The following is a 115,343-nucleotide window of genomic DNA, read 5'->3' on the forward strand; positions in this document are numbered from 1 at the left end:
GTGTCTCCCGTGATAACATTCTTCGGTATTCGTAGTTTGCATCGGGTTGGTAAGTCGGGATGACCCCCTAGCCGAAACAGTGCTCTACCCCCGAAGATGAATTCACGAGGCGCTACCTAAATAGCTTTCGGGGAGAACCAGCTATCTCCCGGTTTGATTGGCCTTTCACCCCCAGCCACAAGTCATCCGCTAATTTTTCAACATTAGTCGGTTCGGTCCTCCAGTTAGTGTTACCCAACCTTCAACCTGCCCATGGCTAGATCACCGGGTTTCGGGTCTATACCCTGCAACTTAACGCCCAGTTAAGACTCGGTTTCCCTGCGGCTCCCCTATACGGTTAACCTTGCTACAGAATATAAGTCGCTGACCCATTATACAAAAGGTACGCAGTCACCCAACAAGTGGGCTCCTACTGCTTGTACGTACACGGTTTCAGGTTCTTTTTCACTCCCCTCGCCGGGGTTCTTTTCGCCTTTCCCTCACGGTACTGGTTCACTATCGGTCAGTCAGGAGTATTTAGCCTTGGAGGATGGTCCCCCCATATTCAGACAGGATACCACGTGTCCCGCCCTACTCTTCGAGTTCACAGCCTGTGTGTTTTAGTGTACGGGAGTATCACCCTGTACCCTGCGACTTTCCAGACGCTTCCACTAACACACAAGCTGATTCAGACTCCGGGCTGCTCCCCGTTCGCTCGCCGCTACTGGGGGAATCTCGGTTGATTTCTTTTCCTCGGGGTACTTAGATGTTTCAGTTCCCCCGGTTCGCCTCGTTTGACTATGTATTCATCAAACGATAGTGCAACGAATTGCACTGGGTTTCCCCATTCGGACATCGCCGGCTGTAACGGTTCATATCACCTTACCGACGCTTTTCGCAGATTAGCACGTCCTTCATCGCCTCTGACTGCCAGGGCATCCACCGTGTACGCTTAGTCGCTTAACCTCACAACCCGAAGATGTTTCGTAAAACATCATCGTGTCGCGAAAATTTGAGAGACTCGAACACACATAACATGTGTGTCGTTTCAATTTTCAGCTTGATCCAGATTTTTAAAGAGCAAATATCTCAAACGTCACCCGAAGATGAGTTTTGAGATATCGGTTGGTTGTGCCTTTCACTCACAGCCAGCAAGTGGCGTCCCCTAGGGGATTCGAACCCCTGTTGCCGCCGTGAAAGGGCGGAGTCCTAACCGCTAGACGAAGGGGACACGAGGTGTCACGACTTCGCAGCCGTCTTGCTTCTTTACATCTATCAGACAATCTGTGTGAGCACTACAAAGGCAGGTTCTTTAAGGTAAGGAGGTGATCCAACCGCAGGTTCCCCTACGGTTACCTTGTTACGACTTCACCCCAGTCATGAATCACAAAGTGGTAAGCGCCCTCCCGAAGGTTAAGCTACCTACTTCTTTTGCAACCCACTCCCATGGTGTGACGGGCGGTGTGTACAAGGCCCGGGAACGTATTCACCGTGGCATTCTGATCCACGATTACTAGCGATTCCGACTTCATGGAGTCGAGTTGCAGACTCCAATCCGGACTACGACATACTTTATGAGGTCCGCTTGCTCTCGCGAGGTCGCTTCTCTTTGTATATGCCATTGTAGCACGTGTGTAGCCCTACTCGTAAGGGCCATGATGACTTGACGTCATCCCCACCTTCCTCCAGTTTATCACTGGCAGTCTCCTTTGAGTTCCCGACCGAATCGCTGGCAACAAAGGATAAGGGTTGCGCTCGTTGCGGGACTTAACCCAACATTTCACAACACGAGCTGACGACAGCCATGCAGCACCTGTCTCAGAGTTCCCGAAGGCACCAAAGCATCTCTGCTAAGTTCTCTGGATGTCAAGAGTAGGTAAGGTTCTTCGCGTTGCATCGAATTAAACCACATGCTCCACCGCTTGTGCGGGCCCCCGTCAATTCATTTGAGTTTTAACCTTGCGGCCGTACTCCCCAGGCGGTCGACTTAACGCGTTAGCTCCGGAAGCCACTCCTCAAGGGAACAACCTCCAAGTCGACATCGTTTACAGCGTGGACTACCAGGGTATCTAATCCTGTTTGCTCCCCACGCTTTCGCACCTGAGCGTCAGTCTTTGTCCAGGGGGCCGCCTTCGCCACCGGTATTCCTCCAGATCTCTACGCATTTCACCGCTACACCTGGAATTCTACCCCCCTCTACAAGACTCCAGCCTGCCAGTTTCGAATGCAGTTCCCAGGTTGAGCCCGGGGATTTCACATCCGACTTGACAGACCGCCTGCGTGCGCTTTACGCCCAGTAATTCCGATTAACGCTTGCACCCTCCGTATTACCGCGGCTGCTGGCACGGAGTTAGCCGGTGCTTCTTCTGCGGGTAACGTCAATCGACAAGGTTATTAACCTTATCGCCTTCCTCCCCGCTGAAAGTACTTTACAACCCGAAGGCCTTCTTCATACACGCGGCATGGCTGCATCAGGCTTGCGCCCATTGTGCAATATTCCCCACTGCTGCCTCCCGTAGGAGTCTGGACCGTGTCTCAGTTCCAGTGTGGCTGGTCATCCTCTCAGACCAGCTAGGGATCGTCGCCTAGGTGAGCCGTTACCCCACCTACTAGCTAATCCCATCTGGGCACATCTGATGGCAAGAGGCCCGAAGGTCCCCCTCTTTGGTCTTGCGACGTTATGCGGTATTAGCTACCGTTTCCAGTAGTTATCCCCCTCCATCAGGCAGTTTCCCAGACATTACTCACCCGTCCGCCACTCGTCACCCGAGAGCAAGCTCTCTGTGCTACCGTTCGACTTGCATGTGTTAGGCCTGCCGCCAGCGTTCAATCTGAGCCATGATCAAACTCTTCAATTTAAGTTTGATGCTCGTGAATTAAACTTCGTAATGAATTACGTGTTCACTCAGAGACTTGGTATTCATTTTTCGTCCGAGGACGTTAAGAATCCATGTCACTTTGAGTGCCCACACAGATTGTCTGATAAATTGTTAAAGAGCAGTGCAACGCGGCTTTCGCTCACCGTTGCGAGGTGGCGTATATTACGCTTTCCTCTTTCAGAGTCAACCCGTTATTTCAGGATTTTTTCTCTTCAACCGACCGGGCTGTTTGTGAAGTGATTCACATCTGCCGTGTCGATGGAGGCGCATTATAGGGAGTTCCCGAGCATCCGCAATAGATAAATTGCAGAAAAATGACTGACTGCTGCATTCCCCAGCAAAACCCCGCTTTATACCCTGTTACACACAGAATTATCCACAGATGATGAAAGATGCCCCCTTATAAAGGCCATCTCTCTTCTCTATATAAGGTCTATCCAGGCGGCATCCGGGGCTAAAAAGAGAAAGATAAAAATTCGCGAGCGTTGCGCAAACGTTTTCGTTACAATGCCGCGCTATAACAAGGATGCCCGGTTGGGTGCGTTAGGTGAGTTTTTAGACAAAAACTCACCTAACGCTCTCTGTAATATTCAAATCCTGGGGATTTAATACTATGCAACAACGTCGTCCAGTCCGCCGCGCACTGCTCAGTGTTTCTGACAAGGCCGGTATCGTCGAATTCGCGCAGGCGCTTTCCGCTCGTGGTGTCGAGCTACTCTCTACGGGTGGTACCGCACGCCTGCTGGCTGAGAAAGGTCTGCCGGTGACCGAAGTCTCTGACTACACCGGTTTCCCGGAAATGATGGACGGACGCGTGAAGACCCTGCATCCGAAAGTTCACGGCGGCATTCTCGGCCGTCGCGGCCAGGATGATGGCATTATGCAACAGCACGGTATCGCCCCTATCGATATGGTGGTTGTTAACCTGTATCCGTTTGCTCAAACCGTGGCTCGCGAGGGGTGCTCGCTGGAAGACGCGGTTGAGAACATTGATATCGGCGGTCCAACCATGGTTCGCTCAGCGGCGAAGAACCATAAAGACGTCGCCATTGTGGTAAAGAGCAGCGACTACGATGCCATTATTAAAGAGATGGAAGCCAACGAAGGTTCCTTAACCCTCGACACCCGCTTCGACCTCGCCATTAAAGCATTTGAACATACCGCAGCCTACGACAGCATGATTGCCAACTACTTTGGCAGCATGGTCCCGGCTTATCACGGCGAGAGCAAAGAAGCCGCCGGCCGCTTCCCGCGTACGCTGAACCTGAACTTCATTAAGAAGCAGGATATGCGTTATGGTGAAAATAGCCACCAGCAGGCTGCCTTCTATATAGAAGAAGAAATCAAAGAAGCTTCCGTGGCGACCGCGCAGCAGGTTCAGGGCAAAGCCCTCTCTTATAACAACATCGCCGATACCGACGCGGCGCTGGAGTGCGTGAAAGAGTTTAGCGAGCCGGCATGCGTTATCGTGAAGCACGCCAACCCGTGCGGTGTGGCGGTAAGCACCTCCCTTCTTGACGCCTACGACCGCGCGTATAAAACTGACCCGACCTCGGCCTTTGGCGGCATTATCGCCTTTAACCGCGAACTGGATGCTGAAACCGCGCAAGCGATCATCTCCCGCCAGTTTGTTGAAGTGATCATCGCACCGTCCGCGACAGAAGAAGCGCTGAAAATCACGGCGGCTAAACAGAACGTCCGCGTCCTGACCTGCGGTCAGTGGACGCAGCGCGTGCCGGGTCTGGACTTCAAACGCGTTAACGGCGGCCTGCTGGTTCAGGACCGCGACCTGGGCATGGTGACGGAAGGCGAACTGCGAGTGGTTTCCAAACGTCAGCCAACCGAACAGGAGTTGCGTGACGCCCTGTTCTGCTGGAAAGTGGCGAAATTCGTGAAATCCAACGCCATCGTCTACGCCAAAGAGAACATGACCATCGGGATAGGCGCAGGCCAGATGAGCCGCGTTTACTCGGCCAAAATCGCCGGGATTAAAGCCGGTGATGAAGGTCTGGAAGTGAAAGGTTCGGCTATGGCCTCCGACGCCTTCTTCCCGTTCCGCGACGGTATTGACGCCGCTGCTGCCGTTGGCGTGAGCTGCGTCATTCAGCCTGGCGGTTCTATTCGCGACGAAGAGGTGATTGCCGCCGCCGATGAGCACGGCATCGCGATGATCTTCACCGATATGCGCCACTTCCGCCATTAATTTACGGAGCAGACGATGAAAGTATTAGTTATTGGCAACGGCGGGCGCGAACACGCGCTGGCCTGGAAGGCCGCACAGTCACCGCTGGTTGATACCGTTTTTGTCGCCCCGGGTAACGCGGGTACCGCCCTGGAACCGACGCTGCAGAACGTAGCTATCGGCGTCACCGATATTCCGGCCCTGCTGAGCTTTGCCCAGAACGAGATGATTGATCTGACCATCGTTGGTCCGGAAGCGCCGCTGGTGATTGGCGTGGTAGATGCATTCCGCGCCGCTGGCCTGAAAATCTTCGGTCCAACCGAAGGCGCCGCGCAGCTGGAAGGTTCCAAAGCCTTCACTAAAGATTTCCTCGCCCGTCATCAAATCCCGACGGCGGAGTATCAGAACTTCACCGACATCGAGCCCGCGCTGGCCTATCTGCGTGAGAAAGGCGCGCCGATCGTTATCAAGGCCGACGGCCTGGCCGCCGGCAAAGGCGTAATTGTCGCCATGACGCTGGAAGAAGCGGAAGCCGCCGTTCACGACATGCTGGCAGGTAACGCCTTTGGCGACGCCGGACACCGCATCGTCATCGAAGAATTTCTCGACGGCGAAGAGGCGAGCTTTATCGTGATGGTCGACGGCGAGCACGTCCTGCCGATGGCGACCAGCCAGGATCACAAACGCGTGGGCAATGGCGATACCGGCCCGAACACTGGCGGCATGGGCGCTTATTCACCGGCACCGGTAGTAACCGATGAAGTTCACCAGCGCACTATGGAACGCATTATCTGGCCAACCGTAAAAGGTATGGCCGCGGAAGGGAATACCTATACCGGTTTCCTTTACGCGGGCCTGATGATCGACAAACAGGGCAATCCAAAGGTTATCGAGTTCAACTGCCGTTTTGGCGATCCGGAAACCCAGCCGATCATGCTGCGCATGAAATCCGATCTGGTCGATCTCTGCCTGGCTGCGTGTGAAGGCCAGTTGGACAAGAAAACCTCCGAGTGGGACGAACGCGCTTCTCTGGGCGTGGTGATTGCTGCCGGCGGCTATCCGGGCAACTACACTACCGGTGATGAGATCCACGGCCTGCCGCTGGAAGAGATTGAGGACGGTAAAGTGTTCCACGCCGGTACGAAGCTCTCTGATGACGATCGGGTGCTGACCAACGGCGGTCGCGTGCTGTGTGCGACTGCGCTGGGCAATACCGTCGCACAAGCGCAGAAGCGTGCCTATGCGCTAATGGCGGATATTCGCTGGAACGGCAGCTTCAGCCGCCAGGATATTGGTTATCGCGCAATCGCGCGCGAGCAAGACGCGTAACAGAGTCCTCGGTTCCCCTTCGCCGCGGGCCGGTGAGGGGGCCACTTTGTGACCACCACACTCACCGTGGCGCTCATCAGCGCATAGCGCATGCGCTTCTGTTCCTGTCTATGCATTGGATTCAGATGCCTCACGCCGCCGCATCAGCTGCTAATCGAATGTATTTTTCAGTAAAACAAACAATTCAGAATCCGATTGCACCCCGAGTTTGCGCATCGCATTACATTTATGCGCGCTGATCGTTTTGATACTTAACTGCTTCATACCCGCAATTTGCTGTAAATCCATACCGTTAAACAGATGCTTCAGCACATCAATTTCACTGCGCGTCAATCTGGAGGTGACGCTCTCATGGTTGTGATTAATCCGCGCGAGGTTGCTGCAAATTTTCGGACTGAGTATACGCTTTTGCACAAACGCCCTTTTAAAGAAGTCCTCAGTGTCCGTCATCGACTCCCCGCGCGCTATCACGCTGAAGTTATGCTGATTGAGTAACTTCCGCAGCTCGTTGCTGTCATGGCAAAACGTATACACCACCACATTCAGCTCAGGGAACTGAGCTCCCAGGCGCAGTAAAATATCCAGCCCTTCGTGCGGGTTTTCTTCTGCGCTTTGCAAATCGGTAACAAGAATATCGACGGACTGGTACATCAGCGCTTCTGAGATTTTGCCCAGGCTCGACTCGGTGATCCGAATATCGCATGTTGCGTCAACGGATTTAATAAGTGTCGAAAGCCCGGAAAGCGTCAGGGGATGGCTATCCATCAAAGCGATCGTTCGAGACGATGGAGACGATAAATTCATCACGCAGCTGCTCCTTGCTTGCTGGCCGAGATGTCCCCGGCCCTTCGTTGTGTACAACACAATTCATGGTTAGCTCTTAAAGACAGGCAACGGGGCCAACTTTTGCCATCCAGGTCCCCTGAGAAAAGAGTTCACTGTCGTTGTGAAAACCCAGCTTTACCATCGCATTGCGCTTATGCGTACTTACCGTACGGATATTACGATGTAACGTCTGCGCGACACGAGAAACATTTTGCCCTGAAAACAGATGCACGAGTACATCCAGTTCCCGAGCGGTCAGCGGGCTATTTGTCCGAGTTGTCTTAGAAAGCAGCTGTTTTGTTTTCGGGCTCAACCACTGTCGTCCGCCTGACATGACTTCGGAAACACATTGTGCCAGCGCCAGAACCGGCTCGTGTTTTAATAGGATGCCGCGGGCATTCGACAAGGCCAACAGCTCAAGCACGCGGGGATCGCGAAAATCGGTACAGATTATAATTTTTATCGCTGGATGTGATTCATACAGGTGGGCCAGCAAGCGCAGCCCATCAAGCATTAGCTCTTTTTCGCCACAGATATCCATGACAATCAGCGCGGGTGGTGCGCTGGCAACGATCGGCGAAATACTGGCAAGATTTCTTACATCGTTTATAGGCTCGGTGATCCCGCAGGCCTGGATCAACACCCGTTTGATACCCAGCGCGGTAATGGGGCATGCATCCATTATCAGCACGCCTCGACCAGGCGATCCTGCAAGAGAGGCACACGATGAGTTTGAGCTATTAATATTATTCATAATACTTTCCTTGTATTATTAGTCACGCTCCCAAACGAAAGGGATATTCTGATTAAAGCACGGACTCTTCCTGAGTCCGCGCTTATTTGTCATTACTGGTATACGAAGGTTAATTGCACCGCGCCGACGATAGTACCTGGCGTCGCTTTACCCTTCGAGCTGTATGCTCGCGCCTGCATATTAAAGGTCGTACTCTGGGTCGCGGCATTAATATCCTGAATCATCGTTGAGGCATTACCCAACGCGGCTCCCGCCGTATTTTGCAGCTCAATTTGTACCCCAGTTGCCGTTCCAGCATTCGAGTACATGGCACTCTCCGTGGCATCCGGCGTGCCGTTCAGGATCATAGTGGCCGATGAAGTCGTCGCCGGGCAACTTATTATTTCAATAGCGATAGGCTTCCACTCTGTGGCTGAGCCGGCATCCGATAATGTCGCAGCCATAATATTCTGCCCCAGATCCACATTAACCCCTCCGGTCGGCACATTAACTTTACACGGAGAAGCTTTAATATTACCAGTGATATTCAGCTGTGTGTCAGCAGCGCTCGCTGACTGCGAGAGTACAGCGGCGGCCAAACATAGCAGTAATGCCGGAGCTTGTTTGCTCAATAAAGATATTGATCCCTTCATCATTTTCCCTTACCGGTTTCCCCCGGAATTATTGTATTTCAGCACGAATAGTGGCCGTTGCGGTGAAGTCACCTGTCTCAGGCTCTTTACCTGTCGTGTTAATTGGAAATAGGCTAATCGACGATGTCCCCACCTGGGAGCTGTAGTCCATCGTCAGCGGTAATTCTCCACCCTGCGGAACGATTGTGTTTCCTGATGGGTTCTGGATTCTGACGCCCACGTCATTGTTGGTCGTCGAGAACGCGGTCGGGTCGTTCGCATCCGGGGTTCCCTGGAAGGAGAGACTCACCTTCACGCCTTCGGAGATATTGGTACAGGCCACGTCAAAGTTGACGTTTTTTGGCGTGAAGTTTTTAGCCATTTCGCCTTTAGTGGCAATATCGCCAGACATGATGCTGCCTAAAGGCACGGTAATAACGCCGCCGCCATTAATCATGCAGGATTGCGGGACGGTGACCGTTCCGCTCATCCAGACGGTTGAAACCGGCGTGCTGGCCTGAGTCGTTGCATCGGATGCGATATACACATCGACGACTTTGGTCAGAGGGATGCTCTGAACCCCCACAAACGGCCGGCGGAAGTACAGGGAAATCGTTCCACGCGCACCGGTTCCGTAAGGGTATTTGTCGCAGCTTACCGAAATGTTCTGGTTGCTGACGCTGGTGAACGGCGTTGCCTTTAAAGCCTGATAGTTGCCGCCAATAAAGACCTCGCTGGCTACGGCCAGGTACTCGTTAATCGCGTAATAGTTGAGGTTGCCATCGCTGTATACCTGGCCGGTATCCGGCACTTTTGCGGTAATATAAGCCCCGGTATAGCTGCCTGAGCAAGAACAGGTCACGTTATAGTTGCCGCTGAGGTTCCACTGATAGGCATTGTTGATCACCCTTCCTGCCGAGTTTTGCGACGGATCGGCTAACAAATAATTCATATCGAAGTTATAGGACTTCTGCCCGGCAGTCGCATAACACTCTGCCGCGCTGGCGGCAGTACTCAGCATCCCCCCCGCCAGAGCCAGACAAAGCAACGCCGCGTTTTTTACACTAGCGAAACAGCATAATAGGTTTCGGCGCGGTATCACGTCGGTGAAAATTTTATTCGTGCGCTCGGTCATTTCCATATTCCGCCTTACCGGCAGTCTCCATTCATAAGTTGAATACCCGATGTCGCCGTTTGTTCAGGCAGACGGTAATTCACCTGACAGGTCTGATCCGCTGAGGATCCCCATTTCAGCGTGAGCGTTCCAGAATCGGCCATGCCCGACAGGTAAACCTGGCCACCGTCGCCAACGATGCTGGCGCCGCTATTTTTGCCATCGCTACCCGCGGTGGCGCCGAAAGGTACCGGCTCGCCGTTGGCGCGAGTCAGCGTCATCAGTACACGCTGGCCGACGTTCGGATCAAAGTCCGCGCGTACCACGGCCCCACGAGTTGGGATCACCGAGGTACTGGTCAGCGTCATATCCACGTTGTCCGGTAAGGTTGATGTGTCGAGTGCGATCTGGTTGCGTCGGTATGCCGTGACGTAAGGCACTACCGCATAGCCGCGCCAGTCAGTTTTCACACCGGTGTTGTTGGCAATGCTCACGTCACCCGCGCCTGGCGCTTTTACCAGCGCCATGGTTTCACTCAGCGGCTGGGAAAGCGTGACCCCGTTTTCATGCACCAGGATACCGCCCTGCAGGCCGTAATCCACGCGGCTCTGGCTATGGTCATAGCCATAACCGACATTCACCTCACCGTAACCGCCTTTGTAGTCGGCGCTGGCGTAGCCGTTCGCCTCTTCACCCTGAGAAGCGAAACCCTGGCTGATACTGTAATTCAGGTTGTCGTCAGGCAGCGCGGTACCACTAAGGCCAACGCTTTGTGAGGTATTACCGTTTTTACTGCTATTAAGGTTGTAGGTGGCGTAGCTTCCCGGCAACCATTTGCTTAATGGGACGCTGACATTCACAGCGACAATCCGATCGGTGTAATAGGTCCGATTTTGATGGCTGTCGACGCCATTGCGGCTATAGGTATAGTTGAGACCATAAGAGATTCCGTTCCAGGTGTTGTTGTAGCCCACGCTGGCCGATTCGGTAGAACGGTTGTTATTCCAGTACTCTTCTTTCACCACGCTTACCGACAGCGAACCTGCCTTTTGCCACAAGTTCTGGCTCAGCGTCAGTTCCGCACGGCTTTTCTTATGATCGTTATAATATCCGTTTTCTCCGGCATAGCTTTCCAGCGCCTCCTGCAATGTATAAAAGCCTGAAGTGGAATAGCGGTAGCTGGCCAGGCTGAAGTTAGTACCGGTTTGCACAAAGCTTTTGCCGTAGCGCAGCCTGTACGATTGGCCGTTGTCTTTATCCTGATGTTCCTGCCTGGACCACGCCTGGGTGATGTCGGCAGATAGCGCACCGATAGCGCCAAGGTTCTGACCAAGGCCGATGGCCAACGACTGATATTTGCTCGCTGCCTGTACCCCGCCATAGATCGTTGCGCCATGTGGCAAACCAAAAATCGCGGTTCCCTGAGTGAACAGCGTTTTTTCAACATCGTTGTTATATGAACGGTACTGGCCGCTAGTGATGCTGTATTTCAGACGTCCTTCGCGCTGAAGAACCGGAACGGAGGCAAAAGGCACGACCATCGTTTGCTCGCTACCATCGGCTTCTTTAATGGTCACGTTCAGGTCGCCACTGCCCGCCGTCGGGTAGAGGTCAGAAATGGCAAACGATCCGGCCGGTACATAACTTTGATAGATGACGTATCCGTTCTGGCGGATGGTGACCTGCGCATTACTCCGCGCAATACCACGCACCACTGGTGAATAGCCTTTGAGGCTGTCCGGCAGCATGTCATCGTCGGAAGAGAGCTGTGCCCCACGAAACGGTACGGAATCAAAAATATCCGCTGGCGAGTTACTGTCACCCAGCGTCAGCTGGCTTCTCAGTACGTGAATGTCACGCTGCAAATAGGTATTGATGGAATCCCAGTGCTCATTGCCGCGGCTGTCACGGTTCCAGGTAGAGTAGTTACGTAAACGCCATGCCCCCAGGTTTGCCCCTGAACGCAAGTTCAGGTAGTACGTATCAGAGCCTTTGCTGTCGTTATTCCGTGCTTCAGTGTTCGCCCCGCTAAAGCTGTAGTTCATCAGTAGCGCAGGTATACCCGCGTCCCATTTATCCGGAGAAACATAACCGCGCGCCTGTGAGTTCAGCGCGGCCTGCGGGATGCTCAGGTTCAAACGCTGCTGGTCAAAGCGGAAGCTGGCAGAGGACTGGTCTATGGCACCGGTGAAATTGGCACATTCATCTGCGGCTGCTATGCCGGGATACATGCCGATTTTTATCCCCATATCGCGGAGCTGCTCACCGCTCAGGCAGGGCTGGAGGCTTTGCTTACCGGAGGCGTCCGTCGCCAGGAAAAATTTCACGTCCCGGGTATCGACCTCTGAACCGTTGAGATAAATATCGACGCGATAGGTTCCCGGCGGCTGTAGCTCACCCTCTTCGAAAACGGATAAATCCGCGCTTCCCTGATCAGGATTATCTATTTCAAGTAACGCCGGGTTGAAGTAGCCCGCCGCATTAGCCAGTTCAGCCCCGCCCATTAACATGGCTATCTGACATGTCACTAGCAAGGCAAGGCGGGAGCGTGAAAACCGCCCCGAAGTATGACTCTTCGTTATAGTGTCCATTTAATTTTTCCATGTATAAACGTAGTTTGGATGACTAACGTTTTTTACTTCCCTGTTTAAGCAACAAAACAGAGCACAGAAGAGGCGCTTAGAGGCTGGCAGTCAGAGCGTTACTGGCGCCGCCATAATCGTTGATAAACTGCCAGCTCAGCGAGCCGCCTGCGACGTTGGCAGGCAAATCGAAACGGGCTTCCGATCGCGGTGCAACCATCGTGACGTTTTTCATCGCGGTGCCATTGATGTTGACGTTGAAAAAAGTGATGTAGTGCGAGGATGGGTTGGTCACCTGAATCTGGCTACCCGCCCGCTTCCAGGCCAGCGTTTTCGCCGCCTCTTCAAGCGTACTCTTAACCCCAGAAGGACGGAAAATGAGCTTGATACGTGTTTTCACCGCAATTTGCAGGGTGTTTTCTTTCTTCTCGGCAGAGGGGATGGATTTGATATTCAGCCAGAACAAAGATTCTTTGTCTTCTGGCAGATTGCCGCCTGCGCGCACTATGCGCAATATGTTTTGCTGATTGCTATCCAGTCGGAATAATGGCGGCGTAACGATAAACGGGGCTTTTTCAGCCTGTGCGTTTTTACCCTTGCCTTCACTATCTACCCATGACTGGATGAGATAAATATTTTTATCGGGATTGCTGAGGTTAATGGATGCCTCTTTCTTCCCGCCGTCATAGATCAGGCGTGTACCGCCGACCACAACCCCAGCCTGCGAAGTCGCACTAAGGGCCATTAATAATGTTGCCGCCACTCCGGCGCGCCATGTTTTCATGCTGTCCCTGCCTGTCTGGATATTCAAAAAAGACCAGAGGCATGGATTGCCCCCTGGTCTGATTTAATTCATTCGAACTTACTGATAAACAACGGTGAACTGGGTTACTGCATTTGCATCACCGACGGTGACGGCATCGGTCAAAGAGATGTAACGCGCGCTGAAGCTCAGCTTATTATCGGCGGTGCTAACCAGAGGGTAAACTGAAGAGTCTTCGTACAGCGGAACAACTTTGTTCTGATCGTCAGAAATCTGAACGCCCACACCTTTAGCAGTGGTGCTACCCGCAGTCAGTGCCAGAACAGAGTTGTCGCCAGAAACCTGGGCGCCATCAAAACGTACGGTTGCGCCGGTCACGGTATCCGGGCAGTTTTTCAGGACCAGAGTGAATTTCTTAGCTGCAGCCAGAGAACCCGCTACCGGGAATGCTGTACGAGCGATGTTGCCCAGGAATACGTCCTGGTTTTGCGACGCAGTGTCAACAGTACATGCTGCGTCAGTGATGCTACCAGTGAAGTTAACTGCGCCGTCAGAAGCGAAAGCAGAAGAAGCAAATACAGAAGTAGCCATCAGAGCAACAGCAAGAAGATTCTTTTTCATTAAATGTATCCCTATTAACAATGTAAATCGATTTACCTGGATAGAACCGGAGATCGAATCAGTTTTGACAAAACCATGTCATTTCCCTTTTATTTAGTCCATGAAGTCTCCGACCCCAATTAATAAAACGCCGTACGGTTTACCCGAAAGACAAACGATTCATTTGAACTAAATTAGGGCTCAATGTAATTAGCTGGTAATTTGAAGTCAATATTGATTTTGACACCCTGCACCAAATTATTTTTATGTTATTTATTTCAATCAGTTACGATTATATCCTCCGTTTAACCTCCGTTTAACTCACTCGGTTTTTTCTTATATTCACGCACCTTATTTAAATAGAAGAATCTAATTAATAAAAAATACATTCGAATATTATGTTGCGTTGTCATGATGATGCAGATTTTTATTCCGAGATTAAGGCTATATTTAATCCCAAAAACCCAAAACAGGTGCATCAGTTCAACGCCTCCCTTTGAAATACCCTGTTACATGCGCTCTACTAAACCCAGCTGAATAGTTAGTTAATGCTTCTTGTATATAAACCGCATCATGAATATTGCGAAGACGCACAATTAATCTTGAATTAACAGTGCTTCCGCACCTCGGTTAGTCAATGCAATGCCACGGCCATGCATTAATTTAGGGGATAAGCTTTAGTCGGCAAGTTTGCTGCCAGGCTATATTTTTTGCCAGATAAAAACATCGTTCCAGGAGACTGCCCACCTTGCTGCAACGAAACCACCAACCGGTATCAGGCCCGATACGGATTTATTTTATTTAGCCCGGGCATTAACCATTTCCGCCCATAATGATAAAGTGTAAAAAGATTGATAAAAAATTATTCAACCGAGGGATGTAGGTGTCAGCCAATTATCAGTTAGCGTTCTCATCAACCCGACATATGCAGTTAAAACGCTTAAAAATCAAACACTCTGGGTGACTTTCTTAAGCAACCAGCCATCTTCACATGGGGGTGGTTGTTTACGTTTTATTAAACCTACTCCTATAAAGATAGCTTAAGCATTTTTTAATCTCGCTAAAATCCTTCCTGGCGTTCTTTTTTAATAACCATGAATATATTATCGCAGAGCCTTTTTATCTTTACCTGCCATTTTATTCACCCCTTTTAAATTACAGTTATAATATAACATTTAGATTAATATCTTTCCTGAGCGATCATTCGGCCGGTAGACGATATTGAAAGATTTTCCTCAAGGTTGTTCAACTCAGGTTCACAAAAGGCTTCATAAAAAAACACGCGCTGGCTATTTAAATTCACATAGGTTGACAAACCTGTCGGAATAGCATTTTGGCTCTCTGCAGACATCACGCAATGCATACAGTAACAATATAATTGGCCATTGCTCCCGCCTGTTTACAGTATGCCGGGGGGATTTCTACCAACTTGAGATAGATTTTAGCGTAAGGAAAATTCTTAGTCTGTTCCGGCATTTTTGCGCTGCAGCGGGTCGTATTTTTCAGATATGCGAAGTTATTCGCCAGCAACGAGGGAGATTTGTCGTTCAGGCAAAAAAAAACGGGACGCAATGCGTCCCGTTTGAGTCGAACCGAGTAGTGTGAGACAGGTCAGGCGGAAAGGCCGCCGTCCAGGACGAGCGTTTGTCCCGTCATATAGGTACTATCATCGCTAACCAGCCATGCCACTGCGCCTGACACCTCTTCTGCTTTTCCGAAGCGCTTCATAGGAATGCTTCGACGCAGCGCCGTCCGCTTCTCTTTCGGTATATTGGCCATAATATCTGTATCGATATAGCCGGGCAGCAGGCAATTAACCCGCACGCCAAAGCGTCCTAGCTCTATTGACAGAGTCCGCGCCAGACCAATCATCGCCGCTTTACTCGCGCCATAAGCGCTCTGCCCGCTGTTGCCCTTCACTCCAGTGACTGACGACATCAACACCACGGAACCGCTCCCCTGCATCATCATTGGCTCTATCAGGATCTGATTCCAGTAGAAGATGGCGTTAACGTTGGTATCCATCACCTGTCGCCAGTTCTCCGGTCGTTGGTGAATGTGCAGCGCATCAAGCGTGATACCCGCATTGTGAACCACGGCGTGAGGAGCGCCGTAGCGTGCCAGCAGCTCGGTAGCAACACGTTTCACCGCCGGTTCATCGCTTCCGTCGCACTGAAAACTCTCGACTTTGCCCGGAAGCCCCTCGCCGGCCCGTTCCACCTCCTGTGCCGCGGCCTCATTCTGGCACCAGGTAAACACCACGTTCCACTCTTTCGCCAGACGAAGCACCGTAGCGCGTCCGATACCCCGGCTTCCACCGGTCACTAATATCCATTTACTCTGCATGGTTTAATGGCTTTTTTCGCTGAGGTATTGGCATAAATCACGAAGCGTCATGTTCGGATGATCAATAAACAGATCGGCGCCAACGGAGACAGCAAACTCTTTCTTTGCCAGTACCATCAATTCCACGTAGTCCAGGCTGTCGAGCTTCAGCTTATGTAGCGGCATATCTGGTTCCAGCTCGTCCATCTCCAGATCCTTCGCATCACACAGCATCTCGCCAACTTTGCGGTAAACTTCATCAAATTGCGTCATGTTTTATTCCTTTAATTCAGACTCTAAAATGGATGTATTTCGTTAACAAAAATTGTCGCCTACGCCGCCAGCGGCCCGGTTTTCAACGTCACCGTAACGGAAATCAGCGGTTCATTGAGGCGCCACGCCTGAATGCCAGCCACTAAAATCAGCCCGGCATGCTTGTCTCCCATCACCAGCGTCGGCTGGATGGAATAATAAAGCGATGTAATGCGCTGGCTTTCCTCCCATTGACTCAGCAGCTGAGGCGAAAAATGCACCTCATGGTGAGTTTGCACGACCTGCACCAGACGAAATACGTCGCGCAGGCTGGCAACCTCAGGCTGAGGAATAAGGCTATGTACGGTTGCAAGCGTTTCTGGCGCATTGACCAGTTCACGGAACAACGCCGCATCCAGAAAGCTCCACAGCGGTGCCGCCGGGCTTTTCACGGCGAGGAATCGATCGTACAACGCCGTTAATGCATCCTCGCCAAGCGTATACGACTGCACGACGGGCGATAACTCTAGCGCTTTAGAACTAACCAGCTTACTGCTGATGCCGGTACGTTGCGTCTGAACGTTTAACAAACTCCCGCTGAGTTGCATCTGCTCATGACGACGCGTTTCGCGGACCGACAGCTGATAGGGTATTCCACACGCTACCGGTTCGCGCAGGCGGCAGCTGAACACCAGGCCACCTGATGCCAGAGCATCTTTTTCCAGAGAAGCGCCGATCGCCGACTTTACATCCAGCATCGCGCGCATACCGTGTACGCATAATCCTTCCAGACCAAAACGCTTCGCTTCGGCAACGTCAAAGTGAATCGGATTATCGTCGCCGGAAAATGCCGCCCAGCGTTCTGCATCACGCAGGCTATAGCACAGGGTCATCATTTCCCCCGTCCGATAACCAACGCTGCATTCGCGCCGCCAAAACCGAAGCTCAGATTAAGCGTTGTGCTCAGGGCTGCCGGGCGATGCGTATTGGGGACATAATCCAGATCGCACGCGGGATCGGACGAATCAAGATGACAAGTGGCAGGCGCTATCTGATGCGCTATTGCCTGAAGGCAGATAATCGATTCAAAACTGCCGGCGGCGGCGATCAGATGCCCGCTGTAGGATTTGGTGCTCGAGCACGGTATGGCATATGCCGCCTCGCCCAGCGCCATTTTTATCGCTTCGGTTTCATTGAGGTCGTTAAGCGGAGTAGAGGTACCGTGCGTATTGATATAATCCAGATCGCAGGCGGAGATCCCCGCCTGTTCAAGCGCATGGCGGATAGTTTGCACCCGCGCAATTTTATCCTCGGCCGGCGCGGTAAAATCATAGGCGTCAGAGAAGTTGCCGTAGCCGAGGATCTCGCCGAGAATATTCGCCCCGCGCGCAATCGCGGATTCCCGCTCTTCCAGGCACACTACCGCCGCGCCTTCACTCAGCACGAAGCCATTGCGATGCAGGCTAAACGGACAGCAGGCGCGGGTGATATCTTCCTGTTCGCTGGCCAGCGCTCCCAGTACGTCGATATTCCACACCGCGCAGTCAGAACGCAGAGACTCTCCCGCCCCCGCCAGCATCATGTTGGCGCGGCCATTGCGGATCAGCTCAAATGCATCACCAATCGCGATCGTTCCGGTCGCACAGGCTGCGACTGGCGTATTCTGATAACCACGTAATCCCCACAGCAGGCTGACCGCCGCGGTAGATGCGTTAGGCATCGAGAAAAAACAGCCGAAAGGAGAACCCACGCCGGTGCGCTGATAATCATCGTAATAGAGTTGAGTTTCGTCCTGACCCGCCCAGCCAGTCCCCATAATGACGCCGCAGTCACGCAGATCGTAATGCTGTTCCGGCGCGTCATCGCCAAACGCCATCTGCATCGCTTCCCGCGCTGCGGCGAGCGTCAGCCGCGCGTAGCGAGGCAGGCGACGGCGAATCGCGGCGGGCACGCCTTTGAGCGAAGGTTCCTCATCGATCAAACCATAAAAGCGGGACTTAATCCCGGCAGCCGATTTATCGCAGTAACGGTAGCCGAGTTTGTACGCCATGATAGCAGCCCAGCTTTCAGCGGAATTCATCCCGAGCGGTGTTACCGCGCCATAACCGGTAACCACGACACGGCGCGGTGTGCTCATCGTCTGTAAAACGTCCATGTCTATGACCTATCCTTAGTGATTCATCGAACTGTTTTCCCCGCCCCCCAGCGCCAGCCAGAGTTTCATCGTGGAATACAGGTATTGGTATTGGCTCTGCACCAATGTATTTTCACTGTTCAACAGCGAATTCTGCGCATCAAGCAGCGTTTGATACGCCACGGATCCGTGGCGATACTGGCTCTCCACCAGCGTCAAACGTTGCTGGCTCAATGCCAGATCTTTCAGCTGCAGCCGTTTTTCCTGCTGGTACGTGAGGCGCTGCGCCATGGCGTTATCAATATCCTGCAGCGCGCTGTAAGCGGCGCTTCGGAACTGTATCGCCGCGGTTTGTACATCCAGATCGGACTTTTCAATGGTCAAGCGCACTTTGTTCCACTGGATAAAAGGCAGATCGAGCGCAGATCCGAGCGTTCGGGCGGGATTACTGAACCACTGCTGAAACACCGCTGCGCCCGCGTTCAGTGACGCATTCAGCGTCAGTGACGGATAAAAACTCAATCGGGCAACGTCAGAACCCGCCAGCGCAGCGCGTAAGTTCATTTCTGCCGACTGCACGTCCGGTCGCCTGGCAATCACATCTAACGGCAAACGCTGCGCCACCGGTACGCTCTGCTGAATATCCAGAGAGCCCCGTTCCGCAGGAAATTGCCCCGGCGCGCGACTGAGTAAAATCGCCAGCGCGTTACGGTTCTCATCACGCTGCTGACGTAAGTCGCGGAGGGTCGTTTCACGGCTCAGCACCGTTTGCTGCGCCTGGAGATAATCCAGTTGCCCCAGGTCTCCTGCTTTCCAGCGGGAAGTCACCATCGCCAGCGTTTCCTCAGCAATATTGAGGCTTTGCTGCAAATTGCCTATCCGCTGGTTCAGGCTGGCTATCTGCCAGTAAAGCTGAGAGGTGATACCAATCAGCGTCAGCGCGGTCGCTCGTAAATCTTGCTCCGACGCCTGCGCCAGCCAGTCGGACTGCTCTCGAGTGCGCGCTAATTTACCCCACAGGTCAAGTTCATAAGAAGCTGAAAGCGATTGGCTATAGCCTTCCGTTGACGTTGTGCTGTGGCGCAGATTCTTGCTGTTGCTGGCCGTTGCGCCAACGGCAATGTCAGGCGTCAGATTCAGGTCCGATAACCCCGCCGCCAGGCGCGCCTGTCGAAGTCTTATTCCCGCCAGAGCGAGATCGTTATTGCTTTGCAGCGTTGCAACGATCAGCCGCGACAGCTGCGGGTCGCCAAAATTATCCCACCAGTGTGGGGAAAATTGCGCTACGCCCTCGCCGGTATCCTCCACCCGCCAGGTATCGGGTATCGACAGCATGGGCCTTTGATAGTCGCTTTTCAGCGCCTGGCCGCAGCCGGTCAATACCAGCGCCACAGCGATCGTTGAAAGTAGGTGCAGTTTTTTCATTCGCGGGCCAGCGCCTCCGTCGGATGCAGACGGGCAGCATTGCGCGCCGGGAAAAAGCCAAATCCAAGGCCAATCAGCGCGGAAAATCCGCAGGCCAGAAGGACCGGTGGCCAGGTGAACACCATGGTGAATTCCTGAGTCATCAGCGAAAAAATCAGCCCGGCCCCACCGGAACCGATAACGCCGATCAGACCGCCGAGAGTACAAATCACCATGGCTTCAATCAGGAACTGACGCATGATATCCGCGGGGCGGGCGCCGACCGAAAGGCGAATACCAATTTCATGCGTCCTCTCCGTCACCGACACCAGCATGATATTCATCACGCCCACCCCGCCTACCAGCAGGGAAATCCCAGCAATTGCCGTAATCAGCAGCGTCATCGACTGGGAGGTTTTGCGGATAGTCTTCGTCAGCTGATCGTTGGTCATGGTGAAGAAATCGCGCTTACCGTGCATGGAATCCAGCAGTTGCTCCACATTTCGCTGCGCAACTTCTATCGAATAGCCGTCGACGATGCGCAGAGTGATGGACTGTAGCGGCGAATCACCTGACATACGCTCTCGCAGCGAGGTGTAGGGGATCCACGCGCCGGGCTGCTCGCCGATATACTTCGGTCCTTTTTTCGCGGCCACGCCGATCACCCGGTAGGGCACGCCGGAAAGCTGAATAATTTCGCCCAACGGATCCTGACCGCCGGGAAACAGGGAGCTCTGTACATTCGGATCGATGATGACCACCGGCTCACGCTCGTCCAAATCGCGCGACGTAAAACGGTTTCCAGCGATAAAATTCAGCCCCTGCACTCGGAAGAAGCCGTTACTGACGCCCGACAGCGATGCAAGAAGCTGCTTACCCCCGCGGATCGTCATCACGGTTTTACTGACCACTGGCGAAATGCTATCGATATACGGCTGTTTGCTGAGTAATTCCACATCGTCCAGGGTCAGGGACCGTTCAAAATCCGGGCGCGGTCTGTCCCAGCCAAGACCTGGCTGAATTTCGATGGTGCTGGTGCCCAGCTGGCTTATCTGGCTGAGAATATTTTGCCGTGCGCCCTCTCCCACCGCCATAGAAGAGACCACGGAGGAGATGCCGATGATAATCCCCAGCATGGAAAGGAAGGCGCGGATCCGATGCCCGAGCAGAGAGCGCCACGCCATGCGTACCGCCTCTTTGATGCTCTGCCAGACGGACGTTCGCCCTGTGGCCGCAATAGCCGGTAATCCCTGCGAAACCACCTGCGATATAACCGGATTGGCCCGGTCCGCAATAATTCTGCCGTCGCGGATTTCGACAATACGCTGGCACTGTTCAGCGATGCTGCGGTCGTGGGTCACGATAATAAGCGTATGCCCGGCCTGGTGCAGGCCATGTAAAATGGCCATCAGCTCCTGACCGCTGGAGCTGTCGAGCGCCCCGGTGGGCTCATCCGCCAGGATCACCGGCGCACCGTTCATCAGGGCGCGTGCGATACTCACCCGTTGCTGCTGGCCACCGGACAACTGCGCGGGACGGTAGTTCATGCGGTCACCAAGACCTAACCGAGTCAGCAGATATTTTGCTCGCGTCTGGCGTTCAGCGACCGGCATGTCGGTGTAGAGCGCCGGGATGGTGACGTTTTCGAGAGCCGTCAGATACGGCATCAGATGATAACGCTGAAAGATAAAGCCCAGATACTGGCTACGCAGCTGCGCCAGCTGTTCGCTGCTGGCCGCCTGCGCAGGCACGTCCATAATGCGCATTTCACCTTCCGATGGTTTATCCAGACACCCTAGAATGTTCATCAATGTGGACTTACCGGAACCCGACGCACCGATAATCGCCACCATTTCTCCGGCATGGACGCGCAGAGAAACATCCTTCAGTACGGTAACGCTGGCGTTACCTGCGCCAAAATGACGGGAGATGTGCGAAAGTTCGATGATCGGAGAGTCAGCCATTTGCCACCCCTGCATCATTTTGCGCCATCACCACGCGATCGCCTGCTTTCAGCCCCTCTTTTACCTCAACAAACTGACGGTCGTTGATACCTACCTGAATCAGACGCTGTTCAACCTTATCGCCTTTTAGCACCTGTACATGATAGCTATTGGCTCCCTGCGGTTGCCCCAGCGCCATCACCGGCAGGCGTAGTACATTTTTAGCCTGCTCGGTGATGATAAATACCTGCGCCGTCATCGCGGTTCTCAACCGATGATCGGGGTTCGGCACGCTGAACACACCGTTATAATAAACGGCAGAGGCCTGTTGCCCCTGCGGACGAGCGCTATCATCCTGTAGGGCGTCGTTCGGCGCGTCCTGCAGCCCCCCCATCACGCTCTGATAGCGGCGTTTGGGTTCGGCGACGACGTAAAACCACAGCGGCTGGCCGGGACGGACTTTCAAAATATCCGTTTCTGAAATACGGGTTTGCACCGTCATAGTATCGACATTCGCCAGAACCAGAATGGTCGGCGCTGTCTGTGAAGAGACCACGGTTTGTCCCTCTTTGGTGACGATGCCCAATACCTGCCCGTCCACCGGCGCGATGATCCGCGTATAGCCAAGATTGGCTTTCGCCGTTTCCAGCGCCATCTGCGCCTGCACAATTTGCGCCATATTGACTCTCACCTGCGCCTTCTGGGTATCGACCCTGGCCTGCGCTTCCTCGAGATTGCTTTTCGTTCCTGACCCGTCACGATCCATCCGCAGCTGGCGTTTCAGCTCGAGCTGGTACTGAGTGAGCGTGAACTGTGACGCCTGTTTCTGCGCTACCGCGCTCTCCAGCGCCGCTTCAGACTTACGCAATTCGCTCTGCTGCAGCGTTGGATCGATTTCGGCTAGCAGCTGGCCCTGGGTAACCCGATCGCCGGCACGCACGTACAATTTCTTTAACTGACCGTTGACCTGCGCCCCGACATTCACCTGCACTGACGGTTTGAGGATCCCGGAGGCCAGCACGGTTTTTTCGATATCGCCGCGATCGACAACATAAGCCGCCACCGGCTCAGCACGCCCAGAAAGCTGGCTGGACGCGCCCAGCACGCCGCCAATCAGCAGGAGCGCCAACAGGGCCGCCAGCCCATAAAGTGACTTGCGGTGTCCGGCCATCATGGCGGGCCATCGCCTGCTTGCGAAACTCATGCCGGCTCTCCTTCAGGGGTGAGCGCGTAACTATCAGCGCTCGGCAGCGCTTGTATGCGGCCATTTTTCATCGAACAGAGGCGGTCAAACAGCCCCAGCGTTGTCTCGCTGTGGGTCACGGTAATCAGCGTTTTTCCGTATTCACGACAGTGGTCAATCAGCGCGCGCATCACCTGCTGCGCGGTCTGTTCGTCCAAATTGGCGGTCGGCTCATCCAGCACCATCACAGGACAATCGCTGTACATTGCACGCGCCAGCATCAGACGCTGGCGTTGCCCAAGCGAGAGCGCGGGGTGGCTTTCGCGAATCAGCGCGTTTTGTTTTCCCGGCAGGCTATCAATCACTTCTGTTAGATTCAGCCCGCGCAATGATTTATCGATACGCAGTTGCTTTTTCTCATCATATTCGCGATCGAACAGCGTGATGTTTTGCAGCACGCTGGTATTGAACAGGATATCTTCCTGGCTTTGCAGGAAGAACAGCTTCTGCGCCTGGCGGCTGCTGACAGGCAGTCCGTCGGCAAGAATATCTCCCGCCTGAGGTTCGATAAGCCCGGTGATAACTTTCAGCAAGGTACTTTTCCCCGCGCCCGACTCACCGACAATCGCCAGCGTCTCCCCCTGTTTCAGCATCAATGACGTCCGATCGAGCACCGGTTTGCCGGGATCGTAAGCATACTGAAGCTCACGATAGTGGAGCCGCTGAGTGAACCTCGCAGGCGGCAGTAGCCCATCATGTCTCTCTTCTTTGACCTGCGGGAACAGATCGGCAGCACGGGTATCGATCACGTGTAGCTGGTTCTTACGCAGTACAGAGAAGAAAATCTGCGTAATGTAGGCCGTAAAAATCTGCCGCACGAAGCTGTAGGCAAAAAACTCACCCAGCGAGATGCGGTTGTCCTTCAGCAGCGGCAGTGCCAGCAGCATGAAAAAAACCATCTCAAGGCTACCAATCAGTTGATACAGGCTGCTCTTCACCTGTTCATAGACTCTCTGCTTCTGACGACAGTCAAATAGGGATAACGCGTATCGGGCGAACGCCGCCTGGCGCTGGCCATGCAGTCCGGCAGCTTTCAGCGTGGCAAAGCCCTGAATGGTTTCCAGCAGAAAATCGCTTTGCTCGGCGCTCTTCGCCTGAATTTGCTGAGTGAAATAGCGGTCGCGGAAAATCGCCCAGACGCTCACCAGCCCCATGAGCGTTACGCCAACGGCGGAGATGGCCGCCAGCATCGGGCTGATGAAACACATCACGCCCAGCGCGATGACGCCAACCACCCAGTCCACGCGTAGACCGTTATCCAGCTCAATTTTTTGCGCCGCCGCCAGCTGCCAGTTGGAGAAGCGGCTGTAGATTTCGCCCGGACTGCGCTTTTCAAAGTAAGAGAGCGAATGTGTCAAAAGGCGGGTAAAACCGCTGAGGCTTTGCATCACCACAAAACGTTTGATAAACCGCTCGGTTACGCTGCGCACAAGGAACGCCAGCAGGGTCGAGACCATGAAGGCCAGTAGATAGTAGAAATACGGAAATTCAGTCTGGCCGCCGGAAGAGAAAACGTTATTGATAGCCGAGCTGACCATCACCGGCATGATGAACAGAGTCAGAGAAACCAGAAACGCCAGCACCATCAACCGATAGATTCCGGGAATCGCCGCGGTCTGCTTCAGGCTCATGCACGCCAGCGCGCGAAAACGTCGCGTGCGTTTATGCTGCTCCATAGGTTGAGCGGCGTTTTCCGCTTCCCGGTCGAGCACCAGCGCATAACCGCTAATTTCCGATTTAAGGGCAGCAACAGGCAAAAGCTGCTCACCAATCGCCGGGTTCATCACGCACACGTAGCTGCCCTGGCGATATGCCAGCAGCACATAGTGACTCGCGCCATAGTGCAAAATAGCCGGTAAAGGGAGTTCGGCAATCTCATCCAGATCGAAAGCCACCGGATAGGCCGGGATCGCCAGCTCAGCAAGGATGTCGCACATGGTTGAAAGCGCGGTACCATGGGCGGATGCCGGGAAGCGCTCGCGGAGTTCTTCAAGCGGCGCATTAAGTCCCTGAGTTTCTGCCAGCATGGAGAGACATGCCAGCGCGCACTCGTTCGTTTCTGCCTGATAAACCATTTGCGGAATAATATTGTCCATAATCGATCCCCTGGAACGTCCTGTTCTCTTCACTAATATTGCCGGGCTGTACTCTGTTCACATCCTTAATCATTGATGAAAAACAGCGAGTGAGAATGCCACAACATCCAGTCGGTAGAATGCTCACGAATACTTTGTTCAATAATGAGTGGCATTTCCTGCTTGAGTTTTTTTGCCGGAACGGGCTCATGAATAATAACTTTCAGCCCCTGCTCATAATAAAGATGATAAAAAACCACCTTCGCTGACATCATTCTCGCCATGCGGATAATGCCGCTGTGCAGGTTGGCCTGGCGACCGAATAACTGACAATGCAGTTTCTCGGTTTTGTCCTTGCTGGCAAACTGCGTGAAGTCAGGTGTAATATCGGGAAACAGAATAATATTCCTTTTATTTTCAGCCGCCTCCATCACCGACATCATCAGATTGCCGGCAATATTTTTATTATCCTCATGAATTGAGCAATACGTGAGATTCACGCCACCGAGCTGACGCTCGGCTTCAGAGTGAGCATTAGCGCTGCGGGAGGTAATGACCGTCGCTTTCCCTGGAAATACCGCCGCGCCAACCATCGTACTTAGTACGTCTGAAACCATATGCAGCGGCGCGAGAATGACCGGCTGGCGCGCACGTTGTAACGGTTCAACAACAGCATTAAGCTGCGCGGAACACGCAGCGAGCTCCTGCATTATTCGGCGATTTTGTCCGTAGGTGACCGCCTGAACCAGTAGCTGCCGGCGCTGGGTCAGCCAGATGTAGTCAAATTTCTGCTTATCGTTGAGCAGACAGCGACGGTTTGATTCGGCAACAGCTGCCCGTAGCTTCAGATCGCGTCGTGTCAGCCCTAAACAGCGGCTGACATGCGAGAAGGCAAAAACAACGCGATAATTCAGGCGCCGGAACAGTAAACAATGCGCCCGGTAGGCGATAAGCTGGAGTTTATACAAAACCCATTGATATTTCACAATGAGGTTTTTCCAAAACAGCGCACACCACAGGGCAAAGAATTTCATTATTTCTCCGGCGCTTGTTCGGTTTCTAATAGTGAGATTAATTTATCAGAGAATACCGGAAAATCACTGTCCTGGAATGCCACCCACTTTTTGGCCACAATAAAGGCCGGCGTTGCATTAATGTTATAATAACGGGTCACCTGGGTCATATAATCCATCAGTTCTTTGACGTTCACGGACTGGCTGACTCTATTGTATTGCGCAACGCTAATCTTATTCTCTGCCAGCCACGCGTCGCGTTGGGCTGCATCACTTAAATCAATTTTACGCTTTATGACCGCGTCGTAAGCGCTTTTGCGGTGCGCCTCTTCAATGCCCATAACCTGCAGGGTAGCAAACACCGTTGCGTAGCGCGCCAGTCCGCCCTGGCCATCCAGGTTGAAGTGAAGACGCGCCAGCTTCTTGCCCGCTGGCATACGCTTTTCCAGCATATCCACGTTCTCTTCGTTCACTTCACAGTAATGGCAACCGTATGAAAAAATTTCAATAATATCTTCCCCGCCGACCAGCGGACTGTTTGCGACTTTTTCCGCCGCCAGCGATACCAGCGCCTGCTGCTCAACATCACCTTTTTGATTGAATACAAAGGTATGGAACCAAGCGGTGGTAATCAACGCTGAAACTACCGCAACAAAAACGGTATAAGCAAAAAGGGGAAGAATTCTTTTTTTCACGGGGGCTTTTCATCCTGAAAATAATATTTTACAGAGTCAGGTGAGCGTTGTATAAAAATACAACGCCCTGGCAGAATAAATACGAATCCTATTTACTCTGTGTTAATGAGAAACAGCTGTTTCTCAGCCTGCATTACCGCAGTTTGACATGGCTGCTGGGGTATAAGACTTAGTCACAACACCGTTCTTGTCAGTGCAGGTTTTTACTGCGTTACATACAGTTTCATCACCAACCAGGGTCAGTTCGAAGGTGTTAACGCAGGTAGTGCAAGTACCGCCAACAATTACGCTAGCTTCAGTCATGGTCATCTTTTTCATCTGTGATATCCTTATTTAAAATGAATACTAGGTTGAACATAGCGTTCACTGGCATATTTCCAGTCTATGCCCATTATTAAGAAGTTATTATTAAACATCCTCTTTATGTACCCGAAACAATAGCCTGAAAGATTGAACATTCAGGTTTTCATTAGCGGATACGGCGCATTGTAGCCGTGGTTTTTTCATTGAGCAATACGCTGACAACAGCCTTGAACGATGATTATCAGATAAAGCACAACGCGCTATGTGGGATTTTTCTTATAAAATCTTAAGAAAATAGAATAGCAAAAACTATATTCGCTCCAGATACCAGATCCCTTCCTCCACAGGAGCAGGATTTTTCTTATGAAAAACTGAGATGGCAAGATCATGTAATAAAAAATTTTTATAAAAAAATAATGATGGAACTCGCTTGAGGAAAATCGTGACTCATCTATTTCAATTCACATTTCATTAATATTTATTCATCGCACCGTTGCGGATAGACATATAGTTTCACATAGTTAAACCATTGCAAACGAAGACGCAAAATTTCATTTCTCATCTTTTTGGAGGAGCACCCTGTCGTAAAAGAACATAACAATGGGCTTCACTGCGGCGCCCTCATGTCGTTTGAAGTGACAAACCGTAAGCACTAAGCCACCATGCGCAATCCAACATACGCGTTCACGATCCAGACGCGTTAAAACTGAATGAGACGCTCAAGGGGAAAACCAGGGCCTGAAAGAATTGCAGCGCGCGAGGCGCAGGCGGGGGATTATCTACGACTGGGCGGCTTTCGGCTTGAAGAATACCGCGGTGGAGCGAATGGAGATAGCGAGCTGAGTTCAGAAACTTTTTTCGGTCGGCTGCCAGGTACAAAAGTCTTCGTTTGCCACCAGCAGCAGCTGAGAGCCTTCCGGCGCTTCCAGCCACGCTACGCTCACCTCAACGGATGAGTGATTCTGGCGACGCTCAATATGCGCCAGCGCCAGCGTATCGAGGTCAGGTTTCACGGTCTGACCTTCACAGGTCGTCACCGTCCTGTTGGCGTGCCAGCGCCCCTGGCGCAGCATAACGCGTCCCTGACGCAAAGCATCGCTGGTCTGGCGTATTTGCTCAGCGCGATAGCGGTATAAGGCGACCTGATCGCTGGAAAGCTGCTGCTTCTGCCCATCGATTTCACGCTGCATAAAGCTGAGTTCGCCTTGCGCATCAAAACGAGCGCGAATATGTTCCGGGGGTTTGCCGTAGACGTTGATTTCAATCAGCGCGAGCTGGCCATCCTGCCAGCGGTACTCGCTGGTCGAGGTATTACCATGACGCCATGGACTGAAGGCCGCAAGGAGACGGACCTCGCTGTCGGAATCTTTGCGCCAGATACGCATCGCCCCCTGGTTATCCGCATATCCGCTGGCGGTAAACGGCGGGAGAGAGGAATCATGGCTGCAGGCAGTGAGCAGCAATACGCCTACCAGCGCCAACGTGCGGCGCCAGGTAGACAAAAGGGGCCGACAAGCCCCTTCGATAAAACTGTACACTGCCACGCGGTCTTACTTAACTGCGTCTTTCAGAGCTTTACCTGAAACAAATGCCGGTACGTTTGCTGCGGCGATTTTGATTTCATTACCGGTCTGCGGGTTGCGGCCAGTACGCTCAGCGCGGTGGTTCACTTTGAAGGTACCGAAACCAACCAGTTGAACAGCATCACCTTCTTTCAGAGACTCGGTAATTGCAGCCAGGGTAGATTCCAGGGCAGCTTTCGCCTGTGCTTTGGACAGGTCAGCTTTGTCCGCAATTACATCAATCAGTTGAGTCTTGTTCATAAGTTATCCTTACAATGTGTTTATCGCTTGCTAAGCATCGAGTGCGACGGAAATGCCTGAAAAGCACTCTCCTGCATACACGCACCGATAGCCACGTTTTTTCGCCCCCCAAATGTAGACCAGACGGGGGGCGGAATGGAAGCCTTCAGACGCTACAATTCAGGCGGTAAATCACGTTTTCTGGTCTCATTGCTGAAAATTTATACCAATATTGCTCTCGCCGGCCTCGCGAAGGTCTGCCCGTAGCCCTTTGATCAGTTCAATATCGCGTTCTTCGCAGTCGGCCAGAAGACGGAAAATCTCCCACTGAATATCCCATTCTTGTTCAACGGCCGGGTTTTCTTTGAGCTCTTCGTCGGTCATTTCGCGACCAGCCTGGGTCATTTCCAGCATCGCGACGGTGGTAATCGAACTCTTGCTGACTTCAATGGCATGTTCGAGCGTTTCGCCGCTCAGCCGCGAATGAATCAGTTCACTCAGTGCGACGCAGGCATCGATCGCCGGATAAACGCCGTACAGGTCGTAATCATCTGCGGCAGGAATCGCCTCCTCCAGTTTTTCCAGCTGGCTGTCGAAATTCACCTTGGCATCTTTTACCGTCAGCGTTTCCCAGATCAGATCGAGGATACGGCGATAGAGCTGGCCATCAGCGAACTCAGTTTGCTGGCAAAACATGGCGTAGTTGGGGTACATCCGCTCGCACAGGCAGGCCATAAAGGTCACGTGCTGCCAGCTTTCCAGCTTCTCCAGACGCAGATGAATCGGGTTTTGTAACATGATGAAATCTCGAAGTCAGAAATTAGCCGCAGTGTACCTGAATCAGCCGCGATTTGCTTGCCAACGCACAAACGCCGGGCGTCGGGACGCCACCGCATCAGCCCAGCGCGTCGGCTCAGGCAGGCGATAGCCTTTCAGGCAGCGTTCGACCCACATCAGCGCGCTATCCAGGCCCACGCGGTGCCCGGTACTCACAAATAGGGGATTACAGCGCGTTTTACTGCGCAAAACCCACGCCAGCTGGTCGCCTTTATCCAGCAGTGGCGCCAGCGCGCCGGGTTCATCGCCCAGCGCCTCGAACTTACCGCACAGCCTTTTTTTCGCCACGCCGATAGTCGGCACATCCACCAGCAGACCAAAGTGGCTGGCGACGCCGAGGCGGCGCGGGTGGGAAATACCGTGACCATCGACGAATAAGAGATTTGGCTTCTGCGAAAGCTGCTCCCAGGCCGCCAGCAGCGCGGGGGTTTCGCGAAAGGAGAGGAAGCCGGGGATATAAGGCATCGTGGTCGCGACGCGCGCGACCTGATACTCCACCAGCTCCAGGGAGGGATAGCTCAGCAGCACCATCGCCGCCCGGGTCACCTCTCCCTCTTGCTCAAATCCAACATCCGCTCCGCCGATCAGCGTCGGCAGATCCTGGTCCAGCCGATCGCCTCGTTCAACCGATGCCGCCAGGCTGATCTGCTGGGTGCGTAGCGATGATAAATCCATAATCACTCCTTAGCGGTGGTATGGCGCCGACAACCGATGCACAGCCTCCACAAATACGCCCGCATGTTCCGGGTCGACGTCCTGATGAATTCCGTGCCCAAGGTTAAAGACATGGCCTTCGCCCTGGCCAAACCCGGCGAGAATGGTCGCCACCTCTTCTTCGATGCGCGCCGGAGGGGCATACAGCATCGAGGGATCCATATTGCCCTGCAGGGCGACTTTATGGCCGACGCGACGCCGCGCATCGGCGATATCGGTAGTCCAGTCGAGCCCCAGCGCATCGCAGCCGGTTTCCGCCATCGCTTCTAGCCACTGCCCGCCGCCTTTGGTAAACAGCGTCACCGGCACGCGGCGGCCATCGTTTTCACGCAGTAGACCATCAACGATTTTATGCATGTAATAGAGCGAGAACTGCTGGTAATCCCGGCCAGTCAGCGCGCCGCCCCAGGTATCAAAAATCATCACCGACTGCGCGCCCGCTTTGATTTGCGCATTCAGGTACAGCGTGACGCTTTTCGCCAGCTTATCGAGCAGTGCATGCAGGGCCTGCGGCTCGGCGTACATCATCTTTTTGATCACCGTAAACGCTTTGCTGCTGCCGCCTTCAACCATATAGGTCGCCAGCGTCCACGGGCTGCCGGAAAAGCCAATCAGCGGCACTTCCCCCTTCAGCTCACGACGAATCGTGCGCACGGCGTTCATCACGTAGCCAAGTTCATCTTCCGGGTCGGGAACCGGTAATTTATCAACATCTGCTTTACAGGTGACAGGTGAGGTAAAACGCGGCCCTTCCCCGGCTTCGAAATAGAGCCCCAGCCCCATGGCATCCGGAATAGTGAGAATGTCCGAGAAGAGGATAGCCGCGTCCAGCTTATAGCGGCGCAGCGGCTGCAGCGTCACTTCACAGGCCAGCTCGGCGTTTTTACACAGCGACATAAAATCGCCCGCCTCGGCGCGGGTGGCTTTATATTCCGGTAAATAGCGGCCCGCCTGACGCATCATCCACACCGGGGTGACATCAACCGGCTGGCGTAGCAGCGCGCGCAGGTAACGATCGTTCTTCAGTTCGGTCATTTTTACATTCCTTTAGCGTTGATGCGCCAAGTTTATACACAAAATCATTCAATGTGGATCGAGGCGGCAATTGAATGAACCCCAGAAGCTTACTCAAGTAAGTGACTGGGGTAAGTGAAAGCAGCCAACAAAGAGGCAATTTGAAGGATAAAGTGTATGTAACATGTCACTCATACTCTGCCCGACACATCGCCACGGTATCTTCAATCAGGCGGCGCGCCACGGTGCCCGGCGGCGGCAAAAGCGGTAAATTGTCATAGCGATACCACCCCGCCTCCAGCAGCTCTTTCTTGTCGATGACAATCTCGCCGCTATCGTACTCGGCCATAAACGCGGTCATCAGCGATTGCGGGAACGGCCAGGGCTGAGAGGTCACGTAGCGCAGGTTTTTCACCTTAATGCCGCTCTCTTCCATCACCTCGCGGGCAACGGTCTGCTCCAGGGTCTCACCCACTTCGACAAAACCGGCCAGTACCGTGTGCACGCCGTTGCGATGGCGAGTATGCTGCGCCAGCAAAATAGCGTCATCCCGGCGGATGGCGACGATGATGCAGGGGGCGATTTGCGGGTAATAACGTTCGCGGCAGTGGCTGCAAAGCATCGCCCATTCGGTTTTGCTGGGATGCATCGGATGCCCGCAGTAGCCGCAGAATTTGTGCGATCGATAAAACTCCGCCAGTTGGATCCCGCGCCCCGCGAGTTGAAAAAGGCCGGCATCCTGATCGAGCACCTGGCGTAGCGATCCCATCTCATGTCGGCGATCCTGGCGCACCAGCCACACCGGATCGCCCTGCCATTCTCCGATTCGCAGCGCGGGCTGCCCCGCAAGATTAAAATTTACCGCTTCGCCGTAGGGCAATTCTCCGCCGGGCAACCATAATTTCTGTTCGTGGCTGACGATCCACCAGCCGCGATCTAATTTTTCAATAATACGATCCATATCTATTGCACTACCTTTATTTTACTGGCACTTTTAACATTAAATTTACATTTTGGTGAGCAACGTATTTCTCTTAAATCCTTGCGGAGTCAACCATGTTAAACCAGCTGGAAAACCTGACGGAACGTGTTGGAGGCAGCAATAAACTGGTCGATCGCTGGCTACAAGTACGTAAGCATTTGCTTGTGGCTTACTACAACCTGGTTGGCCTGAAGCCTGGCAAAGAATCATTTATGCGACTTAATGAGAAAGCGCTGGATGATTTTTGTCAAAGCCTGGTGGACTACCTCTCCTCCGGCCATTTTAATATTTATGAACGCTTTATCGGCGAATTGGAAGGCGATACGCCACTTTTAGCCGCCACGAAGATTTATCCACAGCTCCAGGCCAATACCCAGCAGATCATGGATTATTACGACTCCTGCCTCGAAAATGCCATCGATCACGATAACTACCTTGAGTTCCAGCAGGCGCTGTCGGATATCGGCGAAGCGCTGGAAGCGCGCTTTGCGCTGGAAGATAGCCTGATCGCCCTCGCCGTCGCCCACAGTCAAAAAGATAACGTCAGCGACAATATCGCGCCGACCGCTTGAGTTGTGAACCATTAACGCGTAGTTTACATACATTCCCCCTCGCTGAGAGGGGATGTCATCTTGTCGGAGTGCCCATTTTCCACACCGGAAAAGGCTGAGACCGTTTATTCGGGATCCGCGGAACCTGATCAGGCTAATACCTGCGAAGGGAACAAGAGTAAACTGCGTTTAGCGTCAGCCTCTTCAGGGCCGATCGCATCTGTTACTCCATCCGTCGTCTGGCAAGCCATATCCTGTTTAACTGGAATGAGCTATGTCTACAACAAAACTCACGCGTCGAGAGCAACGCGAACACGCCCAGCGCTTTATCGACACGCTGGAAGGTACCGCATTTCCCAATTCACAGCGCATCTATATCCACGGTTCGCGGGAAGATATTCGCGTCCCGATGCGCGAAATTCAGCTTAGCCCGACCCTTATCGGCGGCAGCAAAGATAATCCGCAATATGAAGCGAATGAAGCGATTCCGGTCTATGACACCTCTGGCCCCTACGGCGATCCGAACATCGCGATTAACGTTGAGCAGGGTCTGAAAAAACTGCGTCAGCCGTGGATTGATGCGCGTCACGATTGCGATGAACTCAACGACCGCAGCTCGGCGTATACCAGAAAACGGCTGGCGGATGATGGACTCAACGAGCTGCGTTTTACCGGCCTGCTCACACCCAGGCGCGCCATGGTCGGGAAATGCGTGACTCAGCTGCACTACGCCCGGCAGGGGATTGTCACCCCGGAGATGGAGTTCATCGCCATTCGCGAAAATATGGGCCGCGAGCGTATTCGTAGCGAAGTGTTGCGCCGGCAGCATCCGGGCGTTGGGTTTGGCGCGCGGCTGCCAGAGAATATCACCCCGGAGTTTGTGCGCGCTGAAGTCGCCGCCGGGCGCGCGATTATCCCGGCCAATATAAATCATCCAGAATCCGAACCGATGATTATTGGCCGCAACTTCCTCGTGAAGGTTAACGCCAATATCGGCAATTCAGCGGTTACCTCATCGATTGAAGAAGAGGTCGAGAAGCTGGTGTGGTCGACGCGCTGGGGAGCGGATACGGTGATGGACCTTTCCACCGGCCGCTATATTCACGAGACCCGCGAATGGATCTTGCGTAATAGCCCGGTACCGATCGGTACGGTGCCGATCTACCAGGCGCTGGAGAAGGTCAACGGGATCGCCGAAGATCTTACCTGGGAAGCCTTTCGCGATACGCTGCTCGAGCAGGCTGAACAAGGGGTGGACTACTTTACCATCCACGCGGGCGTACTGCTGCGCTACGTGCCGATGACTGCCAGGCGCCTGACCGGCATCGTCTCCCGCGGCGGCTCAATCATGGCGAAATGGTGCTTATCCCATCATCAAGAGAACTTTCTCTATCAGCATTTCCGCGAAATCTGCGAAATCTGCGCCGCCTATGACGTCTCGCTGTCATTGGGTGATGGCCTGCGTCCCGGTTCGATTCAGGATGCCAACGATGAAGCGCAGTTCGCCGAGCTGCACACCCTGGGCGAACTGACCCAAATCGCCTGGGAGTATGACGTACAGGTGATGATCGAAGGCCCGGGTCATGTGCCGATGCAGATGATTCAGCGCAATATGACCGAAGAGCTGGAGCACTGCCACGAAGCGCCTTTCTACACCTTAGGGCCGCTCACCACCGATATCGCGCCGGGCTACGACCACTTCACTTCGGGTATTGGCGCCGCCATGATCGGCTGGTTCGGCTGCGCGATGCTCTGCTACGTGACGCCAAAAGAGCACCTCGGCCTGCCGAATAAAGAAGACGTTAAGCAGGGCCTGATTACCTACAAAATTGCCGCCCACGCCGCCGACCTCGCCAAAGGCCATCCTGGCGCGCAGATCCGCGATAACGCCATGTCGAAAGCGCGCTTTGAGTTCCGCTGGGAAGATCAGTTCAACCTGGCGCTCGACCCGTTCACCGCTCGCGCTTACCACGACGAAACCCTGCCGCAGGAGTCCGGCAAAGTAGCCCACTTCTGCTCCATGTGCGGCCCTAAATTCTGTTCAATGAAGATAAGCCAGGAAGTTCGCGACTATGCCGCCGCGCAAACCATCGAAGTGGGGATGGCCGATATGTCGGATAACTTTCGCGCCCGCGGCGGTGAAATCTATCTACGTAAGGAGGAAGCCTGATGTATCAACCCGATTTTCCATCCGTCCCTTTCCGCCTGGGGCTTTATCCGGTCGTTGATAGCGTTGCGTGGATCGAACGCTTGCTGGATGCGGGCGTTCGCACTGTCCAGCTGCGTATCAAGGATAAACACGATAGCGAAGTCGAAGACGATGTGGTTGCCGCGATCGCGCTGGGGCGCAAGTATGATGCGCGCCTGTTTATTAATGATTACTGGCGTCTGGCCATCAAACATCAGGCCTACGGGGTGCATTTAGGCCAGGAAGATCTGGAAACCACCGATCTCCGCGCCATCCGCAACGCCGGGCTGCGTCTGGGAGTTTCCACGCACGACGATATGGAAATTGATATCGCGCTGGCGGCTCGTCCCTCTTACATCGCCCTCGGGCACGTTTTTCCAACGCAAACCAAGCAGATGCCCTCCGCCCCGCAGGGACTGGAGCAGCTCGCGCAGCACATTCAGCGTCTGGACGATTATCCGACCGTGGCGATTGGTGGCATCAGCCTTGAGCGTGCCGCGGGGGTACTGGCGACCGGCGTCGGCAGCGTTGCGGTGGTCAGCGCCATTACTCAGGCGGCCGACTGGCGACAGGCAACGGCTCGGCTGCTCGAGATAGCGGGAGCCGGTGATGAATGACAGCGATTTTATGCGCTATAGCCGCCAGCTGCTGCTGGAGGATATCGCCATTGAAGGCCAGCAAAAACTGTTGGCCAGCCGGGTGTTGATCGTGGGTCTTGGCGGGCTGGGCTCTCCCGCCGCGCTCTACCTGGCCGGGGCCGGCGTCGGCACGCTGGTACTGGTCGACGACGACGACGTGCATGTGAGTAACCTGCAGCGACAAATTTTGTTCACCAGCGAGGATATCTCGCGGTCCAAAGCCGCTGCCGCCAGGGCCCGGCTGGCTCAGCTAAATCCGCAGATTGCGCTGATTGCGCTTAAGCAGCGTTTAGGCGGAGAGGCCCTACAGGATGAAGTGGCGAAGGCCGATGTGGTACTGGATTGCACCGATAACATGGCAACCCGACAGGCGATCAATGCCGCCTGCATCGCGCTTCAAACCCCGCTGATTACCGCCAGCGCCGTCGGGCTGGGGGGCCAGCTGATGGTACTGACGCCGCCGTGGGACCAGGGCTGCTATCGCTGCCTGTGGCCGGACGCTAACGAGCCTGAGCGCAACTGCCGTACGGCGGGCATCATCGGCCCGGTGGTCGGCATGATGGGTACGTTACAGGCGCTGGAGGCCATTAAGCTGCTCGCCGGCATGGCCACGCCGCGTAACGCGCTGCGCCTGTTTGATGCCCGCACCAGTAGCTGGCGCACTCTCGCGCTCCAGCGGGCTCAGGGTTGTCCGGTCTGTGGAGGGCAGCATGAAGGTGTGGTTTAACGATGAACCGCTGCAGTGCGCCGAAGCGACCTCCGTCGCCGCTCTGCTCACTCAGTTGGGTCAGCAGCAGCCGGGCGTCGCGCTGGCGCTCAATCAATGCATCCTGCCGCGTGAACGGTGGGAAGATCATCTTTTGCAGGAAGGCGACCAAATCCTGCTTTTTCAGGTTATCGCTGGAGGCTGATATGTTACGTATTGCGGATAAAACGTTTGAGTCCCATCTTTTCACCGGCACCGGTAAATTCGCCGCCCCCGACGTCATGGTGGAGGCCATTCGCGCCTCCGGCAGCCAGCTGGTGACGCTGGCGATGAAGCGCGTCGATCTTCGTCAGCATAATGACGCGATCCTCGCGCCGCTGTTGGCGGCTGGCGTTTGCCTGCTGCCCAACACCTCCGGCGCCAAAACGGCGGAAGAAGCCGTCTTTGCCGCCCGTCTGGCGCGTGAAGCGCTGGGTACCCACTGGCTGAAACTGGAAATTCACCCGGACGCCCGCTGGCTGCTCCCCGACCCGATTGAAACGCTGAAAGCGGCAGAAATTCTGGTACGGGAAGGTTTCGTGGTGCTGCCCTACTGCGGAGCCGATCCGGTGCTGTGCAAACGTCTGGAAGAGGCGGGCTGCGCGGCGGTGATGCCGCTCGGCGCACCAATCGGCTCTAATCAGGGACTGGAAACCAAAGCGATGCTGGAAATTATTATCGAACAGGCCACGGTCCCGGTGGTCGTTGATGCGGGTATAGGTGTACCGAGCCACGCGGCGCAGGCGCTGGAAATGGGCGCTGACGCGGTACTGGTGAATACCGCTATCGCCGTGGCCGACGATCCGGTAACCATGGCCCGCGCCTTCCGCTTAGCGATTGATGCCGGATTGCTGGCGCGGCAGGCTGGTCCGGGCGCGCGCAGCGCGCAGGCGCAGGCCACCAGCCCGCTGACCGGCTTTCTGGAGGCGCGGGTATGAACACCTTCACTGACCGTTGGCGGCAGCTGGACTGGGACGACATTCGCCTGCGTATCAACGGGAAAACTCCTGCCGACGTTGAACGCGCCCTGGCGGCCAAACAACTTAGCCGCGATGATATGATGGCCCTGCTCTCGCCCGCCGCCGCGGATTATCTGGAGCCTCTGGCCCAGCGCGCCCAGCGCCTGACTCGCCAGCGTTTTGGCAATACCGTCAGCTTTTATGTCCCGCTGTATCTCTCGAATCTGTGCGCCAACGACTGTACCTACTGCGGTTTCTCCATGAGTAACCGCATCAAGCGCAAGACCCTGGATGAGGCGGAAATTGCCCGCGAATGCACGGCGATCCGCGCAATGGGCTTTGAGCATCTCCTGCTGGTCACCGGCGAACATCAGGGCAAAGTCGGTATGGACTATTTTCGTCAACATCTGCCCACGATTCGCCGCCAGTTCGCCTCGCTGCAGATGGAGGTCCAGCCGCTGGCGATGGAAGAGTACGCCGAGCTGAAAACCCTCGGCCTGGACGGGGTAATGGTCTATCAGGAGACCTATCATGAAAGTATGTATGCGAAACATCATCTGAAAGGGAAAAAGCAGGACTTCTTCTGGCGGCTGGATACGCCGGACAGGCTCGGACAGGCGGGGATTGATAAAATTGGCCTTGGCGCATTAATTGGCCTCTCCGACAGCTGGCGGGTGGATTGCTTTATGGTGGCGGAACATCTGCTGTGGCTCCAGCAACACTACTGGCGAAGCCGCTACTCCATCTCCTTTCCGCGGCTGCGTCCTTGCGCCGGGGGAATCGAGCCCGCCTCGTTAATGGATGAACGACAGCTGGTGCAGACCATCTGCGCTTTCCGCCTGCTGGCCCCGGAAGTGGAGCTCTCGCTCTCCACCCGCGAATCTCCCTGGTTCCGCGATCGGGTGATCCCGCTGGCCATCAACAACGTCAGCGCATTTTCGAAAACCCAGCCAGGCGGGTATGCCGATAACCATCCTGAGCTGGAGCAGTTTGCGCCTCATGATGACCGTCGCCCGGAAGAGGTCGCCCGCGCGCTGGTGGGCAGCGGGCTGCAGCCGGTATGGAAGGATTGGGATAGCTGGCTGGGACGCGCTTCCCACTCGTCATGATGAAGAATGTCATTTCTTAAATGTTCTTCGTGCACGATCGTAATAAGAGAAACGGAAGATTGTGGTTATATTTCCGTTTCTCTATTCTGCCCTCGTCAGCAACGGATGCTGTCCAGGGCGAATAATAGCTTTTCCTCATTTCGCCCTGCTCCATCTCTGCGCCGCAAGGGTAATTCCATTAATATCGAATATTAATCAGTCCATATCACAACGTCAGAGTTATAATTACCAGTGTTTTATCTGATTCGCTCAGCAGGCATGCTGGCTAAACCTGCGTCTTCACCCACGGTTTAACGCTTCTGGAACGATTTACGACTCATGGCTCGTCATAATAGAAAGCTCTCTTTCACCACGCCGATCGTCATCGGGTTTGCGGGTATTTTACTCAGCTTCTTGCTCATCGCGGTGTTTGCCACAATGACGCAGAGGAAAGATTTTCTCGAAGATTATCATCATATTAACCGCAATTTTACCCACAATATGGCGACCAACTACACGGAGACGCTGCTGCAGGGCAACGACTTTATCCTCACCCGTGCCGCCACTTTCTTTGCCCGCAATGATGCGCTGAATGAGGCGGTTAACGTCAATCCTGAAAAAGGGTTGATGCAGCTCATGCAGTTGCAAAATATGATGCAGACCGTTTCGTCCATCTCGCTGGCGGATACCAATGGGCACTATCTGCGCGCGCCCGAGGTTCTGAAAACCGAAGACAGCCAGTCCTTCGATGCCAAAACAAGGCCGTGGTTTATTAAGCAAGCGGAAGCCAGTACCTTTAGTCTGTATACCAGCCCGTACAACGACTACTTCACACATCATCCGACCATTACCCTCTATAAACCCATTATTTCCCCGGAAGGGCGACTGAAGGGCAGCCTCGCTTTTCATCTCGATCTCACTTCAATGGGCTATGCGTTACGGCAAATGGTCGCTCCGGTCCAGGGGGAGTTTTTTGTGGTGCAACGCGATGGTAAAGTCGTTCTCCATCCCGATCCTGGCGCTTTGTTTAAACCTTACGTCAGTGAAGCCTTGATGGACAGAATGACCAGCGGCGAAGGCCAGCTTTACGATACCGATACGGACACCTGGTACTATTATTACTCCTTTACCAACCCCGACTGGTTTGTTATTTATCGGGTCGATAACGCGACGCTGGTCAACTTAACGCGCCATGAAACCGATATCGTCGCCTGGAGCTTTGCCCTGGCCGCGATCGTCATTGTGCTGTTTGGCCTGTATTTACGCCATGCTTCTCGTACGGTGTTGATGAACATCATCAATGCGATTAAAACCGGGGATGTTCAGCGTGCCCCGCGGTTGGAAGCGATGCTCAGCAAAGCCATCGAGAGCAATAAGCAGCGCGAGTTAACCTACGTTCGCCAGGCGACCATCGACGCGCTAACCGGCTGCAAGAACCGACGCGCCTTCGACAGCGATATCGCCGCGCTGATGAACGATCATCATCCCTTCTCTCTTGCGCTGGTTGATATTGATAACTTCAAAACGATAAACGACACCTGGGGCCACCTCAACGGCGATATTGTGCTGCGCAACGTCGCCCGGGAAGGACTGCAAATCCTTCAGCCCCTGCAAATTTCACTTTACCGCTACGGCGGCGAAGAGTTTGCGGTGATATTTTCCGGCGGACATATCGATAACGCTCTGATGTTGCTGGAAAGCTGGCGAGCCAGCGTTGCGCAGCGCTCCTGGCGTGAAGAAGGATTGACGGTCACCTTTAGCGCGGGCCTGGGCGAATGGAATATGGAGCCCCTGGAGCAGCTTGTCGTGCGCGTTGATGAAGCGCTTTATAAAGCCAAGCAGCAGGGCAAGAATCGTATCGTCCGCACCTAAGAGAGCACGCTACTATAGGCCCGGCGGAGCGGGCTTTTATCGTTTTCAACCCTAAATCCGAAACCGGTTTCATTATTTTGTGATGACTTACACACAATCACCGTAAAGCGGTTGTCCCACCCGCCAGCCCGCGATAAAGATGGTACATCAAGGAACATAAGGGCCATCAACTATGAAGAATATCGTTTTATGCTGTGCCGCAGGTATGTCCACCAGCATGCTGGTTCAACGAATGCAGGCCGCTGCGCAACAAAAAGGCGTGGAAGTCTCGATCAAAGCCGTACCGGTTGCCGAATTTAAAGATAATCTTGCGGCTGCCGATATTATCCTGCTCGGTCCTCAGGTGAAATATGAGCAAGCCAAGCTACAGGCTATGGCCGACCCTTTTGGGAAAAAAGTCGCCGTTATCGATATGATGGATTACGGTATGATGAAAGGCGATGCCGTGCTTGATAAAGCCCTGAAGTTGATGGAGTAAGAAATGGAAGATTTAGAAACGATCATCATGGAGCTTCTGGTTAACGCCGGTTCAGCGCGCAGCTCGGCTTTAACCGCTCTGCAGCTGGCGCGTAAAGGCGATTTTGCCGCCGCCGAACAGGCGATGGCGGAATCCCACGAATTCGTCAAGCATGCGCATAAAATCCAGACCCAGCTTATCGGCATGGACGAAGGCAGCGGTAAGCTTCCGGTTAACCTGATCACCGTGCACTCCCAGGATCACCTGATGAACGCGATGGTCATTCAGGATCTGGCAACCGACATGATTGAACTCTATCGCCGAATTCCGCTCGCACAATAACGTCAACAGGCGCCGCTATCGGCGCCTGAATCCTCTTAAAGAAATCCGTACATTGCCGCAAACACCCAGCCAAAGACGCAAGAAACGCTGACGCCAATAAGTCCGGGGAGAATAAAACTATGGTTAATCACAAAGCGGCCGATATGCGTGGTACCTGAGCGATCGAATTGAATCGCCGCCAAATCGCTTGGGTAGGTCGGCAGAATATAATAACCGTAGCAGGCGGGCGCGGAAGCGACGATGTAGGCCGGGTCGACGCCAATCGCCAATGCCACCGGGACGATCGCCGCCAGCGCAGCCGCCTGGGAGTTAACAAACTTCGATACCAGCAGCAAAACGATAGCGTAGGCCCACGGGTACTCCTTCACCATCTCACCGAGCACGCCTTTAATCTCGGTCATGTGCGCGCCGAACATCGTTTCCGCCATCCACGCGATGCCGTATACGGCAACGATAGCGATCATCCCGGAACGAAACACCTCATTTTTGGAGATCGAAGCCGGATTGGTTTTCGTAATAATGATGATGAGCGCCCCGGAGAGCAGCATAAACATCTGGATTACCAGTACCATCGACAGCGGCTTACCGTCGAATGCCGGACGCAGTTCGGAGAAGGCGCCGAGCAGGGCGACAACCGCGATGGAGGCCAGAAAAATCCACATCGCGATCCAGTTACTGGTCGGAAGCTTCTTATCCAGCAAAGTGGCCGTGTCGCCATAAACGTAGTGGCGGTTTTCCGGCACCGCGATAAAGGCCTGGAACTCCGGGTCTTTATCGAGATCTTTGCCGCGAAACCAACTGAAGATACCAATGGCCAAAATCCCCAGCAGCGTAGACGGAATGGTTATTGCCAGCAGATCGAGAAACTCAAGGTGCTTACCGTTAAAGGTAAAATTGCCAAGCATCGCCACCAGCGAGACGACTGCCACGGAAACCGGGCTGGCGATAATCCCCATCTGCGCGCCGATCGAGCTGGCGGCCATAGGTCGCTCCGGACGGATGTTATTTTTGATGGCGACATCATAAATAATCGGCAGGATGGTATATACCACGTGCCCCGTGCCGCAAAGAATCGTCAGCGTACAGGTGACGAACGGCGCGACGATCGAGACATATTTCGGGTTTCGCCGCAGGAGCTTCTCGGCAATCTGCAGCATCACGTCTAACCCACCGGAGGCCTGCAGCGTCGCCGATGCGGCCACGACGGCGATAATCACCAGCATGACATCGACGGGCGGTTTTCCAGGCTTCAGGTGAAAAACAAAGACCAGGATGACTAACCCAATTCCGCCTAAAAGGCCGAGCGCAATGCCGCCCTTTTTCGCGCCATAGAACAGACAAATTAAGATAATGATAAGTTGTATAGCAAATTCCATACATCCCCCAGAAGCTATCCATTAAATAACGACAATACTCTCCGCTTTTTTATTTTTTCACCTCCTCCATCGCCTTTTTGACGGGCGTAACAATCCCCTCGGCTGCGGTAAACCGAAAAGAACAGGGAAAGTAATCACATGATTATTTTAGTTTTTTGACTATATAGCGTTTGCGGCGCTTATTTTTTGATACGTGTAGAATTTTCACCCATTAATGAATGATGAAAATCAGAAAAGAAAATAAATAATTACGGCAGATGCTTACATTTGCTAATTAATTGCAGCAAATATATCAATAAAATGTAATCAAAAAGTAGATGACAGAAATAACGATAATAAACTGACAGGCAATAAAAAAGCCAGTCAGGTTACCTGACTGGCTTTTTGAGCGCTTAGCGAATCAACGATTAATCGTTGTCAGAACCGCCCAGACCGGCGTTCAGCAGTTCTGCCAGGTTGGCAGACGCTTCTTCCACGCTTACCTGCGGCGCTGCAGGCAGCTCGCCCGCTGCGCGACGGCGCATACGATCCTGGTGGTACGCATAACCGGTACCGGCCGGGATCAGACGACCCACGATAACGTTCTCTTTCAGGCCGCGCAGTTCGTCGCGTTTACCCGCAACGGCTGCTTCGGTCAGGACACGCGTGGTCTCCTGGAACGATGCGGCAGAGATGAACGATTCGGTTGCCAGAGACGCTTTGGTGATACCCAGCAGATCGCGGGCGAATGTTGCCCCCACTTTGCCGTTCGCTTCCAGATCGCGGTTTGCAATCTTAACGCGAGAGTATTCAACCTGTTCGCCTTCCAGGAAGTCGGAGCTACCGGCGCTTTCAATGGTCGCTTTACGCAGCATCTGACGAACGATAACTTCGATGTGCTTATCGTTAATCTTAACGCCCTGCAGACGGTATACGTCCTGGACTTCGTTAACAATGTAACGCGTCACAGCATGCACACCACGCAGACGCAGAATGTCGTGCGGCGCTTCCGGACCGTCGGAAACCACGTCACCACGTTCTACACGTTCACCTTCGAACACGTTGAGCTGACGCCACTTAGGTATCATCTCTTCGTACGGATCGCTACCGTCTACCGGGGTGATAACCAGACGACGTTTCCCTTTGGTTTCTTTACCGAAGGAAATGATGCCGCTGATTTCAGCCAGGATTGCCGGCTCTTTCGGACGACGTGCTTCGAACAGGTCGGCAACGCGCGGCAGACCACCGGTGATGTCCTTGGTACCGCCGGATTCCTGCGGTACACGCGCCAGGGTGTCACCAGAGCTGATCTGTACGCCATCTTCCAGCTGAACAATCGCTTTACCCGGCAGGAAGTACTGCGCAGGCATATCGGTGCCAGGGATCAGAACGTCATTGCCCTGAGCATCAACGATTTTCAACGCCGGACGCAGGTCTTTACCGCCAGTGGTACGCTCTGCAGAGTCCAGAACCACCAGAGAAGACAGACCGGTCAGCTCGTCGGTTTGACGAGTAATGGTCTGGCCGTCAATCATGTCAGTGAAGCGGACGAAACCACTCACTTCCGTGATAACCGGCATGGTGTGCGGATCCCAGTTTGCTACGGTTTCACCGCCGGCAACCTGCTCGCCATCACCTTTCGCCATAACGGAGCCGTAAGGCACTTTATAGCTCTCTTTGGTACGACCGAATTCGTCGATCAGCTTCAGCTCGGTATTACGGGAAGTAATAACCAGTTTGCCGCTGGAGTTCACAACCGACTTCGCATTGCTCAGACGGATGCTACCTTTGTTTTTCACCTGAATGCTGGATTCAGCAGCCGCACGAGATGCCGCACCACCGATGTGGAACGTACGCATCGTCAGCTGTGTACCCGGCTCACCGATGGACTGTGCCGCGATAACGCCGATAGCCTCACCTTTGTTGATGATGTGGCCACGCGCCAGGTCACGACCGTAGCAGTGTGCACATACACCAAAGTCGGTGTCGCAGGATACAACGGAACGTACCTTGACGGAGTCAACGGAGTTCTCTTCCAGCAGATCGCACCAGTGCTCGTGCAGCAGCGTATTGCGTGGAACCAGAATGTCCGCCGTACCCGGCTTCAGAACGTCTTCAGCGGTCACACGACCCAGAACGCGATCGCGCAGCGGCTCTTTAACATCGCCACCCTCGATAACCGGGGTCATGGTGATGCCTTCCAGAGTGCCGCAGTCATCTTCAGTCACCACCAGGTCCTGCGCGACGTCAACCAGACGACGAGTCAGGTAACCGGAGTTCGCCGTTTTCAGTGCGGTATCCGCCAGACCTTTACGCGCACCGTGCGTGGAGATGAAGTACTGGAGTACGTTCAGACCTTCACGGAAGTTCGCGGTGATTGGCGTTTCGATGATGGAGCCATCCGGCTTCGCCATCAGACCACGCATACCGGCAAGCTGACGAATCTGAGCAGCAGAACCACGCGCACCGGAGTCGGCCATCATGTAGATGCTGTTGAAGGAGACCTGCTGCTCTTCTTCGCCGTTACGGTTAATAACGGTTTCAGTTTGCAGGTTGTCCATCATCGCTTTGGATACACGATCGTTCGCCGCGGCCCAGATATCGATAACTTTGTTGTAGCGTTCGCCAGCGGTCACCAGACCAGACTGGAACTGCTCCTGAATCTCAGCAACTTCCGCTTCTGCTTCGCTGATGATCTCGTATTTTTTCTCCGGGATGACCATGTCATCGATACCAACGGATGCACCTGAGCGCGCTGCATAAGCAAAGCCGGTGTACATCGTCTGGTCCGCAAAAATAACGGTCGGTTTCAGGCCCAGAATACGGTAGCAGGTGTTCAGCATCTTGGAGATGGCTTTCTTACCCAGCGCCTGGTTGACGATGGAGAAAGGCAGACCTTTCGGTACGATCATCCACAGAATGGCACGACCAACGGTCGTATCTTTCAGGCTGGTTTTCGCAACGAATTCGCCGTTTTCATCTTTTTCGTATTCGGTAATACGCACTTTAACGCGCGCATGCAGAGAGGCCAGGCCAGCGCGGTAAATACGCTCAGCTTCTTTCGGGCCAGTCAGCACCATGCCTTCGCCTTTGGCGTTAACACAGTCACGGGTCATGTAGTACAGACCCAGAACAACGTCCTGAGACGGAACGATGATAGGCTCGCCGTTCGCCGGAGACAGGATGTTGTTAGTAGACATCATCAGCGCACGCGCTTCGAGCTGGGCTTCCAGCGTCAGCGGTACGTGAACAGCCATCTGGTCACCATCGAAGTCGGCGTTGTATGCCGCACAAACCAGCGGGTGCAGCTGGATAGCTTTACCTTCGATCAGCACCGGTTCAAATGCCTGGATACCCAGACGGTGCAGAGTTGGTGCACGGTTCAGCAGTACCGGGTGTTCGCGGATGACTTCGTCCAGGATATCCCAAACGACAGCTTCTTCGCGCTCAACCATTTTCTTAGCGGCTTTGATGGTGGTGGCGAGGCCACGCAGTTCCAGCTTGCCGTAAATAAACGGTTTGAACAGCTCCAGCGCCATTTTCTTCGGCAGACCGCACTGATGCAGACGCAGGTATGGACCTACGGTGATTACAGAACGACCGGAGTAGTCAACGCGCTTACCGAGCAGGTTCTGACGGAAACGACCCTGCTTACCTTTGATCATATCGGCCAAAGATTTAAGAGGACGTTTGTTAGAACCGGTGATCGCACGACCGCGACGACCGTTATCCAGCAGGGCGTCAACCGCTTCCTGCAGCATACGTTTTTCGTTGCGTACGATGATGTCCGGCGCGGCCAGATCCAGCAGACGTTTCAGACGGTTGTTACGGTTAATGACGCGACGATACAGATCGTTCAGGTCAGAAGTCGCAAAACGACCGCCATCCAGCGGAACCAGCGGACGCAGATCTGGCGGCAGTACCGGCAGAACTGTCAGGATCATCCACTCCGGCTTGTTGCCAGACTGGACGAACGCTTCCAGCAGCTTGATACGCTTGGTCAGCTTCTTACGCTTGGTTTCGGAGTTGGTTTCGTTCAGCTCTTCGCGCAGAGTTTCACACTCTTGCTCCAGATCCATGCTCTTCAGCAGGGCCTGAATTGCTTCCGCACCCATCTTCGCGTCGAATTCGTCACCGAACTCTTCCAGCGCATCCAGATACTGCTCTTCAGTCAGGATCTGCTGGCGTTCCAGGTTGGTCATACCGCCTTCGATAACCACATAGGATTCGAAGTACAGCACGCGTTCGATATCGCGCAGCGGCATATCGAGCAGCAGGCCGATACGGGACGGCAGAGACTTCAGGAACCAAATGTGGGCGGTCGGAGACGCCAGCTCGATGTGGCCCATACGCTCACGGCGCACTTTAGTCTGGGTCACTTCAACGCCGCACTTCTCACAGATCACACCGCGGTGTTTCAGGCGCTTGTACTTACCGCACAGGCACTCGTAATCTTTTACTGGCCCGAAAATACGCGCACAGAAAAGGCCGTCACGTTCAGGTTTGAACGTACGGTAGTTAATGGTTTCCGGCTTTTTAACTTCACCAAAAGACCATGAACGGATCATGTCTGGCGATGCCAGAGCAATTTTGATCGCATCAAACTCTTCGGTTTTAGTTTGCGCTTTCAGAAACTTTAATAAGTCTTTCACGGATTTGCTCCCGTCGGAGTTAGCACAATCTGGCGCCGGGTCTTACCCCGGCACCAGTGACCTGTTTGAGCGAGAGTTACTCGTCTTCCAGTTCGATGTTGATGCCCAGCGAGCGAATCTCTTTCAACAGAACGTTGAAGGATTCCGGCATGCCCGGTTCCATCTGATGGTTGCCGTCTACGATGTTTTTATACATCTTAGTACGGCCGTTCACGTCATCAGACTTAACGGTGAGCATTTCCTGCAGGGTGTATGCTGCGCCATATGCTTCCAGCGCCCACACTTCCATCTCCCCGAAGCGCTGACCACCGAACTGCGCCTTACCACCCAGCGGCTGCTGAGTAACCAGGCTGTAAGAACCGGTAGAACGCGCATGCATTTTGTCATCAACCAGGTGGTTCAGTTTCAGCATGTACATGTAGCCAACGGTAACCTGGCGCTCGAATTGCTCACCGGTACGACCGTCGAACAGGGTGATCTGGCCGGAAGTCGGCAGGCCACCAAGCTGTAACAGTTCCTTGATTTCAGACTCTTTCGCACCGTCGAAGACCGGCGTTGCGATCGGCATACCTTTTTTCAGGTTTTCAGCGAGACGCATAACTTCTTCGTCAGTGAAGGTATTCAGATCTACCTTCTGACGAACGTCGGTACCCAGATCGTAGGCACGCTGGATGAACTCGCGCAGTTTGGCGACTTCCTGCTGCTGTTTCAGCATGGCGTTGATTTTCTCGCCAATGCCTTTCGCAGCCATACCCAGGTGAGTTTCCAGGATCTGACCGATGTTCATACGAGACGGTACGCCCAGCGGGTTCAGTACGATGTCTACCGGCGTGCCGTTTTCATCGTAAGGCATATCTTCGATCGGGTTGATCTTAGAGATAACACCCTTGTTACCGTGACGACCTGCCATTTTGTCACCAGGCTGAATCTGACGTTTAACGGCCAGATACACTTTAACAATCTTCAGCACGCCCGGTGCCAGATCGTCGCCCTGAGTGATTTTGCGGCGTTTCGCTTCGAGTTTTTTCTCGAACTCGTGTTTCAGTTCGTCGTACTGCTCAGCCAGCTGTTCCAGCTGATTCTGTTTCTCTTCGTCGGTCAGGCCCAGTTCCAGCCAGCGATCGCGCGGCAGCTTGTCGAGCTTCTCAGCTTCGATACCGCCGGAAACCAGCACCGCGTAGATACGACCAAACAGGCCAGCTTCGAGGATCTGCAGTTCTTCAGACAGGTCTTTTTTAGCCTGTTTGAGCTGCATCTCTTCGATTTCCAGCGCACGCTTGTCTTTTTCTACGCCGTCACGGGTAAAGACCTGAACGTCGATAATGGTACCGGAGACACCGTTAGGCACGCGCAGGGAAGAGTCTTTAACGTCAGACGCTTTCTCACCGAAGATCGCACGCAGCAGTTTCTCTTCCGGCGTCAGCTGGGTTTCACCCTTCGGCGTCACCTTACCAACCAGAATATCGCCGCCGGTTACTTCCGCGCCGATATAAACGATACCGGATTCATCCAGTTTGGAGAGCGCAGCTTCACCCACGTTCGGGATGTCGGCAGTGATCTCTTCCGGCCCCAGCTTGGTGTCACGAGACACGCACGCCAGTTCCTGAATGTGGATGGTGGTAAAACGGTCTTCCTGGACAACACGCTCGGAAACGAGGATGGAGTCTTCGAAGTTGTAACCGTTCCACGGCATGAACGCTACGCGCATGTTCTGACCGAGTGCCAGCTCACCGAGGTCGGTGGACGGGCCGTCAGCCAGCACGTCGCCGCGCTCAATTGGCTCACCCAGAGACACGCACGGCATCTGGTTGATGCAGGTGTTCTGGTTAGAACGGGTGTACTTGGTCAGGTTATAGATGTCGATACCTGCTTCGCCCGGGTACATCTCGTCTTCGTTAACTTTGATAACGATACGGGATGCATCCACGTACTGAACGGTACCGCCACGCTTAGCAACCGCAGTTACACCGGAGTCAACGGCAACAGCACGTTCCATACCGGTACCAACCAGCGGCTTATCAGCGCGCAGAGTTGGAACGGCCTGACGTTGCATGTTCGCACCCATCAATGCACGGTTGGCGTCATCGTGTTCCAGGAACGGGATCAGGGACGCACCGACAGAAACCACCTGCTGGGTGGAAACGTCCATGTAGTCAACCTGATCGCGGCTGAACAAGCTGGATTCGCCTTTACTACGGCAGGTAACCAGATCTTCTACAAAGTGGCCTTCGTCATCGAGGTTGGAGTTCGCCTGAGCGATAACGTAGTTGCCTTCTTCGATAGCAGACAGGTAATGAATTTCGTCGGTTACAACACCGTCAGTCACTTTACGATACGGCGTCTCAAGGAAGCCATATTCGTTAGTCTGTGCGTACACGGACAGGGAGTTGATCAGACCGATGTTCGGACCTTCAGGGGTTTCGATTGGACATACGCGACCATAGTGAGTCGGGTGTACGTCTCGAACTTCAAAGCCTGCGCGTTCACGGGTCAGACCGCCTGGGCCGAGTGCGGAGATACGGCGTTTGTGCGTAATCTCAGACAGCGGGTTGTTCTGGTCCATAAACTGAGACAGCTGGCTGGAACCAAAGAACTCTTTCACTGCCGCAGAAATCGGCTTGGCGTTGATCATATCCTGAGGCATCAGGGTATCCAGATCGCCCAGAGACAGACGCTCTTTCACCGCACGCTCTACACGTACCAGGCCAACGCGGAACTGGTTTTCCGCCATTTCACCCACGGAACGAATACGACGGTTTCCGAGGTGGTCGATATCATCGACTTCGCCTTTACCGTTACGGATATCGATGAGCTTCTTCATCACTTCGATGATGTCTTCTTTGCTCAGGATACCGGAACCTTCGATTTCGTCGCGCAGCAGAGAACGGTTGAACTTCATACGACCTACCGCGGACAGATCGTAGCGGTCTTCAGAGAAGAACAGGTTCTCGAACAGGCTTTCAGCCGCTTCGCGAGTCGGCGGCTCACCAGGACGCATCATGCGGTAGATTTCTACCAGCGCGCTCAGACGATCGTTGGTCGGGTCGACACGTACAGTCTCGGACATGTACGGACCGTGATCCAGATCGTTGGTGAACAACGTTTCGATACGCTTATGGCCAGACTGGCTCAGCTTGGCCAGCAGATCCAGGCTCAGCTCCATGTTCGCCGGGCAGATCAGCTCGCCAGTAGATTCGTCGATATAGTCTTTAGAGGCAACCTTGCCCGCAATGTACTCAACCGGAACTTCGATATGTTTGATATCGTCTTTTTCCAGCTGGCGAATGTGACGTGCGGTGATGCGACGCCCTTTCTCAACGTACACTTTACCGTTAGCTTCGATGTCGAAGGAGGCGGTTTCGCCGCGCAGACGCTCCGGAACCAGCTCCATCTGCAGCTTATTATCGCGAATTTCAAAAACCACTTTCTCGAAGAACAGGTCAAGGATCTGCTCAGTGGTGTAATTCAGCGCGCGCAGGATGATGGTAGCCGGCAGCTTACGACGACGGTCAATACGGACAAACAGGTTGTCTTTCGGGTCGAACTCGAAGTCCAGCCAGGAGCCGCGGTAAGGAATGATACGTGCGTTATACAGGACCTTACCGGAAGAGTGGGTCTTACCTTTGTCACTGTCAAAGAAGACGCCCGGGCTACGGTGCAGCTGAGAAACGATAACGCGCTCGGTACCGTTAATAACGAAGGTACCGTTGTCGGTCATGAGCGGAATTTCGCCCATGTAGACTTCTTGTTCTTTAATGTCTTTAACGGTGCCTTCCGGCGCTTCGCGCTCGTAGATCACCAGACGCAGTTTGACGCGCAGCGGTGCCGAGTAGGTCACGCCACGGATCTGACATTCTTTAACGTCAAAAACCGGTTCGCCCAGACGGTAGCTGACGTACTGCAGCTCGGAGTTACCGCTGTAGCTTTTAATCGGGAATACGGAACGGAAAGCTGCTTCCAGACCATACTGCCCTTCAGGATCTTGCTCGATGAACTTCTGAAACGAGTCAAGCTGGATAGAAAGGAGATAAGGTATGTCCAGAACCTGCGGACGTTTACCAAAATCCTTACGAATACGTTTTTTCTCGGTATAGGAGTAAACCATAGGGTTCCTCAGCTCGCTGACAAGTCGACCCATCTGCCCACATAAGGCAGTTTTTTATGCAACACTATTTTGTTGACCGGAAAATGGAACACTTTCCGCAATACCTGTTTCTATCACGCTTAAACCATTTCATTGCGATTTACACAGCTCAGGAGCCCTAACCTGTCGCAGTATATTAAGTCGTCTATAGAAACAAGCATTGTCAGGACAACCAGCAGTCAAACAGTGTGAAATTCTACTGGCGCCTTACAGCGCAAAAAGGCTGGTGACTAAAAAGTCACCAGCCATCAGCCTGATTTTTCAGGCTGCAACCGGAAAGGTTGGCTTATTTAACTTCAACTTCAGCGCCAGCTTCTTCCAGAGATTTTTTCAGTGCTTCAGCGTCATCTTTGCTCACGCCTTCTTTCAGAGCGGCCGGAGCAGATTCTACCAGGTCTTTAGCTTCTTTCAGACCCAGACCAGTTGCGCCACGTACTGCTTTGATAACGGCAACTTTGTTAGCGCCGATACCTTTCAGAATTACGTCGAATTCAGTTTTTTCTTCAGCAGCTTCAACCGGGCCAGCAGCTACAGCTACAGCAGCAGCAGCGGAAACACCGAATTTTTCTTCCATTGCAGAGATCAGCTCAACAACGTCCATTACGGACATAGCGGATACTGCTTCAATGATTTGATCTTTAGTGATAGACATTTAAATTGTTCCTGAATATCAGAATAAGTTTATACGTAAGCGAATGCTTTACAAAGACAACTGCGATTAAGCAGCTTCTTTCGCATCGCGTACAGCAGCCAGAGTGCGAACCAGTTTGCCAGCCGAAGCTTCTTTCATGGTTGCCATCAGGCGTGCAATTGCTTCTTCGTAGGTCGGCAGAGTTGCCAGGCGGTCGATTTGCGACGCCGGGATCAGCTCACCTTCAAAGGCTGCGGCTTTGACCTCAAATTTTGCATTCGCTTTCGCGAACTCTTTAAACAGACGAGCGGCAGCGCCCGGGTGTTCCATAGAGTATGCAATCAGGGTCGGACCAACAAACGTGTCTTTCAGGCACTCGAAAGGAGTACCTTCAACGACGCGGCGCAGCAGGGTGTTACGAACAACACGCATGTATACGCCAGCTTCACGACCTGCTTTACGCAGTTCAGTCATTTTGTCTACAGTCACGCCACGGGAATCCGCAACTACTGCAGACAGCGCGCCTTTGGCTACTTCGCTGACTTCAGCAACAATCGCTTGTTTGTCTTGAAGATTTAAAGCCATTAGCTTTGCTCCTGGATGTTTGCCAGAGCTCATGCTCCGGAACTCACTTCACTCGACTCAAAGAGAAGAGCGTCTTAATACGGTGAGCAGAAACAAGCCAGAGTATCCAAAAATAATCTTAGCGTTCTGTCACCGTCTACGCAGGGCATTAAGTCTCTTACGAGACACCTGCGGTCTTCGACGGAGGCCTGGATAGGCCAGGCTCCAACGAACAAATCTTGTCTATCCGTCGCTATTCAATCTGTGGCGGCGTTGACTGCCTTCGTTCACACCGGTCACATAGTTAACTATGCTCCAGGCGATTCACTCAGTTGTCGCCTTGCCACAGCCTGAATATGTCGGCTATACGTCTGCTATAAGCAGAATACGTGGGGGTAAGATTGTAGACAAATTCACCGCCCACGTAAAGCTAATCTTAGTTCGCAGAAGCGCTCAGACCAGCCTGATCAACGGCAACGCCAGCACCCATGGTGGTGGAGATGCTGATTTTCTTGATGTACACACCTTTAGCCTGAGTCGGTTTCGCTTTTTTCAGCGCAACCAGCAGAGCTTCCAGGTTTTCTTTCAGTTTATCAGCGTCAAAATCCACTTTACCGATGGTGGTGTGAATGATGCCGTTTTTGTCGTTACGGTAACGAACCTGACCTGCTTTAGCGTTCTTAACCGCTTCAGCAACGTTCGGCGTTACAGTACCAACTTTCGGGTTTGGCATCAGGCCGCGCGGACCCAGAACCTGGCCCAGCTGGCCAACAACGCGCATTGCATCCGGGGAAGCAATAACAACGTCAAAGTTCATTTCGCCTTTTTTGATCTGGTCAGCCAGATCTTCCATACCTACCAGCTCTGCGCCAGCAGCTTTAGCTGCTTCAGCGTTCGGGCCCTGGGCAAATACGGCTACGCGAACTGAACGGCCAGTACCGTGCGGCAGTACGGTCGCGCCACGGACGTTCTGGTCAGATTTACGAGCGTCGATGCCGAGGTTAACGGCAACATCAACGCTTTCAACGAACTTAGCAGTAGCCAGTTCTTTCAGCAGAGAGATGGCTTCGTTGATGTCGTACTGCTTGGTCGCATCAACTTTGTCACGAATCACGGACATGCGCTTGGTCAGTTTAGCCATTTCTTAGTCCTCCACTACCAGGCCCATGGAACGTGCAGTACCTTCAATGGAGCGAGTCATCGCTTCAATGTCGGAACCAGTCATGTCGGCAGCTTTGGTCTGCGCGATTTCCTGCAGCTGAGCGCGGGAAATTTTACCTACTTTGTCTTTGTTCGGTTTACCGGAACCAGACTTGATACCAGCCGCTTTTTTCAGCAGAACTGCTGCCGGCGGAGTTTTGGTAACGAAGGTGAAAGAACGGTCAGCGTAAACGGTGATAACAACCGGGATTGGCAGACCTTTTTCCAGGGATTCAGTTTTTGCGTTGAACGCTTTGCAGAATTCCATGATGTTCACACCCTGCTGACCCAGTGCTGGACCAACCGGCGGACTCGGGTTTGCCATACCAGCTGCAACCTGCAGCTTGACATAGGCTTGTACTTTCTTAGCCATGTAAATTTCCTCGTTTGGGTGTAGCGCCTGAAAAGGCTCCCCGTGATAAATATCGCTTTATGGGAATCAGACCCATAAAAACAAAAGGCGCGAAATTGTATGCCAATTTCGCGCCTCATGCAACGATTAAATCGTTGCTTTTTTGATCGGCTGTTAGGCTTTTTCTACCTGAGCAAAGTCCAGCTCAACCGGCGTCGCACGACCGAAGATAGAAACGGACACTTTCAGACGAGACTTCTCGTAGTCCACTTCTTCAACAACGCCGTTAAAGTCGGCAAACGGACCGTCGCTAACGCGAACCATTTCACCCGGCTCAAACAGCGTCTTCGGCCGCGGCTTATCGCCAACCTGCTGCAGGCGGTTCATGATCGCGTCGACTTCTTTGTCGCTGATCGGTGCCGGACGGTCAGACGTACCGCCGATGAAACCCATTACACGCGGTACGCTGCGCACCAGGTGCCAGCTCGCGTCATTCATCACCATCTGGACCAGCACGTAGCCCGGGAAGAATTTGCGTTCGCTTTTACGACGCTGGCCGCCACGGATTTCGACCACTTCTTCGGTCGGCACCATGACTTCGCCAAACAGCTCTTCCATGTTATGTAATTTGATGTGCTCACGTAGCGAAGTCGCTACGCGGCCTTCAAAACCGGAAAACGCCTGAACGACGTACCAACGCTTTTTAGGTGCTTCAGACATCTCAGAACCTCAGGCCAGTGATAAAGGATACCAGGCGAACCAGAATACCATCCAGTCCCCACAGGATCAGTGACATTACGGCAGTCACTGCGGCAACAATCAGCGTGGTATGCAACGTTTCCTGCCGAGTCGGCCAGATCACCTTGCGGACTTCGGTTCTCGCTTCACGAGCGAAGGCGACTGTCGCCTTACCTTTTGTCGTTAACAGCGCGACACCGCCCGCTGCAGCGATCAGAATCACTACAGCCAGCGCACGCACTGCCAGCATAATGTCACGATAAAGGAAGTTGCCGACGATGGCCACAACCAGCAGCACGACTACGATTGTCCACTTCATCGCTTCGAGGCCGCGCCCGCTCCCTTGAGCTTCGGTATTCGCACTCATAAACCAACCTGTCACAAGAATTCAGACAAATAACTTCACCCCGCATGAAATGCGAGGCGACCAAACCGAAATGCTCTGCTGCGTTTCGGACTTAACGCCCTCTTCAGAGCCTGTCTCAGCAATGATTATGACCCAAAAAATCACTGATGAGCCAGGTTCTGGTGTGAAAGCGTGCAAAAAGGGCATCAAATGATGCCCTTTTATTGCGCATTGCGTCAAATGTTATCAGCAATTAGCCGAGAACTTTAGCAACCACGCCTGCGCCAACGGTACGGCCACCTTCACGGATTGCGAAACGCAGACCGTCGTCCATCGCGATCGGGTGGATCAGGGTAACAACCATTTTGATGTTGTCGCCCGGCATTACCATCTCTACGCCTTCCGGCAGTTCGATGGTGCCAGTCACGTCAGTTGTACGGAAGTAGAACTGCGGACGGTAGCCTTTGAAGAACGGAGTATGACGGCCGCCTTCGTCTTTGGACAGAATGTACACTTCAGATTCGAACTTGGTGTGCGGCTTGATGGAACCCGGCTTAGCCAGTACCTGACCACGTTCGATTTCTTCACGTTTGATACCACGCAGCAGAACACCAACGTTCTCACCAGCACGGCCTTCGTCCAGCAGTTTGCGGAACATTTCAACGCCAGTACAGGTAGACTTCGCAGTCTCTTTGATACCCACGATTTCAACTTCTTCGCCAACTTTGATGATACCGCGCTCTACACGACCGGTAACAACGGTACCACGACCGGAGATGGAGAATACGTCTTCGATCGGCAGCAGGAACGGCTTGTCAATCGCACGCTCTGGTTCCGGGATGTAAGAATCCAGGTAGCCAGCCAGTTCGATGATTTTCGCTTCCCAGTCTGCGTCGCCTTCCAGCGCTTTCAGAGCGGAACCGCGAACGATCGGAGTGTCGTCGCCCGGGAAATCGTACTGAGACAGAAGTTCACGAACTTCCATTTCAACCAGTTCCAGCAGCTCTTCGTCATCAACCATGTCGCATTTGTTCAGGAACACGATGATGTACGGAACGCCTACCTGACGACCCAGCAGGATGTGCTCACGAGTCTGCGGCATCGGGCCGTCAGTCGCAGCAACAACCAGGATCGCGCCGTCCATCTGCGCAGCACCGGTGATCATGTTTTTAACATAGTCGGCGTGGCCCGGGCAGTCTACGTGCGCGTAGTGGCGAGTCGGGGTGTCATATTCAACGTGAGAAGTGTTGATGGTGATACCACGAGCTTTTTCTTCCGGCGCGTTATCGATCTGATCGAATGCGCGAGCAGAACCACCGTAGGTTTTAGCCAGAACGGTAGTGATTGCAGCGGTCAGCGTTGTTTTACCATGGTCAACGTGGCCGATAGTACCGACGTTAACGTGCGGTTTTGTACGTTCAAACTTTTCTTTAGACATCGATTGTCCCTCTAAGACACGGATAAATCGGTGATATCACCACATCAACCGGGCAACATGCCCGACTTGTTGAATGCAATAAACCAGAGAGAAACAGGGGAGGAGAGATAAAGAAGTGGTGCTGATACCCAGAGTCGAACTGGGGACCTCACCCTTACCAAGGGTGCGCTCTACCAACTGAGCCATATCAGCACGTTTGGAGCGGGCAGCGGGAATCGAACCCGCATCATCAGCTTGGAAGGCTGAGGTAATAGCCATTATACGATGCCCGCATCCTGAAACTCGGCTACCCAGTTCTTTCTATAACAAAAAAAAGAGAAGCGTCTCTTTTTCTGTTTGAGCTGACCAGTTTAACCAATCAACTCTGGCTCCGCAAAGCGTTGCCGAAAGATGGTGGTGGGGGAAGGATTCGAACCTTCGAAGTCGATGACGGCAGATTTACAGTCTGCTCCCTTTGGCCGCTCGGGAACCCCACCAGGCACTTGATGGTGCCGACTACCGGAATCGAACTGGTGACCTACTGATTACAAGTCAGTTGCTCTACCTACTGAGCTAAGTCGGCATCAAGTAGCGCGCATTCTAGGGAGACCTGCGAGTTCATGCAACTAAAAAATTGCAGAAAATGTTCTATTGCTCACATTTTGTGCTCAAACGAGAAAAAACGGTGTAATTTCAAACAGCGCAGAACAAAAATACGCCAACTATCTTCACAGATACGGTTACGAGGAAGGCAAAAGGCATATTCAAACCGCGCAAGTAATATCGATACCTCGCAACCTCTCCCTTAAGATGTCGCGAAAACTCGCTGGCCTCTATCGAGGACTTTATACCCCCTTACCAAACCATTCATCTCTGTGATGCTACCTTTAGAAAGCATCATTCAATGAGTTTTTTTCTTATTATTCCGCGCAATCTGGTGTTACCCTCCTGCCCATTGTCCTGATTAACTAGTGTGAAGCACCCCGCCTTCATGTAATTCGGCGGTTGCAAGAGCATGCTTATGAGCCTAAAAGAGCAAACGTTAATGACACCGTATCTACAATTTAACCGTGACCAATGGGCTGCACTGCGTGATTCCGTTCCGATGACGCTAACAGAAGAAGAAATCACGCGGTTAAAAGGCATCAACGAAGATCTTTCCCTGGAAGAAGTTGCAGAGATTTATTTGCCGCTGTCGCGTTTACTCAATTTCTATATCAGTTCTAATTTGCGCCGCCAGGCTGTACTGGAACAATTCCTTGGCACCAATGGCCAACGTATTCCTTATATCATTAGCATTGCGGGTAGCGTGGCGGTCGGGAAGAGCACCACCGCACGCGTACTACAGGCTTTACTTAGCCGCTGGCCTGAGCATCGACATGTAGAATTGATTACGACAGATGGTTTTCTCCACCCTAACGCAGTATTGAAAGAACGTGGACTGATGAAGAAGAAGGGCTTCCCACAGTCATACGATATGCATCGCCTGGTTAAATTCGTCTCCGATCTGAAATCCGGCGTACCTGATGCTACGGCACCGGTCTATTCACATCTCATTTATGATGTGATTCCGGATGGGGATAAAACGGTCACTCAGCCTGATATATTAATTCTTGAAGGATTAAATGTTTTGCAGAGTGGAATGGATTACCCTCACGATCCACATCATGTATTTGTTTCCGACTTCGTTGATTTTTCAATTTATGTGGATGCACCAGAAGAGTTGCTCAAAACCTGGTATATCAATCGTTTTCTGAAATTTCGCGAAGGGGCTTTTACCGACCCGGACTCTTATTTCCATAACTATGCTCAGCTGTCTAAAGACGAAGCTATTAATATTGCCACATCGCTTTGGAATGAAATTAATCTTTTGAATTTAAAAGAAAATATCTTACCAACACGTGAGCGAGCCAGTCTTATCATGACAAAAAGCGCAAACCACTCAGTCAATCAGGTGCGGTTAAGGAAATAAAAAGGGGAGCGCTGGCTCCCCTTTTTCATTCAGCGCCTCTCAATGAGATCTCACCGCCAATCCAGGGTTTTATCACCCCTTCTTGTTCCAGTAATAATGCGCCTTGAGCATCAATACCTCGAGAAATCCCAAAGATCTCTTTATCGCCAATAATAAGTTTAACCGGACGGTTAATAAAATTATCGAGCTTTTCCCAGCGGCCCAGATAGGGTGCCAGACCTTCATTCTCAAAAAGTTTAAAACCTGCCCGCAGCTCTTTAATCAGACAAGCGGCTAACTGATTACGATCGATAGAGATCCCTGCCTCCTGCAGGCTGATCCAGCCCTGATTGACAACATCAGACTCCACGCGGCGCATCATGAGATTAATCCCCGCGCCGCTGACTATCTGTGCCGCATCGCCGGTTTTCCCCGTCAGTTCAACCAGGATCCCGGATAATTTGCGATCCTGCAAATAGAGGTCGTTCGGCCATTTAACCCGTACTTTATCCGCCCCCAGACTCTGCAGCACCTCGGCAATCACAATCCCGATGACCAGACTCAAACCTATCGCCGCAGCAGGCCCCTGCTCCAGCCGCCAGTACATTGAAAGATAAAGGTTAGACCCAAACGGCGAGAACCACTTGCGCCCGCGGCGGCCGCGGCCAGCCTGCTGATACTCAGCTACGCAGGCATCACCAGATTGCAGTTCGCTGAGCCGGTCCAGAAGATACTGGTTCGTAGAATCAATCACCGGTAGCACGGTTACCCGGCCATGCTCGATCTGCCTGGCGATCTGCTCTTCATCCAGAAGTTGAATAGGCTCAGGGAGACTGTAGCCTTTACCCGGGACGGTAAATACGTCGACTCCCCAATCGCGTAACGTTTGAATATGCTTGTTGATTGCTGCCCGACTCATCCCTAAGCGCTCGCCAAGCTGTTCACCTGAGTGAAATTCAGCATCAGCCAGTATCGATATCAGTGTCAAAGGAACCGTGTAGTCTTTCATGCAATGGTCTCCTCGGCATTGACTTCACCCGTTTCGCCAATAAAGCGCACCTCCGGCTGTAGCCAAATATCAAACTTCTCACCAACCTGTTGGCGTACATAGTGAGCCAGTCCAACCACATCTTCACTGGTTGCCTGATTATGATTGATTAATACCAATGCCTGTTGGCTATGTACCGCTGCGCCGCCAATTACTTTGCCTTTAAGCTGACATTGATCGATAAGCCAGCCGGCGGCCAGCTTCATACAGCCCTCAGGCTGAGGATAGTGGGGAATGTGCGGATAGGCAGCCAACAATGCTTGAGCCTTGTCTGCGCTAACGACCGGATTCTTAAAGAAGCTCCCCGCATTTCCATTCACTTTGGGATCGGGGAGTTTGGTCATGCGCATATGACATACGGCATCAAACACCTGCCTGGGGGTAACGGTTTGCGGATCAAGCCGGGTTAAATCGCCGTAGGTCAAAACGGGTTGCCACTCTTTTGGTAACATCAAACCAACGGCCACAATCGCGTAGCAATCCTGATATTCATGCTTAAAAATACTGTCCCGGTAGCCAAAACGGCATTCCGCAGCGGAAAGGCGCTGTTTCTCGCCGGTTGCTAACTCAACGCAATCGACGTACTGGCAAACCTTTTGTAATTCAACGCCGTAAGCTCCAATATTTTGAATCGGCGAGGAGCCGGCGCAGCCAGGAATCAGGGCAAGATTTTCCAGGCCAGGCATACCGTTATTCAACGCAAACTGCACTAGCTGATGCCAGTTCTCTCCTGCACCAACATGTAAATGCCACGCGTCTGGTGTTTCACTCACTTCGATACCCATAATACGATTAATAATCACCGTACCGGCATAATCCTTCAGGAACAGAACATTGCTTCCTTCACCAAGAATCAGGGTTGGCTGACGCTGTGCAGCGGCATTTTGCCAGGCATCCAGTAGCTGTTTTTCAGTTTCGGCGCGAACAATCGTTTTAGCAGAACGGTCAATACCGAAGGTATTCCAGGGCTTAAGTGAGTGGCTCATAATGGCTTCCAGATGCAAAATCTGCATTAGTTTACCGTATATAGCGAGGGAAGGCTTGCCTGATTGTCAGGGGAGACCTGGTACCATGACGTTACCAAAGTCTGGTAGTTCTCAGGCCACAAAAACGCAAAAAGCCCATCCGTCAGGATGGGCTCTTCACGTGTTTGATGCCTGGCAGTTCCCTACTCTCACATGGGGAGACCCCACACTACCATCGGCGCTACGGCGTTTCACTTCTGAGTTCGGCATGGGGTCAGGTGGGACCACCGCGCTATCGCCGCCAGGCAAATTCTTTGTGCTCAGTACGCAATTCTTTATCGCATCTGCCGCGTTGCCCGCGCTCGCAAACTCAGTCACATACTTCTGTATGCTCCTTCCTTTCCTTCGCTTGTCGCCTTGCTGCTGCGCAAATTATTGCGTACTCAACTCTGAATCAATGCTGAAATTGTTGTCTTCTCAAATCCGCCAAAACATCTTCGGCGTTGTAAGGTTAAGCCTCACGGTTCATTAGTACCGGTTAGCTCAACGCATCGCTGCGCTTACACACCCGGCCTATCAACGTCGTCGTCTTCAACGTTCCTTCAGGACCCTTAAAGGGTCAGGGAGAACTCATCTCGGGGCAAGTTTCGTACTTAGATGCTTTCAGCACTTATCTCTTCCGCATTTAGCTACCGGGCAATGCCATTGGCATGACAACCCGAACACCAGTGATGCGTCCACTCCGGTCCTCTCGTACTAGGAGCAGCCCCCCTCAATTCTCCAGCGCCCACGGCAGATAGGGACCGAACTGTCTCACGACGTTCTAAACCCAGCTCGCGTACCACTTTAAATGGCGAACAGCCATACCCTTGGGACCTACTTCAGCCCCAGGATGTGATGAGCCGACATCGAGGTGCCAAACACCGCCGTCGATATGAACTCTTGGGCGGTATCAGCCTGTTATCCCCGGAGTACCTTTTATCCGTTGAGCGATGGCCCTTCCATTCAGAACCACCGGATCACTATGACCTGCTTTCGCACCTGCTCGCGCCGTCACGCTCGCAGTCAAGCCAGCTTATGCCATTGCACTAACCTCCTGATGTCCGACCAGGATTAGCTGACCTTCGTGCTCCTCCGTTACTCTTTAGGAGGAGACCGCCCCAGTCAAACTACCCACCAGACACTGTCCGCAACCCCGATTAGGGGCCCACGTTAGAACACCAGCCATTAAAGGGTGGTATTTCAAGGATGGCTCCACGCAGACTGGCGTCCACGCTTCAAAGCCTCCCACCTATCCTACACATCAAGGACCAGTGTTCAGTGTCAAGCTATAGTAAAGGTTCACGGGGTCTTTCCGTCTTGCCGCGGGTACACTGCATCTTCACAGCGAGTTCAATTTCACTGAGTCTCGGGTGGAGACAGCCTGGCCATCATTACGCCATTCGTGCAGGTCGGAACTTACCCGACAAGGAATTTCGCTACCTTAGGACCGTTATAGTTACGGCCGCCGTTTACCGGGGCTTCGATCAAGAGCTTCTCCTTACGGATAACCCCATCAATTAACCTTCCGGCACCGGGCAGGCGTCACACCGTATACGTCCACTTTCGTGTTTGCACAGTGCTGTGTTTTTAATAAACAGTTGCAGCCAGCTGGTATCTTCGACTGATTTCAGCTCCATGGGTAAACCACTTCACCTACATATCAGCGTGCCTTCTCCCGAAGTTACGGCACCATTTTGCCTAGTTCCTTCACCCGAGTTCTCTCAAGCGCCTTGGTATTCTCTACCTGACCACCTGTGTCGGTTTGGGGTACGATTTGATGTTACCTGATGCTTAGAGGCTTTTCCTGGAAGCAGGGCATTTGTCACTTCAGCACCGTAGTGCCTCGTCATCACGCCTCAGTGTTAAAGTGAACCGGATTTACCTGGAACACACACCTACACGCTTAAACCGGGACAACCGTCGCCCGGCCAACATAGCCTTCTCCGTCCCCCCTTCGCAGTAACACCAAGTACAGGAATATTAACCTGTTTCCCATCGACTACGCCTTTCGGCCTCGCCTTAGGGGTCGACTCACCCTGCCCCGATTAACGTTGGACAGGAACCCTTGGTCTTCCGGCGTGCGGGTTTTTCACCCGCATTATCGTTACTTATGTCAGCATTCGCACTTCTGATACCTCCAGCAACCTTCACAGGCCACCTTCAACGGCTTACAGAACGCTCCCCTACCCAACAACACATAGTGTCGCTGCCGCAGCTTCGGTGCATGGTTTAGCCCCGTTACATCTTCCGCGCAGGCCGACTCGACCAGTGAGCTATTACGCTTTCTTTAAATGATGGCTGCTTCTAAGCCAACATCCTGGCTGTCTGGGCCTTCCCACATCGTTTCCCACTTAACCATGACTTTGGGACCTTAGCTGGCGGTCTGGGTTGTTTCCCTCTTCACGACGGACGTTAGCACCCGCCGTGTGTCTCCCGTGATAACATTCTTCGGTATTCGTAGTTTGCATCGGGTTGGTAAGTCGGGATGACCCCCTAGCCGAAACAGTGCTCTACCCCCGAAGATGAATTCACGAGGCGCTACCTAAATAGCTTTCGGGGAGAACCAGCTATCTCCCGGTTTGATTGGCCTTTCACCCCCAGCCACAAGTCATCCGCTAATTTTTCAACATTAGTCGGTTCGGTCCTCCAGTTAGTGTTACCCAACCTTCAACCTGCCCATGGCTAGATCACCGGGTTTCGGGTCTATACCCTGCAACTTAACGCCCAGTTAAGACTCGGTTTCCCTGCGGCTCCCCTATACGGTTAACCTTGCTACAGAATATAAGTCGCTGACCCATTATACAAAAGGTACGCAGTCACCCAACAAGTGGGCTCCTACTGCTTGTACGTACACGGTTTCAGGTTCTTTTTCACTCCCCTCGCCGGGGTTCTTTTCGCCTTTCCCTCACGGTACTGGTTCACTATCGGTCAGTCAGGAGTATTTAGCCTTGGAGGATGGTCCCCCCATATTCAGACAGGATACCACGTGTCCCGCCCTACTCTTCGAGTTCACAGCCTGTGTGTTTTAGTGTACGGGAGTATCACCCTGTACCCTGCGACTTTCCAGACGCTTCCACTAACACACAAGCTGATTCAGACTCCGGGCTGCTCCCCGTTCGCTCGCCGCTACTGGGGGAATCTCGGTTGATTTCTTTTCCTCGGGGTACTTAGATGTTTCAGTTCCCCCGGTTCGCCTCGTTTGACTATGTATTCATCAAACGATAGTGCAACGAATTGCACTGGGTTTCCCCATTCGGACATCGCCGGCTGTAACGGTTCATATCACCTTACCGACGCTTTTCGCAGATTAGCACGTCCTTCATCGCCTCTGACTGCCAGGGCATCCACCGTGTACGCTTAGTCGCTTAACCTCACAACCCGAAGATGTTTCGTAAAACATCATCGTGTCGCGAAAATTTGAGAGACTCGAACACACATAACATGTGTGTCGTTTCAATTTTCAGCTTGATCCAGATTTTTAAAGAGCAAAACTTCGCAGTGAACCTTTTCAGGTACACTCTGAAGTTTTCTTGTGGTGTGCAGTAAAGATGGTGGAGCTATGCGGGATCGAACCGCAGACCTCCTGCGTGCAAAGCAGGCGCTCTCCCAGCTGAGCTATAGCCCCATCGTAGTTAAATCTCATCAACCTTAATTCCTGTTGAGGCAAGGCGGGGTGACACGAAGCATACTTAAAGTATGTGAGTGTCGCCGCAACGCAGCATCAGCAGAAATTTGGTAGGCCTGAGTGGACTTGAACCACCGACCTCACCCTTATCAGGGGTGCGCTCTAACCACCTGAGCTACAAGCCTGCAGAGATTTTCTTACTGCTTATTTTTCATCAGACAATCTGTGTGGACACTACAAAGGCAGGTTCTTTAAGGTAAGGAGGTGATCCAACCGCAGGTTCCCCTACGGTTACCTTGTTACGACTTCACCCCAGTCATGAATCACAAAGTGGTAAGCGCCCTCCCGAAGGTTAAGCTACCTACTTCTTTTGCAACCCACTCCCATGGTGTGACGGGCGGTGTGTACAAGGCCCGGGAACGTATTCACCGTGGCATTCTGATCCACGATTACTAGCGATTCCGACTTCATGGAGTCGAGTTGCAGACTCCAATCCGGACTACGACATACTTTATGAGGTCCGCTTGCTCTCGCGAGGTCGCTTCTCTTTGTATATGCCATTGTAGCACGTGTGTAGCCCTACTCGTAAGGGCCATGATGACTTGACGTCATCCCCACCTTCCTCCAGTTTATCACTGGCAGTCTCCTTTGAGTTCCCGACCGAATCGCTGGCAACAAAGGATAAGGGTTGCGCTCGTTGCGGGACTTAACCCAACATTTCACAACACGAGCTGACGACAGCCATGCAGCACCTGTCTCAGAGTTCCCGAAGGCACCAAAGCATCTCTGCTAAGTTCTCTGGATGTCAAGAGTAGGTAAGGTTCTTCGCGTTGCATCGAATTAAACCACATGCTCCACCGCTTGTGCGGGCCCCCGTCAATTCATTTGAGTTTTAACCTTGCGGCCGTACTCCCCAGGCGGTCGACTTAACGCGTTAGCTCCGGAAGCCACTCCTCAAGGGAACAACCTCCAAGTCGACATCGTTTACAGCGTGGACTACCAGGGTATCTAATCCTGTTTGCTCCCCACGCTTTCGCACCTGAGCGTCAGTCTTTGTCCAGGGGGCCGCCTTCGCCACCGGTATTCCTCCAGATCTCTACGCATTTCACCGCTACACCTGGAATTCTACCCCCCTCTACAAGACTCCAGCCTGCCAGTTTCGAATGCAGTTCCCAGGTTGAGCCCGGGGATTTCACATCCGACTTGACAGACCGCCTGCGTGCGCTTTACGCCCAGTAATTCCGATTAACGCTTGCACCCTCCGTATTACCGCGGCTGCTGGCACGGAGTTAGCCGGTGCTTCTTCTGCGGGTAACGTCAATCGACAAGGTTATTAACCTTATCGCCTTCCTCCCCGCTGAAAGTACTTTACAACCCGAAGGCCTTCTTCATACACGCGGCATGGCTGCATCAGGCTTGCGCCCATTGTGCAATATTCCCCACTGCTGCCTCCCGTAGGAGTCTGGACCGTGTCTCAGTTCCAGTGTGGCTGGTCATCCTCTCAGACCAGCTAGGGATCGTCGCCTAGGTGAGCCGTTACCCCACCTACTAGCTAATCCCATCTGGGCACATCTGATGGCAAGAGGCCCGAAGGTCCCCCTCTTTGGTCTTGCGACGTTATGCGGTATTAGCTACCGTTTCCAGTAGTTATCCCCCTCCATCAGGCAGTTTCCCAGACATTACTCACCCGTCCGCCACTCGTCACCCGAGAGCAAGCTCTCTGTGCTACCGTTCGACTTGCATGTGTTAGGCCTGCCGCCAGCGTTCAATCTGAGCCATGATCAAACTCTTCAATTTAAGTTTGATGCTCGTGAATTAAACTTCGTAATGAATTACGTGTTCACTCTTTGAGACTTGGTATTCATTTTTCGTCCGAGGACGTTAAGAATCCATGTCACTTTGAGTGCCCACACAGATTGTCTGATAAATTGTTAAAGAGCAGTGCAACGCGGCTTTCGCTCACCGTTGCGAGGTCCCGTATAATACGTTTTCCTCATTCAGAGTCAAGCGTTTAATTTTGCTTTTCTCTGCCGGCATTCATCGCTGAATCCCGCTGACCCGGCGGCTTGCGTGCCGTTGTTCCGTGTCAGTGGGAGCGCATTATAGGGAGTTATTCCGAAGTGACAAGGGGAAATTTCAAAAAAAATTTCGTTCGCTCAACTTTCCATCACCAGGGTGATTTAACGCGCTATTTGCTGGTCATTTGCGCAATTTCCCGCGCAAACCTGCCCACCTGCTGCCAGTCGGTATACACCACTTCTTTACTGACATCCGTTTCGCCGCCGGTCATCTTCATAATTAGGCGAATCATAAACCGATCGTACCAACGATAGCGTGGATAACGAAGCGCTCCGGCAAATACCGCGCACTGCTGAGGCTGCCAGGGCGAGTTGAGCAGAAACTTTCGCGTGTAGCTGTTGGTCTGCGGCGTTCGTTTTTCTGGCTTACGCGCGACGAGGTTAACCGAGAAAAATGCTCCCGGCAGCGCCTGCAGCGACTGAAGATGCGTTTTGACAAACCGCTCCAGCGCGGGATGAAAGTGACCATAGCGGATTGATGCGCCAATCACGACACGATCGTATAAAGGCCACTCCACCTCATTGGTACGGTTGAGGTCAATCGTATCCGCATCAATCCCCTGCTCTTTTAATTCAGATGCCAGATAGGAGGCGATTTCACGCGTCTGTCCGTCGCGGGTAGAAAATAGAATCAAAGTTTTCACAGGCACTCCTGTTATTCGCGCCAGAAAGTCGGAGTAAATAGCACCAGCAAGGTGAACACTTCCAGACGACCAAACAGCATATTAGCAATCAAGATCCATTTTGCGACAGGGTTCATCGTCGCAAAGTTATCCGCCACCACGCCCAGCCCCGGGCCAAGGTTATTCAGCGTCGCGACGACCGAAGCAAAGGCTGAGAAATCATCCACGCCGGTGGCGATAATCGCCAGCATACTGATGATAAACACCAGCGCATAGGCGGAGAAAAATCCCCAAACGGCTTCAAGGATACGTTCCGGCAACGCACGGTTCCCCAGTTTAATACTGTATACCGCGTTAGGGTGTACCAGCCGTTTAAGCTCACGGTTACCCTGCTTGAAAAGTAGAAGAATACGGATAACCTTCAAACCACCGCCCGTCGACCCGGCGCAGCCGCCGATAAAAGCCGAGCAGAGTAGAAGGACCGGCAAGAATAGCGGCCAGCGCGCGATACTGTCGGTAGTGAATCCTGCCGTTGTCGCCATCGAAACAACCTGGAAGAACGCCTGGTTCACCGTCATGAGTGCAGAACTGTAGACGTCATGCAGCCACAGCACCAGAGTACATACCACCACCAGCGTGAGCTGCACGCCGATAAACATGCGGAATTCGGGATCGCGCCAGTACACTTTCAGGCTGCGCCCGCTAAGTAATGAAAAGTGCAGGCCGTAGTTACAGCCAGATATCAGCAAGAAAATCGCAATAATGGAGTTAATCGTTGGGCTATTAAAGTAGCCCACGCTAGCGTCATGGGTAGAGAACCCGCCAATCGCAATCGTCGAGAAGCTATGCCCAATGGCGTCGAACGCCGGCATACCGGCAAACCACAGCGCCAGCGCGCAGGCCACCGTCAGTAAGACATAGATAAGCCATAGCGTTTTCGCCGTCTCAGCAATGCGCGGCCGCATCTTGTTATCTTTCAGCGGCCCGGGCATTTCCGCCCGATACAGCTGCATCCCCCCGACGCCCAGTATCGGCAGTATCGCTACCGCCAGCACGATGATCCCCATCCCACCAAACCATTGCAGCATCTGACGATAGAAAAGAATGGCGTGGGGTAACGAATCTAGCCCAACCAGCGTGGTTGCCCCGGTCGTTGTCAAACCTGAGAAAGATTCAAAGAAGGCATCCGTAATGCTCAGGTTGGGCTGTTCAGAGAAGATAAAGGGCAGCGAGCCGACGCTTCCGAGTACCGTCCAGAACAGCACGACGATAAGAAATCCTTCGCGGGATTTCAGTTCGCCCTTCTCACGACGGTTAGGCCACCACAGCAGCGAGCCGATCGCCAGAGCGACAAAAAAGGTCTGGGTAAACGCTCGCCCCGCACCATCGCGATATATCAGAGCTATTAATCCCGGGAGGATCATTGTCCCCGAAAACAAAATGACCAGCAGTCCAACGATTCGGGTTATCGCGCGAAAATGCATCTCTGGCGCTTCCTTTGATATGCAAAAAAATCAGGTGGGGATTATTCGTCAATCTTCAGTAATTGCAACGAACCGCGACTAAAATCAGCCAGTTTTGCTGAAAATAGCGCCACTTCAGCCTGAGGAAGCGCCACGCGCAGCTGAACAGACGCTTGATATTCGCTTTCGACAATTTTCCCTGAGAATTGAGCCAACAGCGTTTCAATCCCGGCCAACTGCCCGTATTCACACTGCAAAGTATATGCGGTCAACGGCGTCTTGCGCTGTGTTGCGAGCTGCGCAAGCGCCTGATGCACGCCGCCGCCGTACGCTTTGACCAGACCGCCGGTGCCGAGCAGAATACCACCGTAGTAGCGCACGACGACAGCGGTTATCTCGCCGACGCCGCTGCCCATAAGCTGCGCCAGCATCGGCTTACCCGCCGTCCCCGCCGGTTCGCCATCATCGGAAAATCCCAGCTGCTGCGAGTCATTTGGCGGCCCGGCGACCCACGCCACGCAGTGGTGACGGGCATCCGGATGTTCAGCCCTGACTGACTCGACAAACGCTTTTGCCGCCGCTATGCCGTCGGTATGCGCCAATAGCGTGATAAAGCGGCTCCTTTTGATCTCTTCCACAAAAGTGACCGGCGCGGCCGGTATCAACCAGCTTTCCATTACGCCAGTTTCAGATCGCGCGTCATGTTTTCAATACTGTTTTCGTGGATCACGACGTTGTCTTCGATACGAATACCGCCAAACGGTTTCAGCGCTTCAATTTTCTGCCAGTTGAAGTGTTTGCTGAACTGTCCCTCGCGCCACGGCGCCAGCAGCGATTCGATAAAGTAGATGCCCGGTTCAATCGTCAATACCATGCGCGGCTGCAGCACGCGCGTGCAGCGCAGGTAAGGATATTTTGCCGGCGCGGCCAGATGGGTACCGGTATCATCCTGCATAAAGCCGGCGACATCATGAACCTGCAGACCCAGAGGATGGCCAATACCGTGCGGCATAAACGGTCCGGTCAGGTCGTTTTCCACCATAGCTTCTTCACTCATCTCTTTGACGATCTGATGTTTACGCAGCAGTTTGGCAATACGCTGATGGAACTGGACATGATAATCCACATAGCTCACGCCCGCCTTCATGGTGCTAATCAGCGCCAGCTGTTCGTCATTAACATCTTTAATCAGTTGAGCATAGTCACTATCACCATGCGCCGCCCAGGTACGCGTCAGGTCCGCCGCATAGCCGTTATATTCCGCACCCGCATCCAGCAGGAAGCTGCGCAATTCCGCCGGTGCGCGATGATCCAGCTTCGTGTAATGCAGCACGGAGGCATGTTCGTTCAGCGCCACAATGTTGCTGTACGGTACATCGGTGTCGCGATGGCCGGTCGCGGTCAGATAGGCCTGATTGATATCAAACTCGCTCATCCCGGAGAGGAACGCTTCATGAGCGGCCTGATGACCGTTAACCGCCGACTTCTGCGCTTCGCGCATGCAGGCCAGCTCATAGTCAGTTTTATAAGAGCGGTAGTAGTGCAGATAATCAATCACCCCTTTCGGGTTGATTTTATCCGCCGCGAGTTCTAACCCCAGTGCGCGTTCCGGTACCGGCCCGATATAAGCGATATTGCCGCGCGCGGCAGGCAGCTGGCTGCCGATACCGTCCGCTTTCGGCAGGGCAATCACATCCACCTCTTCGGTCCAGAACGAAGTCGGTAGCGGTTCCACGTTATGCCAGTAGTCGACCGGCAGGTAGAACCACAGTTTCGGTTTGTTGACGCCGTCCACCAGCAGCCAGCAGTTAGGGACCTGGGTAACCGGCACCCAGGCTTTGAACTGAGGATTGACCTTGAACGGATACGGATGATCGTCAAGGAAGACGTTGAACAGTTCACCGGAGTGAATCAGCAGGGCATCCAGCTTAAAGCGGGCCAGTACGTCACGGGTGCGTTCTTGTAGGGTAACAATATGATTTTTATAGAGACCGGCAAGGGATTCCATCTTTTATCCTTTGATTTTATGAGATCGTGATGCTTCGCATCTTAGCACAATGACCTCAAACGAGGTGATCTCTACCGGGTGTGATCCGACCAGCATTTATTTAAAGTCTTATTTGCAATTTCTTAACATAAAATCCACACTCCGTCTCATCTGGTACGACCAGATCATATTGCTGGATTCAGGAGACTGACATGCTCTACAAAGGCGACACCCTGTACCTCGACTGGCGGGAAGACGGCATTGCCGAACTGGTGTTCGATGCCCCCGGCTCGGTCAACAAGCTCGATACCGCAACCGTAGCCAGCCTCGGTGAAGCGCTGGACGTACTGGAAAAACAAAAAGATCTTAAAGGGCTGCTGCTACGCTCCGAGAAAGCCGCTTTTATCGTCGGCGCGGATATCACCGAATTTCTTTCTCTGTTCCTGGTTCCCGAAGAACAGCTCAGTCAGTGGCTACATTTCGCTAATAGCGTATTTAACCGCCTGGAAGATTTGCCGGTTCCGACCATTTCCGCCGTCAACGGCTATGCGCTGGGCGGCGGCTGCGAATGCGTCCTGGCGACCGATTACCGTCTGGCGACGCCGGACCTGCGTATTGGCCTACCGGAAACGAAGCTGGGCATCATGCCGGGCTTTGGCGGCTCGGTGCGGATGCCGCGTATGCTTGGCGCGGACAGCGCGCTGGAAATCATTGCCGCGGGTAAAGACGTTGGTGCCGAACAGGCCTTAAAAATCGGCCTCGTCGACGGCGTGGTTAAACATGAAAAACTGATTGAGGGCGCGATAGCCATTCTGCGTCAGGCCATTAACGGCGACCTGGACTGGAAAGCGAAGCGCCAGCCGAAGCTGGAGCCTCTTCACCTGAGTAAAATTGAAGCTGCAATGAGTTTTACCATCGCCAAAGGCATGGTGGCGCAAACCGCCGGGAAACACTACCCGGCCCCGATTACCGCCGTTAAAACCATTGAAGCCGCCGCCCGCTTTGGCCGCGAAGAAGCGCTGGTTCTGGAAAACAAAAGTTTCGTCCCGCTGGCGCATACCAACGAGGCGCGTGCACTGGTCGGTATCTTCCTCAACGATCAGTACGTCAAAGCGAAAGCGAAGAAGCTGACTAAAGATATCGACACGCCAAAACACGCGGCCGTGCTGGGCGCGGGAATTATGGGCGGCGGTATTGCATACCAGTCGGCCTGGAAAGGCGTGCCGGTGGTCATGAAGGATATCAACGACAAATCGCTGACGCTTGGCATGACCGAAGCGGCCAAGCTGCTCAATAAACAGCTTGAGCGCGGCAAAATCGATGGGCTCAGGATGGCCGGCGTTATTTCCACTATACAGCCAACCCTGGATTACGCCGGCTTTGAACGCGTTGACGTTGTGGTCGAAGCCGTCGTTGAGAACCCAAAAGTGAAAAAAGCGGTGCTGGCGGAAACCGAAGAGAAGGTACGCCCGGATACCGTGCTAGCCTCGAACACCTCGACCATTCCTATCAGCGAGCTGGCCAGCGTTCTGCAGCGCCCGGAAAACTTCTGCGGCATGCACTTCTTTAACCCGGTGCATCGCATGCCGCTGGTTGAAGTGATCCGCGGCGATAAAACCTCGGATAAGACCATTGCCAAAGTCGTCGCCTGGGCCAGCAAAATGGGCAAAACGCCAATTGTGGTCAACGACTGCCCCGGCTTCTTCGTCAACCGCGTACTGTTCCCCTACTTCGCCGGTTTCAGCCAGCTACTGCGCGATGGCGCGGACTTCCGCAAGGTCGACAAAGTAATGGAAAAACAGTTTGGCTGGCCGATGGGGCCCGCCTATCTGCTGGACGTCGTGGGCATTGATACCGCGCATCACGCGCAGGCGGTCATGGCGACGGGCTTCCCGCAGCGAATGCAGAAAGAGTATCGCGATGCGATCGATGCTCTATTCGACGCTAACCGTTTCGGCCAGAAAAACGGCCTTGGCTTCTGGCGCTACAAAGAAGACAGCAAAGGTAAGCCGAAGAAGGAAGAGGATGCTGCCGTCGATAGCCTGCTGGCGGAAGTCAGCCAGCCGAAGCGCGATTTCAGCGATGAAGAGATTATCGCCCGTATGATGATCCCTATGGTCAACGAAGTGGTGCGCTGTCTCGAAGAGGGCATTATTGCCAGCCCGGCGGAAGCCGATATGGCGCTGGTTTATGGCCTGGGCTTCCCTCCGTTCCACGGCGGCGCGTTCCGCTGGCTCGATACGCTCGGTAGCGCAAAATATCTCGATATGGCGCAGCAGTACCAGCACCTCGGCCCGCTATACGACGTGCCGGAAGGATTGCGCAGCAAAGCGCGTCATAACGAACCGTACTATCCCCCGGTTGAGCCTGCCCGTGCGCCAGGCGACCTGAAAACGGCTTAAGGAGTCACAATGGAACAGGTTGTCATTGTCGATGCAGTTCGTACCCCGATGGGCCGTTCGAAGGGCGGCGCCTTTCGCCACGTACGTGCGGAAGATCTCTCCGCGCACTTGATGCGTAGCCTGCTTTCGCGTAATCCGTCTCTTGAGGCAAGCGCGATCGACGATATTTACTGGGGCTGCGTCCAGCAGACCCTGGAACAGGGCTTCAACATTGCCCGCAACGCGGCACTGCTGGCGGAGATCCCACATTCAGTACCCGCCACCACGGTCAATCGGCTGTGTGGTTCTTCTATGCAGGCACTTCACGACGCAGCGCGTATGATCATGACCGGCGATGCCAGCGTCTGCCTGATTGGCGGCGTAGAGCATATGGGCCACGTCCCGATGAGCCACGGCGTGGATTTCCATCCCGGGCTGAGCCGTAACGTCGCCAAAGCCGCCGGAATGATGGGTCTGACGGCAGAAATGCTGGCGCGCTTGCACGGCATCAGCCGGGAAATGCAGGACCAGTTCGCCGCCCGGTCCCACGCTCGCGCCTGGGCCGCGACGCAGTCCGGCGCATTCAAGACGGAGATTATCCCGACCGGCGGTCACGACGCCGACGGCGTACTGAAGTCTTACCGCTACGATGAAGTTATTCGCCCGGAGACAACGGTAGAAGCACTGGCCGCGCTGAGACCCGCGTTCGATCCGGTCACCGGCACCGTGACGGCCGGAACCTCTTCCGCTCTCTCCGATGGCGCCGCAGCGATGTTATTAATGAGCGAAAGCCGCGCCCGCGAACTGGGCCTGAGGCCTCGCGCTCGCGTGCGCTCGATGGCTGTCGTCGGCTGCGACCCGTCCATCATGGGCTATGGCCCGGTTCCCGCGTCAAAACTGGCGCTGAAAAAGGCCGGGCTCAGCACCAGCGATATCGATGTGTTCGAGATGAACGAAGCTTTTGCCGCCCAGATCCTTCCGTGCATTAAAGATCTGGGGCTAATGGAACAGATAGACGAGAAGATCAACCTCAACGGCGGCGCGATCGCCCTGGGCCATCCGCTCGGCTGTTCCGGCGCACGCATTAGCACCACCTTGATCAACCAGATGGAGCGTAAAGACGCGCAGTTCGGCCTGGCGACGATGTGTATTGGCTTAGGTCAGGGTATCGCGACGGTATTCGAGCGAGTTTAATCGAAGAGTTAATCCCTAAAGAGTTTAGTTGCCGTTCTTCCCGCCTGTCAGGGGCGGGTTTTTTATTTCTACCGATCGGTTATTATCGCCATGTACCTAATGATTATTAAGGATAATGAAGAGTGATGAAAACACTCCCAATCATTTTTCTGCTATCGACGTTCTCTGCCGCAGCGCTCGCCAGCGAACAGGATAGCGCTCAGGCATGTCTCTCCTGGGGAATCAGTAAAATGGCGCAGGATCCTGGCAGCGATCGGCTAAAGCATCTGGTCATCACCGACATTAATACCGAACGTTATGATGAGAAGGTAGGCAGCCAGCATATCGCGACGCAGCTAACCGCCACGCTGAAAAAAGAAGGGAACCCGATAGGGAAAATGCTCTGTTTGCTGGAAAACGATCGGCCGCTATACGTTTACTTCAGCGATGACCGGTAAAAATAGCACCCAGGCTAAAAGCCCGGATGCTTTCAGAGCAGCTATCAGATAAACGCAAAGGCATCGCCAAACAGGCGATCTTCACGCGCGCCGCGCTCGTTGCAGAACAGGTCACGGGCAATTTTTGCCATCTCGAAACGGCCGGCGATATAGATATCATGCTCGCCCAGCGTACCGTAATCCTGCAGGACCGCTGTAAGCACGGTTCCGGTGCGGCCACGCCACTCGGCTTCAGGCTGCTCAACAACGGGTTCAACTCGCAGGCCCGGATGCCGCAGGCTTAACGCTTCCAGCTCGGCCAGATCGTAGAGATGCTTCGCTTCGCGTCCGCCCCAGTAGATGGCGATATCGCGGTTCGGATTGCGCGCCAGCGCGGTGAGCAGAATCGAACGCACGTAAGAGAAGCCCGTACCCCCGGCGATCAAAATCAGCGGGCGTTCTTCATCATCGCGCAGCCAGGCTTCGCCATGCGGCATATCGACCTCAATTTCACGCTCTTTCAGGATACGATCCATCACCGCCATCGCATACAGGTTAAGTTCAGATGCACCGATATGCAGCTCGATAAACTCCTGTTCCGACGGCGTAGAAGCCATGGAGAATGGGCGCTTATCGCGTTCGTCCATCACGACCATCAGATACTGACCAGCCCGGAAGGCAAACGCCGCTTCCGGCACTAATCGAACGCGATACACAGTATCGGTAATCGCCTCCACCGAGGTCACTTTACAGCTTAAGGTTGTCATGCGTCCCCTCTGTCGGGTCTATTGTGCAAAACAGCGGCGTAGCCCCGCTTACTGTTATTTGAAGATAGCCAGTTCGTCCCAGATGGCGTCGACGCGCGCCGTCACTTCAGGATCTTTCTTGATAGGACGACCCCACTCGCGCTGGGTCTCTCCAGGCCATTTGTTTGTGGCATCCAGCCCCATTTTTGAACCCAAACCGGAAACCGGTGAGGCAAAATCCAGATAATCAATTGGCGTATTTTCTACCAGTACCGTATCACGCGCCGGGTCCATACGGGTAGTAATCGCCCAAATCACATCATTCCAGTCGCGCGCGTTGACATCGTCATCGCAGACGATAACAAACTTGGTATACATGAACTGACGGAGGAATGACCAGACGCCCATCATGACGCGTTTCGCGTGACCGGCGTACTGCTTCTTCATCGTGACCACCGCCAGGCGATAAGAACAGCCTTCAGGCGGTAAATAGAAATCCACGATTTCAGGAAACTGCTTTTGCAGGATGGGGACGAACACTTCATTCAGCGCAACGCCCAGCACCGCGGGTTCGTCCGGCGGACGCCCGGTGTAGGTCGAATGGTAGATGGCGTCTTCACGCTGAGTAATATGGGTAACGGTAAAGACCGGGAAGTTATCCACTTCATTGTAGTAGCCCGTATGATCGCCATACGGGCCTTCCGGCGCCATCTCTCCGGCCTCAATATATCCTTCCAGCACGATCTCCGCGCTGGCGGGCACTTCCAGTTCGTTAGAGATGCACTTCACGACTTCGGTTTTCGTTCCGCGCAGCAGCCCGGCAAACGCATACTCGGAGAGGGTATCCGGAACCGGGGTCACCGCCCCGAGAATGGTCGCCGGATCGGCACCCAGCGCGACGGATACCGGGAAACGCTCGCCAGGACGCGCTGCGCACCACTCCTGGAAGTCCAGCGCGCCGCCGCGATGCGATAGCCAGCGCATAATCAGCTTGTTCTTACCAATCAGCTGCTGGCGATAAATGCCCAAATTTTGCCGCTCTTTATGCGGACCGCGGGTCACCGTCAGCCCCCAGGTGATCAGCGGCGCGGCATCTTCCGGCCAGCAGGTCATGATCGGGATGCGGGTCAAATCCACCTCATCGCCCTGGAGGATTTTTTGCTGGCACGGGGCCCCGCGCAGCCGCTTAATCGGCATATTCAGCACCTGCTTGAACTGCGGCAGCTTATCAAACAGGTCGCGGAAGCCTTTTGGTGGCTCCGGCTCTTTCAGAAATGCCAGAAGCTTACCCACTTCCCGCAGCGAACTGACATCCTCCTGCCCCATCCCCAGCGCGACTCGCCGCGGCGTGCCGAAAAGATTACACAGCACCGGCATGGCGTAGCCTGTAGGATTTTCGAATAGCAGGGCCGGACCGCCGGCGCGCAACGTGCGGTCGGCAATTTCGGTGATTTCCAGGTGAGGATCGACCGGCAGGGAGATCCGTTTCAATTCCCCCTGCTGCTCCAGTAATGTCAGAAATTCGCGTAGATCGTGGTATTTCATGGAGTTGTTATTGACCTCTATACAGGCGGCTGATTATACGGCGTTCGCCGGAGCTATGCTGTATTTTTGTTAAATTAGCGTGAAAGACCGCTGAAATTTAGTTTTCACCCGCAATGATTTCGCGATCGTACCGGGCTTTTGTTATGCTTGCTGCTAGTAGCATTGGAAAGAGTCATTATGCAAGCCTGGTATTTACTTTATTGCAAACGTGGGCAGCTTGAACGCGCCCAGGAACACCTTGAGCGGCAGGCCGTGAATTGCCTGATGCCAACGATCGAGCTGGAAAAAATCGTCCGCGGTAAACGCACGACGGTCAGCGAGCCACTGTTCCCAAATTATCTGTTTATCGAGTTCGATCCGGAAGTGATTCATACCACCACCATCAGCGCAACGCGCGGTGTGAACAGCTTTGTGCGTTTCGGCGCGCTGCCCGCCATCGTGCCGTCTGCCGTCATTCATCAGCTTTCCATCTACAAACCAGAAGGGATCACCGATCCGGAAACGCCGCACGAAGGCGATAGCGTGCTGATTACCGATGGCGCCTTTGAGGGTCTGCAGGCTATTTTTACCGAACCGGACGGTGAAGCCCGTTCAATGCTGCTGCTGAATTTACTTAACAAGCAGGTGCTACAGAGCGTTAAAAATACTGATTTTTATAAAATCTGACGGCGTCTAAAAGCGCACGCCAAAGAGTCTTCTGACGTTAGCATCGGTAATCTCTTCCAGCCACTGCGCCTCTTCCCCACGCCATCCCGCGATGCTGGTCAGAATATGCGGCAGGTAGGCGGGCTCATTACGGCGGGAAGAGGGTTTTGGCCGCATATCGCGGGGCAACAAATAGGGCGCATCAGACTCAACCAGCAGGCGATCTGCCGGAATATCGGCCAGCAAGGATCGCAGCTCCAGCCCCCGACGCTCATCGCATACCCAGCCGGTGATACCAATAAATAAACCGTGCTCAAGGCATTCGCGCATCTCTTCACGGCTACCCGTAAAGCAATGCACAACGGCCCCCGGGAGCTTATCAAGCCAGGGAACCAGCAGGGCCAGAAAGCGCTCGTGCGCATCGCGACAGTGCAGAAATACCGGCATCGACAGCTCCGCTGCCAGCGCCAGCTGGGCGCTAAACGCCGCTTCTTGCTCCTGAGGCGCCGAAAAGTTGCGGTTGAAGTCGAGGCCGCATTCGCCAACCGCAACGACTTCCGGCTCGCGAGCCAGCGCATAGACCGCAGCCGCTACCGATTCCGTCCAGCAGCGACTATCGTGGGGATGAACGCCGGCCGTTGACCAGCATCCCGAATAACGGCGCGCCATCTGTTGCGCCTGCGCGCTTTCATGTAGGTTGGTTCCCGTCAACAGCATCCCGGTGACACCCGCCTCCCGAGCCCGGGAAACCACCTCATCGCGATCGCGGGAAAACTGCGAACTGGTCAGGTTTACGCCGATATCAAACATCATCGCTCCCATATGGCAACCGCCCTGGCGGGCGGTTGAGCGTTATTCTTCTTTACCCTGCGCCTCTTCGGCAGCGGCATCCTCGTCACGCGTAAGGCGTTTACCGGTGTAGAACCGCGCGAAGAAGACCCCAACCTCAAACAGACAGTACATCGGAATCGCCAGCAGAGTTTGCGAAAACACGTCCGGCGGAGTCAGCAGCATCCCCACAACGAATGCGCCAACCAGGACATAGGGACGTTTCTTACGCAGGTCTTCCGGCGTGGTGACGCCCATCCAGCACAGCAGCACGATGGCCACCGGAACCTCGAACGAGACGCCAAACGCGATAAACAGCGCCATCACAAAGTCGAGATAGCTGCGAATATCGGTAGAGACCTGTACGCCTTCAGGCGCCGCGTGGGTCAGAAAACCAAACGCCAGCGGGAAAACGACGAAGTAGGCGAAAGCCATACCGATATAGAACAGCAGCGTACTGGAGACCAGCAGCGGCATAACCAACCGACGCTCATGCTTATACAGCGCTGGCGCCACAAAGGCCCAGACCTGATACAGAATGACCGGTACCGATAAAATTATCGATACCATAAAGGTCAGCTTGATCGGCGTGAAGAAAGGCGAGGCCACATCCGTCGCGATCATGGTCGCGCCAACCGGCATCTGCCGAATAAGCGGCGCGGAAACCAGCTGATAGATATCGTTGGCGAAATAGACTAACGCCAGGAAAATGACCAGAATCGCAAGAATGCTGTTGATCAAGCGCTTGCGCAGCTCGATCAGATGCGTAATTAGCGGTTGAGTATCGTCTACGCCCATTTTTACTGTTTATCACTCGGTACAGGGGAGGAGGAATCGGAAGCCGCCACGGCAGTTTTTACTTTCACTGCCGGGATTTCACTCTGCGAAGCGGGAAGCTCTTCAGCCACGGGGTCAGGCGCATGCTCCGGCGCACTGACCTGGTGTTCAGCCGTCGCCGGCGTCACGTCCTTGCGCTGCTCTTCACTCCCTTTAACGACTGGGTTGTGAATGGTGTTGGCTTCGTCGCTGGCTTTTTCAGGATCGTGGGCGGAGTAGGATCGCTTCATAGATTCAGCCGCTTCACGCAGCTCATCCATTGAAGCTTTTAGCTCGGGCGTCAGGTTGTCCAGGCTGGCCTTTTCCACCTTTTTAAGGCTTTCCTGAAACTCCTGCAGTTTTAATTCCTGCGTTATTTCATTTTGTACGGTAGCCGCAAGCGACCGCAGCGTGCGGATCCAGCTAACCACCGTCTTTACCGCTACCGGCAGTCGCTGCGGCCCCAAAACGATGAGGCCAATCACGAATACCAGCAGCAGCTCACTAAAACCGATATCGAACACGAATTACACCTGCTCTTTGTCGTGGCGTTTAGTCTCGTCTTTCTTTACATCATCCGGTTTATCAGCAAGGGTTTTCGCCGCAAAATCGGCATCGGGTGCGGATTTTTCCGGTTTATCTTCGTCGCTCATGGCCTTTTTAAAGCCTTTGATCGACGCCCCTAGATCTGAACCGAGCGAGCTCAGCTTTTTTGTCCCAAAAAGCAGAACCACGATGACGACAACAATGAGTAACTGCCAAATACTGATACCACCCATACACATTCCCCTATGACAGATGATGAATTATTAGGACGCATTATACACATTATGCGCAGTGATAAAGGCGGCCGCCGTCAGTTCGTCTTTCGCCAGCCGATAAGCCAGGTTACGACGCCAGCGGCCATCAGCCAGCCGGGCATCATGCCCCACTCGGGACGATGAATGAATAGCAGCGTACCACTCAGTAATAAAACCGCGCCTATACCAAACAGATAGCGGGATTGACCCTGGCGCACGTGCCGCACCTGGATGTCGCGCACGATGGTATCGACGCTATTCTGCAGCTGCTTGCTTTGCTGCAGGCTCTGGTACACCAGTTCCGGTATTTCCGGCATTCTTTCGATCCAGAACGGCGCTTTTTCTTTAAACGCCCGAACCAGAGCTGGAATGCCCACCTGATCTTTGATCCATGACTCAAGGAACGGTTTCGCCGTTTTCCACAAGTCTAACTGAGGATAGAGCTGGCGACCTACACCTTCTACGTAAAGTAATGTCTTCTGCAGCAGAACCAGCTGCGGCTGCACTTCCATATTGAAACGTCGCGCCGTATTAAACAGGTTCAACAACACGTGGCCAAACGAGATTTCCGCCAGCGGTTTTTCAAAAATAGGCTCGCAGACGGTACGAATAGCAAACTCGAACTCTTCAACGTTGGTATCCGCGGGAACCCAGCCGGAATCAACGTGCAGCTCCGCAACTTTGCGGTAATCCCGATTAAAGAAGGCAATGAAGTTCTCCGCCAGATAGCGCTTATCTTCTTTGTTCAGCGAACCGACGATACCGCAGTCAATACCAATATACTGCGGATCTTCCGGATGATTACGGCTGACAAAAATATTGCCCGGATGCATGTCAGCATGGAAGAAGCTGTCGCGGAAAACCTGGGTAAAGAAGACCTGCACGCCACGCTCGGCCAGCAGCTTCATGTTAGTCCCCTGCGCTTCCAACGCGGCGACGTCGGACACCGGGATCCCGTAAATCCGCTCCATCACCATCATGCCTTCGCTGCAGTAGTCCGAATAAACTTCCGGGACATAAAGCATTGGGCTCTCGTCGAAGTTGCGGCGAAGCTGGATAGCGTTCGCCGATTCACGCAGCAGGTTGAGCTCATCCAACAGCGTTTTTTCGTATTCGCGAACCACTTCCTGCGGGCGAAGGCGACGGCCGTCCGGTAACAGACGCGGCACCCAGCGGGCAAGACGGTAGATGAGCTTCATATCCGCTTTAATAACCGGAACGATATCCGGGCGGATCACCTTAATGACCACCTCTTTGCCGTTCTCTTTCAGACGCGCGGTATGCACCTGGGCAATAGAAGCGGAAGCGAGCGGTTCAATCGAGAAATCATCAAACCAGGCTTCTACCGGCAGGCCGCCCATGGCTTGCTCAATCTGCTTTTTGGCCTGCAGACCGTCAAAAGGCGCGACGCGATCCTGCAGCATGGCCAACTGATCGGCAATGTGCGGCGGAAACAGGTCGCGACGGGTCGAGAGCATCTGGCCAAACTTGATCCACACTGGCCCCAGTTCCTGTAATGCGAGACGCAGTCGCTCGCCAAGAGGACGATCTTTGTGGCGATTGGGCATCCAGAAGAGCATCCGCCTCCAGATTCGCAGCGGCAGCGTGATACGCATTTTGGGAATGAGCTCATCCAGCCCGTAGCTCAAAAAGGTGTGGACGATAAAATACAGGCGCCGTATTTCTCCTGGCGTCATTTGCCCTCCAGCGTTTCCAGCCGTTTTTCCAGCGCGGCCAGGGTTCGTTCCACCGCAGCGGTTTCCTCTGCAAACCAGGCCAGCTCCAGCGGCCCAGGCGCCAGACGCCACTCTTCGGTAATCACTTCCGCGACATAGCGCTGCTGGCGCTGAGCGCCATGCAGAAGAAAACGAGCGCCGCCGCGTAATACTTTACTGAAGCCTTCCGCAACAACATCACCGGTATACGGGGCGAGCAGTTCAGCCGGATCGAACTCCGCCAGATCGCAGAGCGTGACGGTATTTTGCACCACCTGCAGATCGCCCTCTACTTCGAGATCGCCGCTACGAATCAGCGCGGTAAGCTGCTGACGATTGCGCAGCTGCGGAAGCACGCTCAGGCGGGTACGCACGGTGCAGTCAGCCTCGCCTTCCCATGCGCCCAGCACGTCTACCTGACGCTCGCTAAAAACCAGCACCACGGGTGCGGAAAGCTCTTGCAGCTCGACGCGCAGCACTTTCCCCAGCAGACGCTGGCGGGCGGGTTTCAGCGCCCGATCGCGCCAGAGGAAAGCATTGAGGACCGTCTCAAGACCGGCGGTAACCAGTGGTTTGAAAGGCATATCGTCCCTCCTGTCAGAACTTATAACCGCGGTGTAGCGCAACGATACCTGCCGTGAGGTTGTAGTAGTCGACGCTTTCAAACCCTGCGTCCTGCATCATGCCTTTCAGCGTCTCCTGATCGGGGTGCATTCGAATAGATTCAGCAAGATAACGATAGCTTTCGGCATCTTTAGCAACCAGCTCACCCACGCGCGGCAGAATATGGAAGGAATAAGCGTCGTAGGCTTTGCTGAGCGGCTCAATAATCGGTTTCGAGAATTCCAGCACCAGCAGACGACCGCCCGGTTTTAGCACGCGATACATGGAGCGCAGCGCTTTTTCTTTATCGGTCACATTTCGCAGGCCGAAGGAAATCGTAATACAATCAAAGGTATTGTCCGCAAAAGGCAGCGCTTCAGCGTTTGCCTGGACGTATTCCACGTTGCCGACGATGCCGATGTTGCGCAGCTTCTCACGGCCCATTTTAAGCATTGAGTCGTTGATATCCGCTAGCATCACGCGGCCGGTTTCTCCCACCAGACGAGAGAATTTCGCCGTCAGATCGCCGGTACCACCCGCCAGATCCAATACGGTTTGCCCGCGGCGGACGCCGCTGCAGTCGATGGTGAAACGCTTCCACAAACGATGAATACCGAACGACATCAGGTCGTTCATGACGTCATATTTTGCGGCCACAGAATGAAATACATGCGCCACCATGTCAGCTTTCTGCTCTTTGGCGACAGTCTGAAAGCCAAAATGCGTCGTTTCTTGTGAATCCTCAACCATCTCAATGCCTGCTTACTTATCAAGAAAATGTTCGTTGAGTGTAACAGGTTTAGCGCACTTCCCATACGCTTCAACGCGGCTGAGGGCGGTTATCATATGCGGCGGCAGCGGCCGTATCGGAAGAAAAATTGTTATCTTCCTGAACGTTACCGTCATCTGTAAGGAAGTATTCCTCATCCTGTGTGATTGCCTGTTCGACTAAGTCAGGATTAATCCCACGTTTAACCTCCACGCCCAGCTCGCGAAATGATTCCGCCTGCACCAGCAGGTTGCCTCGCCCGGAAGCGAGCTTTTTCATCGCCTGGCGGTAGTTATCCTGGGCTTTATCCAGGCTCTGGCCGATAGCGGACATATCGTCAACAAATAGGCGCATTTTGTCGTACAGCCGCCCCGCTCTTTCGGCAATTTTCTGCGCGTTACGGCTCTGATGCTCATAGCGCCAGAGATTGGCGATAGTCCGCAGCGCCACCAGCAGCGTGGTCGGGCTCACCAGCATAATGTTGTTTTTCAGCGCTTCGCTAATGAGTTCCGGCTGGCGATCGATCGCCAGCAGGAAGGCTGGCTCCACCGGGATAAACATCAGAACGTAGTCGAGCGAGCGCAATCCCGGCAGTTGCTGGTAGTCTTTACGCCCCAGCAGGCGCATATGGTTGCGTACGGAAGCGATATGCTCCTGCAGCGCCGCTTCACGTGTGTAATCATCTTCGGCATTGAAATAGCGTTCGTAGGCCACCAGGGTCATCTTGGCATCGATAACCACGTCTTTCCCCTGCGGCAAACGGACAATCACATCGGGCTGCATCCGCGAGCGGTTGTCCGTTTCGATGCTCACCTGGGTCTGATATTCATGACCCTCCCGCAGCCCGGACGCTTCCAGCACGCGGGTCAATACCACCTCGCCCCAGTTGCCCTGGGTTTTGTTATCGCCCTTAAGCGCGCGAGTCAGGTTCAGCGCCTCTTGGGCCATTTGCGCATTAAGCTGCTGGAGATTACGGATTTCATGAGCCAGGGTGTGGCGCTCCCGCGCTTCCTGGCCAAAGCTATCCTGCACCTGACGGCGAAAACCATCCAGTTGCTCGCGAAGCGGCGTCAGCAGGCCGTGCAGGCTCTGGCGATTCTGCTCATCCACCCGTCGGTTGCTGTGCTCAAAGATGCGGTTCGCCAGATTCTCAAACTGCTCGCTAAGCCGCTGCTCGCTGTTGACCATCTGGCGGATTTTATCTTCGGCATGCAGCTGAGTGGATTCAAGGCGGGTTGTCACTTCACGGAGATCGGCCTCCAGCGAGGCGTTGATATCGCGCAGGCTGCGCAGCTCGTTATTGAGCAGCTCGCACTCTTCTCGCCAGTGGGACTCCTGCACCAGCTGCTGGCGGGCCGCGCTCAGTTCAATATCCAGCTCGCGCCGCTCTTCAATAAGATCGGCGCGAATTTGATCGGCGTGCGCTTTCGTCGCCAGCCAGCCAACAATCAGGCCCACGGCTAGCGCCGCAACGGCACTCATAATAATCGAAATATCCACAACGCCCCCTGCGGCAACCACTTACGGCACAAAATAGAATTGTGCTGTACAAACGTCCAGTTGGAAAGGGTTTTCCTGCGAGGCGCTACGCAAAAAAGAAGAGCCGGAGAGTCCGGCCCTTTTCGGAAAGGAGAAGAACTACAGCAGGCGACGCGCCGCTTCCACGACAATTTTCACCGCATGGCTTTCGGTTTGCTTCATGGTTTCCGCGTTCGGAATTTCCTGCTGGGTACGGTTGACGATAACCCCGGCAACCATCCCGGCGCGCAGGCCCTGGCTGGCGCACATCGTCAGCAGCGTGGCGGATTCCATTTCATAGTTCATCACGCCCATCGACTGCCACTCTTCCATCGAGCCTTTAAAGCGGCTCACAACGCGGCCGGAGAAGGTGTCGTAACGTTCCTGTCCCGGATAGAAGGTGTCGGAGGAGGCAGTCACGCCGATATGGGTGGTCGCGCCGATAGATTTCGCCGCTTCAACCAGCGCGGTAGTGCATTCAAAATCAGCCACCGCCGGGAACTCCATGGGCGCAAAGTGCAGACTTGCACCGTCCAGGCGCACAGAAGCGGTAGTCACCAGAACATCGCCTACGTTGATGTGCGGCTGGATGGCGCCGGTGGTGCCAATGCGCAGGAAGGTACGGATGCCGAGCTGGGCCAGTTCTTCCACGGCGATAGAGGTCGATGGGCCGCCGATACCGGTGGAGCAGACAATCACTGCTTTACCGTCCAGCTCCGCGCGCCAGGTGGTGAATTCACGGTGAGATGCCAGCTTAACCGGCTTATCCATCAGCGCGGCGATCTTTTCCACACGCTCTGGATCGCCAGGGACGATAGCCAGCGTAGCCCCTTGTAAATCGTTTTTGGTGAGGCCGAGATGAAAAACATCAGACTTGGACATAAAAAACTCCTCTGTGGGTCGAATTATCAGCAGAAGCAAAACGGTACTTTACAGAAGCTGTCGGCTCAATTTTGTGACAACAATCACCATGAATGAAATTCATTGCAATAACTTTCCATAAAATAGTGATACACATCACATTAACAAGCGAAATCGCGGAAGCCTGAACAAAAGATAGCCTGTTTCGGGCACTGTGTTTGGTTAACGTCCTGTCCAGAGCAGCTATAGTTATTGCTGCGCTAATAAATTAAGGGTACGGAGAATACCATGACGACAATTAAGCAAACCGGCTTTGCACCTGCAGCCACGCCGCACGCCTCAACTGCCGTTCACACATCAGATGAGAACATCGTCTCCGGAGAGACATCAATCCCTTCGCAGGGGGATAACATGCCGGCATTCCACGCCCGCCCGGGGAACGTCGACGGCCCGCTGCCGGTCGTTATTGTGGTTCAGGAAATTTTCGGCGTGCATGAACATATCCGCGATATTTGCCGCCGTCTGGCGAAAGAGGGGTATCTGGCTATCGCACCAGAGCTGTACTTCCGCCAGGGCGACCCTAATGATTACAGCGACATCCCTTCTCTGTTCCAGGGGCTGGTTAAAAAAGTGCCGGACTCTCAAGTGCTGGCCGACCTCGATCACGTGGCCAGTTGGGCCTCCCGCCACGGCGGCGATGCCCATCGCCTGCTGATTACCGGCTTCTGCTGGGGCGGGCGCATTACCTGGCTGTACGCTGCGCATAACCCGCAGCTAAAAGCCGCCGTCGCCTGGTACGGCAAACTGGTCGGAGAGAAAACGTTGAATTCGCCGAAGCATCCGGTCGATATTGCCGTCGATCTCAACGCGCCGGTTTTAGGGCTCTATGGCGCGAAAGATGACAGCATTCCGCAGGATACGGTGGAAACCATGCGCCAGGCGCTGCGGGCGGCCAACGCCACGGCGGAGATCGTGGTTTACCCGCACGCTGACCACGCCTTTAATGCCGACTATCGCGCCAGCTATCATGAAGAGTCGGCGAAGGACGGCTGGCAACGGATGCTGGCCTGGTTTGCCCAGCATGGCAGTAAGCGCGGTTAAAGTTCAGCTATTGCCGATATGGCGCTTCACCATCCCGGCAATAGTACCGTCCGCTATCCATGAAGAAAGGCAGCGGCAAATAAATTCATAATGCTGCGGCGCATTGCGCGGTACGCATATCGCCTGGCGTATCTGGCTAAAGCTGTCGGGCAGAACGCGCAACGCCGGGTTTTCCTGCGCGGCTTGCTCCAGAGGCTGGCGAATACCGGCCGCCATATCGCCTTCGCCGTGGATGAACGCCTGAATAGCCTCCTGAGAAGTGGCGTACTGGCGCATCGTCGCGTGTTTTAGCGTGCGAATCAGATACAGCTCGTAGGCCGCACCTTTGCCCACGTTTATCACCACACCTTCTCGGTCCATCTCCTGAACCGACCCTATTTCACTCTCTTTTTTAACCATCGCCGAGCTTTCGATGGTGACGTAGGGCGGCGTGAAGCGAAGCTTATCTTCCCGCGCCGGGTCGATAGCCAGAAAGGCGATATCCCATTGATCCTGCAGCGCAGCATCCACGACCTGCCCGGCCGTCGGCCAGGTCACAAACCGCGCTTCGCGCTGGCTCTCTGCCGCCAGCCTCTTTGCCAGCTCAACGGTTATCCCCCCCGGGGCACCTCCCGGCAACAGTGTCGTAAGAACCGGGTTACCCAGGTTAATGGCAAAACGCAAAAAGTCTTTTCGATCGTGGTGTTCACTCACTTTTCACCTCCGGACAGTCGCAACAGCCTCGTTTCAGAAAACGTTAAACGGTAGTCAAAGAGATCCGCCCTGAACAACCTCCAGCCATTGGACGCTACCTTGCTGGTTCAGCATTCTCAATGCTGCGCGCCGCAGCATTTTTTATATTTACGCCCGCTGCCGCAGGGGCAAGGGTCGTTGCGGGAAGCCATCATCGGCGCCTGCTGCGCCTCTTGCGCCAGCCACTGCATTATCGCCGGAAGCGGATAACCGTTGTCCAGGAGCTGCCGCCAGACGTTCATATATGGCGTCACGTGTTTGAAAAAGTGCTGATAGCCCGCGCACAGATAGCTGTGGCCGGGACGGCCGCTCGGGGAAACGGCGAAACGATGCTTCGGGCAGCCGCCGTGGCAAACAAAACGAAACTCGCAGCGGCGGCAATCTGCCGTTAGCGTCTCTTGCTTCGCCTGACCAAAGGCGATGGCCTGCGCGCTATTGTTCAGCTCCCGGATGCTCTGCTGATGAATATTGCCCAGCCTGTGCTCCGGGTAAACATAGTGATCGCAGTTATACAGATCGCCATTCGATTCCAGCGCAAAAGCGTGGCCGCAGGTGGCCGAATGTACGCACAGCACCGGCGGCTGGCCGGTCCACGCCGCCAGGGCGACGTCAAACATCTGCACATAGACGCGATCGACGTCGCGACGCACCCAGATATCGAAAATTTGGTTAAGAAACTCGCCGAACTGCCAGGAGGGTACCGTCCAGGGCGCCAGCCGCGCCGCGCTCTCCCCCGGCAGTACCAGCTGTAGCGGAGCCGAGGCGTCGCTGCTCATTCGTTCGACCAGCGGGATAAACTGCATATAGCGCGAACCGGCCGCCAGCAGGAAATCGTACACTTCGCGGGCGTGATCAACGTTATGCTTGCCGACCACGGTCAGGGTGTTGAACTCAACGTTATGGGACTTCAATAGCGCCATCGCCGCAACGACCTTCTCGTGGGTTCCCTTTCCCGCGCGGTTGACGCGGTACTGGTTATGTAGATGCGCCGGACCGTCTATCGACAAGCCCACCAGAAAACCCTGCTCGGCAAAAAAACGCGCCCACTCATCGTCCACCAGTACGCCGTTAGTTTGCAGCGCATGTTCTATCTTCTTACCGTTGGCGTACTTGTCACACAGCTCAACGACTCGGTGAAAGAACGGCAGCCCCATCATCGTCGGCTCGCCGCCCTGCCAGGCAAAGGTCACCGCATCGCCGGACTGGGCGGCAATATGCTGGCGAATATAGTTTTCCAGCGTCTCATCGGACATGCGCCAGTTTTTATTCCGTTCCGGATAAAGCGCTTCTTTTTCCAGATAAAAGCAGTAGGTGCAATCGATGTTACACACCGAGCCGCTCGGCTTTGCCATCACGTGGCAGCCATGAATCATGCTAATTTCCCCTGCTTTGATGGCCCGGTAAATTCTGCCATTAACTGTTCTCTACAATGTACTGATAGCAGCTGGCGATATGGCGGGCGATGGTATATTCCACCAGCTCACCGCGATCGTTAAATCCCTGGCGAGTCTTCACCAGCAGCGGCTCGCCTGCGGCAACCTGCAAAATATCGCAGTCCTGGGTCGTCGGCAGCTCGGCGGTAATGGTGTCTTTATAGCTATCGATATTCTCGCCGCGCTGTTCCAGCGCGCTGTACAATCCTTCTTTAAATGCGTCTAACGTCAGTTCGCCCAGACGCGGCGTCAGCCAGATATAGTTTACCTGCGCGGGAAGTTCGTTTTGTCGATAGATCGTACGGGTGAGACGCTGAATTTTCTGCTCCGCCGGGAGCACGAACGCCTGCGCCACTTCCGGCGGCGGTAAGAGCAGCTCAAGTGTCAGATTATGTCGCGAAATAGAGTGCTGCTGCTGGCCGTCAATCAGTCGAATGCGGGTTTTTACACCCTGTTTCTCGGAGGTGCTGATGACCATGGTGCCAATACCGGCCTGGCGTTTGACCAGCCCTTTTGCGGCAAGCTCGGCCAGCGCGCGCCGGGCCGTGATGCGGCTAACGCCGAACAGCTCTTCAAATTCGGCTTCGGTAGGCAGGACATCATTCTTCTTGTAGGTTCCGGACCTCAGCTTTTCCAGCAGGATGTCGTATAGCTGGGCGTACAAAGGCTTCGCCCCGCGAGAATAGTCCAGTTCTTCTTTCATTAACTTCGCACTCCTGTTCCCCGGCCGTGGCCGGGGGTACCCCTTAATCAAGTCGCATTTCTAACGCCATCTTATAGTACACGCTCTGATGCTGCTCCTCCGGAACCTCGTTCTGCACGAACGCCCACAAATTTTGCCGATCCCAGTTCGGCTGACAGGCGGCCCGCAGCTTTTCAGCCAGAGCGTTCTGTCCGCCCCCCTCCAGATGCTGCAGCAACGCATACAGCCCGTAGCGCACCTGCGGCGCAAAAGCGGACAGCTCCGGCAGCAGATGCGGATCCCGCCCGAGCAGCGGGCCTTGCGCATCGTCCAGCCCGTAGCGCGCGTACAGTTCGCCGGGCGCATCGTTTTCCTGCATCATGAAAATCATCTGCTCCCGCAGTCGCCGCGCCGCTTGTTGATCCCGACACTGGGTTTGCTGCGTCGGATCGCTCTGTAAATCATACAAGCGATGACCAAAGCGATCGGCGCCGCGGGTCATTACCGACTCGGCGGGAACTTTCATTACCGGGCAGCCCTTAGTAAAGCGAAACGGCGGATGCAGCGTCGTTGCGCGTAGCTCCTGCGGCGTAAAGCGGCGGTTGATCCGCGTTGGCATCAGGGTGTATTCGTACAGGCCATCAACGCCGCGCTCAACGGGCGAACGCATATAAACATAGCGACCATCAGTAATATTGATATGGCAGCCGTGATAACCAAACAGGGCATAGTCGCGTACCGGCGTATCGTCGCGCAACGCGGGCAACAGCGAGACGCCCTGCATATCCGCCGGTTTATTCAGGCCAAAACAGTCCAACAGCGTCGCGGGAAGATCGATGGTCTGCACCAGCGCCTGACGAGACTCGCCCGCGCCGCCGTACTGCGGATGCCAGATAAATAAGGGAACATTCGCCACTTCGTTATACAGCGGCATGATATTTTTCCCCCACCACTCATGCTCGCCGAGCAGAAAACCGTGGTCGGTGTTGACGATCAGCAGCGTGTCGCGCCACAGATCGTAACGATCCATATAGTCCAGCACCTTCCCGACGTACGCATCCACCATCGTCAGCAGCGCCATGTAGTACCGTTGGATCACGCTCTTGCGTTCGGCGCTTTCGGTGACGAAGTAGTACGGCGGCCAGCCGTCGAACTGCGCGGGATCGTCAATGCCGTACATCTTCAGGTATTTTTCCGGCACAAAAAACGGCTCATGCGGATCGAAACACTCCAGCTGCAGAAACCAGCTGTCGCTGGCGTGGTTGGCGTCGATAAACGCCAGCCCTTTGCCAATCGTCCGCGCCAGATGATGATCCTCTTCGTTCTGCATAAACTGCGCGTTGATCTGATGCTGAACCCGGCTGGCGATGCGCCGCTGTTTGATCTCCTCCGGCTCGCCGGATTCGTAGCGGTATTTCGGCTTATTTACCACGCCTTTCCAGGCATCGCCCTCCTGACCGCGCACAAACTCGTAGGTACTGTAGCGAGAGTGATAGGTCGCCCCGCCGTCGCGCCAGTAGTGTTTATGGTCCGTCACCAGATGGGTGTGAATGCCGTTCTTCTTCAGCAGCTCCGGAACCGAATCATCGAACGGCTCGATCGGTGACCAGCCGCGATGTAAAAAGTTATAGCGTCCGGTATGCAGCTCCCGGCGCGCGGGCATGCAGGGCATGCTGCCGACATAGGCGTTATCAAAACGAACCGTACGCTCCTTCAGCCGCTGAAAATTCGGCGTGATCGCCCTGTCGCTGCCGTAGGCCGACAGCAGGCGCTTATTCAGCGAATCAAACATCAACATAATCGCTTTCATGCTTTACTCCTTCACTCTTCCTTCACGCCGTTTCTTTATCGTAACCGCGTACTTTGCCGACGATATAGGTCAGCACGAAGGCTGCGGCGCAGCCGGTTAACCATGAGAGGATGTACTGTAAATATTTACCGTCGGCGATGAGCGGCAGCGCGGAGAGCCCGGCGGCGCCCACGCCGTTGGTCGAAACCCCCAGCAGCACCACCATCATTCCGCCAAAGCCGGCGCCGATAGAACCGGTAATAAAGGCGAAACCGGCCGGGATATTGACGCCGAAAATCGTCGGCTCTCCCACCGCCAGGATGGAGGTCGGGATCGCCCCTTTGGCGATTTTCTTCATCATCGGATCGCGCGTCAGCAGCAGAACCGCCGTCGCCGCGCCAACCATTCCGGCGTTGGACATAATCTGAATGGCGAACAACGGAGCGTGCCCGGTCGCGTTGATCATCTCCAGGTGAATAGGGAACAAGCCATGGTGCAGGCCGAGTGAGATCAGGAACGGGAACAGCGCCGAGAGCGCAAAGCCCGCCGCAATGCCGCCGGTAGAGAGCAGGCCGTTTAGCCCGTGGAGGATACCGTTAGAAATAACGCCCGCCACCGGCATAATCACCAGCAGCAGCGCCGCTGCCATCACCACCAGTACGATGGTCGGCGTGACCACCACATCAACAATATCCGGGACAAAGCGCCGAACCTGCTTTTCCAACAGGCACATCAGCCAGGCGCAAAGAATGACGCCGATCAGCCCGCCCTGCCCCGGAATCAGCCCCAGCGCAGTAATCTGCGGCACGATGGTGATCGCCCCCAGCAGGCCGCCCATCACCGCGTTGCCGTCAAACTCTTTCGCCGCCGTCACGCCGGTATAGATGGCGAGGAAGCCGAACAGCGCTTTAGAGACGATATCAAGGAACTGGCTGATGCTGAGCAGGTGCCGTTGATCGAGCACCACCTGGGTTGGCGACAGATCCCCCAGCGCCGCCACCTGATTCGCCAGCGCCCAGGAGGCGGCGGAGTTCACCAGCAAGTTGTTAATCCCCATCAGAATACCGGCGGCGATCAACGACGGTAGGATCGGTACAAAAATATTGGCGATATGTTTAAGGATAATTTTGCTACGGGTCTGCTTTTTCGCCTTTTCCCGCGCCAGCTTTGCTTTTTGCTCAACATCGCTTAACGGGGTAGCATCCGCAGGCTGCCCCTTAAGCAGATCGTTAATCACGTTTGCGACCTTGGTCGATTTGCCCGGCCCGACGATCGCCTGCAGGGTATCGTCCTCCACCACGCCGAGTACGCCTTCGATGCTTTTGAGCGCGGCGATATCGACCCGCGATGGATCGCTTATGGTCATCCGTACGCGAGTCATACAGTTCGTCACGTGCAGCAAATTCGCCAGGCCGCCGCAGTGTTTCACAATCGCGTGTCCCACCTTGTTGTAGTCCATACAGAGGTTCCTTTATTATTTTTGTGTGCAATTGTTATAACAATATAATGTTATTATATTTGTGAGGAGCGTCATAAAGGCGAATTAACGATCGTTTTGCCGGCAGCAGAAACGAAAAAAGAGGCCGAAGCCTCCTTGAGCAGATAGTGGTCAGGATGAGCACATTTCCCGGGTTGCGCTGCATTTATTCGGGCTACCTGCCCACAGACGGCGGTAACCCCGTAGACCCGGTAAGACGTCAGCCGCCACCGGGGGAAGAGCACTGAATAGCGCTGTGGTTATTATGCTGCCATCCGGGAGCCGGAAAGCGTGGCTACACTATGCCTGGCGCAGGTTCTGCGCGGCCTTGACCATGTTGGTCAGCGCGCTCAGGGTTTCCGGCCAGCCGCGGGTTTTCAGGCCGCAGTCCGGATTTACCCACAGGCGCTCGGCCGGGATACGCTGCGCGGCTTTCTTCAGCAGCGCTTCGATCCACTCCACGCTCGGCACGTTTGGAGAGTGAATGTCGTACACGCCCGGCCCGATTTCATTCGGATAGTCGAACGCTTCGAACGACTCCAGCAGCTCCATATCGGAGCGCGAAGTTTCGATGGTAATGACGTCCGCATCCAGCGCGGCGATAGAATCCATGATGTCGTTGAACTCGCAGTAACACATGTGGGTGTGGATTTGCGTGTCGTCTTGCGCTACCGCCGCGTTGATGCGGAAAGCTTCCACGCCCCACGCCAGATACGTATCCCAGTCGCTACGCTTCAGAGGCAGACCTTCGCGCAGCGCTGGTTCGTCGATCTGGATGATACCGATACCAGCGGCTTCCAGGTCCGCCACTTCGTCGCGCAGCGCAAGGGCAATCTGCTTCGCAATCGTTTCACGGGTGACGTCCTCACGCGGGAAGGACCAGCAAAGAATGGTCACCGGACCGGTCAGCATGCCTTTTACCGGTTTATCGGTCAGCGACTGAGCGTATTTAGCCCACTCAACGGTAATCGCCTCCGGACGGCTGACATCGCCGATCACCACCGGGGGTTTGACGCAGCGGGAACCATAGCTTTGTACCCAGCCGTTCTGAGTGAAGATAAACCCATCCAGGTGTTCGCCGAAGTATTCCACCATGTCGTTACGCTCGGCTTCACCGTGTACCAGCACGTCCAGACCCAGGCGCTCCTGCTCCATAATCGCCTGACGGATGTGTTCGGCGATGCCGGTGCGGTAGTTGTTCGCATCCAGGTTGCCCTTTTTAAAGTCCAGACGCAGGCCGCGGATCTCGGTGGTCTGCGGGAAAGAACCGATCGTGGTGGTCGGCCAGGCAGGTAGCTTAAAGCGGGCGCGCTGCGCTGCGGCGCGAACTTGATAGGCGCTTTGGCGCTGGCTGTCCTGAGCGGTGATGGTCGCCAGACGCTTCTCCACCGCCGCGTTATGCACGCGGGTTGAGTGGCGACGGGCCTGAATCGGCGCGCTCCATTCAGCAATCGCGGTGGTATCGCCACTGTTCAGCGCATCTCGCAGCAGCGCCAGCTCCTCACATTTTTGCAGGGCGAAGGCAAACCAGCTCTTCACTTCAGCATCGAGCCGCGTTTCCACGCTCAAATCAATTGGGCAGTGTAGCAGGGAGCAGGAAGAGGCGACCCACAGTTCGCGTTGACCGACGATAGCTTTAATTTTCGCGTATTTCTCGCTCAGATCGGCGCGCCAGACGTTGCGGCCGTTGATCAGTCCGGCAGAGAGCAGCCAGTCGGCAGGCAGGCGTTTATGCAGTTCGGCGACATCATCCTGGCCGTGCACCAGGTCCACGTGCAGACCCTGTACCGGCAGCGCGGCGATGGTATCGAAGTTATCGGTAATGCCTTCAAAGTAGGTGGTCAGCAGCAGCTTAACCTCGCCGCTAAGCGCCTCGTAAGCCGGTTTGAAGGCATCCAGCCACGCCTGCGGCAGTTCCAGTACCAGCGCCGGCTCATCAATCTGCACCCATTCAATGCCGCGTTTTGCCAGTTCAGCCAACACCTGCTGGTAAACCGGCAGAATATCGTTCAGCAGGCTCAGGCGGTCGAACGGCTCGCCTTTAACCTTACCGAGCCACAGGTAAGTAACCGGCCCGAGCAGGACGGGTTTCGCCTTGTGGCCCAGCGCCAGTGCTTCATCCACTTCATCCAACAGCTGGGTCCAGGTCAGTTTGAACCGCTGGCCCTTTACGAATTCCGGCACCATGTAGTGGTAGTTGGTATTAAACCATTTGGTCATTTCCGCCGCCGCAGCCGGTTCGCCGGTCGGCGCGCGACCACGGCCAATGCGGAACAAGGTATCGATATCAACGGAGCCGTCTTTGTTCTGATGACGAGCCGGCACGTTACCAAGCAGCAGGCTGGTGGTCAGAACATGGTCGTACCAGGCGAAATCGCCTACCGGCAGCAGGTCAACGCCGGCCTGCTTCTGTTGAGCCCAGTGGCGAGCGCGCAGCTCGCGGCCGACAGCCAGCAGTTCTTCGCGGCCGGTATTGCCCGCCCAGTAGCTTTCTTGCGCTTTCTTCAGCTCGCGACGCAGGCCAACGCGAGGGAAACCGAGGGTGTGGTTAATAATTGTCATTTTTTGAGCCTCATAATTGCAATCCGAAAGATTTCGGATTTAGGGAAGGCGGCAAACTTGCTCATCCCCAGGAGCTTACTGAAGTAAGTGACTGGGGTGAGGAAGTGCAGCCAACGCACCATAAATTCGAAAGATAAAGGATTTAGACGTCCAGATGTTTACACATCCATAATTGGCAGTTACTGTATATTCCTCAAGCGCAAATTATTCATGCCGAAGTGAAGGACTTTCATGATCGAAATTAAACACCTGAAAACGCTCCAGGCGTTGCGGAATAGCGGTTCTCTGGCAGGGGCGGCGGCGGCCCTGCACCAGACCCAATCCGCATTGTCCCACCAGTTCAGCGATCTGGAACAGCGCCTCGGCTTCCGTCTGTTTGTGCGTAAAAGCCAGCCGCTACGCTTTACGCCGCAGGGAGAGATCCTGCTGCAGCTGGCAAATCAGGTACTGCCGCAAATCAGCCGCGCCCTGCAGGATTGCAATGAGCCGCAGCAAACCCGGCTGCGTATCGCTATCGAATGCCATAGCTGTATCCAGTGGCTGACCCCGGCGCTGGAGAGTTTTCGCGCCCGTTGGCCGCATGTGGAAGTGGATTTCCAGTCCGGGGTGATCTTCGATCCGCAGCCGGGCCTGCAGCAGGGCGAGCTGGATCTGGTGATGACCTCAGATATCCTGCCGCGCAGCGGCCTGCACTATTCACCGATGTTTGATTTCGAAGTGCGCCTGGTGATGGCGCCGGACCATCCGCTGGCGGCAAAGATGCGCATTGCGCCTGAGGATTTAGCGACCGAAATGCTGCTGATTTACCCGGTGCAGCGCGCGCGCCTGGATATCTGGCGTCACTTTTTACAGCCAGCAGGAATCAGCCCGCAGTTGAAAAGCGTCGACAATACGCTGCTGTTAATTCAGATGGTGGCGGCGCGGATGGGGATCGCCGCCCTGCCGCACTGGGTAGTGGAAAGCTTTGAGCGCCAGGGTCTGGTGGTCACCAAAACCCTGGGCGAAGGACTGTGGAGCCGACTGTACGCCGCGGTGCGCGACGGCGAGCAACGTCAGCCGGTCACCGAAGCGTTTATTCGCTCAGCGCGGAATCACGCTTGCGACCATTTGCCGTTTGTGCGGAGTGCGGAGCGACCCAGCGTCGATGAACCCATAGCGAGGCCAGGATCACCAGAGCGCCAATAATAAAGCTCGGCCAGCGTGGCTGCGTCTGCCAGATGGCCAGGTTCACCAGCAACCCGGCGGGCACGTGCATATTGTTCATGATGCCGAGCGTACCGGCATCGACCTGGGTGGCGCCGTAGTTCCACATAAAGTAGCCAATTCCCGATGCCGCCACGCCAAGAAACACCAGAATGCTCCACTGTAGCGAGGTTTCCGGCATTTTCTGCGCGTTACCCAGCATCGTCCAGGCAACCACCGCCACCAGAAACGCCCCGATGTAGAACCAGGCGAAGGCATTGTGCTGCGGCATCGGACGCGTTTCCATCAGCCGCTTGTAGCCCACCATGCCAATCGCGAAGCTGATGTTGGAGAGCTGCACCAGGATCAGACCGGTCCAGAAATGATTGGTCACCTGGTCATAACGGATGATGCCCGCGCCGATAACCGCCAGCAGCGCGCTGCAGGCGTAGCCCCAGCGCAGGCGACGGCGGCTCATCACATCGTAAATCAGCGTGATGTAGAGCGGCGTCAGGACGGTAAACAGCAGAAGCTCAGATACCGTCAGGTACAGATAGGCCTGGAAACTCAGCATATACATAATGCCGAGCTGCATCGCTCCTACCAGCATATACAGGCCGATAGTGGTCAGGCTCTGCCCGCGGGTGCGCAGGAAGGGCAAAAACACCAGTGCCGCCAGGCCAACGCGCGCCAGCACCGCAAAATAGCTGTCGACGTGGCCTGCCAGGTATTCGCCATAGAGGCTAAAGGAAAAGGCCCACAGAATGGTGGTGATAATCAGTAGCGCCACAATGAATGTCTCGTAGAGTAAAGAACACCCATTGTAGCGAAGTGACAGGTTGACAACTGCTCATTAAAAAAACAATCGTCAATCTTTTTTAGTCAAGATAGAGTTTACGCAGGTAGTGGGGAACGGCATCATCAACATTGCTGCCAATCACTTCCAGCTCAGGGTGAAGATCTTTCAGCCGCTGGTGCGCGTTGGCCATAATGCAGCCCTTGCCCGCCATTGACAGCATCTCCGCATCGTTCATACCGTCGCCGAAGGCGATACACTCTTTCAGGCTATAGCCAAGCATTTTCGCCACCGCCTCCAGCGCATGCCCTTTCGACACGCCGCCCGCCATCACTTCAAGGCAGGTGACGGTAGAGAAGCTCACGTTCACGCGATCGCCCCAGCGGGCGTTGATCGCCTGCTCCAGCGGCAGCAAATGCTCATGCTTATCGCAGGTGAAAAAGACTTTGCTGATGCCTTCCGGGTCCAGCTCGCCCGGCTCGTACAGCTTGTAGTTAAACACCGCTTCTTTGAAGAAGCGCATCTCTTCCGGACGATGGCGATTCATATACCACTCATCTTCACGATAGACGTTGGTCACAATCGCCCGATCGTTACGCATCATTTCGAACAGGTCGGCGGCGATATCGCGGTCAAGGTTGTGGGCGAAGATCTGCTTTCCTTCGCTATCGTGCACGCGAGCGCCGTTCGAGGTGATCATATAGGATTTAATGCCGAGATTATCGCGAATTTGCCCAACATCGATGTAGTGGCGGCCGGTCGCGAACACGAAGTTGATACCGCGTGCGGTAAGCAGCTTCAGCGTCTCTTTGGCGTAGGGGGTTAGGCAGTGATCGGGAGAAAGCAGCGTGCCATCTAAATCAGACGCAACAACCTGGTACATAAAAATTTTAACCTCTAAGCAGGGCGACGAGCGTTTCGCCGGATTAAGTGTGTCGACCAAAAAAATCGACGATAGCGTTTAGCGCGACCGAGCGCATGGCGTCCTTTTCAAAAAGGATCTCATGGTATGCCCCTTCTATGACAAACGGCTTATCCCCTTCACAGGGGTGACCGCCAGCGGCGCGAAGTTCACAGTAGCGATCGTGCATACGATTATCGACCACCCGCTCTTCTTCCGCCTGGAGCAATAATGTTGGCGTGACGTCTTTCTCCGCACCGGCCAGCACCTCTTCGCCGGCGAGAATCCCCTCGCGCACCCAGTGGAACGTAGGCCCGCCGACCCGTAGCTGCGGCTCATCGGCGTAAAAACGCAGGTTGCGGCGATAGCGTTGGCGGCTGTGCGTCAGTACGTTGACCGCAAAGGGCAGCGCGCGCCAGCGGCCGGTACCGAGGGCATACTCTTCACGAATGCGCTGATGGCCCTCAGCCCAATCGAGAATATGGCGCACCATCCAGTCAGGCAGGCGCATAACGATACCGAACATCGGCGCGCAGAGCGCCATCGCATCGCAATGCTGTTGGTAGCGCTGCAAAAATAGCGTCGCAATGGCACCGCCCATGGAGTGGGCGAGTATAAACCGCTTTCGCCAGCGTCCGGGCGCCACTTGCTGCTGCCAGAACGCGGCGAGATCGTCGACGTAATCGCTGAAATTAACGACGTGCCCGCGGTGGGTGTCTGAAAGCATTCGCCCGGAGCGCCCCTGGCCGCGATGATCGATAATCATCACGTCAAAGCCGCTGCGGAAAAGATCGTAAGCCACTTCGGCGTACTTAACGTAGCTTTCAATGCGACCCGGGCAGATAACCACGACCCGATCATGACTGTTGGCGCAGAAACGAACAAAGCGCACCGGAACGTTATCCACGCCCGTAAATTCAGCCTCTTCCCGCTGACGCCAGAAATCGGTCAGTGGCCCCATGGTAAAGGCCGCAAACGCGTTTTCTCGTGTTTCCCAGTCCTTTTGCTGCAAAAACATCGGGCTTACACCCCTGATAACCGCTGAAAATCGTTTTTTTGTCGTGCATCACACAATGCTTACACAATAGCGTATTGTGGCATAAAAACAGACAATCAGGGAGTTTCTCATGACGTTCGAGTGGTGGTTTGCCTATCTGCTGACATCGATTATTCTCAGCCTGTCACCCGGCTCCGGGGCGATAAATACCATGACCACCTCAATCAACCATGGCTATCGCGGCGCGGCGGCCTCTATTGCCGGTCTGCAGACCGGGCTCGGCATCCATATTGTGCTGGTGGGTATTGGCCTGGGCACGCTGTTTTCCCGTTCGCTGTTGGCCTTTGAAATTCTTAAATGGGCGGGTGCCGCTTATCTTATCTGGCTCGGCATTCAGCAATGGCGAGCTGCCGGCTCTATCGATCTTAACACCCTGGCGAAAGCGCAGACCCGCGGCAAACTCTTTAAACGCGCGGTCTTCGTAAATCTGACCAACCCGAAAAGCATCGTGTTCCTCGCCGCGCTGTTCCCGCAGTTTATCGTGCCGAATGAGCCCCAGGTGATGCAGTACCTCGTGCTCGGCATCACCACCATCGTGGTCGATATTATCGTGATGATTGGCTACGCCACGCTGGCGCAGCGTATTGCCGCGTGGATTAAGGGACCGAAGCAGATGAAAGCGCTAAACAAGGTCTTTGGCTCCCTGTTTATGCTGGTCGGCGCCCTGCTGGCTTCCGCCCGCCACGCCTGATGTATAGATAAACAACAAATTACCGTACTGATGACTCTGGCAGAGAAATGGCTTGAGGAAGGTATGCAGAAGGGCAATTAAGGAAGGCATAAAAGAGGGCGAACGTGCTGCGCTTCTTAACGTCGCAAAGGCCATGCTCGAGCCGGGCATTGATACTATTGCGGTTATGGAAATGACCGGCCTCACGTCCGACGATTTGCAGCAGCTCCGTCATTAATACCCGGCCCGCCCATAATCTCCTGGGCGGGACGCTGAAGGGTTAACGCGAAATAATCAGATGAATACCGAAGCCAGCGAATAGCGTACCGGCGATGCCGTCGATCCACTTCGCCATCCGCTGGTAGCCGCGGCGCATGCCCGGAAGGGCGAACAGGCTGGCAACCACCATAAACCAGGCCAGCGTCTCCAGTACGATCAGCAGGAAAATCCCCCAGCGCGCGCCGGAACTGACGCTGTCACCGACAAACAGCGAGAACACGGAGCCAAAATAGATAATCGCTTTTGGGTTAGCCAGATTAGTCAGCAGCCCTTTCAGGAAGCTCCGGCCGCTGCGCGCCAGTTCGACCTGAGGCTCAACCGCCGCTGCCGCTTCGCTTTTTTTCAGCGCGCCGCGCAGCATCTGGAAGCCCATCCAGCACAGATACAGTCCGCCGCCGACCATAATAATGGTATGCAGCCAGGCCATCTTCTCGATAATCAGGTTCAGGCCGAGCAGGGCTACGCCCGCCCATACCATCACCCCGCAGGTGATCCCCAGCACGCCCATCATCGCCTCTTTGCGGGAGCGGCTAACAGCGGTTTGTGAGACAAAGAAAAAGTCCGGGCCAGGACTCATCAGCGCAATGATATGCACCAGCGCCACGGTGAAGAAAAGCGTCAACATGATTAACTCGCAGGAAAATAGTCAGGACGAAAACTATATTTGCACTTTTTCGTCTGGCTGACTACTCATCATCGCCATCCACGTGCGCCCGGATCAGGGCCATAAACTCTTTACCAAAGCGCTCAAGCTTACGCGTACCGACACCGTTGACGCTGAGCATCTCACCGGCCGTCAGCGGCGTTTGCTCGGCCATTTCAATTAGCGTCGCATCGTTAAACACCACGTAGGGCGGGATATTCTCTTCGTCGGCAATCGCTTTACGCAGTTTGCGCAGCTTAGCGAACAACTTACGATCGTAATTACCGCCGAAGGATTTCTGCATCGCTTTCGGCTTCAGCGCCACAATACGCGGTACGGCAAGCTGTAGCGTTACGTCGCCGCGCAGGACCGGACGCGCGGCCTCGGTAAGCTGTAGCGCAGAGTGCTGGGCAATATTCTGCGTCACCAGCCCCAAATGAATAAGTTGACGGATAACGCTGACCCAATGCTCATGGCTCTGTTCGCGCCCGATACCGTAGACCGGCAGCTTATCGTGCCCCATATCGCGAATACGCTGGTTATTAGCGCCGCGCAGCACTTCCACGACATAGCCCATACCAAAACGTTGGTTGACGCGGTAAATCGTCGACAGCGCCTTACGCGCATCCATTAAGCCGTCGTACTGTTTCGGCGGGTCGAGGCAGATATCGCAGTTGCCGCACGGCTCCTGGCGCCCCTCACCAAAGTAGTTGAGCAGCACCAGACGGCGGCAGGTTTGCGCTTCGGCAAAGGCCCCCATCGCGTTGAGCTTATGGCGTTCAATGTCCTGCAGCGGCCCGGCAGGCTTCTCTTCAAGGCAGCGTCTGAGCCACGCCATATCCGCCGGATCGTAAAACAGCATCGCTTCGGCAGGCAGCCCATCGCGCCCGGCGCGCCCGGTCTCCTGGTAATAAGACTCAATATTGCGGGGAATATCGAAATGCACCACAAAGCGGACGTTCGGTTTGTTGATACCCATACCGAAGGCCACCGTTGCCACTACGATTTGCAGGTCGTCGCGCTGGAATTTCTCCTGCACGTCGGCGCGGATATGGTTTTCCAGCCCGGCGTGGTAGGCCGCGGCGCTGATGCCGCGGCTTTGCAGGCGAGCGGCGGTATCTTCCACTTTTGACCGGCTATTGCAGTAGATAATGCCCGACTTACCGCGCTGGTCCTGCACGTAGCGCATCAGCTGATCCAGCGGCTTAAACTTCTCCATCAGCATATAGCGGATGTTGGGACGGTCGAAGCTGCTGACCTGAATGAGCGGGTCGTTCAGGTCCAGAAGGCGGACAATGTCGCGACGCGTAGTGTCATCGGCCGTGGCGGTCAGCGCCATAAACGGGATGTGCGGTATCCGCTGGCGCAGCTGCCCTAACGCGGCATATTCCGGACGGAAATCGTGTCCCCACTGGGATATACAGTGCGCCTCGTCTACCGCCACCATCGACAGATTCCAGTGCGTAAGATGCTCAAGGAAGTTGTCCAGCATCAGGCGCTCCGGGGCGATATACAGCAGGCGAATCTGCCCACTGCGGCAGCCGGCCATCACGTCCTGCTGCTGCTCCCGGCTCTGCGTTGAGTTCAGGCACGCCGCCGCCACGCCGTTAGCCAGCAGTTGATCGACCTGGTCCTTCATCAAGGAAATAAGCGGCGATACCACGACGGTGAGACCGCCCAGTACCAGCGCCGGAACCTGATAACACAGCGACTTGCCGCCGCCGGTTGGCATCACCACCAGGCAATCGCGCCCGGCCAACGCCGTATCAATGATGGTTTCCTGGCCCGGGCGAAATTGCTGGTAGCCGAAGGTCTCTTGTAAAACCTGCTTAGCCAGCGATTCCTGATTCAATACTTCCGCCTGCGCCACGTTGACCCCATATGCCTGAAAAGAAAACAGGCGCTATTTTCAGCGCCTGAGAGCCAGAGTGCAACGATTAAAACAGATCGTTGAGCATCAGCCCGACGCCGACGCGGGTCTGATTGAAGTTATAATCGATGAGCGACTCGCCATAACCGCTATAGACCTGAGTATAGACGCGCACGTGTTTGGTGATCGGATAGCTCACCCCGAGCTCGGCACCGCCGTAGCCGGTATTCCAGTTATATTGTCCCTGGGCGCTGAGAATGGCGTCGCCCAGTTGATAGCCCACTTTCAGGCGGTAATAACCCATATATTTGGTGATATCCGGATTATCGTCGGTGCTGCCAATCACGTACCAGGGCTTCACCTCGACCAGCCAGTTGCCGTTTTGCGCCATCAGCCGGGTATAGAGGCGGTTCCAACTGCGGGAGGTGGGATCGGAACGGCCGTTAGAGTCGTGGTTATAACCCATCTCAACGTCGCGCAGCGTCCAGCCAGCGAACGAGTAATCGGTCGCGAAACCGAGGAACAGCTGCGGCTCATAGTTGGTTTCGCGAAACGGCGCGGACTCTTTGCTGTTGGAGAGCTGCCACCAGGATTTTTGCGTATACGAAGCGCCCAGCAGCGAGTTTTCGCCGAGTATCCCCCGCCACAGCGGAAACGCCAGGCTGAGCTGGAATTTCACTTCATCTTTACGCGCGTTCTCGGCCCAGTCGTAGCTACGAATCGCTTCTTTGTTAAGATCGCTGGTCCACGTATAGAGCAAATAGTTGCTCTCATAGGGATAGAGCAGGAACGGATTATCATGATCCTGTAACAGGTTGGCGATAATACTCCCGCGAACGGCAGGGGTGTCGTGGACCTGTTTATTCACCGGCGCGTCCTGCGCCAGAACGCCGGCCGGAAGCGCAATAAGCGCCAGCAGGCAGGCCAAAGAGATACGCATTGCTGTTCTCCTGGATGGATATTTATTATTTCTGTTTAACCCAGGCAGCATTCTACCTATTTATGCGGCATCTGACCTGTTATCCGTTCTTAAAGTAGAAATCAATATTTTAGAAGCATAAAATCAACATTTCATTAACCTTTGGAAATGTTGTTATGTCTGAACTGACCGCCGCCGCCGCCCTGAAGCTGGTGGGAGAGATCTTCGTCTACCATATGCCGTTTAATCGCGCCTTAGGACTGGAGCTGGAGCGCTATGAAAAGGAATTTGCCCAGCTGAGTTTCAACAACCAGCCGATGATGGTCGGCAACTGGGCGCAGAGTATTTTACATGGCGGAGTGATCGCCTCCGCGCTGGACGTTGCCGCCGGGCTGGTATGCGTCGGCAGCACACTGACTCGCCACGATACCATTAATGAAGAAGAGCTGCGCCAGCGTCTGTCGCGGATGGGTACCATCGATTTGCGCGTCGACTACCTGCGTCCGGGCCGCGGGGAACGCTTTACCGCTACCAGCAGCCTGCTGCGCGCCGGTAACAAAGTGGCGGTAGCCCGCGTCGAGTTGCATAACGAAGAGCAGGTGTATATCGCCAGCGCCACAGCGACGTATATGGTGGGTTGATCGGCCTAAATCGAGTAACATCACTCTCTTTGGCAATGGATTTGTACCGATGGACGCTAAACAAACGCGGGTAGGGGTTCTCCTGGCCCTGGCCGCCTATTTTATCTGGGGTATCGCGCCAGCGTACTTCAAGCTTATCTACTATGTTCCCGCCGATGAAATCCTGACTCACCGCGTGATCTGGTCCTTCTTCTTCATGGTGGCGCTGATTAGCGTCAGCCGCCAGTGGCCGCAGGTCAAAAGGCTGCTGAAGACGCCAAAAAAAGTGTTGCTGCTGGCGCTCTCTGCGGTGCTGGTGGGCGGTAACTGGCTGCTGTTTATCTGGGCGGTGAATAACCATCATATGCTGGAAGCCAGCCTGGGCTACTTTATCAACCCGCTGGTGAACATTCTGCTGGGGATGATCTTCCTCGGGGAGCGTTTCCGTCGGATGCAGTGGCTGGCGGTGCTGCTGGCCGCCTGCGGCGTGCTGGTACAGCTCTGGACCTTCGGCTCGCTACCGATTATCGCCCTGGGCCTGGCCTTCAGCTTCGCTTTTTACGGCCTGCTGCGTAAAAAGATCGCCGTGGATGCGCAAACCGGGATGCTGTTTGAAACGCTCTGGCTGCTGCCAGTCGCCGCGATATATCTGTTTGGCATCGCCGATAGCCCGACCAGCCATATGGGGCAGAACCCGTGGTCGCTGAACCTGCTGCTGATGGCGGCAGGCGTGGTGACCACCATCCCGCTGCTGTGCTTTACCGGCGCGGCAACCCGCCTGCGCCTTTCTACGCTGGGCTTCTTCCAGTATATCGGCCCGACGCTGATGTTCCTGCTGGCGGTAACCTTCTACGGCGAAGTGCCGGGTGCGGATAAAATGGTGACCTTCGCCTTTATCTGGGTGGCGCTGGCGATTTTCGTGATGGATGCGGTTTACACAATACGCCGGACGCGTAGGGCATAGAGCCAAACTGATACGCAAAAAAGGAGCCGAAGCTCCTTTTTTTACAGCCAGTTTTTGCGTTTAAAGTACAGATAGGGCGCCAGACCGGCGAGCATCATAAAGACAATCGCCCCGGGATAGCCAAAGCTCCAGTGCAGCTCGGGCATAAACTCAAAGTTCATCCCATAGCTGGATGCCACCAGCGTCGGCGGCAGGAACACCACGGAGACCACCGAGAAGATTTTGATGATGCGGTTCTGCTCGATGTTGATAAAGCCCATCGCCGCCTGCATCAGGAAGTTAACCTTCTGGAACAGCGATTCGTTGTGCGGCAGCAGAGATTCGATATCGCGCAGGATCTCACGCGCCTGCTCAAGCTGGCCTGCCGGCAGACGGGCTTTACGCACGAGGAAGTTCAGCGCGCGCTGGGTATCCATCAGACACAGGCGAACTTTCCAGCCGATATCTTCCTGCTCCGCCAGCGTCGAGAGCGCCTCGTCATAGTCGTCGCCCTGACGGCCTTCCATGATCACCCGACTGAGCTTTTCCAGGTCGCTGTAGATGTTTTCGATTTCATCCGCCAGCTGCTCAATTTTGGTTTCGAACAGGTCCAGCAGCAGCTCGTAGGCGTTGCCGTCCACCATAGACTGGCTGCGGGCGCGCATGCGATACAGGCGGAAAGCGGGCAGCTCCCGTTCGCGCAGGGTGAACAGACGCCCTTCGCGGATAGTGAACGCCACGGTAGAGTTACCGGCGTGATCCTCAGCATCTTCAAAAAAGAAAAATGAGTGGATATGCAGGCCGTCTTCATCCTCAAAGAAACGCGCTGACGCTTCGATGTCCTCCAGCTCCGGGCGCGTCGCCAGGTTCTGGCCCAATTCCGTTTGCACGCGGCTTCGTTCATCGTCGTCAGGCTCGACCAAATCGACCCACACCGAACTGGCGAGGTGCTTGATCTCGTCGGCTTCAAGACGCGTTAAACGATTGTTTTCCAGTTGAAATGCGCTCAGCATGACCGGGACTCCCAATGCAAAAAATTATCGGACAGTTCGGTGGGCACACAGAAACAATTTGGGTTTCAGACCATTCAGCCTGACTCAGAGCGACGGGAATAGAACGGGTCGCCGACAACCGCTAAGGCTATCAGCATAAGAGGATAGCCTTAGGAGTTGTTCCTGATGGGCAGGAAATTGAGCCAGCATCTACTGGGTGTGTCCAAGGCGAATGTCCTCTTAGCGTAATCGTGCGCGCATGTTACGCCAGCGCAAAAACGGCGTCAACACGCAACGGAACGCTAAAGAGCAAATCAAGCTCCTTAACGTATAAAGGTAGCAGAATATTACAAAATTATTATATTTTTCTTACTGTTACACTGTTTCCAACCGCGCGTAGGCCGCGACAAGCCATTTGATCCCCTGCCCCTGAAACGCAACCTGTAGGCGGCTGTGTTCACCGCTACCTTCGAGGTTAACGATCGTCCCTTCACCAAACTTGGCATGGCGCACGCGCTGGCCAAGCTTATAGCCGGTGTCGTTTTCCGCCATCGGCGTCCCCATCCGCTGATGGCTGACCGGACGGCTCACCGTCGCCCGCAGCCGTACCTCTTCTACGCACGACTCCGGCAGCTCGCCGATAAAGCGCGACGGACGGTGATACACCTCTTTGCCATACAGGCGGCGAGTTTCCGCGTAGGTCAACGTGAGCTTCTGCATCGCGCGGGTGACACCGACGTAGGCCAGCCGGCGTTCTTCTTCCAGGCGGCCGCCCTCATCCAGCGCCATCTGGCTCGGGAACATCCCCTCTTCCACCCCAACGATAAAGACCTGAGGGAACTCCAGCCCTTTCGCCGAGTGCAGGGTCATCAGCTGTACCGCGTCCTGCCAGGTATCCGCCTGTCCTTCTCCAGCCTCCAGCGCCGCGTGCGAGAGGAACGCCTGCAGCGGCATGAGATCTTCATCTTCTTCGTTGTAGCTGAACTGGCGCGTTGCCGTCACCAGCTCCTCTAAGTTTTCAATACGCGTCTGGCCTTTCTCGCCTTTCTCCTGCTCGTACATCATGCGCAGGCCGGAGTCTTTAATCACCCGGTCGGTCTGCACGTGCAGCGGCATATCGGCGGTTTCCTGCGCCAGCGCGTCAATAAGCTCCATAAAACGCTGCAGGGCGCTGGCGGCGCGTCCGGCGAGGACTTTATCTTTTAACAGTTCGCGACAGGCCTGCCACAGCGTCAGCTGACGGTCGCGCGAGGTCTGACGCACCACGTCCAGCGTGCGATCGCCAATGCCGCGCGTCGGGGTATTCACCACGCGCTCAAACGCCGCGTCGTCATTACGGTTGGCGATCAGACGCAGATAGGAGAGCGCATCTTTAATCTCCTGACGTTCGAAGAAGCGCATGCCGCCATAAATACGATACGGCATGCTGGCCTGCAGCAGCGCCTCTTCCAGCACGCGCGACTGGGCGTTGCTGCGATACAGAATCGCGCACTGCTCCAGCGCCCCGCCGTTTTCTTGCCAGGTTTTGATACGGTTGACGACAAAACGCGCCTCATCAAGATCGTTAAACGCGCAGTAAAGCGAAATCGGCTCGCCGTCGGCGCCGTCGGTCCACAATTTTTTACCCAGCCGCCCGCTGTTGTTCTCAATCAGGGCGTTGGCCGCGCTGAGGATATTGCTGGTCGAACGATAGTTCTGCTCGAGGCGAATAGTTTCCGCGCCGGGGAAATCGTTGAGGAAGCGCTGGATGTTCTCTACCTGCGCGCCGCGCCAGCCGTAGATCGACTGATCGTCATCGCCGACGATCATCACCTTGCCGGTATCCCCCGCCAGCAGGCGGATCCACGCGTACTGAATGTTGTTGGTATCCTGGAATTCGTCAACCAGGATATTGGTAAAGCGCTCGCGGTAGTGCTGCAGGATATGCGGCTTATTCAGCCACAGTTCGTGCGCGCGCAGCAGCAGCTCGGCGAAATCCACCAGTCCCGCGCGATCGCAGGCTTCCTGATAGGCCTGATACACCTTCTGCCAGGTCTGCTCCACCGGGTTACCGTAGCTCTGAATATGGTGCGGGCGCAGGCCTTCGTCTTTCTGGCCGTTGATGTACCACATCGCCTGACGCGGCGGCCACTGCTTCTCATCGAGGTTCATTGCCTTAATCAAACGCTTAAGCAGACGCAGCTGGTCTTCGCTGTCGAGGATCTGGAAGTCCTGCGGCAGGTTGGCGTCAAGGTGATGGGCGCGTAGCAGCCGGTGAGCCAGGCCGTGGAAAGTACCGACCCACATACCGCCCTGGGTGGTGCCCATCAGTTGGCCAATACGATGGCGCATCTCCGCCGCCGCTTTGTTGGTAAAGGTCACCGCCATAATGGAGTAAGGGGAACAGTTCTCAACGCTCAGCAGCCAGGCGATGCGGTGTACCAGCACGCGCGTCTTACCGCTGCCCGCTCCTGCCAGAACCAGCATATTCGTACGTGATGCCGCAACGGCTTCACGCTGTTTGTCATTAAGGCTGTCGAGCAGGTAAGAAACGTCCATTGGCACCGCCGGAAATGAGACGCCCGGCAACGTTCAGTTCACCGGGCTACTGTTAATTTATACAGAACTACTGACGATTATATCAGCGAGGTCAGAGATGCCAACCGTGAAATTTCGATGTGCGGCAGCAGACGGCTGTCGGCGGTGCGCATCAGGTCTGCGCCCTGCGGTTTGATCCAACAGGCCTGCATGCCGCAGCGAATGGAGCCCGCCACGTCGGTCGTCAGATCGTCACCAACGTGCAGAATCTGCGCCAGCGGCAGCGCCAACCGCTCTGCCGCCAGATGATACATATCGGCAAAAGGTTTAGAACGCCCGTCCGGACCGGCGCGCAGCACGAAACGGAAGTAGTCGCTCAGGCCAAAAAGTTCCGGCCGGGCATTGCCGTTGGTAATGGCCACCAGCGGCCATTTTTCCGCCAGCTTCGCCAGCGTATCGTGCGTCTCTTGCGGGACGTCGATCAGGCTGCGCCAGTGGGCGAAGTTGGCCATCGCTTCATCCGCCCCCGTTTTCGCCAGCGCCGCAGAAAGCCCGGCGTTGATCATCCCCAGCTCCAGCGCGCGGCGGCGCCACTCGGTGACATCGTGGTAAATTTCCGGCTCTGAGGCCAGCAGCGTCTGGCGCAGCCGGTTGAGTTCGCTGGCGTCAAATTGACTCAGCGACGGATGGTAGCTGCGCACAAAACTCAGCGACTCATGCAGCGTTCGGTCAATCACCGGGCGGTTGTCATAAAGGGTATCGTCCAGGTCAAATGTCAGTGCTGAAATCTGGCCAAGAGGTCGGTAAAAACGCATTATTTCCCCCGTTTGGCGCGCGGATGCGCCGCATCGTACACCGACGCAAGGTGTTGAAAATCAAGATGGGTATAAATTTGAGTGGTGGACAGATTCGCATGACCCAGCAGCTCCTGCACCCCGCGCAGATCGCCGCTCGACTCCAGCATATGGGTCGCGAAGGAGTGGCGCAGCTTATGCGGATGCACGTGGCTGTTGAGGCCCTGCTTAATGCCCCATTCGGCAAAGCGCTTTTGCACGTTACGCGCGGAAATTCGCTTGCCCAGTTTCGATAAGAACAGGGCGTCTTCATCAGCGCCGAACAGGCCGCGCAGGTCGAGCCAGTGCTCAATCCACACCACCGCGTTGCGGCCAATCGGCAGGCGGCGCTCTTTGCTGCCTTTGCCCATCACCCACACCTCGCCGGATTCCAGATCGAGGTGCTTAATGTCGAGATTCACCAGCTCCGAGAGACGCAGCCCCGCGCCGTACATCACTTCCAGCATCGCCCTGTCGCGTACCGCCAGCGGATCGTTGAGATCGATATCCAGCAGTCGGTTAACGTCGTCGACGTCGATATTTTTCGGTAAATGGCGCGGTGTTTTCGGCGCCGAAATCCCCTTTGCCGGATTGGCCGCCAGTTCGCCCTGGCTCACCAGCCAGTCAAAGAAGCTGCGTAAGGCGGAGAGGCGTAAAGCCAGGCTGGCTGGACCCAGTCCCTGACGACGGCTGCGTACCGCCAGGTTACGGACCTGGGCGGCATCGCATTGCTGCCAGCTTTTCAGCCCGGCGTTTTCCGCCAGCGCGATAAGCGTCTCCAGCTGACGGCGGTAGTTCAGCAGCGTTATTGGACTCAACTGACGCTCGACGCCGAGATAGCGTAAAAAGCGCTCTACGGAAGGCAACAGCGGTGAGGCGGTCATGCGCGCTCGATCCAGCGCTCCAGCAATCCCGGGAGCATCGACGCAATTTCCTGCAAAAGCTGCGTTCCCTGGCCTTGTTGATAGTGCTGAGGGTCGCGACTGCTGAACAGCATCACGCCGGGCGCTTCATCTCCCCCCAGCAGCGACATCGCCACCGAACCCACGGCTTTTGCTTCCGGCAGCACCACCAGCAGTTCCGGACCGTTCAATGGGCCAAGATAGTGGCGCTGCTGGCCAAGCCGCTGGATGCGTATGGGCTCAAACGCCTGACGGCTTATCGCCAGATGGGTGAATTTAGAGGGCGCGCCGAGCCGCCAGCTGTCGGGAAACAGGCGCACCGTCGCGCCCGCCAGCCCCAGCTCGCGCGCCCAGCGATGAAAGCGGTTGAGCATTTCATCAAGGCTATCGGCCGCCGCCAGCCGCGTTTGGAGATCAAACAGGCGCTGAAACAGGCTTTCGTTCGCCGTCGCCTGGGCCATCAGCAGCGACATATTCTCTTCCAGCACGTTGATATGATTCCGCGCCCGCGCCATATGCCATTCCACCAGCGAGACCGAACCACGTACCGGATGCGGAACCGACATGTGCTCCACCAGCGCCGCATTACGAATAAAGAATTCAGGATGTTGCAACAGATAGTCCACCACTGCGCGATCGTTCAGCTCGCTGGCGAGTTCCTGCTGTTCTTCCCCGACTTGTTTCATAAATGAATAAATCCGTCATAGACATGTGCCGCCGGGCCAGTCATATACAGCGGTTGGCCCGGACCTTTCCAGGCGATATCAAGACGCCCGCCGGGTAATTCCACGCGGACCTCCTCGCCCAGTAAACCCTGCTGGATACCTACTGCCGCCGCCGCACAGGCGCCGCTGCCGCAGGCCTGCGTTTCACCCGCGCCGCGTTCATACACGCGCAGACGAATATGGGAGCGGCTGACCACCTGCATAAAGCCGATGTTCGCTCGCTCCGGGAAGCGCTCGTGGTTTTCCATCACCGGACCGAGCGTTTCCACCGTCGCGGTTTCCACATCATCGACCTGAATAACGCAGTGCGGATTACCCATCGATACCACGCCGCACAATACTGTCTGTTCGGCGGCGCGCATGATATAGGTCTTTTCCGCTTTGTTCGCGCGAAACGGCACCTGCGACGGTTCGAAGTTCGGCTCGCCCATATTCACGCGCACCAAATCGTCTTCCGTCACGCTTAATACCATACGGCCATTTGACGTACTCACGCGGATGTCACGTTTATTGGTCAGGCCTTTCAGGCGCACAAAGCGGGCGAAACAGCGCGCGCCATTGCCGCATTGCGCCACTTCGCTACCGTCTGCATTGAAGATGCGATAGTGGAAATCGAGCTCTGGATCGTAGGGCGGCTCAACCACCAGCAGCTGATCGAAGCCCACACCAAGATGCCGATCCGCCAGACGGCGAATCAGTTCCGGGGAGAAAAAAACATTCTGAGTTACCGCGTCAACGACCATAAAGTCATTGCCAAGGCCATGCATCTTAGAGAACTGCATCATCTACTCCAGCAGCGCGGAACTGTCAGTAATTCACCTGGGTCGGACCACCGCTATCGCCGCGATCGTTACGATCCGGCGTAGAGCTCTGGATACCGCTATCAACCGGTTTAGTCGGCGGAGGCGCCGTTTTATCCGCTGGCGGGAAATAAAGCGGCCCTTTCAGACCACAGCCGGTCAGGCTGAGGACCGCTAATAAAACGGCAAGCGCTGGGAAAACGTTTTTCATGGATAGTTGCCCGTAATTCATTCTTTCTGCTTTCTATCATCGCAGGAGAAGGCGTAAAAGCAAGCGTTTAGGACAGCTTTATGAAATCAGAAAAGCGCCGTTCCACCAGAGTTACCGCGCAAAAGCGTTGATGGATATGCTCTGGTGATTCATTTTAGCGGAGCTCGCTTCCAGCATTTCTTTAACACCTGTATCGACTGCACAATATCCGCTTCCATTACGCCGGCAAATCCCAGCACCACGCCGTAATGATGGCGGCTTTCAGGCGTACCGGGGATCCACAGCGCGCTCAGCGGGGTAATTTCAACACCTGCCGCCAGGGCCTGGCTAACGAGACGGTTTTCGGTTTCAGCATCCTCCAGCGTAATCGCCGCATGTAGTCCCGAGGCGACTTCCGGCATCACGCCAATATGGCTCAGATGCTGATTCCACTCGGCCAGCAGCAGGTCGCGGCGGCTTTTACTGATTCTGCGCATTCGGCGGATATGGGGCTGGAAATGGCCTTCCGAAATAAAGCTCGCCATCACCTGCTGGTCGTTCATTGGCGGCTGGCGGGTGGATAGCGTGCGCAGCAGGTTCAGCGGTTCCACCAGCGGTTGCGGAACCACCATGTAGCCCAGGCGTAGCGCGGGATACATCACTTTGGAAAACGAACCGATATAAATCACCCGATGGCGGTTATCCAGCGCGGCGAGCGGCATCAGCGGCGTACCGTTATAGCGATACTCGCCGTCGTAATCATCCTCCATAATCCACGCCTGATGCTTTCTGGCCCACTCCAGCAGCGCCATCCGCCGCGATAGCGACAGCGTCGCGCCCGTCGGGTACTGGCATGACGGGCTTACGTAGACCATCCTGGCGTCGGGATAATCCGTCAACTGCGCCGCCTGAAGTCCCTCATCATCAACGTTAATCGCTTTAATATTCAAACCAAGGCAGGAGAATACGCCCGCCGCTGCCCAGTGGCAGGGGTTTTCCATAATGACGTCCTGCCCGGCGCGCAGCAGCAGCGCGGAACACAGCATAATCGCCTGCTGTGCGCCAAGGGTAATAATCACCTGGGCCGGGTCGCACTTCAGGCCGCGCGAGGTGTGCAGATAGCTGGCGATAAGCTCGCGCAGCTGTAGATCTCCCGCCGGTACGCCGTAGCCCATTTGCGCGATGGGTCGCCGCCGCCAGAAGCGGTTTTGCAAACGCGACCAGGTATCAAACGGGAAATGGTCAATCGCGGGCATACCGATGCGAAAAGCCTTCGGCGGGCCGTCGTGAACAAAATGGCGATTAAACCGCGCCGTCAGCGGCAGGCGCGAGTCTACGCGTAAGGCAGGAAATTCAGGCACTTCAGGGCCTTCTTCAACCTCCTGCCCGCGGTAACGTATATAGGTGCCGTCGCCCTGGCGGGTTTCAATCAAATCGTCGGCATATAAGCGCTCGTAGACCGAAACTACCGTATTGCGAGACACCCCCAGCAGCCGCGCCAGCTCACGGGTCGCGGGTAGCTTTGCCCCGTGAAGACCGGGCGTATTCATCATCTTCTCTCTCAGGGCGCGATAAAGCTGCTCGCTACGCTTTCTGCCAGCATCCAGCTTTATTCCCGTTAAATCAAAAGGCAGAGCAACCGACAAATTGGCACCTTAATATCGTGGGTTTTTGGTCCTGTTATACATCCAATATGACAATTAGCATAGGCGCATTAATACTCATGATGAAAGCGATGCCTTTCATCGCTCTCTGAACCCTGAATGATTGAGCCTACTATGTCAGCATCAGAAATCACGATTTTTGCCGCAAAAAAAATCATTACGATGTGTCCGAACCGCCCGGAAACCACCCATGTCGCGGTGCGCGGCGACCGTATTTTAGGTACCGGCACGCTTGAAGAACTCACTGGCTTCGGCGAATACCAGCTGGACGAGACCTTTGCCGACAAAGTGTTAATGCCCGGCCTGATTGAAGCCCACTCCCACGTCACCGGCGGCGGCATGTGGCAGTTCCCCTATGTGGGTTACTACGATCGCCCGGACCATACCGGTAAAATCTGGCAAGGCTGCCGCTCATTCGACGACGTCGTCAGCGCGCTGCAGGCGGTTGAACGTGAGATGACCGATCCACACGCGCCGCTGATCGCATGGGGCGTCGATCCTATTTATTTCGGCAGCGAAAAGCTGGGACGCGAACATCTGGACCGTGTCTCAACCACCCGTCCGGTCGCCGTTATCCATATGAGCATTCACCTGATGGGCGCCAATACCGCTGCGCTGCACGACTGCGGAATATTTGACGACTGCCAGATTGAAGGGGTGGTGAAAAATCAGGACGGTACGCTGCACGGTGAGCTGGTGGAATTCGCCGCCATGGGGCCAATCCTGAATAAATATGGTTTCTGGGACGAGCTCACCACCGAAATCGCCATCGCCAATTTTGGCCAGGAAGCGTTTCGCGCAGGCTGTACCAGCGCTGCCGATATGGGCCTGACCGATTTCAGCAACCCCGAGCTGATGACCAACTACATCCGCATGACCCGTGAAGAGGATTTCCCGATTCGCCTGCTGGTAGCCTACGGTCCTCCGTTCTTGAAGAAACCCTTCCAGGAAGCGCTGGATTTCGCGCCGGACGTGATGCGTCACGGGCACGAAAAAATGCACTTCGGCCCGATGAAAATCTTCCTCGATGGTTCTATCCAGGGCGGTTCAGGAAGAATGCTGGAGCCCTTCTATTATCTCGATGGTCACAACGGCGCGTGGAACGCTACACCGGAAGAGGTGGAGCAGCAGGTCTACGACATTATGTCCCGCGGCTACCAGGTTCACTGCCACTGTAACGGCGACGAGGCTTCGGAAGCGTTCATTAAAGCCGTCGAGAAAACCCTGAATCGTATTCCGGCAGTTAACCACCGCGCGGTAATGCAGCACGCGCAAATGCTGCGTGAAGACCAGTTCAAACGCATCAAAGAAATGGGGATGTGCGTGAACTTTTTCAGCAATCACGTCTATTACTGGGGCGATCAGCACTACAGCAAAACCATGGGCCCGGAGCGCGCGATGCGTATGGATGCCTGCGGCAGCGCAGTGCGTCACGCTATTCCTTTCGCCTTCCACAGCGATTGCGGTATCACCCCCATCAACCCGCTGTTCACCGGCTGGTGCGCGGTTAACCGTCTGACGGCATCCGGGCGCGTGCTGGGCGAAGCGGAGAAAATCTCCGTCGATCAAGCACTGCACGCGATGACACTCGGCGCAGCGTGGACCATGAAAATGGACCATCTGATCGGCAGCATCGAATGCGGTAAATACGCCGACTTCACCGTGCTGGAAGAGGATCCGCAGGCCATCGAGCCGATTCAGCTCAAAGATGTGAAGGTCTGGGGCACCGTGCTGGGCGGTAAGAAACAGCAAATCCAGTAATCCTGTTGCGAACATTATCCACCCGGCGTCGTCGGGCGGATAGCTATTACACAAAATCATTCACGTTGCATCAAGGCGGCACTTAGAGAGT

At 54.6% G+C, this 115,343-nt stretch carries 95 protein-coding genes, 7 tRNA genes, 5 rRNA genes, 1 pseudogene and 1 riboswitch (1 of these 109 cut by a window edge); of the genes and pseudogenes, 24 read left to right on the forward strand and 84 right to left on the reverse strand.

From position 1 onward, the window contains the following. The 3 genes from K7H21_RS26340 to K7H21_RS26350 all read right to left on the reverse strand — a co-directional run. Nucleotides 1-945: ribosomal RNA gene (locus K7H21_RS26340) — 23S ribosomal RNA — on the reverse strand (it extends 1,961 nt beyond the left edge of the window). Nucleotides 946-1,135: 190 nt separating this feature from the next. Beyond that, nucleotides 1,136-1,210, reverse strand: a tRNA-Glu gene (locus tag K7H21_RS26345). Between the two features lie 87 nt (nucleotides 1,211-1,297). Continuing rightward, nucleotides 1,298-2,837, reverse strand: a 16S ribosomal RNA gene (locus K7H21_RS26350). The 16S and 23S rRNA genes sit together here with 1 tRNA gene alongside, the layout of an rRNA operon. A gap of 634 nt (nucleotides 2,838-3,471) precedes the next feature. Here K7H21_RS26350 and purH point away from each other — a divergent pair. Then, the gene (gene purH / locus K7H21_RS26355) at nucleotides 3,472-5,061 is read left to right on the forward strand and encodes a bifunctional phosphoribosylaminoimidazolecarboxamide formyltransferase/IMP cyclohydrolase (RefSeq protein WP_004127706.1); all 1,590 of its coding nucleotides are present in this window, start codon (nucleotides 3,472-3,474) and stop codon (nucleotides 5,059-5,061) included. Between the two features lie 15 nt (nucleotides 5,062-5,076). Beyond that, complete coding sequence (gene purD, locus K7H21_RS26360; RefSeq protein WP_142471200.1) at nucleotides 5,077-6,369, forward strand: phosphoribosylamine--glycine ligase; 1,293 nt, start codon at nucleotides 5,077-5,079, stop codon at nucleotides 6,367-6,369. A 150-nt stretch (nucleotides 6,370-6,519) separates the two neighbouring features. On the opposite strand, the gene K7H21_RS26365 is transcribed toward purD, so the two are convergent. The 24 genes from K7H21_RS26365 to nudC form a co-directional block, all read right to left on the reverse strand. Then, the gene (locus K7H21_RS26365) at nucleotides 6,520-7,173 is read right to left on the reverse strand and encodes a helix-turn-helix transcriptional regulator (RefSeq protein WP_004127701.1); all 654 of its coding nucleotides are present in this window, start codon (nucleotides 7,171-7,173) and stop codon (nucleotides 6,520-6,522) included. A gap of 76 nt (nucleotides 7,174-7,249) precedes the next feature. Further along, on the reverse strand, nucleotides 7,250-7,948 hold the full coding sequence (locus tag K7H21_RS26370) for a LuxR C-terminal-related transcriptional regulator (protein WP_224326587.1): 699 nt from the start codon (nucleotides 7,946-7,948) through the stop codon (nucleotides 7,250-7,252). A gap of 92 nt (nucleotides 7,949-8,040) precedes the next feature. Next, entirely contained in the window at nucleotides 8,041-8,583 is a 543-nt protein-coding gene (locus K7H21_RS26375; protein WP_139529538.1) for a fimbrial protein, read from the reverse strand. A 25-nt stretch (nucleotides 8,584-8,608) separates the two neighbouring features. Continuing rightward, nucleotides 8,609-9,580 (reverse strand): fimbrial protein, encoded by a 972-nt coding sequence (locus K7H21_RS26380; protein ID WP_032742233.1) that lies wholly within the window; start codon nucleotides 9,578-9,580, stop codon nucleotides 8,609-8,611. 128 nt (nucleotides 9,581-9,708) lie between these two features. Continuing rightward, on the reverse strand, nucleotides 9,709-12,264 hold the full coding sequence (locus K7H21_RS26385; RefSeq protein WP_223035469.1) for a fimbria/pilus outer membrane usher protein: 2,556 nt from the start codon (nucleotides 12,262-12,264) through the stop codon (nucleotides 9,709-9,711). An 88-nt stretch (nucleotides 12,265-12,352) separates the two neighbouring features. Then, nucleotides 12,353-13,039, reverse strand: coding sequence for a fimbrial biogenesis chaperone (locus tag K7H21_RS26390; protein WP_004127684.1), 687 nt, complete (start codon nucleotides 13,037-13,039; stop codon nucleotides 12,353-12,355). Between the two features lie 78 nt (nucleotides 13,040-13,117). Next, on the reverse strand, nucleotides 13,118-13,639 hold the full coding sequence (locus K7H21_RS26395) for a fimbrial protein (protein WP_004127681.1): 522 nt from the start codon (nucleotides 13,637-13,639) through the stop codon (nucleotides 13,118-13,120). A gap of 1,590 nt (nucleotides 13,640-15,229) precedes the next feature. Then, nucleotides 15,230-15,964 carry an SDR family NAD(P)-dependent oxidoreductase gene (locus K7H21_RS26400; protein ID WP_049123130.1) on the reverse strand — a complete coding sequence of 245 codons (735 nt, stop codon included), beginning with the start codon at nucleotides 15,962-15,964 and terminating at the stop codon, nucleotides 15,230-15,232. Between the two features lie 3 nt (nucleotides 15,965-15,967). Beyond that, nucleotides 15,968-16,216, reverse strand: a complete 249-nt coding sequence (locus K7H21_RS26405) for an acyl carrier protein (protein ID WP_004127675.1) — start codon at nucleotides 16,214-16,216, stop codon at nucleotides 15,968-15,970. 59 nt (nucleotides 16,217-16,275) lie between these two features. Then, on the reverse strand, nucleotides 16,276-17,091 hold the full coding sequence (locus K7H21_RS26410) for a MaoC/PaaZ C-terminal domain-containing protein (RefSeq protein WP_112167348.1): 816 nt from the start codon (nucleotides 17,089-17,091) through the stop codon (nucleotides 16,276-16,278). Next, nucleotides 17,088-18,350, reverse strand: coding sequence for a beta-ketoacyl-[acyl-carrier-protein] synthase family protein (locus tag K7H21_RS26415; RefSeq protein WP_185910067.1), 1,263 nt, complete (start codon nucleotides 18,348-18,350; stop codon nucleotides 17,088-17,090). Before K7H21_RS26415 ends, K7H21_RS26410 begins: the two co-directional genes overlap by 4 nt. A 15-nt stretch (nucleotides 18,351-18,365) precedes the next feature. Further along, nucleotides 18,366-19,754 (reverse strand): efflux transporter outer membrane subunit, encoded by a 1,389-nt coding sequence (locus tag K7H21_RS26420; protein ID WP_223035470.1) that lies wholly within the window; start codon nucleotides 19,752-19,754, stop codon nucleotides 18,366-18,368. After that, nucleotides 19,751-21,697, reverse strand: a complete 1,947-nt coding sequence (locus K7H21_RS26425; protein ID WP_223035471.1) for a MacB family efflux pump subunit — start codon at nucleotides 21,695-21,697, stop codon at nucleotides 19,751-19,753. The genes K7H21_RS26420 and K7H21_RS26425 overlap by 4 nt, the downstream gene beginning before the upstream one ends. Continuing rightward, nucleotides 21,690-22,850 (reverse strand): efflux RND transporter periplasmic adaptor subunit, encoded by a 1,161-nt coding sequence (locus K7H21_RS26430; protein WP_432649068.1) that lies wholly within the window; start codon nucleotides 22,848-22,850, stop codon nucleotides 21,690-21,692. The genes K7H21_RS26425 and K7H21_RS26430 overlap by 8 nt, the downstream gene beginning before the upstream one ends. A 26-nt stretch (nucleotides 22,851-22,876) precedes the next feature. Beyond that, nucleotides 22,877-25,015, reverse strand: coding sequence for a peptidase domain-containing ABC transporter (locus K7H21_RS26435; RefSeq protein ID WP_112167350.1), 2,139 nt, complete (start codon nucleotides 25,013-25,015; stop codon nucleotides 22,877-22,879). Nucleotides 25,016-25,080: 65 nt separating this feature from the next. After that, complete coding sequence (locus tag K7H21_RS26440; protein ID WP_004127623.1) at nucleotides 25,081-26,028, reverse strand: lysophospholipid acyltransferase family protein; 948 nt, start codon at nucleotides 26,026-26,028, stop codon at nucleotides 25,081-25,083. Beyond that, nucleotides 26,028-26,702, reverse strand: coding sequence for a DsbA family protein (locus tag K7H21_RS26445; protein WP_139529535.1), 675 nt, complete (start codon nucleotides 26,700-26,702; stop codon nucleotides 26,028-26,030). The genes K7H21_RS26440 and K7H21_RS26445 overlap by 1 nt, the downstream gene beginning before the upstream one ends. A gap of 123 nt (nucleotides 26,703-26,825) precedes the next feature. After that, on the reverse strand, nucleotides 26,826-27,020 hold the full coding sequence (locus K7H21_RS26450; protein WP_139529534.1) for a DUF4762 family protein: 195 nt from the start codon (nucleotides 27,018-27,020) through the stop codon (nucleotides 26,826-26,828). An 830-nt stretch (nucleotides 27,021-27,850) separates the two neighbouring features. Then, complete coding sequence (locus tag K7H21_RS26455) at nucleotides 27,851-28,543, reverse strand: DUF1481 domain-containing protein (RefSeq protein ID WP_032742229.1); 693 nt, start codon at nucleotides 28,541-28,543, stop codon at nucleotides 27,851-27,853. A 12-nt stretch (nucleotides 28,544-28,555) separates the two neighbouring features. Next, nucleotides 28,556-28,828, reverse strand: a complete 273-nt coding sequence (gene hupA / locus K7H21_RS26460; RefSeq protein WP_004097675.1) for a nucleoid-associated protein HU-alpha — start codon at nucleotides 28,826-28,828, stop codon at nucleotides 28,556-28,558. Nucleotides 28,829-29,014: 186 nt separating this feature from the next. Beyond that, a complete protein-coding gene (locus tag K7H21_RS26465) occupies nucleotides 29,015-29,605 on the reverse strand; it encodes a YjaG family protein (RefSeq protein WP_004097673.1) in 591 nt (196 codons plus the stop codon). Nucleotides 29,606-29,647: 42 nt separating this feature from the next. Next, nucleotides 29,648-30,319 carry a deoxyribonuclease V gene (nfi, locus tag K7H21_RS26470; RefSeq protein ID WP_004127613.1) on the reverse strand — a complete coding sequence of 224 codons (672 nt, stop codon included), beginning with the start codon at nucleotides 30,317-30,319 and terminating at the stop codon, nucleotides 29,648-29,650. A gap of 9 nt (nucleotides 30,320-30,328) precedes the next feature. Further along, nucleotides 30,329-31,393: a uroporphyrinogen decarboxylase gene (gene hemE / locus K7H21_RS26475; RefSeq protein ID WP_004127611.1), complete on the reverse strand. Its 1,065-nt coding sequence runs from the start codon at nucleotides 31,391-31,393 to the stop codon at nucleotides 30,329-30,331. Nucleotides 31,394-31,559: 166 nt separating this feature from the next. Beyond that, complete coding sequence (gene nudC / locus K7H21_RS26480) at nucleotides 31,560-32,333, reverse strand: NAD(+) diphosphatase (RefSeq protein ID WP_004127606.1); 774 nt, start codon at nucleotides 32,331-32,333, stop codon at nucleotides 31,560-31,562. Between the two features lie 95 nt (nucleotides 32,334-32,428). Between nudC and K7H21_RS26485 the strand changes: the two genes are divergently transcribed. The 10 genes from K7H21_RS26485 (at nucleotide 32,429) to K7H21_RS26530 (ending at nucleotide 41,194) form a co-directional block, all read left to right on the forward strand. Further along, on the forward strand, nucleotides 32,429-32,926 hold the full coding sequence (locus tag K7H21_RS26485) for an Rsd/AlgQ family anti-sigma factor (protein WP_004127603.1): 498 nt from the start codon (nucleotides 32,429-32,431) through the stop codon (nucleotides 32,924-32,926). Nucleotides 32,927-32,980: 54 nt separating this feature from the next. After that, a riboswitch (TPP riboswitch) is annotated at nucleotides 32,981-33,094 on the forward strand. Nucleotides 33,095-33,179: 85 nt separating this feature from the next. Next, on the forward strand, nucleotides 33,180-35,075 hold the full coding sequence (gene thiC, locus K7H21_RS26490; RefSeq protein WP_004127600.1) for a phosphomethylpyrimidine synthase ThiC: 1,896 nt from the start codon (nucleotides 33,180-33,182) through the stop codon (nucleotides 35,073-35,075). Further along, the gene (thiE, locus tag K7H21_RS26495; protein ID WP_049115698.1) at nucleotides 35,075-35,710 is read left to right on the forward strand and encodes a thiamine phosphate synthase; all 636 of its coding nucleotides are present in this window, start codon (nucleotides 35,075-35,077) and stop codon (nucleotides 35,708-35,710) included. Before thiC ends, thiE begins: the two co-directional genes overlap by 1 nt. After that, nucleotides 35,703-36,458 (forward strand): thiazole biosynthesis adenylyltransferase ThiF, encoded by a 756-nt coding sequence (gene thiF, locus K7H21_RS26500; protein WP_004127595.1) that lies wholly within the window; start codon nucleotides 35,703-35,705, stop codon nucleotides 36,456-36,458. The genes thiE and thiF overlap by 8 nt, the downstream gene beginning before the upstream one ends. Then, nucleotides 36,442-36,642: a sulfur carrier protein ThiS gene (thiS, locus tag K7H21_RS26505; RefSeq protein ID WP_004127593.1), complete on the forward strand. Its 201-nt coding sequence runs from the start codon at nucleotides 36,442-36,444 to the stop codon at nucleotides 36,640-36,642. Before thiF ends, thiS begins: the two co-directional genes overlap by 17 nt. 1 nt (nucleotide 36,643) lies before the next feature. Next, nucleotides 36,644-37,414, forward strand: coding sequence for a thiazole synthase (gene thiG / locus K7H21_RS26510; RefSeq protein ID WP_004127590.1), 771 nt, complete (start codon nucleotides 36,644-36,646; stop codon nucleotides 37,412-37,414). Further along, on the forward strand, nucleotides 37,411-38,544 hold the full coding sequence (thiH, locus tag K7H21_RS26515) for a 2-iminoacetate synthase ThiH (RefSeq protein ID WP_142446441.1): 1,134 nt from the start codon (nucleotides 37,411-37,413) through the stop codon (nucleotides 38,542-38,544). Before thiG ends, thiH begins: the two co-directional genes overlap by 4 nt. 318 nt (nucleotides 38,545-38,862) lie before the next feature. Further along, entirely contained in the window at nucleotides 38,863-40,395 is a 1,533-nt protein-coding gene (locus K7H21_RS26520; protein WP_004127586.1) for a sensor domain-containing diguanylate cyclase, read from the forward strand. A gap of 217 nt (nucleotides 40,396-40,612) precedes the next feature. Continuing rightward, nucleotides 40,613-40,873: a PTS sugar transporter subunit IIB gene (locus tag K7H21_RS26525; protein ID WP_009652762.1), complete on the forward strand. Its 261-nt coding sequence runs from the start codon at nucleotides 40,613-40,615 to the stop codon at nucleotides 40,871-40,873. Nucleotides 40,874-40,876: 3 nt separating this feature from the next. Next, on the forward strand, nucleotides 40,877-41,194 hold the full coding sequence (locus K7H21_RS26530) for a PTS lactose/cellobiose transporter subunit IIA (RefSeq protein ID WP_004097651.1): 318 nt from the start codon (nucleotides 40,877-40,879) through the stop codon (nucleotides 41,192-41,194). A gap of 35 nt (nucleotides 41,195-41,229) precedes the next feature. Here the strand turns inward: K7H21_RS26530 and dcuB are convergent, their stop codons facing one another. The 14 genes from dcuB to K7H21_RS26600 all read right to left on the reverse strand — a co-directional run bounded on the left by dcuB (nucleotide 41,230) and on the right by K7H21_RS26600 (nucleotide 57,176). Continuing rightward, nucleotides 41,230-42,570 (reverse strand): anaerobic C4-dicarboxylate transporter DcuB, encoded by a 1,341-nt coding sequence (dcuB, locus tag K7H21_RS26535; RefSeq protein ID WP_004127583.1) that lies wholly within the window; start codon nucleotides 42,568-42,570, stop codon nucleotides 41,230-41,232. Nucleotides 42,571-42,977: 407 nt separating this feature from the next. Next, complete coding sequence (rpoC, locus tag K7H21_RS26540) at nucleotides 42,978-47,201, reverse strand: DNA-directed RNA polymerase subunit beta' (protein WP_004127580.1); 4,224 nt, start codon at nucleotides 47,199-47,201, stop codon at nucleotides 42,978-42,980. Nucleotides 47,202-47,277: 76 nt separating this feature from the next. Further along, a complete protein-coding gene (rpoB, locus tag K7H21_RS26545) occupies nucleotides 47,278-51,306 on the reverse strand; it encodes a DNA-directed RNA polymerase subunit beta (RefSeq protein WP_004127579.1) in 4,029 nt (1,342 codons plus the stop codon). 325 nt (nucleotides 51,307-51,631) lie between these two features. Further along, nucleotides 51,632-51,997: a 50S ribosomal protein L7/L12 gene (gene rplL, locus K7H21_RS26550; RefSeq protein WP_004097645.1), complete on the reverse strand. Its 366-nt coding sequence runs from the start codon at nucleotides 51,995-51,997 to the stop codon at nucleotides 51,632-51,634. Between the two features lie 66 nt (nucleotides 51,998-52,063). Next, a complete protein-coding gene (gene rplJ / locus K7H21_RS26555) occupies nucleotides 52,064-52,561 on the reverse strand; it encodes a 50S ribosomal protein L10 (RefSeq protein ID WP_004097644.1) in 498 nt (165 codons plus the stop codon). 415 nt (nucleotides 52,562-52,976) lie between these two features. Then, a complete protein-coding gene (gene rplA / locus K7H21_RS26560) occupies nucleotides 52,977-53,681 on the reverse strand; it encodes a 50S ribosomal protein L1 (RefSeq protein ID WP_004097642.1) in 705 nt (234 codons plus the stop codon). Nucleotides 53,682-53,684: 3 nt separating this feature from the next. Then, nucleotides 53,685-54,113: a 50S ribosomal protein L11 gene (rplK, locus tag K7H21_RS26565; RefSeq protein WP_004097640.1), complete on the reverse strand. Its 429-nt coding sequence runs from the start codon at nucleotides 54,111-54,113 to the stop codon at nucleotides 53,685-53,687. 153 nt (nucleotides 54,114-54,266) lie between these two features. Beyond that, the gene (gene nusG / locus K7H21_RS26570; RefSeq protein WP_002438628.1) at nucleotides 54,267-54,812 is read right to left on the reverse strand and encodes a transcription termination/antitermination protein NusG; all 546 of its coding nucleotides are present in this window, start codon (nucleotides 54,810-54,812) and stop codon (nucleotides 54,267-54,269) included. A gap of 1 nt (nucleotide 54,813) precedes the next feature. Beyond that, nucleotides 54,814-55,197, reverse strand: a complete 384-nt coding sequence (gene secE / locus K7H21_RS26575) for a preprotein translocase subunit SecE (protein WP_004097638.1) — start codon at nucleotides 55,195-55,197, stop codon at nucleotides 54,814-54,816. A 232-nt stretch (nucleotides 55,198-55,429) separates the two neighbouring features. Then, nucleotides 55,430-56,614: an elongation factor Tu gene (gene tuf / locus K7H21_RS26580; RefSeq protein WP_004097636.1), complete on the reverse strand. Its 1,185-nt coding sequence runs from the start codon at nucleotides 56,612-56,614 to the stop codon at nucleotides 55,430-55,432. A gap of 116 nt (nucleotides 56,615-56,730) precedes the next feature. Continuing rightward, nucleotides 56,731-56,806, reverse strand: a tRNA-Thr gene (locus K7H21_RS26585). A gap of 5 nt (nucleotides 56,807-56,811) precedes the next feature. Beyond that, nucleotides 56,812-56,886, reverse strand: a tRNA-Gly gene (locus tag K7H21_RS26590). A gap of 119 nt (nucleotides 56,887-57,005) precedes the next feature. After that, nucleotides 57,006-57,090: transfer RNA gene (locus tag K7H21_RS26595), tRNA-Tyr, on the reverse strand. Between the two features lie 10 nt (nucleotides 57,091-57,100). Next, nucleotides 57,101-57,176: transfer RNA gene (locus tag K7H21_RS26600), tRNA-Thr, on the reverse strand. A 438-nt stretch (nucleotides 57,177-57,614) separates the two neighbouring features. Here K7H21_RS26600 and coaA point away from each other — a divergent pair. Continuing rightward, nucleotides 57,615-58,565 (forward strand): type I pantothenate kinase, encoded by a 951-nt coding sequence (gene coaA, locus K7H21_RS26605; protein ID WP_004127574.1) that lies wholly within the window; start codon nucleotides 57,615-57,617, stop codon nucleotides 58,563-58,565. Nucleotides 58,566-58,590: 25 nt separating this feature from the next. On the opposite strand, the gene birA is transcribed toward coaA, so the two are convergent. The 11 genes from birA to pepQ form a co-directional block, all read right to left on the reverse strand. Then, nucleotides 58,591-59,553, reverse strand: coding sequence for a bifunctional biotin--[acetyl-CoA-carboxylase] ligase/biotin operon repressor BirA (gene birA, locus K7H21_RS26610; RefSeq protein ID WP_004127571.1), 963 nt, complete (start codon nucleotides 59,551-59,553; stop codon nucleotides 58,591-58,593). Beyond that, nucleotides 59,550-60,578, reverse strand: coding sequence for a UDP-N-acetylmuramate dehydrogenase (gene murB, locus K7H21_RS26615; protein WP_004127569.1), 1,029 nt, complete (start codon nucleotides 60,576-60,578; stop codon nucleotides 59,550-59,552). The genes birA and murB overlap by 4 nt, the downstream gene beginning before the upstream one ends. A gap of 169 nt (nucleotides 60,579-60,747) precedes the next feature. Beyond that, nucleotides 60,748-60,863: ribosomal RNA gene (rrf, locus tag K7H21_RS26620) — 5S ribosomal RNA — on the reverse strand. A gap of 201 nt (nucleotides 60,864-61,064) precedes the next feature. Continuing rightward, a 23S ribosomal RNA gene (locus K7H21_RS26625) occupies nucleotides 61,065-63,970 on the reverse strand. A gap of 178 nt (nucleotides 63,971-64,148) precedes the next feature. Next, nucleotides 64,149-64,224, reverse strand: a tRNA-Ala gene (locus K7H21_RS26630). Nucleotides 64,225-64,332: 108 nt separating this feature from the next. Next, nucleotides 64,333-64,409, reverse strand: a tRNA-Ile gene (locus tag K7H21_RS26635). A 72-nt stretch (nucleotides 64,410-64,481) separates the two neighbouring features. Continuing rightward, nucleotides 64,482-66,021, reverse strand: a 16S ribosomal RNA gene (locus K7H21_RS26640). 391 nt (nucleotides 66,022-66,412) lie between these two features. After that, complete coding sequence (gene hemG, locus K7H21_RS26645) at nucleotides 66,413-66,946, reverse strand: menaquinone-dependent protoporphyrinogen IX dehydrogenase (RefSeq protein WP_004127566.1); 534 nt, start codon at nucleotides 66,944-66,946, stop codon at nucleotides 66,413-66,415. 11 nt (nucleotides 66,947-66,957) lie between these two features. Further along, a complete protein-coding gene (gene trkH, locus K7H21_RS26650; RefSeq protein WP_004097624.1) occupies nucleotides 66,958-68,409 on the reverse strand; it encodes a Trk system potassium transporter TrkH in 1,452 nt (483 codons plus the stop codon). A 41-nt stretch (nucleotides 68,410-68,450) separates the two neighbouring features. Continuing rightward, nucleotides 68,451-69,065, reverse strand: coding sequence for an IMPACT family protein (locus tag K7H21_RS26655; protein WP_223035473.1), 615 nt, complete (start codon nucleotides 69,063-69,065; stop codon nucleotides 68,451-68,453). After that, a complete protein-coding gene (pepQ, locus tag K7H21_RS26660) occupies nucleotides 69,065-70,396 on the reverse strand; it encodes a Xaa-Pro dipeptidase (RefSeq protein WP_004127559.1) in 1,332 nt (443 codons plus the stop codon). The genes K7H21_RS26655 and pepQ overlap by 1 nt, the downstream gene beginning before the upstream one ends. Nucleotides 70,397-70,587: 191 nt before the next feature. On the opposite strand from pepQ, the gene fadB reads away from it, so the two are divergent. The 3 genes from fadB to K7H21_RS26675 all read left to right on the forward strand — a co-directional run bounded on the left by fadB (nucleotide 70,588) and on the right by K7H21_RS26675 (nucleotide 74,387). Beyond that, nucleotides 70,588-72,777 (forward strand): fatty acid oxidation complex subunit alpha FadB, encoded by a 2,190-nt coding sequence (gene fadB, locus K7H21_RS26665; protein WP_223035474.1) that lies wholly within the window; start codon nucleotides 70,588-70,590, stop codon nucleotides 72,775-72,777. A 9-nt stretch (nucleotides 72,778-72,786) separates the two neighbouring features. Continuing rightward, the gene (gene fadA, locus K7H21_RS26670) at nucleotides 72,787-73,950 is read left to right on the forward strand and encodes an acetyl-CoA C-acyltransferase FadA (RefSeq protein ID WP_004127553.1); all 1,164 of its coding nucleotides are present in this window, start codon (nucleotides 72,787-72,789) and stop codon (nucleotides 73,948-73,950) included. A 125-nt stretch (nucleotides 73,951-74,075) separates the two neighbouring features. Then, nucleotides 74,076-74,387, forward strand: coding sequence for a hypothetical protein (locus tag K7H21_RS26675; protein ID WP_223035475.1), 312 nt, complete (start codon nucleotides 74,076-74,078; stop codon nucleotides 74,385-74,387). A gap of 44 nt (nucleotides 74,388-74,431) precedes the next feature. Here the strand turns inward: K7H21_RS26675 and fre are convergent, their stop codons facing one another. Next, nucleotides 74,432-75,133 carry an NAD(P)H-flavin reductase gene (gene fre / locus K7H21_RS26680; RefSeq protein ID WP_004127546.1) on the reverse strand — a complete coding sequence of 234 codons (702 nt, stop codon included), beginning with the start codon at nucleotides 75,131-75,133 and terminating at the stop codon, nucleotides 74,432-74,434. Between the two features lie 54 nt (nucleotides 75,134-75,187). Then, nucleotides 75,188-76,657, reverse strand: a complete 1,470-nt coding sequence (ubiD, locus tag K7H21_RS26685) for a 4-hydroxy-3-polyprenylbenzoate decarboxylase (RefSeq protein ID WP_223035476.1) — start codon at nucleotides 76,655-76,657, stop codon at nucleotides 75,188-75,190. Between the two features lie 177 nt (nucleotides 76,658-76,834). On the opposite strand from ubiD, the gene rfaH reads away from it, so the two are divergent. Continuing rightward, entirely contained in the window at nucleotides 76,835-77,323 is a 489-nt protein-coding gene (gene rfaH / locus K7H21_RS26690) for a transcription/translation regulatory transformer protein RfaH (protein ID WP_004097595.1), read from the forward strand. A 6-nt stretch (nucleotides 77,324-77,329) separates the two neighbouring features. On the opposite strand, the gene tatD is transcribed toward rfaH, so the two are convergent. The 9 genes from tatD to udp form a co-directional block, all read right to left on the reverse strand. Continuing rightward, on the reverse strand, nucleotides 77,330-78,124 hold the full coding sequence (tatD, locus tag K7H21_RS26695) for a 3'-5' ssDNA/RNA exonuclease TatD (protein ID WP_176690165.1): 795 nt from the start codon (nucleotides 78,122-78,124) through the stop codon (nucleotides 77,330-77,332). A gap of 30 nt (nucleotides 78,125-78,154) precedes the next feature. Further along, nucleotides 78,155-78,928 (reverse strand): Sec-independent protein translocase subunit TatC, encoded by a 774-nt coding sequence (gene tatC, locus K7H21_RS26700; protein WP_004107787.1) that lies wholly within the window; start codon nucleotides 78,926-78,928, stop codon nucleotides 78,155-78,157. Nucleotides 78,929-78,930: 2 nt separating this feature from the next. Then, nucleotides 78,931-79,470 carry a Sec-independent protein translocase protein TatB gene (gene tatB, locus K7H21_RS26705; RefSeq protein WP_004127539.1) on the reverse strand — a complete coding sequence of 180 codons (540 nt, stop codon included), beginning with the start codon at nucleotides 79,468-79,470 and terminating at the stop codon, nucleotides 78,931-78,933. A gap of 3 nt (nucleotides 79,471-79,473) precedes the next feature. Beyond that, entirely contained in the window at nucleotides 79,474-79,725 is a 252-nt protein-coding gene (gene tatA, locus K7H21_RS26710; RefSeq protein ID WP_004127537.1) for a Sec-independent protein translocase subunit TatA, read from the reverse strand. Nucleotides 79,726-79,802: 77 nt separating this feature from the next. Further along, nucleotides 79,803-81,443, reverse strand: coding sequence for a ubiquinone biosynthesis regulatory protein kinase UbiB (ubiB, locus tag K7H21_RS26715; RefSeq protein ID WP_004127535.1), 1,641 nt, complete (start codon nucleotides 81,441-81,443; stop codon nucleotides 79,803-79,805). Continuing rightward, nucleotides 81,440-82,045, reverse strand: a complete 606-nt coding sequence (gene ubiJ / locus K7H21_RS26720; protein ID WP_004127533.1) for a ubiquinone biosynthesis protein UbiJ — start codon at nucleotides 82,043-82,045, stop codon at nucleotides 81,440-81,442. The genes ubiB and ubiJ overlap by 4 nt, the downstream gene beginning before the upstream one ends. Before the next feature lie 13 nt (nucleotides 82,046-82,058). Continuing rightward, nucleotides 82,059-82,814 (reverse strand): bifunctional demethylmenaquinone methyltransferase/2-methoxy-6-polyprenyl-1,4-benzoquinol methylase UbiE, encoded by a 756-nt coding sequence (gene ubiE / locus K7H21_RS26725; RefSeq protein WP_004127530.1) that lies wholly within the window; start codon nucleotides 82,812-82,814, stop codon nucleotides 82,059-82,061. A 70-nt stretch (nucleotides 82,815-82,884) separates the two neighbouring features. After that, nucleotides 82,885-84,333 (reverse strand): DNA recombination protein RmuC, encoded by a 1,449-nt coding sequence (gene rmuC, locus K7H21_RS26730; RefSeq protein ID WP_004127527.1) that lies wholly within the window; start codon nucleotides 84,331-84,333, stop codon nucleotides 82,885-82,887. A 138-nt stretch (nucleotides 84,334-84,471) separates the two neighbouring features. Continuing rightward, a complete protein-coding gene (udp, locus tag K7H21_RS26735) occupies nucleotides 84,472-85,233 on the reverse strand; it encodes a uridine phosphorylase (protein ID WP_004127525.1) in 762 nt (253 codons plus the stop codon). A gap of 267 nt (nucleotides 85,234-85,500) precedes the next feature. Between udp and K7H21_RS26740 the strand changes: the two genes are divergently transcribed. Next, nucleotides 85,501-86,313: a dienelactone hydrolase family protein gene (locus tag K7H21_RS26740; RefSeq protein ID WP_004127522.1), complete on the forward strand. Its 813-nt coding sequence runs from the start codon at nucleotides 85,501-85,503 to the stop codon at nucleotides 86,311-86,313. Nucleotides 86,314-86,316: 3 nt separating this feature from the next. On the opposite strand, the gene K7H21_RS26745 is transcribed toward K7H21_RS26740, so the two are convergent. From K7H21_RS26745 to metE, 6 genes are all read right to left on the reverse strand, one after another. Further along, nucleotides 86,317-87,006 (reverse strand): transporter substrate-binding domain-containing protein, encoded by a 690-nt coding sequence (locus K7H21_RS26745; RefSeq protein WP_004127518.1) that lies wholly within the window; start codon nucleotides 87,004-87,006, stop codon nucleotides 86,317-86,319. 116 nt (nucleotides 87,007-87,122) lie between these two features. Next, entirely contained in the window at nucleotides 87,123-88,418 is a 1,296-nt protein-coding gene (locus K7H21_RS26750) for an anaerobic sulfatase maturase (protein ID WP_004127514.1), read from the reverse strand. Between the two features lie 40 nt (nucleotides 88,419-88,458). Continuing rightward, nucleotides 88,459-89,181, reverse strand: a complete 723-nt coding sequence (locus K7H21_RS26755) for a GntR family transcriptional regulator (protein WP_004127511.1) — start codon at nucleotides 89,179-89,181, stop codon at nucleotides 88,459-88,461. A 43-nt stretch (nucleotides 89,182-89,224) separates the two neighbouring features. Further along, on the reverse strand, nucleotides 89,225-90,970 hold the full coding sequence (locus K7H21_RS26760) for a sulfatase (protein ID WP_004127507.1): 1,746 nt from the start codon (nucleotides 90,968-90,970) through the stop codon (nucleotides 89,225-89,227). A gap of 22 nt (nucleotides 90,971-90,992) precedes the next feature. After that, nucleotides 90,993-92,408 (reverse strand): PTS transporter subunit EIIC, encoded by a 1,416-nt coding sequence (locus K7H21_RS26765; protein ID WP_142446352.1) that lies wholly within the window; start codon nucleotides 92,406-92,408, stop codon nucleotides 90,993-90,995. A 318-nt stretch (nucleotides 92,409-92,726) separates the two neighbouring features. Next, on the reverse strand, nucleotides 92,727-94,988 hold the full coding sequence (gene metE / locus K7H21_RS26770; RefSeq protein WP_142445073.1) for a 5-methyltetrahydropteroyltriglutamate--homocysteine S-methyltransferase: 2,262 nt from the start codon (nucleotides 94,986-94,988) through the stop codon (nucleotides 92,727-92,729). Nucleotides 94,989-95,219: 231 nt separating this feature from the next. On the opposite strand from metE, the gene metR reads away from it, so the two are divergent. Further along, a complete protein-coding gene (gene metR, locus K7H21_RS26775) occupies nucleotides 95,220-96,173 on the forward strand; it encodes an HTH-type transcriptional regulator MetR (RefSeq protein WP_004127498.1) in 954 nt (317 codons plus the stop codon). On the opposite strand, the gene K7H21_RS26780 is transcribed toward metR, so the two are convergent. The 3 genes from K7H21_RS26780 to pldB form a co-directional block, all read right to left on the reverse strand. Beyond that, nucleotides 96,061-96,960, reverse strand: a complete 900-nt coding sequence (locus tag K7H21_RS26780) for a carboxylate/amino acid/amine transporter (RefSeq protein WP_004127495.1) — start codon at nucleotides 96,958-96,960, stop codon at nucleotides 96,061-96,063. The two genes, metR and K7H21_RS26780, sit on opposite strands and share 113 nt — an antisense overlap. 88 nt (nucleotides 96,961-97,048) lie before the next feature. After that, nucleotides 97,049-97,849 carry a sugar/pyridoxal phosphate phosphatase YigL gene (yigL, locus tag K7H21_RS26785; protein WP_004127491.1) on the reverse strand — a complete coding sequence of 267 codons (801 nt, stop codon included), beginning with the start codon at nucleotides 97,847-97,849 and terminating at the stop codon, nucleotides 97,049-97,051. Between the two features lie 43 nt (nucleotides 97,850-97,892). Continuing rightward, the gene (pldB, locus tag K7H21_RS26790) at nucleotides 97,893-98,885 is read right to left on the reverse strand and encodes a lysophospholipase L2 (RefSeq protein WP_004127488.1); all 993 of its coding nucleotides are present in this window, start codon (nucleotides 98,883-98,885) and stop codon (nucleotides 97,893-97,895) included. A gap of 109 nt (nucleotides 98,886-98,994) precedes the next feature. On the opposite strand from pldB, the gene rhtB reads away from it, so the two are divergent. Continuing rightward, entirely contained in the window at nucleotides 98,995-99,615 is a 621-nt protein-coding gene (gene rhtB / locus K7H21_RS26795) for a homoserine/homoserine lactone efflux protein (RefSeq protein ID WP_004127485.1), read from the forward strand. Between the two features lie 24 nt (nucleotides 99,616-99,639). Next, nucleotides 99,640-99,832: pseudogene (locus K7H21_RS29295) on the forward strand (ISNCY family transposase); the annotation flags it as partial. Between the two features lie 42 nt (nucleotides 99,833-99,874). Here the strand turns inward: K7H21_RS29295 and rhtC are convergent. From rhtC to pldA, 3 genes are all read right to left on the reverse strand, one after another. Beyond that, nucleotides 99,875-100,498 carry a threonine export protein RhtC gene (rhtC, locus tag K7H21_RS26800; protein ID WP_004127480.1) on the reverse strand — a complete coding sequence of 208 codons (624 nt, stop codon included), beginning with the start codon at nucleotides 100,496-100,498 and terminating at the stop codon, nucleotides 99,875-99,877. A 61-nt stretch (nucleotides 100,499-100,559) separates the two neighbouring features. Continuing rightward, on the reverse strand, nucleotides 100,560-102,386 hold the full coding sequence (gene recQ, locus K7H21_RS26805) for an ATP-dependent DNA helicase RecQ (protein WP_004127477.1): 1,827 nt from the start codon (nucleotides 102,384-102,386) through the stop codon (nucleotides 100,560-100,562). Between the two features lie 67 nt (nucleotides 102,387-102,453). Continuing rightward, nucleotides 102,454-103,326 carry a phospholipase A gene (gene pldA / locus K7H21_RS26810; RefSeq protein ID WP_049114613.1) on the reverse strand — a complete coding sequence of 291 codons (873 nt, stop codon included), beginning with the start codon at nucleotides 103,324-103,326 and terminating at the stop codon, nucleotides 102,454-102,456. A 155-nt stretch (nucleotides 103,327-103,481) separates the two neighbouring features. Here pldA and yigI point away from each other — a divergent pair, with 155 nt between their 5' ends. Further along, a complete protein-coding gene (yigI, locus tag K7H21_RS26815; protein ID WP_004097567.1) occupies nucleotides 103,482-103,946 on the forward strand; it encodes an acyl-CoA thioesterase YigI in 465 nt (154 codons plus the stop codon). A 49-nt stretch (nucleotides 103,947-103,995) separates the two neighbouring features. After that, nucleotides 103,996-104,889: an EamA family transporter RarD gene (gene rarD, locus K7H21_RS26820; RefSeq protein WP_142467946.1), complete on the forward strand. Its 894-nt coding sequence runs from the start codon at nucleotides 103,996-103,998 to the stop codon at nucleotides 104,887-104,889. A 41-nt stretch (nucleotides 104,890-104,930) separates the two neighbouring features. Here the strand turns inward: rarD and corA are convergent, their stop codons facing one another. The 9 genes from corA to pdxR all read right to left on the reverse strand — a co-directional run bounded on the left by corA (nucleotide 104,931) and on the right by pdxR (nucleotide 113,473). Continuing rightward, on the reverse strand, nucleotides 104,931-105,881 hold the full coding sequence (corA, locus tag K7H21_RS26825; RefSeq protein WP_004097564.1) for a magnesium/cobalt transporter CorA: 951 nt from the start codon (nucleotides 105,879-105,881) through the stop codon (nucleotides 104,931-104,933). A 149-nt stretch (nucleotides 105,882-106,030) separates the two neighbouring features. Further along, the gene (ysgD, locus tag K7H21_RS29450) at nucleotides 106,031-106,087 is read right to left on the reverse strand and encodes a YsgD/CorL family protein (protein WP_349817343.1); all 57 of its coding nucleotides are present in this window, start codon (nucleotides 106,085-106,087) and stop codon (nucleotides 106,031-106,033) included. Between the two features lie 148 nt (nucleotides 106,088-106,235). Beyond that, complete coding sequence (gene uvrD, locus K7H21_RS26830) at nucleotides 106,236-108,398, reverse strand: DNA helicase II (RefSeq protein ID WP_004127467.1); 2,163 nt, start codon at nucleotides 108,396-108,398, stop codon at nucleotides 106,236-106,238. A 77-nt stretch (nucleotides 108,399-108,475) separates the two neighbouring features. Further along, a complete protein-coding gene (gene yigB, locus K7H21_RS26835; RefSeq protein WP_004127464.1) occupies nucleotides 108,476-109,192 on the reverse strand; it encodes a 5-amino-6-(5-phospho-D-ribitylamino)uracil phosphatase YigB in 717 nt (238 codons plus the stop codon). Further along, nucleotides 109,192-110,094, reverse strand: coding sequence for a tyrosine recombinase XerC (xerC, locus tag K7H21_RS26840; protein ID WP_004127462.1), 903 nt, complete (start codon nucleotides 110,092-110,094; stop codon nucleotides 109,192-109,194). Before xerC ends, yigB begins: the two co-directional genes overlap by 1 nt. Beyond that, entirely contained in the window at nucleotides 110,091-110,798 is a 708-nt protein-coding gene (locus K7H21_RS26845) for a DUF484 domain-containing protein (RefSeq protein ID WP_004127460.1), read from the reverse strand. Before K7H21_RS26845 ends, xerC begins: the two co-directional genes overlap by 4 nt. Then, entirely contained in the window at nucleotides 110,795-111,619 is an 825-nt protein-coding gene (gene dapF / locus K7H21_RS26850) for a diaminopimelate epimerase (protein ID WP_004127458.1), read from the reverse strand. Before dapF ends, K7H21_RS26845 begins: the two co-directional genes overlap by 4 nt. 25 nt (nucleotides 111,620-111,644) lie before the next feature. Beyond that, entirely contained in the window at nucleotides 111,645-111,848 is a 204-nt protein-coding gene (gene lptM / locus K7H21_RS26855) for an LPS translocon maturation chaperone LptM (protein ID WP_024360622.1), read from the reverse strand. A 149-nt stretch (nucleotides 111,849-111,997) separates the two neighbouring features. Continuing rightward, a complete protein-coding gene (gene pdxR, locus K7H21_RS26860; protein ID WP_032741999.1) occupies nucleotides 111,998-113,473 on the reverse strand; it encodes a MocR-like pyridoxine biosynthesis transcription factor PdxR in 1,476 nt (491 codons plus the stop codon). A 132-nt stretch (nucleotides 113,474-113,605) separates the two neighbouring features. Between pdxR and K7H21_RS26865 the strand changes: the two genes are divergently transcribed. Further along, the gene (locus K7H21_RS26865; RefSeq protein ID WP_223035477.1) at nucleotides 113,606-115,252 is read left to right on the forward strand and encodes an amidohydrolase; all 1,647 of its coding nucleotides are present in this window, start codon (nucleotides 113,606-113,608) and stop codon (nucleotides 115,250-115,252) included. Nucleotides 115,253-115,343 lie beyond the last annotated feature (91 nt).

The organism is Klebsiella sp. CTHL.F3a (assembly GCF_019890895.1).
In the GTDB taxonomy this organism is placed as follows: Bacteria; Pseudomonadota; Gammaproteobacteria; order Enterobacterales; family Enterobacteriaceae; genus Klebsiella; species Klebsiella grimontii.

Coding starts and splice junctions, on each gene's coding strand:
- nfi (WP_004127613.1), bottom strand. CDS start 30,319: ATGGATTTATCATCGCTACGCACCCAGCAGATCAGCCTGGCGGCATCG.
- K7H21_RS26465 (WP_004097673.1), bottom strand. CDS start 29,605: ATGTTACAAAACCCGATTCATCTGCGTCTGGAGAAGCTGGAAAGCTGG.
- udp (WP_004127525.1), bottom strand. CDS start 85,233: ATGTCCAAGTCTGATGTTTTTCATCTCGGCCTCACCAAAAACGATTTA.
- tatC (WP_004107787.1), bottom strand. CDS start 78,928: ATGGGCGTAGACGATACTCAACCGCTAATTACGCATCTGATCGAGCTG.
- tuf (WP_004097636.1), bottom strand. CDS start 56,614: ATGTCTAAAGAAAAGTTTGAACGTACAAAACCGCACGTTAACGTCGGT.
- birA (WP_004127571.1), bottom strand. CDS start 59,553: ATGAAAGACTACACGGTTCCTTTGACACTGATATCGATACTGGCTGAT.
- corA (WP_004097564.1), bottom strand. CDS start 105,881: ATGCTGAGCGCATTTCAACTGGAAAACAATCGTTTAACGCGTCTTGAA.
- fadB (WP_223035474.1), top strand. CDS start 70,588: ATGCTCTACAAAGGCGACACCCTGTACCTCGACTGGCGGGAAGACGGC.
- K7H21_RS26760 (WP_004127507.1), bottom strand. CDS start 90,970: ATGAAAGCGATTATGTTGATGTTTGATTCGCTGAATAAGCGCCTGCTG.
- K7H21_RS26440 (WP_004127623.1), bottom strand. CDS start 26,028: ATGAAATTCTTTGCCCTGTGGTGTGCGCTGTTTTGGAAAAACCTCATT.
- K7H21_RS26530 (WP_004097651.1), top strand. CDS start 40,877: ATGGAAGATTTAGAAACGATCATCATGGAGCTTCTGGTTAACGCCGGT.
- K7H21_RS26675 (WP_223035475.1), top strand. CDS start 74,076: ATGAAAACACTCCCAATCATTTTTCTGCTATCGACGTTCTCTGCCGCA.
- K7H21_RS26865 (WP_223035477.1), top strand. CDS start 113,606: ATGTCAGCATCAGAAATCACGATTTTTGCCGCAAAAAAAATCATTACG.
- thiH (WP_142446441.1), top strand. CDS start 37,411: ATGAACACCTTCACTGACCGTTGGCGGCAGCTGGACTGGGACGACATT.
- rplL (WP_004097645.1), bottom strand. CDS start 51,997: ATGTCTATCACTAAAGATCAAATCATTGAAGCAGTATCCGCTATGTCC.
- purH (WP_004127706.1), top strand. CDS start 3,472: ATGCAACAACGTCGTCCAGTCCGCCGCGCACTGCTCAGTGTTTCTGAC.
- rplA (WP_004097642.1), bottom strand. CDS start 53,681: ATGGCTAAACTGACCAAGCGCATGTCCGTGATTCGTGACAAAGTTGAT.
- dapF (WP_004127458.1), bottom strand. CDS start 111,619: ATGCAGTTCTCTAAGATGCATGGCCTTGGCAATGACTTTATGGTCGTT.
- lptM (WP_024360622.1), bottom strand. CDS start 111,848: ATGAAAAACGTTTTCCCAGCGCTTGCCGTTTTATTAGCGGTCCTCAGC.
- pepQ (WP_004127559.1), bottom strand. CDS start 70,396: ATGGAATCCCTTGCCGGTCTCTATAAAAATCATATTGTTACCCTACAA.
- K7H21_RS26485 (WP_004127603.1), top strand. CDS start 32,429: ATGTTAAACCAGCTGGAAAACCTGACGGAACGTGTTGGAGGCAGCAAT.
- K7H21_RS26520 (WP_004127586.1), top strand. CDS start 38,863: ATGGCTCGTCATAATAGAAAGCTCTCTTTCACCACGCCGATCGTCATC.
- hemE (WP_004127611.1), bottom strand. CDS start 31,393: ATGACCGAACTGAAGAACGATCGTTACCTGCGCGCGCTGCTACGCCAG.
- coaA (WP_004127574.1), top strand. CDS start 57,615: ATGAGCCTAAAAGAGCAAACGTTAATGACACCGTATCTACAATTTAAC.
- rplJ (WP_004097644.1), bottom strand. CDS start 52,561: ATGGCTTTAAATCTTCAAGACAAACAAGCGATTGTTGCTGAAGTCAGC.
- nusG (WP_002438628.1), bottom strand. CDS start 54,812: ATGTCTGAAGCACCTAAAAAGCGTTGGTACGTCGTTCAGGCGTTTTCC.
- tatA (WP_004127537.1), bottom strand. CDS start 79,725: ATGGGTGGTATCAGTATTTGGCAGTTACTCATTGTTGTCGTCATCGTG.
- pldB (WP_004127488.1), bottom strand. CDS start 98,885: ATGTTTTTGCAGCAAAAGGACTGGGAAACACGAGAAAACGCGTTTGCG.
- fre (WP_004127546.1), bottom strand. CDS start 75,133: ATGACAACCTTAAGCTGTAAAGTGACCTCGGTGGAGGCGATTACCGAT.
- ubiE (WP_004127530.1), bottom strand. CDS start 82,814: ATGGTTGAGGATTCACAAGAAACGACGCATTTTGGCTTTCAGACTGTC.
- metE (WP_142445073.1), bottom strand. CDS start 94,988: ATGACAATTATTAACCACACCCTCGGTTTCCCTCGCGTTGGCCTGCGT.
- K7H21_RS26420 (WP_223035470.1), bottom strand. CDS start 19,754: ATGAAAAAACTGCACCTACTTTCAACGATCGCTGTGGCGCTGGTATTG.
- ubiB (WP_004127535.1), bottom strand. CDS start 81,443: ATGACGCCAGGAGAAATACGGCGCCTGTATTTTATCGTCCACACCTTT.
- purD (WP_142471200.1), top strand. CDS start 5,077: ATGAAAGTATTAGTTATTGGCAACGGCGGGCGCGAACACGCGCTGGCC.
- xerC (WP_004127462.1), bottom strand. CDS start 110,094: ATGACCGCCTCACCGCTGTTGCCTTCCGTAGAGCGCTTTTTACGCTAT.
- K7H21_RS26740 (WP_004127522.1), top strand. CDS start 85,501: ATGACGACAATTAAGCAAACCGGCTTTGCACCTGCAGCCACGCCGCAC.
- K7H21_RS26410 (WP_112167348.1), bottom strand. CDS start 17,091: ATGATGACCCTGTGCTATAGCCTGCGTGATGCAGAACGCTGGGCGGCA.
- K7H21_RS26765 (WP_142446352.1), bottom strand. CDS start 92,408: ATGGACTACAACAAGGTGGGACACGCGATTGTGAAACACTGCGGCGGC.
- K7H21_RS26370 (WP_224326587.1), bottom strand. CDS start 7,948: ATGAATAATATTAATAGCTCAAACTCATCGTGTGCCTCTCTTGCAGGA.
- rfaH (WP_004097595.1), top strand. CDS start 76,835: ATGCAAGCCTGGTATTTACTTTATTGCAAACGTGGGCAGCTTGAACGC.
- thiE (WP_049115698.1), top strand. CDS start 35,075: ATGTATCAACCCGATTTTCCATCCGTCCCTTTCCGCCTGGGGCTTTAT.
- K7H21_RS26430 (WP_432649068.1), bottom strand. CDS start 22,850: ATGATGGCCGGACACCGCAAGTCACTTTATGGGCTGGCGGCCCTGTTG.
- K7H21_RS26390 (WP_004127684.1), bottom strand. CDS start 13,039: ATGAAAACATGGCGCGCCGGAGTGGCGGCAACATTATTAATGGCCCTT.
- thiG (WP_004127590.1), top strand. CDS start 36,644: ATGTTACGTATTGCGGATAAAACGTTTGAGTCCCATCTTTTCACCGGC.
- K7H21_RS26425 (WP_223035471.1), bottom strand. CDS start 21,697: ATGGCTGACTCTCCGATCATCGAACTTTCGCACATCTCCCGTCATTTT.
- nudC (WP_004127606.1), bottom strand. CDS start 32,333: ATGGATCGTATTATTGAAAAATTAGATCGCGGCTGGTGGATCGTCAGC.
- yigL (WP_004127491.1), bottom strand. CDS start 97,849: ATGTACCAGGTTGTTGCGTCTGATTTAGATGGCACGCTGCTTTCTCCC.
- uvrD (WP_004127467.1), bottom strand. CDS start 108,398: ATGGACGTTTCTTACCTGCTCGACAGCCTTAATGACAAACAGCGTGAA.
- dcuB (WP_004127583.1), bottom strand. CDS start 42,570: ATGGAATTTGCTATACAACTTATCATTATCTTAATTTGTCTGTTCTAT.
- K7H21_RS26525 (WP_009652762.1), top strand. CDS start 40,613: ATGCTGGTTCAACGAATGCAGGCCGCTGCGCAACAAAAAGGCGTGGAA.
- rarD (WP_142467946.1), top strand. CDS start 103,996: ATGGACGCTAAACAAACGCGGGTAGGGGTTCTCCTGGCCCTGGCCGCC.
- rhtC (WP_004127480.1), bottom strand. CDS start 100,498: ATGTTGACGCTTTTCTTCACCGTGGCGCTGGTGCATATCATTGCGCTG.
- thiS (WP_004127593.1), top strand. CDS start 36,442: ATGAAGGTGTGGTTTAACGATGAACCGCTGCAGTGCGCCGAAGCGACC.
- thiF (WP_004127595.1), top strand. CDS start 35,703: ATGAATGACAGCGATTTTATGCGCTATAGCCGCCAGCTGCTGCTGGAG.
- K7H21_RS26435 (WP_112167350.1), bottom strand. CDS start 25,015: ATGGACAATATTATTCCGCAAATGGTTTATCAGGCAGAAACGAACGAG.
- K7H21_RS26655 (WP_223035473.1), bottom strand. CDS start 69,065: ATGGAAAGCTGGTTGATACCGGCCGCGCCGGTCACTTTTGTGGAAGAG.
- K7H21_RS26385 (WP_223035469.1), bottom strand. CDS start 12,264: ATGGACACTATAACGAAGAGTCATACTTCGGGGCGGTTTTCACGCTCC.
- K7H21_RS26380 (WP_032742233.1), bottom strand. CDS start 9,580: ATGCTGAGTACTGCCGCCAGCGCGGCAGAGTGTTATGCGACTGCCGGG.
- metR (WP_004127498.1), top strand. CDS start 95,220: ATGATCGAAATTAAACACCTGAAAACGCTCCAGGCGTTGCGGAATAGC.
- tatD (WP_176690165.1), bottom strand. CDS start 78,124: ATGGGAGCGATGATGTTTGATATCGGCGTAAACCTGACCAGTTCGCAG.
- K7H21_RS26415 (WP_185910067.1), bottom strand. CDS start 18,350: ATGGACGTTTTACAGACGATGAGCACACCGCGCCGTGTCGTGGTTACC.
- rhtB (WP_004127485.1), top strand. CDS start 98,995: ATGACGTTCGAGTGGTGGTTTGCCTATCTGCTGACATCGATTATTCTC.
- fadA (WP_004127553.1), top strand. CDS start 72,787: ATGGAACAGGTTGTCATTGTCGATGCAGTTCGTACCCCGATGGGCCGT.
- rpoB (WP_004127579.1), bottom strand. CDS start 51,306: ATGGTTTACTCCTATACCGAGAAAAAACGTATTCGTAAGGATTTTGGT.
- secE (WP_004097638.1), bottom strand. CDS start 55,197: ATGAGTGCGAATACCGAAGCTCAAGGGAGCGGGCGCGGCCTCGAAGCG.
- K7H21_RS26845 (WP_004127460.1), bottom strand. CDS start 110,798: ATGAAACAAGTCGGGGAAGAACAGCAGGAACTCGCCAGCGAGCTGAAC.
- K7H21_RS26395 (WP_004127681.1), bottom strand. CDS start 13,639: ATGAAAAAGAATCTTCTTGCTGTTGCTCTGATGGCTACTTCTGTATTT.
- K7H21_RS26405 (WP_004127675.1), bottom strand. CDS start 16,216: ATGACGCAATTTGATGAAGTTTACCGCAAAGTTGGCGAGATGCTGTGT.
- K7H21_RS26375 (WP_139529538.1), bottom strand. CDS start 8,583: ATGATGAAGGGATCAATATCTTTATTGAGCAAACAAGCTCCGGCATTA.
- ubiD (WP_223035476.1), bottom strand. CDS start 76,657: ATGAAATACCACGATCTACGCGAATTTCTGACATTACTGGAGCAGCAG.
- pldA (WP_049114613.1), bottom strand. CDS start 103,326: ATGCGTATCTCTTTGGCCTGCCTGCTGGCGCTTATTGCGCTTCCGGCC.
- thiC (WP_004127600.1), top strand. CDS start 33,180: ATGTCTACAACAAAACTCACGCGTCGAGAGCAACGCGAACACGCCCAG.
- trkH (WP_004097624.1), bottom strand. CDS start 68,409: ATGCATTTTCGCGCGATAACCCGAATCGTTGGACTGCTGGTCATTTTG.
- K7H21_RS26400 (WP_049123130.1), bottom strand. CDS start 15,964: ATGCAGAGTAAATGGATATTAGTGACCGGTGGAAGCCGGGGTATCGGA.
- ubiJ (WP_004127533.1), bottom strand. CDS start 82,045: ATGCCTTTCAAACCACTGGTTACCGCCGGTCTTGAGACGGTCCTCAAT.
- K7H21_RS26450 (WP_139529534.1), bottom strand. CDS start 27,020: ATGAAAAAGATGACCATGACTGAAGCTAGCGTAATTGTTGGCGGTACT.
- yigB (WP_004127464.1), bottom strand. CDS start 109,192: ATGCGTTTTTACCGACCTCTTGGCCAGATTTCAGCACTGACATTTGAC.
- yigI (WP_004097567.1), top strand. CDS start 103,482: ATGTCTGAACTGACCGCCGCCGCCGCCCTGAAGCTGGTGGGAGAGATC.
- K7H21_RS26750 (WP_004127514.1), bottom strand. CDS start 88,418: ATGATTCATGGCTGCCACGTGATGGCAAAGCCGAGCGGCTCGGTGTGT.
- murB (WP_004127569.1), bottom strand. CDS start 60,578: ATGAGCCACTCACTTAAGCCCTGGAATACCTTCGGTATTGACCGTTCT.
- rplK (WP_004097640.1), bottom strand. CDS start 54,113: ATGGCTAAGAAAGTACAAGCCTATGTCAAGCTGCAGGTTGCAGCTGGT.
- hupA (WP_004097675.1), bottom strand. CDS start 28,828: ATGAACAAGACTCAACTGATTGATGTAATTGCGGACAAAGCTGACCTG.
- K7H21_RS26365 (WP_004127701.1), bottom strand. CDS start 7,173: ATGAATTTATCGTCTCCATCGTCTCGAACGATCGCTTTGATGGATAGC.
- K7H21_RS26755 (WP_004127511.1), bottom strand. CDS start 89,181: ATGAAAGAAGAACTGGACTATTCTCGCGGGGCGAAGCCTTTGTACGCC.